120 protein-coding genes and 1 tRNA gene (2 of these 121 cut by a window edge) are annotated in these 112,943 nt (G+C 37.5%); 54 read left to right on the forward strand and 67 right to left on the reverse strand.

Going from position 1 to position 112,943, the window contains the following annotated elements:
* From VZD24_RS08065 to VZD24_RS08080, 4 genes are all read left to right on the forward strand, one after another.
* Positions 1-40: the end of a BamP family beta-assembly machinery protein gene (locus VZD24_RS08065; protein ID WP_342687360.1), read on the forward strand. Its footprint begins 779 nt before the window's first position; only the last 40 of its 819 coding nucleotides appear in the window; the start codon falls outside the window, past its left edge; it ends in the stop codon at positions 38-40.
* Positions 41-169: 129 nt separating this feature from the next.
* Complete coding sequence (locus VZD24_RS08070; RefSeq protein WP_279450199.1) at positions 170-673, forward strand: DUF6702 family protein; 504 nt, start codon at positions 170-172, stop codon at positions 671-673.
* Between the two features lie 38 nt (positions 674-711).
* On the forward strand, positions 712-3,018 hold the full coding sequence (locus VZD24_RS08075) for a M1 family metallopeptidase (RefSeq protein ID WP_342687362.1): 2,307 nt from the start codon (positions 712-714) through the stop codon (positions 3,016-3,018).
* A 123-nt stretch (positions 3,019-3,141) separates the two neighbouring features.
* Positions 3,142-3,429 carry a Sec-independent protein translocase subunit TatA/TatB gene (locus VZD24_RS08080; RefSeq protein WP_279450201.1) on the forward strand — a complete coding sequence of 96 codons (288 nt, stop codon included), beginning with the start codon at positions 3,142-3,144 and terminating at the stop codon, positions 3,427-3,429.
* A 19-nt stretch (positions 3,430-3,448) separates the two neighbouring features.
* Here the strand turns inward: VZD24_RS08080 and VZD24_RS08085 are convergent, their stop codons facing one another.
* From VZD24_RS08085 to VZD24_RS08135, 11 genes are all read right to left on the reverse strand, one after another.
* Positions 3,449-4,093 (reverse strand): O-methyltransferase, encoded by a 645-nt coding sequence (locus VZD24_RS08085; RefSeq protein ID WP_342687363.1) that lies wholly within the window; start codon positions 4,091-4,093, stop codon positions 3,449-3,451.
* Positions 4,094-4,113: 20 nt separating this feature from the next.
* The gene (locus VZD24_RS08090; protein ID WP_342687364.1) at positions 4,114-5,250 is read right to left on the reverse strand and encodes a hypothetical protein; all 1,137 of its coding nucleotides are present in this window, start codon (positions 5,248-5,250) and stop codon (positions 4,114-4,116) included.
* Position 5,251: 1 nt separating this feature from the next.
* Positions 5,252-6,334, reverse strand: coding sequence for an amidohydrolase family protein (locus VZD24_RS08095; protein WP_279450204.1), 1,083 nt, complete (start codon positions 6,332-6,334; stop codon positions 5,252-5,254).
* 130 nt (positions 6,335-6,464) lie between these two features.
* Positions 6,465-7,250 carry an SDR family oxidoreductase gene (locus VZD24_RS08100; RefSeq protein WP_342687365.1) on the reverse strand — a complete coding sequence of 262 codons (786 nt, stop codon included), beginning with the start codon at positions 7,248-7,250 and terminating at the stop codon, positions 6,465-6,467.
* 77 nt (positions 7,251-7,327) lie between these two features.
* Complete coding sequence (locus VZD24_RS08105) at positions 7,328-8,773, reverse strand: aldehyde dehydrogenase (protein ID WP_342687366.1); 1,446 nt, start codon at positions 8,771-8,773, stop codon at positions 7,328-7,330.
* A 3-nt stretch (positions 8,774-8,776) separates the two neighbouring features.
* Positions 8,777-9,601 carry an alpha/beta hydrolase gene (locus VZD24_RS08110; RefSeq protein ID WP_342687367.1) on the reverse strand — a complete coding sequence of 275 codons (825 nt, stop codon included), beginning with the start codon at positions 9,599-9,601 and terminating at the stop codon, positions 8,777-8,779.
* A 3-nt stretch (positions 9,602-9,604) separates the two neighbouring features.
* The gene (locus VZD24_RS08115) at positions 9,605-10,048 is read right to left on the reverse strand and encodes a RidA family protein (protein ID WP_279450208.1); all 444 of its coding nucleotides are present in this window, start codon (positions 10,046-10,048) and stop codon (positions 9,605-9,607) included.
* Entirely contained in the window at positions 10,035-10,172 is a 138-nt protein-coding gene (locus VZD24_RS08120; RefSeq protein ID WP_342687369.1) for a hypothetical protein, read from the reverse strand. The genes VZD24_RS08115 and VZD24_RS08120 overlap by 14 nt, the downstream gene beginning before the upstream one ends.
* Positions 10,150-11,556: an FAD-dependent oxidoreductase gene (locus VZD24_RS08125; protein ID WP_342687370.1), complete on the reverse strand. Its 1,407-nt coding sequence runs from the start codon at positions 11,554-11,556 to the stop codon at positions 10,150-10,152. Before VZD24_RS08125 ends, VZD24_RS08120 begins: the two co-directional genes overlap by 23 nt.
* 131 nt (positions 11,557-11,687) lie before the next feature.
* Positions 11,688-12,950: a kynureninase gene (gene kynU, locus VZD24_RS08130; RefSeq protein WP_342687371.1), complete on the reverse strand. Its 1,263-nt coding sequence runs from the start codon at positions 12,948-12,950 to the stop codon at positions 11,688-11,690.
* 53 nt (positions 12,951-13,003) lie between these two features.
* The gene (locus VZD24_RS08135; protein ID WP_279447085.1) at positions 13,004-13,714 is read right to left on the reverse strand and encodes a hypothetical protein; all 711 of its coding nucleotides are present in this window, start codon (positions 13,712-13,714) and stop codon (positions 13,004-13,006) included.
* A 92-nt stretch (positions 13,715-13,806) separates the two neighbouring features.
* On the opposite strand from VZD24_RS08135, the gene VZD24_RS08140 reads away from it, so the two are divergent.
* A complete protein-coding gene (locus VZD24_RS08140; protein WP_279447086.1) occupies positions 13,807-14,079 on the forward strand; it encodes a GNAT family N-acetyltransferase in 273 nt (90 codons plus the stop codon).
* 59 nt (positions 14,080-14,138) lie between these two features.
* Here the strand turns inward: VZD24_RS08140 and VZD24_RS08145 are convergent, their stop codons facing one another.
* Both VZD24_RS08145 and VZD24_RS08150 read right to left on the reverse strand, forming a co-directional pair.
* On the reverse strand, positions 14,139-14,270 hold the full coding sequence (locus VZD24_RS08145) for a hypothetical protein (protein ID WP_262913894.1): 132 nt from the start codon (positions 14,268-14,270) through the stop codon (positions 14,139-14,141).
* A gap of 38 nt (positions 14,271-14,308) precedes the next feature.
* Positions 14,309-14,467 carry a lmo0937 family membrane protein gene (locus VZD24_RS08150; protein WP_237601969.1) on the reverse strand — a complete coding sequence of 53 codons (159 nt, stop codon included), beginning with the start codon at positions 14,465-14,467 and terminating at the stop codon, positions 14,309-14,311.
* 157 nt (positions 14,468-14,624) lie between these two features.
* Here VZD24_RS08150 and VZD24_RS08155 point away from each other — a divergent pair, with 157 nt between their 5' ends.
* Entirely contained in the window at positions 14,625-15,428 is an 804-nt protein-coding gene (locus VZD24_RS08155; protein WP_342687372.1) for a class I SAM-dependent methyltransferase, read from the forward strand.
* 66 nt (positions 15,429-15,494) lie between these two features.
* On the opposite strand, the gene msrA is transcribed toward VZD24_RS08155, so the two are convergent.
* The 3 genes from msrA to VZD24_RS08170 all read right to left on the reverse strand — a co-directional run bounded on the left by msrA (position 15,495) and on the right by VZD24_RS08170 (position 18,174).
* Positions 15,495-16,166, reverse strand: a complete 672-nt coding sequence (gene msrA / locus VZD24_RS08160; protein WP_342687373.1) for a peptide-methionine (S)-S-oxide reductase MsrA — start codon at positions 16,164-16,166, stop codon at positions 15,495-15,497.
* 106 nt (positions 16,167-16,272) lie between these two features.
* Positions 16,273-17,055, reverse strand: coding sequence for a zinc ribbon domain-containing protein (locus VZD24_RS08165; protein WP_279447089.1), 783 nt, complete (start codon positions 17,053-17,055; stop codon positions 16,273-16,275).
* A 3-nt stretch (positions 17,056-17,058) separates the two neighbouring features.
* The gene (locus VZD24_RS08170) at positions 17,059-18,174 is read right to left on the reverse strand and encodes a Nif3-like dinuclear metal center hexameric protein (protein ID WP_342687374.1); all 1,116 of its coding nucleotides are present in this window, start codon (positions 18,172-18,174) and stop codon (positions 17,059-17,061) included.
* Positions 18,175-18,295: 121 nt separating this feature from the next.
* Between VZD24_RS08170 and lpxK the strand changes: the two genes are divergently transcribed.
* Positions 18,296-19,297, forward strand: a complete 1,002-nt coding sequence (gene lpxK, locus VZD24_RS08175) for a tetraacyldisaccharide 4'-kinase (RefSeq protein ID WP_342687375.1) — start codon at positions 18,296-18,298, stop codon at positions 19,295-19,297.
* A gap of 7 nt (positions 19,298-19,304) precedes the next feature.
* On the opposite strand, the gene VZD24_RS08180 is transcribed toward lpxK, so the two are convergent.
* The 6 genes from VZD24_RS08180 to VZD24_RS08205 all read right to left on the reverse strand — a co-directional run bounded on the left by VZD24_RS08180 (position 19,305) and on the right by VZD24_RS08205 (position 25,513).
* Positions 19,305-21,536: a tetratricopeptide repeat-containing hybrid sensor histidine kinase/response regulator gene (locus tag VZD24_RS08180; RefSeq protein ID WP_342687376.1), complete on the reverse strand. Its 2,232-nt coding sequence runs from the start codon at positions 21,534-21,536 to the stop codon at positions 19,305-19,307.
* A gap of 44 nt (positions 21,537-21,580) precedes the next feature.
* Positions 21,581-22,579 carry a type I glyceraldehyde-3-phosphate dehydrogenase gene (gene gap / locus VZD24_RS08185; RefSeq protein ID WP_342687377.1) on the reverse strand — a complete coding sequence of 333 codons (999 nt, stop codon included), beginning with the start codon at positions 22,577-22,579 and terminating at the stop codon, positions 21,581-21,583.
* 17 nt (positions 22,580-22,596) lie between these two features.
* Positions 22,597-23,481, reverse strand: a complete 885-nt coding sequence (lipA, locus tag VZD24_RS08190) for a lipoyl synthase (protein ID WP_279447094.1) — start codon at positions 23,479-23,481, stop codon at positions 22,597-22,599.
* A gap of 97 nt (positions 23,482-23,578) precedes the next feature.
* Positions 23,579-24,142, reverse strand: coding sequence for an RNA polymerase sigma factor (locus tag VZD24_RS08195; protein ID WP_279447095.1), 564 nt, complete (start codon positions 24,140-24,142; stop codon positions 23,579-23,581).
* Complete coding sequence (locus VZD24_RS08200) at positions 24,133-25,227, reverse strand: glycosyltransferase (protein WP_342687378.1); 1,095 nt, start codon at positions 25,225-25,227, stop codon at positions 24,133-24,135. The genes VZD24_RS08195 and VZD24_RS08200 overlap by 10 nt, the downstream gene beginning before the upstream one ends.
* 61 nt (positions 25,228-25,288) lie before the next feature.
* On the reverse strand, positions 25,289-25,513 hold the full coding sequence (locus VZD24_RS08205; protein WP_279447097.1) for a membrane or secreted protein: 225 nt from the start codon (positions 25,511-25,513) through the stop codon (positions 25,289-25,291).
* A gap of 172 nt (positions 25,514-25,685) precedes the next feature.
* Here VZD24_RS08205 and VZD24_RS08210 point away from each other — a divergent pair, with 172 nt between their 5' ends.
* Entirely contained in the window at positions 25,686-26,309 is a 624-nt protein-coding gene (locus tag VZD24_RS08210) for a fasciclin domain-containing protein (protein ID WP_279447098.1), read from the forward strand.
* On the opposite strand, the gene murB is transcribed toward VZD24_RS08210, so the two are convergent.
* Together murB and VZD24_RS08220 are read right to left on the reverse strand one after the other, a co-directional pair.
* Positions 26,306-27,319, reverse strand: a complete 1,014-nt coding sequence (gene murB / locus VZD24_RS08215) for a UDP-N-acetylmuramate dehydrogenase (RefSeq protein ID WP_342687379.1) — start codon at positions 27,317-27,319, stop codon at positions 26,306-26,308. The genes VZD24_RS08210 and murB overlap by 4 nt on opposite strands.
* Entirely contained in the window at positions 27,319-28,509 is a 1,191-nt protein-coding gene (locus VZD24_RS08220; protein ID WP_342687380.1) for a pyridoxal phosphate-dependent aminotransferase, read from the reverse strand. Before VZD24_RS08220 ends, murB begins: the two co-directional genes overlap by 1 nt.
* Positions 28,510-28,622: 113 nt before the next feature.
* Here VZD24_RS08220 and VZD24_RS08225 point away from each other — a divergent pair, with 113 nt between their 5' ends.
* Positions 28,623-29,951, forward strand: coding sequence for an aspartyl protease family protein (locus VZD24_RS08225; RefSeq protein WP_279447101.1), 1,329 nt, complete (start codon positions 28,623-28,625; stop codon positions 29,949-29,951).
* Positions 29,952-30,011: 60 nt separating this feature from the next.
* On the opposite strand, the gene VZD24_RS08230 is transcribed toward VZD24_RS08225, so the two are convergent.
* Positions 30,012-30,407, reverse strand: coding sequence for a DUF1573 domain-containing protein (locus VZD24_RS08230; protein WP_279447102.1), 396 nt, complete (start codon positions 30,405-30,407; stop codon positions 30,012-30,014).
* Positions 30,408-30,535: 128 nt separating this feature from the next.
* Between VZD24_RS08230 and VZD24_RS08235 the strand changes: the two genes are divergently transcribed.
* Complete coding sequence (locus tag VZD24_RS08235) at positions 30,536-33,166, forward strand: valine--tRNA ligase (RefSeq protein WP_342687382.1); 2,631 nt, start codon at positions 30,536-30,538, stop codon at positions 33,164-33,166.
* A gap of 193 nt (positions 33,167-33,359) precedes the next feature.
* Positions 33,360-33,602 carry a hypothetical protein gene (locus tag VZD24_RS08240; protein ID WP_279447104.1) on the forward strand — a complete coding sequence of 81 codons (243 nt, stop codon included), beginning with the start codon at positions 33,360-33,362 and terminating at the stop codon, positions 33,600-33,602.
* Positions 33,603-33,621: 19 nt separating this feature from the next.
* Here the strand turns inward: VZD24_RS08240 and VZD24_RS08245 are convergent, their stop codons facing one another.
* From VZD24_RS08245 to rsfS, 6 genes are all read right to left on the reverse strand, one after another.
* Entirely contained in the window at positions 33,622-33,888 is a 267-nt protein-coding gene (locus VZD24_RS08245; RefSeq protein ID WP_279447105.1) for an acyl-CoA-binding protein, read from the reverse strand.
* Entirely contained in the window at positions 33,888-34,538 is a 651-nt protein-coding gene (locus VZD24_RS08250) for a phosphatidylserine decarboxylase family protein (protein ID WP_279447106.1), read from the reverse strand. Before VZD24_RS08250 ends, VZD24_RS08245 begins: the two co-directional genes overlap by 1 nt.
* A complete protein-coding gene (locus VZD24_RS08255) occupies positions 34,528-35,361 on the reverse strand; it encodes a phosphatidate cytidylyltransferase (protein WP_279447107.1) in 834 nt (277 codons plus the stop codon). The genes VZD24_RS08250 and VZD24_RS08255 overlap by 11 nt, the downstream gene beginning before the upstream one ends.
* 1 nt (position 35,362) lies before the next feature.
* Entirely contained in the window at positions 35,363-35,977 is a 615-nt protein-coding gene (locus tag VZD24_RS08260; protein ID WP_342687384.1) for an LUD domain-containing protein, read from the reverse strand.
* A 113-nt stretch (positions 35,978-36,090) separates the two neighbouring features.
* Entirely contained in the window at positions 36,091-38,052 is a 1,962-nt protein-coding gene (ftsH, locus tag VZD24_RS08265) for an ATP-dependent zinc metalloprotease FtsH (protein WP_279447109.1), read from the reverse strand.
* 14 nt (positions 38,053-38,066) lie between these two features.
* On the reverse strand, positions 38,067-38,456 hold the full coding sequence (gene rsfS, locus VZD24_RS08270) for a ribosome silencing factor (RefSeq protein WP_342687385.1): 390 nt from the start codon (positions 38,454-38,456) through the stop codon (positions 38,067-38,069).
* An 89-nt stretch (positions 38,457-38,545) separates the two neighbouring features.
* Between rsfS and VZD24_RS08275 the strand changes: the two genes are divergently transcribed.
* Positions 38,546-39,277, forward strand: coding sequence for a biotin--[acetyl-CoA-carboxylase] ligase (locus VZD24_RS08275; protein WP_342687386.1), 732 nt, complete (start codon positions 38,546-38,548; stop codon positions 39,275-39,277).
* A 189-nt stretch (positions 39,278-39,466) separates the two neighbouring features.
* Here the strand turns inward: VZD24_RS08275 and VZD24_RS08280 are convergent, their stop codons facing one another.
* Positions 39,467-39,859: an SRPBCC family protein gene (locus VZD24_RS08280; protein ID WP_279447112.1), complete on the reverse strand. Its 393-nt coding sequence runs from the start codon at positions 39,857-39,859 to the stop codon at positions 39,467-39,469.
* A 73-nt stretch (positions 39,860-39,932) separates the two neighbouring features.
* The gene (gene pyrE / locus VZD24_RS08285; protein WP_279447113.1) at positions 39,933-40,574 is read right to left on the reverse strand and encodes an orotate phosphoribosyltransferase; all 642 of its coding nucleotides are present in this window, start codon (positions 40,572-40,574) and stop codon (positions 39,933-39,935) included.
* 7 nt (positions 40,575-40,581) lie between these two features.
* Between pyrE and VZD24_RS08290 the strand changes: the two genes are divergently transcribed.
* Positions 40,582-41,211: an NUDIX hydrolase gene (locus VZD24_RS08290; RefSeq protein ID WP_279447114.1), complete on the forward strand. Its 630-nt coding sequence runs from the start codon at positions 40,582-40,584 to the stop codon at positions 41,209-41,211.
* Here VZD24_RS08290 and VZD24_RS08295 read toward each other — a convergent pair.
* Together VZD24_RS08295 and rho are read right to left on the reverse strand one after the other, a co-directional pair.
* The gene (locus VZD24_RS08295; RefSeq protein WP_342687387.1) at positions 41,173-42,921 is read right to left on the reverse strand and encodes a M14 family metallopeptidase; all 1,749 of its coding nucleotides are present in this window, start codon (positions 42,919-42,921) and stop codon (positions 41,173-41,175) included. The two genes, VZD24_RS08290 and VZD24_RS08295, sit on opposite strands and share 39 nt — an antisense overlap.
* Before the next feature lie 128 nt (positions 42,922-43,049).
* Positions 43,050-44,807, reverse strand: a complete 1,758-nt coding sequence (gene rho / locus VZD24_RS08300; RefSeq protein WP_279447116.1) for a transcription termination factor Rho — start codon at positions 44,805-44,807, stop codon at positions 43,050-43,052.
* 202 nt (positions 44,808-45,009) lie between these two features.
* Here rho and VZD24_RS08305 point away from each other — a divergent pair, with 202 nt between their 5' ends.
* Positions 45,010-45,420 carry a DUF4293 domain-containing protein gene (locus VZD24_RS08305; protein ID WP_279447117.1) on the forward strand — a complete coding sequence of 137 codons (411 nt, stop codon included), beginning with the start codon at positions 45,010-45,012 and terminating at the stop codon, positions 45,418-45,420.
* A gap of 126 nt (positions 45,421-45,546) precedes the next feature.
* Here the strand turns inward: VZD24_RS08305 and VZD24_RS08310 are convergent, their stop codons facing one another.
* A complete protein-coding gene (locus VZD24_RS08310; protein WP_342687388.1) occupies positions 45,547-46,038 on the reverse strand; it encodes a metallophosphoesterase family protein in 492 nt (163 codons plus the stop codon).
* Positions 46,039-46,142: 104 nt separating this feature from the next.
* On the opposite strand from VZD24_RS08310, the gene truA reads away from it, so the two are divergent.
* Positions 46,143-46,892 (forward strand): tRNA pseudouridine(38-40) synthase TruA, encoded by a 750-nt coding sequence (gene truA, locus VZD24_RS08315; RefSeq protein WP_342687389.1) that lies wholly within the window; start codon positions 46,143-46,145, stop codon positions 46,890-46,892.
* Between the two features lie 63 nt (positions 46,893-46,955).
* The gene (locus VZD24_RS08320) at positions 46,956-48,725 is read left to right on the forward strand and encodes an ABC transporter ATP-binding protein (RefSeq protein ID WP_279447121.1); all 1,770 of its coding nucleotides are present in this window, start codon (positions 46,956-46,958) and stop codon (positions 48,723-48,725) included.
* Positions 48,726-48,881: 156 nt separating this feature from the next.
* Here the strand turns inward: VZD24_RS08320 and VZD24_RS08325 are convergent, their stop codons facing one another.
* Both VZD24_RS08325 and folP read right to left on the reverse strand, forming a co-directional pair.
* Positions 48,882-49,655, reverse strand: a complete 774-nt coding sequence (locus VZD24_RS08325) for a diadenylate cyclase (RefSeq protein WP_279447122.1) — start codon at positions 49,653-49,655, stop codon at positions 48,882-48,884.
* Positions 49,656-49,705: 50 nt separating this feature from the next.
* Positions 49,706-50,533 carry a dihydropteroate synthase gene (gene folP / locus VZD24_RS08330; protein WP_342687390.1) on the reverse strand — a complete coding sequence of 276 codons (828 nt, stop codon included), beginning with the start codon at positions 50,531-50,533 and terminating at the stop codon, positions 49,706-49,708.
* Between the two features lie 133 nt (positions 50,534-50,666).
* Between folP and VZD24_RS08335 the strand changes: the two genes are divergently transcribed.
* The 7 genes from VZD24_RS08335 to VZD24_RS08365 all read left to right on the forward strand — a co-directional run bounded on the left by VZD24_RS08335 (position 50,667) and on the right by VZD24_RS08365 (position 56,616).
* Positions 50,667-51,239, forward strand: a complete 573-nt coding sequence (locus VZD24_RS08335; protein ID WP_279450245.1) for a DUF1599 domain-containing protein — start codon at positions 50,667-50,669, stop codon at positions 51,237-51,239.
* A gap of 28 nt (positions 51,240-51,267) precedes the next feature.
* Positions 51,268-52,983 (forward strand): BT_3928 family protein, encoded by a 1,716-nt coding sequence (locus VZD24_RS08340; protein WP_342687391.1) that lies wholly within the window; start codon positions 51,268-51,270, stop codon positions 52,981-52,983.
* Positions 52,984-54,060 carry an ABC transporter permease gene (locus VZD24_RS08345; RefSeq protein ID WP_342687392.1) on the forward strand — a complete coding sequence of 359 codons (1,077 nt, stop codon included), beginning with the start codon at positions 52,984-52,986 and terminating at the stop codon, positions 54,058-54,060.
* A 49-nt stretch (positions 54,061-54,109) separates the two neighbouring features.
* Positions 54,110-54,589: a TlpA family protein disulfide reductase gene (locus VZD24_RS08350; RefSeq protein ID WP_279447126.1), complete on the forward strand. Its 480-nt coding sequence runs from the start codon at positions 54,110-54,112 to the stop codon at positions 54,587-54,589.
* Between the two features lie 34 nt (positions 54,590-54,623).
* Complete coding sequence (gene tpiA / locus VZD24_RS08355) at positions 54,624-55,376, forward strand: triose-phosphate isomerase (protein WP_342687393.1); 753 nt, start codon at positions 54,624-54,626, stop codon at positions 55,374-55,376.
* 77 nt (positions 55,377-55,453) lie between these two features.
* Positions 55,454-56,287 (forward strand): 50S ribosomal protein L11 methyltransferase, encoded by an 834-nt coding sequence (prmA, locus tag VZD24_RS08360; protein ID WP_342687394.1) that lies wholly within the window; start codon positions 55,454-55,456, stop codon positions 56,285-56,287.
* A gap of 53 nt (positions 56,288-56,340) precedes the next feature.
* A complete protein-coding gene (locus VZD24_RS08365; protein ID WP_279447129.1) occupies positions 56,341-56,616 on the forward strand; it encodes an ATP-dependent Clp protease adaptor ClpS in 276 nt (91 codons plus the stop codon).
* Here the strand turns inward: VZD24_RS08365 and VZD24_RS08370 are convergent.
* Together VZD24_RS08370 and VZD24_RS08375 are read right to left on the reverse strand one after the other, a co-directional pair.
* Positions 56,613-56,771: a hypothetical protein gene (locus VZD24_RS08370; protein ID WP_279447130.1), complete on the reverse strand. Its 159-nt coding sequence runs from the start codon at positions 56,769-56,771 to the stop codon at positions 56,613-56,615. The two genes, VZD24_RS08365 and VZD24_RS08370, sit on opposite strands and share 4 nt — an antisense overlap.
* A gap of 98 nt (positions 56,772-56,869) precedes the next feature.
* Positions 56,870-56,943: transfer RNA gene (locus VZD24_RS08375), tRNA-Arg, on the reverse strand.
* A gap of 73 nt (positions 56,944-57,016) precedes the next feature.
* Between VZD24_RS08375 and VZD24_RS08380 the strand changes: the two genes are divergently transcribed.
* The gene (locus VZD24_RS08380) at positions 57,017-57,529 is read left to right on the forward strand and encodes an adenine phosphoribosyltransferase (protein WP_342687395.1); all 513 of its coding nucleotides are present in this window, start codon (positions 57,017-57,019) and stop codon (positions 57,527-57,529) included.
* On the opposite strand, the gene VZD24_RS08385 is transcribed toward VZD24_RS08380, so the two are convergent.
* Positions 57,526-57,678 carry an SsrA-binding protein gene (locus VZD24_RS08385; protein WP_279447132.1) on the reverse strand — a complete coding sequence of 51 codons (153 nt, stop codon included), beginning with the start codon at positions 57,676-57,678 and terminating at the stop codon, positions 57,526-57,528. The genes VZD24_RS08380 and VZD24_RS08385 overlap by 4 nt on opposite strands.
* Positions 57,679-57,841: 163 nt before the next feature.
* Between VZD24_RS08385 and VZD24_RS08390 the strand changes: the two genes are divergently transcribed.
* The 6 genes from VZD24_RS08390 to VZD24_RS08415 all read left to right on the forward strand — a co-directional run bounded on the left by VZD24_RS08390 (position 57,842) and on the right by VZD24_RS08415 (position 65,448).
* Complete coding sequence (locus tag VZD24_RS08390) at positions 57,842-58,795, forward strand: calcium/sodium antiporter (RefSeq protein WP_342687397.1); 954 nt, start codon at positions 57,842-57,844, stop codon at positions 58,793-58,795.
* Positions 58,796-58,933: 138 nt separating this feature from the next.
* Positions 58,934-61,120, forward strand: coding sequence for a glutamine synthetase III family protein (locus VZD24_RS08395; protein WP_279447134.1), 2,187 nt, complete (start codon positions 58,934-58,936; stop codon positions 61,118-61,120).
* Positions 61,121-61,370: 250 nt separating this feature from the next.
* Positions 61,371-62,549 (forward strand): AIR synthase related protein, encoded by a 1,179-nt coding sequence (locus tag VZD24_RS08400; protein ID WP_342687398.1) that lies wholly within the window; start codon positions 61,371-61,373, stop codon positions 62,547-62,549.
* A gap of 213 nt (positions 62,550-62,762) precedes the next feature.
* Positions 62,763-63,839, forward strand: a complete 1,077-nt coding sequence (gene prfA, locus VZD24_RS08405; protein WP_279447137.1) for a peptide chain release factor 1 — start codon at positions 62,763-62,765, stop codon at positions 63,837-63,839.
* 27 nt (positions 63,840-63,866) lie between these two features.
* Entirely contained in the window at positions 63,867-64,688 is an 822-nt protein-coding gene (gene pyrF, locus VZD24_RS08410; protein ID WP_342687399.1) for an orotidine-5'-phosphate decarboxylase, read from the forward strand.
* On the forward strand, positions 64,675-65,448 hold the full coding sequence (locus VZD24_RS08415) for an ABC transporter substrate-binding protein (protein WP_342687400.1): 774 nt from the start codon (positions 64,675-64,677) through the stop codon (positions 65,446-65,448). The genes pyrF and VZD24_RS08415 overlap by 14 nt, the downstream gene beginning before the upstream one ends.
* Positions 65,449-65,450: 2 nt before the next feature.
* Here VZD24_RS08415 and VZD24_RS08420 read toward each other — a convergent pair whose 3' ends face one another.
* From VZD24_RS08420 to VZD24_RS08430, 3 genes are all read right to left on the reverse strand, one after another.
* Positions 65,451-65,633, reverse strand: a complete 183-nt coding sequence (locus VZD24_RS08420; protein ID WP_279447140.1) for a Lacal_2735 family protein — start codon at positions 65,631-65,633, stop codon at positions 65,451-65,453.
* Between the two features lie 106 nt (positions 65,634-65,739).
* Positions 65,740-66,447, reverse strand: coding sequence for a DUF4197 domain-containing protein (locus VZD24_RS08425; RefSeq protein ID WP_342687401.1), 708 nt, complete (start codon positions 66,445-66,447; stop codon positions 65,740-65,742).
* 82 nt (positions 66,448-66,529) lie between these two features.
* On the reverse strand, positions 66,530-67,432 hold the full coding sequence (locus VZD24_RS08430) for a T9SS type A sorting domain-containing protein (RefSeq protein WP_342687402.1): 903 nt from the start codon (positions 67,430-67,432) through the stop codon (positions 66,530-66,532).
* Between the two features lie 163 nt (positions 67,433-67,595).
* Here VZD24_RS08430 and VZD24_RS08435 point away from each other — a divergent pair, with 163 nt between their 5' ends.
* From VZD24_RS08435 to VZD24_RS08445, 3 genes are read left to right on the forward strand one after another with little or no spacing between them, the layout of a single operon-like run.
* Complete coding sequence (locus tag VZD24_RS08435; RefSeq protein ID WP_342687404.1) at positions 67,596-71,021, forward strand: methylmalonyl-CoA mutase family protein; 3,426 nt, start codon at positions 67,596-67,598, stop codon at positions 71,019-71,021.
* A 54-nt stretch (positions 71,022-71,075) separates the two neighbouring features.
* Entirely contained in the window at positions 71,076-71,576 is a 501-nt protein-coding gene (locus VZD24_RS08440; protein WP_279447144.1) for an Xre family toxin-antitoxin system antitoxin, read from the forward strand.
* A 2-nt stretch (positions 71,577-71,578) separates the two neighbouring features.
* Entirely contained in the window at positions 71,579-72,037 is a 459-nt protein-coding gene (locus VZD24_RS08445; protein WP_279447145.1) for an RES family NAD+ phosphorylase, read from the forward strand.
* A gap of 129 nt (positions 72,038-72,166) precedes the next feature.
* On the opposite strand, the gene VZD24_RS08450 is transcribed toward VZD24_RS08445, so the two are convergent.
* Positions 72,167-72,562 carry a hypothetical protein gene (locus tag VZD24_RS08450; RefSeq protein WP_279447146.1) on the reverse strand — a complete coding sequence of 132 codons (396 nt, stop codon included), beginning with the start codon at positions 72,560-72,562 and terminating at the stop codon, positions 72,167-72,169.
* Positions 72,563-72,685: 123 nt separating this feature from the next.
* Between VZD24_RS08450 and VZD24_RS08455 the strand changes: the two genes are divergently transcribed.
* Positions 72,686-73,129, forward strand: coding sequence for an Lrp/AsnC family transcriptional regulator (locus VZD24_RS08455; RefSeq protein ID WP_279447147.1), 444 nt, complete (start codon positions 72,686-72,688; stop codon positions 73,127-73,129).
* A gap of 93 nt (positions 73,130-73,222) precedes the next feature.
* Positions 73,223-73,408 (forward strand): DUF1328 domain-containing protein, encoded by a 186-nt coding sequence (locus VZD24_RS08460; protein ID WP_279447148.1) that lies wholly within the window; start codon positions 73,223-73,225, stop codon positions 73,406-73,408.
* A 19-nt stretch (positions 73,409-73,427) separates the two neighbouring features.
* On the opposite strand, the gene VZD24_RS08465 is transcribed toward VZD24_RS08460, so the two are convergent.
* On the reverse strand, positions 73,428-74,651 hold the full coding sequence (locus tag VZD24_RS08465) for an MDR family MFS transporter (RefSeq protein ID WP_342687406.1): 1,224 nt from the start codon (positions 74,649-74,651) through the stop codon (positions 73,428-73,430).
* A gap of 250 nt (positions 74,652-74,901) precedes the next feature.
* On the opposite strand from VZD24_RS08465, the gene VZD24_RS08470 reads away from it, so the two are divergent.
* A complete protein-coding gene (locus VZD24_RS08470; RefSeq protein ID WP_342687407.1) occupies positions 74,902-75,510 on the forward strand; it encodes a DUF1684 domain-containing protein in 609 nt (202 codons plus the stop codon).
* Here VZD24_RS08470 and crcB read toward each other — a convergent pair.
* Both crcB and VZD24_RS08480 read right to left on the reverse strand, forming a co-directional pair.
* Positions 75,507-75,878 (reverse strand): fluoride efflux transporter CrcB, encoded by a 372-nt coding sequence (crcB, locus tag VZD24_RS08475; protein ID WP_279447151.1) that lies wholly within the window; start codon positions 75,876-75,878, stop codon positions 75,507-75,509. The genes VZD24_RS08470 and crcB overlap by 4 nt on opposite strands.
* On the reverse strand, positions 75,879-76,934 hold the full coding sequence (locus tag VZD24_RS08480; protein ID WP_342687408.1) for an SRPBCC family protein: 1,056 nt from the start codon (positions 76,932-76,934) through the stop codon (positions 75,879-75,881).
* A gap of 147 nt (positions 76,935-77,081) precedes the next feature.
* Between VZD24_RS08480 and VZD24_RS08485 the strand changes: the two genes are divergently transcribed.
* Entirely contained in the window at positions 77,082-79,121 is a 2,040-nt protein-coding gene (locus tag VZD24_RS08485) for a dipeptidyl-peptidase 3 family protein (protein ID WP_342687409.1), read from the forward strand.
* Between the two features lie 140 nt (positions 79,122-79,261).
* Here VZD24_RS08485 and VZD24_RS08490 read toward each other — a convergent pair whose 3' ends face one another.
* The 6 genes from VZD24_RS08490 to VZD24_RS08515 form a co-directional block, all read right to left on the reverse strand.
* Positions 79,262-79,960, reverse strand: a complete 699-nt coding sequence (locus VZD24_RS08490) for a hypothetical protein (protein WP_342687410.1) — start codon at positions 79,958-79,960, stop codon at positions 79,262-79,264.
* Positions 79,961-80,038: 78 nt separating this feature from the next.
* Positions 80,039-80,656: a hypothetical protein gene (locus tag VZD24_RS08495; RefSeq protein WP_342687411.1), complete on the reverse strand. Its 618-nt coding sequence runs from the start codon at positions 80,654-80,656 to the stop codon at positions 80,039-80,041.
* 124 nt (positions 80,657-80,780) lie between these two features.
* Positions 80,781-81,407, reverse strand: coding sequence for a response regulator (locus VZD24_RS08500; RefSeq protein ID WP_279447157.1), 627 nt, complete (start codon positions 81,405-81,407; stop codon positions 80,781-80,783).
* Entirely contained in the window at positions 81,404-83,224 is a 1,821-nt protein-coding gene (locus VZD24_RS08505) for a tetratricopeptide repeat-containing sensor histidine kinase (RefSeq protein WP_342688786.1), read from the reverse strand. The genes VZD24_RS08500 and VZD24_RS08505 overlap by 4 nt, the downstream gene beginning before the upstream one ends.
* A 14-nt stretch (positions 83,225-83,238) precedes the next feature.
* On the reverse strand, positions 83,239-83,742 hold the full coding sequence (locus tag VZD24_RS08510) for a hypothetical protein (RefSeq protein ID WP_342687413.1): 504 nt from the start codon (positions 83,740-83,742) through the stop codon (positions 83,239-83,241).
* A gap of 305 nt (positions 83,743-84,047) precedes the next feature.
* Positions 84,048-84,857 carry a hypothetical protein gene (locus VZD24_RS08515; RefSeq protein ID WP_279447160.1) on the reverse strand — a complete coding sequence of 270 codons (810 nt, stop codon included), beginning with the start codon at positions 84,855-84,857 and terminating at the stop codon, positions 84,048-84,050.
* 683 nt (positions 84,858-85,540) lie between these two features.
* Between VZD24_RS08515 and VZD24_RS08520 the strand changes: the two genes are divergently transcribed.
* A complete protein-coding gene (locus tag VZD24_RS08520; protein ID WP_279447162.1) occupies positions 85,541-85,927 on the forward strand; it encodes a pyrophosphohydrolase domain-containing protein in 387 nt (128 codons plus the stop codon).
* Positions 85,928-85,987: 60 nt separating this feature from the next.
* On the opposite strand, the gene VZD24_RS08525 is transcribed toward VZD24_RS08520, so the two are convergent.
* A complete protein-coding gene (locus tag VZD24_RS08525; RefSeq protein ID WP_279447163.1) occupies positions 85,988-87,058 on the reverse strand; it encodes a branched-chain amino acid aminotransferase in 1,071 nt (356 codons plus the stop codon).
* 112 nt (positions 87,059-87,170) lie between these two features.
* On the opposite strand from VZD24_RS08525, the gene VZD24_RS08530 reads away from it, so the two are divergent.
* From VZD24_RS08530 to VZD24_RS08540, 3 genes are all read left to right on the forward strand, one after another.
* A complete protein-coding gene (locus VZD24_RS08530) occupies positions 87,171-87,686 on the forward strand; it encodes a DUF4920 domain-containing protein (RefSeq protein WP_342687414.1) in 516 nt (171 codons plus the stop codon).
* A gap of 5 nt (positions 87,687-87,691) precedes the next feature.
* Entirely contained in the window at positions 87,692-88,357 is a 666-nt protein-coding gene (gene mnmC2 / locus VZD24_RS08535) for a tRNA (5-methylaminomethyl-2-thiouridine)(34)-methyltransferase MnmC2 (protein WP_279447165.1), read from the forward strand.
* A gap of 133 nt (positions 88,358-88,490) precedes the next feature.
* Positions 88,491-89,405, forward strand: a complete 915-nt coding sequence (locus VZD24_RS08540; RefSeq protein ID WP_279447166.1) for a TIGR01777 family oxidoreductase — start codon at positions 88,491-88,493, stop codon at positions 89,403-89,405.
* A 54-nt stretch (positions 89,406-89,459) separates the two neighbouring features.
* Here VZD24_RS08540 and VZD24_RS08545 read toward each other — a convergent pair whose 3' ends face one another.
* Complete coding sequence (locus VZD24_RS08545; RefSeq protein ID WP_279447167.1) at positions 89,460-90,113, reverse strand: YceI family protein; 654 nt, start codon at positions 90,111-90,113, stop codon at positions 89,460-89,462.
* 153 nt (positions 90,114-90,266) lie between these two features.
* Here VZD24_RS08545 and VZD24_RS08550 point away from each other — a divergent pair, with 153 nt between their 5' ends.
* The 8 genes from VZD24_RS08550 (at position 90,267) to VZD24_RS08585 (ending at position 98,985) form a co-directional block, all read left to right on the forward strand.
* Positions 90,267-90,818 (forward strand): nucleotide exchange factor GrpE, encoded by a 552-nt coding sequence (locus VZD24_RS08550; RefSeq protein ID WP_279447168.1) that lies wholly within the window; start codon positions 90,267-90,269, stop codon positions 90,816-90,818.
* A gap of 1 nt (position 90,819) precedes the next feature.
* The gene (gene dnaJ, locus VZD24_RS08555; RefSeq protein WP_279447169.1) at positions 90,820-91,929 is read left to right on the forward strand and encodes a molecular chaperone DnaJ; all 1,110 of its coding nucleotides are present in this window, start codon (positions 90,820-90,822) and stop codon (positions 91,927-91,929) included.
* A 351-nt stretch (positions 91,930-92,280) separates the two neighbouring features.
* The gene (locus tag VZD24_RS08560; RefSeq protein ID WP_279447170.1) at positions 92,281-93,207 is read left to right on the forward strand and encodes an ABC transporter ATP-binding protein; all 927 of its coding nucleotides are present in this window, start codon (positions 92,281-92,283) and stop codon (positions 93,205-93,207) included.
* Between the two features lie 6 nt (positions 93,208-93,213).
* Entirely contained in the window at positions 93,214-94,521 is a 1,308-nt protein-coding gene (locus VZD24_RS08565; protein WP_279447171.1) for an ABC transporter permease, read from the forward strand.
* Positions 94,522-94,575: 54 nt separating this feature from the next.
* On the forward strand, positions 94,576-95,490 hold the full coding sequence (locus VZD24_RS08570; protein ID WP_279447172.1) for a hypothetical protein: 915 nt from the start codon (positions 94,576-94,578) through the stop codon (positions 95,488-95,490).
* A complete protein-coding gene (locus VZD24_RS08575; RefSeq protein ID WP_279447173.1) occupies positions 95,490-96,653 on the forward strand; it encodes a sigma-54-dependent transcriptional regulator in 1,164 nt (387 codons plus the stop codon). The genes VZD24_RS08570 and VZD24_RS08575 overlap by 1 nt, the downstream gene beginning before the upstream one ends.
* 8 nt (positions 96,654-96,661) lie before the next feature.
* The gene (locus tag VZD24_RS08580; RefSeq protein WP_342687415.1) at positions 96,662-97,540 is read left to right on the forward strand and encodes a PPK2 family polyphosphate kinase; all 879 of its coding nucleotides are present in this window, start codon (positions 96,662-96,664) and stop codon (positions 97,538-97,540) included.
* A 53-nt stretch (positions 97,541-97,593) separates the two neighbouring features.
* Complete coding sequence (locus VZD24_RS08585; protein WP_342687416.1) at positions 97,594-98,985, forward strand: M20/M25/M40 family metallo-hydrolase; 1,392 nt, start codon at positions 97,594-97,596, stop codon at positions 98,983-98,985.
* 6 nt (positions 98,986-98,991) lie between these two features.
* Here VZD24_RS08585 and VZD24_RS08590 read toward each other — a convergent pair whose 3' ends face one another.
* The 6 genes from VZD24_RS08590 to VZD24_RS08615 form a co-directional block, all read right to left on the reverse strand.
* Positions 98,992-99,792: a DUF1853 family protein gene (locus VZD24_RS08590; protein WP_279447176.1), complete on the reverse strand. Its 801-nt coding sequence runs from the start codon at positions 99,790-99,792 to the stop codon at positions 98,992-98,994.
* 22 nt (positions 99,793-99,814) lie between these two features.
* Entirely contained in the window at positions 99,815-100,663 is an 849-nt protein-coding gene (rlmF, locus tag VZD24_RS08595) for a 23S rRNA (adenine(1618)-N(6))-methyltransferase RlmF (protein ID WP_342687418.1), read from the reverse strand.
* A gap of 59 nt (positions 100,664-100,722) precedes the next feature.
* Positions 100,723-101,463: an AAA family ATPase gene (locus tag VZD24_RS08600; RefSeq protein WP_342687419.1), complete on the reverse strand. Its 741-nt coding sequence runs from the start codon at positions 101,461-101,463 to the stop codon at positions 100,723-100,725.
* Positions 101,464-101,510: 47 nt separating this feature from the next.
* Positions 101,511-101,966, reverse strand: a complete 456-nt coding sequence (locus tag VZD24_RS08605) for a DUF1801 domain-containing protein (RefSeq protein ID WP_279447179.1) — start codon at positions 101,964-101,966, stop codon at positions 101,511-101,513.
* A gap of 90 nt (positions 101,967-102,056) precedes the next feature.
* Positions 102,057-102,350: a hypothetical protein gene (locus VZD24_RS08610; RefSeq protein ID WP_342687420.1), complete on the reverse strand. Its 294-nt coding sequence runs from the start codon at positions 102,348-102,350 to the stop codon at positions 102,057-102,059.
* A 218-nt stretch (positions 102,351-102,568) separates the two neighbouring features.
* Positions 102,569-104,407 (reverse strand): ABC transporter ATP-binding protein, encoded by a 1,839-nt coding sequence (locus VZD24_RS08615; RefSeq protein ID WP_342687421.1) that lies wholly within the window; start codon positions 104,405-104,407, stop codon positions 102,569-102,571.
* A 99-nt stretch (positions 104,408-104,506) separates the two neighbouring features.
* Here VZD24_RS08615 and VZD24_RS08620 point away from each other — a divergent pair, with 99 nt between their 5' ends.
* From VZD24_RS08620 to VZD24_RS08630, 3 genes are all read left to right on the forward strand, one after another.
* On the forward strand, positions 104,507-105,886 hold the full coding sequence (locus VZD24_RS08620; protein WP_342687422.1) for an MATE family efflux transporter: 1,380 nt from the start codon (positions 104,507-104,509) through the stop codon (positions 105,884-105,886).
* 62 nt (positions 105,887-105,948) lie between these two features.
* The gene (locus VZD24_RS08625; RefSeq protein WP_279447183.1) at positions 105,949-106,179 is read left to right on the forward strand and encodes a DUF8828 family protein; all 231 of its coding nucleotides are present in this window, start codon (positions 105,949-105,951) and stop codon (positions 106,177-106,179) included.
* 9 nt (positions 106,180-106,188) lie between these two features.
* The gene (locus VZD24_RS08630) at positions 106,189-106,776 is read left to right on the forward strand and encodes a phosphatase PAP2 family protein (protein WP_279447184.1); all 588 of its coding nucleotides are present in this window, start codon (positions 106,189-106,191) and stop codon (positions 106,774-106,776) included.
* 61 nt (positions 106,777-106,837) lie between these two features.
* On the opposite strand, the gene VZD24_RS08635 is transcribed toward VZD24_RS08630, so the two are convergent.
* Genes VZD24_RS08635 through VZD24_RS08645 form a run of 3 tightly spaced genes read right to left on the reverse strand, consistent with a single transcriptional unit; the run spans position 106,838 to position 109,792 of the window.
* Positions 106,838-108,463 (reverse strand): ArnT family glycosyltransferase, encoded by a 1,626-nt coding sequence (locus tag VZD24_RS08635; RefSeq protein ID WP_342687423.1) that lies wholly within the window; start codon positions 108,461-108,463, stop codon positions 106,838-106,840.
* Positions 108,453-109,085 (reverse strand): lipid-A-disaccharide synthase N-terminal domain-containing protein, encoded by a 633-nt coding sequence (locus VZD24_RS08640; protein ID WP_279447186.1) that lies wholly within the window; start codon positions 109,083-109,085, stop codon positions 108,453-108,455. Before VZD24_RS08640 ends, VZD24_RS08635 begins: the two co-directional genes overlap by 11 nt.
* Positions 109,082-109,792 (reverse strand): glycosyltransferase family 2 protein, encoded by a 711-nt coding sequence (locus VZD24_RS08645; RefSeq protein ID WP_342687424.1) that lies wholly within the window; start codon positions 109,790-109,792, stop codon positions 109,082-109,084. Before VZD24_RS08645 ends, VZD24_RS08640 begins: the two co-directional genes overlap by 4 nt.
* A 139-nt stretch (positions 109,793-109,931) precedes the next feature.
* Here VZD24_RS08645 and VZD24_RS08650 point away from each other — a divergent pair, with 139 nt between their 5' ends.
* Complete coding sequence (locus VZD24_RS08650) at positions 109,932-110,873, forward strand: NAD-dependent epimerase/dehydratase family protein (RefSeq protein ID WP_342687425.1); 942 nt, start codon at positions 109,932-109,934, stop codon at positions 110,871-110,873.
* Here VZD24_RS08650 and meaB read toward each other — a convergent pair.
* Positions 110,870-111,955: a methylmalonyl Co-A mutase-associated GTPase MeaB gene (gene meaB / locus VZD24_RS08655; RefSeq protein WP_342687426.1), complete on the reverse strand. Its 1,086-nt coding sequence runs from the start codon at positions 111,953-111,955 to the stop codon at positions 110,870-110,872. The two genes, VZD24_RS08650 and meaB, sit on opposite strands and share 4 nt — an antisense overlap.
* Before the next feature lie 94 nt (positions 111,956-112,049).
* Between meaB and VZD24_RS08660 the strand changes: the two genes are divergently transcribed.
* Positions 112,050-112,478 (forward strand): organic hydroperoxide resistance protein, encoded by a 429-nt coding sequence (locus VZD24_RS08660; protein WP_342687427.1) that lies wholly within the window; start codon positions 112,050-112,052, stop codon positions 112,476-112,478.
* Between the two features lie 46 nt (positions 112,479-112,524).
* Here VZD24_RS08660 and VZD24_RS08665 read toward each other — a convergent pair whose 3' ends face one another.
* Positions 112,525-112,943, reverse strand: partial view of a DUF2383 domain-containing protein gene (locus VZD24_RS08665; RefSeq protein ID WP_279447191.1) — the 3' portion only. Its footprint extends 118 nt past the window's final position; 419 of the gene's 537 nt are visible here — the last part of the coding sequence; its start codon lies off the right edge, out of view — the gene reads right to left on this strand; its stop codon occupies positions 112,525-112,527.

Raw genomic sequence — 112,943 nt, forward strand, 5'->3', positions numbered from 1 at the left:
TTTTACAAAAAGTGAAGAATATAAAAAACGAAGTGAATAAATTGGCCTACAATTTTTCTGGACTTTTTTAAACTGAAAAAAGATGCCAATGCTGTTTTGAAACTTTCCTTGAAATTTGTAACATTTATTCGTAATGCCCGTCTTATATTTTTATTAATTTTCCCCTTACATGAAGTTTTCTAAAATTCTCCTTTTATTGCTTGTTTTTCCTTTAATGTCAGGTTCAAATGCGCATAAATTTTACGTAAGTATTACTAAAATTGAATATGTAAAGGAAAAAAATTCGCTTCAGATTATTGCTAAAATTTTTACTGACGATATTGAAGATGCACTTCAGCAACGGTATGATTCTTCACTTTCACTGGACACAGAAAAAGAAACGCCCACAACCAATGAAGTTTTACAAAACTATCTTTTGGAGAAAATTCATATTAAAGTGAACGGCAGTGCTGTAAAACTCAATTATTTGGGAAAGGAATACGATACCGATATGCTGGTTGCTTATTTGGAGGTTGTAGATTTAAAGGAATTAAAAACTATTGAAATTGAAAATAAAGTGTTGCTAGAAATGTTTAGTGAACAGCAAAACATAATTCATTTAAAAACCCCGACTACCCGACGAAGTTTGATTCTCGACAATGATGAGCCACGGGGAAAATTAAAATTTAATTAATACATTGCCAACCTATTTTTTAAAATACCAGAATTAATATGAAAGTATTCAAATCCCTATTTCTTACGGTGCTATTTTTAGCTTCAGCGACAGTATCTGCGCAGGACGAAACTGAAAACAACAAGCGAGAATCTGGCCACTACAACACCAATCGTTTTAAACAACTCTATCAAGAATTTTCAACACCCAATATGTTTCGAACTGCAAGCGGCGCGCCGGGTCCCAGCTATTACCAGCAACAGGCGGACTATGTTATGGACATAGAATTGGACGATAAAAACAAGAAACTTTCGGGTTTTGAAACCATTACCTATTCAAACAATTCGCCCGACCCGCTTGAGTTTCTTTGGGTGCAATTGGACCAGAACAAAAGGGCAAAGGACTCAAAGTCACCCTTGATTGAGCCTTCCGATGCACTCCCTGGCGATATGGCCGAAAATTTTGTAAAGAATTATATGTGGACCCCGTTTGACGGCGGGTTCAATATTCTTGAAGTAAAGGACGCCAAGGGCAATCCGTTGAAATATACCATCAACCAGACGATGATGCGGATTGATATGCCGAAAGTTTTAAAGCCCGGAGAAAAATTCGTCTATTCAATAAAGTGGTGGTATAACATCAACGACCATGTGGTAGATCGGGCTCGTAGCGGGTACGAAACGTTTGAGGACGGCAATCGCGGTTATGTCATCGCCCAATTCTATCCCCGGATGGCGGTTTATAACGATGTGGAAGGCTGGCAGCACAGTCAGTTTTGGGGAAGGGATGAGTTTGCGTTGCCCTTCGGAAATTTTGAAGTGAACATCACCGTGCCCGCAGACCACATACTGGATGCCACGGGAGAACTTCAAAATAGAAAGGATATTTTCACCAAGGAAATGATGGCACGCTATGAAGCCGCCAAAAAATCATTTGACAAGCCTGTCGTCATCGTAACCCAAGCCGAAGCGGAAGCCGCTTCAAAAGGTTTTGCAACGGCAAAAAGAACTTGGAAATTTAAGGCCGAGAACGTGCGCGACTATGCCTTTGCAACTTCCCGAAAATACATTTGGGATATGATGGCCGTGAAAATGGGCAGTGGTTCCGTAATGGCAGTGTCACTATATCCACCCGAATCCAATCCACTTTGGGAAGATTGGTCCACCCGAGCGGTTGCCAGTACTTTAAAGACCTATTCTCGGATGACTTTTGATTACCCCTACCCAAAGGCAATTTCGGTAAGTGCAAAAAACCAGGGAATGGAATACCCCATGATTTGCTGGAACCACGGACGCCCAAACAAAGATGGAACCATCAGCGACCGTACAAAATATGGAATGATAAGCGTGATAATCCACGAAGTGGGGCATAACTATTTCCCGATGATCGTAAATAGCGACGAGCGCCAATGGACGTGGATGGATGAAGGTTTAAATACATTTACACAATACGTGGCAGAGCAGGATTTTGGAGAGGAATACCCAGAAGCTATTGCGCCTAACAGAAAATATCCGTCTCGTCGCGGTCCCGCAAAAAACATAGTTGATTATATGGCAGGCGATCAAAGCCAGTTGGCGCCCATTATGACCAAGGGGCTCAATACCTATAATTTTGGCGCAAATGCCTATGCAAAACCTGCAACGGCACTTAACATTCTTCGCGAGACCATTATGGGTCGTGAACTTTTCGATTTCGCCTTTAAAACCTACGCCAACCGCTGGATGTTTAAGCACCCTACTCCTGAGGATTTTTTCAGGACGATGGAAGATGCCTCCGCAATCGATCTGGATTGGTACTGGAGAGAGTGGTTCTACACAACCGATTATGTGGATATTGGCGTGAAAGAGGTGAAGAAATTTTACGTTACTTCCAAAATAAATACGGAAGCCAGACAAATGATGGACGCCAATGGTATAAAGGAGAGCGATTTGCCGCCTTTGGTATATTTTGTAAAAGAGGATAGTGAGGATTTTGAGGAAAGTATGCGCGATGTGAAAATTGAAGACGTAAAAACGCTTAAGGAATATATAGCCGATAATATTCCTGCGGAAGAGCGGGCCAACCTAAAAAATCCGAGATTTTTCTACGAGATTATATTTGAAAAGCCCGGAGGAATCCCGATGCCAATAATTGTTCAGTTGACTTACAGCGATGGAAGCTCTGAAAGAATAACCTATCCTGCTGAAATATGGCGCAAAAATGATGAATCCGTTGGCAAGTTTTTTGGATCTGAAAAAGAAATTATCAAAATTGAGGTAGATCCAGACGAAGAAACCGCCGACATTGACACGAGCAACAATACTTGGCCAAAACGCAAAAAATTGGGTGCTTTTGATAAATTCAAAAATAAAACCAAAACAGACTAAAAGATAAATGCTTTAAATTCCTTCTTCCAAAGGCTGTGAAGAAGGAATTTTTGCATTAATTCAATTTTAGAAAAACTCTACCCGGAGCACCAAAAAATCATAAGTCATTACTATATTTGTACCATGATTTCACAGGCAATTTTTCTTTTTATCAGTGGCGCCGAAATAGGGTTTATTTTGTTTATAATACTCCTAGTGTTTGGCGCAGACAAAGTGCCGGAAATTGCACGTGGCCTGGGCAAAGCTATGCGACAAGTAAAAGATGCCACAAACGATATTAAATCGGAAATTACCAAAAGTGCCGAAAAACAAGGGATAGATATTGATATTTCTAAAGACGTTAAACAACAAATAGACAAAGTAAAAGAAGACGTTGAAGAAGTTACTGGCCCCGTTAAAAGAAGATTCTAAAATTTTATCTGAATTTATTTTAGCCAATATATCGCGAAATAGTTAGGCCATCCCGAATAGGGAGAATTACAGTTTCCAGTTTTGAATGCTCGTTCAAGAGTTTATTATAGTGTAGTAGAGCTTTTGTATCGTCATCGCCTTCCTTCAATTCTTCAACAACCTTTCCGCTCCACAGTACATTATCGCTTAAAATCACTGACCCCTTTTTTAACTTTGGAAGAATGATTTCCAAATAGTTGGGATAATTATTTTTGTCGGCATCAATAAACACCAAATCGAAGGTTTTTTCGAGTTTAGGAATGACCTCCAAAGCATTTCCCAAATGCTGAAAAATCTGCTTTCCGAAAGGTGATTCATTAAAATATTTTCGTTGGAAATCATACAATTCCTCGTTGATGTCTATGGTGTGAAGTTCGCCATTTTCCTGTATCCCTTCCGCTAAACAAAGTGCCGAATACCCCGTATAGGTACCAATTTCCAAAATGTTTTGAGGACGAATCAATTTTGAAAGCATACTCAAAATCCGGCCTTGTAAATGTCCGCTCAGCATGCGTGGTTGCAGCTGTTTCTGCCAAGTTTCCCGGTTTAATTTTTGAAGTAATTTTGGTTCAGGATGTGAATGTTTTTCTACGTAATCGTTTATTTTTTCGGGAAGGAAATCCATGGCTATGTAGTTTTCGTGTCTTAAATCAATTCTTTATACGTTTTGTTTTCAGTGCTCTCAACAAATTCATCCAACAATCTTTTATTGATTGAAATGTTATTCGGCACTATTCGCAAACGATATTTACTTTCCCCAATAAAGGTGAAAAGATCGCGCCGATCCAGTTTTTGCGAATCATCCAATTGTAGAATATCATTTATATTTTCAATAATTCGGGTAAGATATGTTTGGTTTTTAATTTCTCCACCAAGGTTTACAGGAATAGTCTGCGCTTCGCCTTCGGTGTATTTTCTGCGGATGGCAAATTTCAAAAGATTTTTATACTGCGTGGTTTTTGATCCAAAATCGATAGTCTGATCGTAAATGTTTTTCGTTGGGATGTTTAGTTTCACCAAACTCCAATCCAAAAAATGGATTGTAATTTCATTCGGTTTTGGTGTGCTTGCAAGCCGAATAACCCAAGTTGTCGCCAAAACCAAAAAGATTGAAATCAAGGAAGTTTTCGCAATAATTTTGATGAAGTTGTTGCTGAAATCATTTCCGAAGGTGAGAAAAACTTCAGAAATTTGGGAAACGAAAATCAAAACTATCACCAAAATTGAAATGACGCCAATCACTCTCAACCCGCGATAGGCAAAAGTTCTATAGAATGAAATGCCCAATAAATAGCACAAAAATGCCGAGAGCATTAAATCCGGAATTCCGCTAATCCGTATGTTTTTTATGATATTATTTTCGCCCAAAACAAAAGGCAAAACGAATGTGAGAACCGAGGTTAAAATAATAACCGCAATAATTTTTTTGATGTTTTTTTTATGATGATAAATAAAGCCCGGCGCGTAATAAAAGTAGAAAAGCGCCAGCAGCAAAAACATGTTGTTAACAATTGAAAATAGGTTTACTGCCAACTGATAACCTTGAGTTTCGGTATAATTGAATATGGTTCCACCATATATCCAACATCCAGAAATTACCCAAATAAACATAGCCAGATTTAGGTAAAGCAATCCTTTATCTACTCGTTTTTGCGAATCGTTTTCTTCTAGAAGTTGACTAAAACGCGCTCGGATATTAAACCAAAGTGCAAGCAACAAAACCCCGCCAATAAAGGAAATACATATATGCGAGAGAATGTAGAATTTAGCTACTTCTGTCATTTTATCCCAAAATTCGATTAACTAATTTTTTCTTTGCGGTTTCATCATCGCCACATAACCACTGAATTACATTGTCTTCCCACATGGCATCGGCCTGGTCTTGGGTTACAATATTGCGTTCTAAGGCAAGATCTAAAATTTTCCCTGGATATGAAGATTGGGGTGCGCTTTCCATTTCGCCCAGCGGATACGGATCATCGAGCCCAACCAAAACCTGTTTTGCGCCTTGGTTTCTTACTACCAATTCCAATGATCCTGTGTCGTGAACTAAAGTGTCGAAAAAAATATTTTTATGTCCAACAGATTTCCGTGGATGTGTTTTCCCTTCAAAAAGATCGGGGCGACCATCAAAACCTTGAATTCTTCTTCCCAAATTTATCTGTGCCAACTGGCCGCCGTGGGCAAAGCAGGTCCGCATTCCTGGGTATTTATCTGCGTAGCCGTTTAAAGTTAGGAAATGATAGGCATCTGCACATTGGGCGAGCATCCAAATAAGGTGGAATCTCCAAGCGGTATTTTCGAGTTTTATGAATTTTTCGCCATCGTAGGGATGTATTTCAACTGCTAAATTATATTTTGAAGCAAGTTCAAAAATAGGTTCGTTTTCTTCGTCAAAAATACATCGCCACGTTCCGATGGTATCCATGTAATGGGTAGGCAAACACAACAATTGAAGTCCAAGTTCTTCCACGCAGCGTTCAATTTCCCAAAGTGCGCCACGTACAAAACCAGGGTGAACTACAAAACCGCAGGTAAATTTTGATGGATTGTTATGTTGAATTTTTGCGTTAAAATCATTCTGAAAACGCAAGGCTTGCTTCATTTCTTCCACACGCAGCCCGTTTCCATAGAGTTGGGACAGGTTTAAAACCACGGCGTGATCTATTTTAAATCGTTCCATCCACTCCAATTTTTCATTTAAAAAGAAACTGGAATCGGTTACGGGACGGCTCCAATCTTTTTGGAGCATATATTTTCGGTCTTTATCTACCCAAAAAATTCCCTTATCCTGCATAAACTGTGGAATTTCTTCAGGATAGGGTAGAAGGTGTGAGTGGCCGTTAATGCGGAGTTTTCGTTTCATATGAATCCCCTGCGAAGGCAGGGGTCTTATTAATTTAAACTAAATTTTTCTAAAGTTACAAACTTTTTAGGATGCAGACCTACAAGGGGCCCGCCGAAAGGGCGGGAACACCTTGCAGGTCCAAGTCTTGTTACAAACTTTTGGTGCGCCCGCCATCCACGGGAAGATTGATTCCGTTTATGTAGCTGGCAGCTTCGGTTGCTAAAAACGCAACGGCATTTGCTATCTCTCCCGGCTGTGCAAAACGTCGGGCGGGAACGAGGTTTTTCATAAAATCGCTGGCTTCTTTTTCGGTTTTGTCCATTTTTTTGGCGGCGTTGCCAACAATATCTTCTAGTCGGTCTGTAGCTGTAAAACCCGGTAATACATTGTTTACCGTTATCCCGAATTGACCCAATTCATTGGCCAAGGTTTTGCTCCAGCTCGATACGGCGCCACGTATAGTGTTGCTTACGCCAAGCCCATCTATGGGCTGCTTTACCGAAGTGGAGATAATATTTATAATTCTGCCATAATCTGCTTCCTTCATTCGTGGAACCAAAGCCTGTACCAATATTTGATTGCAAATTAAATGCATTGAAAAGGCTTTTTCGAACTCATCGGTTTCTGCCGAAAAGATGGGTCCGCCTTTCGGTCCGCCGGTATTGTTCACCAATATATGAAAGGTTTTGTTCGAAGCTGCCAGCTCCGCCTTTTGTTTCACCTGTTTCGGATTTGTAAAATCTGCTACAAAATAATTGTGTTTTTGACCTTTTTCGTGTGGCAATTCGATTAAAGTTTCCTTTAATTTTTCTTCATTACGAGCAACCAAAGTTACCGTTGCTCCCAATTTTGCCAATTGAATTGCAGTTGCTTTCCCAATGCCTGCAGTACTTCCGCAGACCATTGCATTTTTATTTGTTAAATCTAAATTCATTTATTGTAGTATTGAGTATTGAGTATTGAGTATTGAGTATTGAGTTTTCGATTTCGATTTGAGTTTCAGTTTCGTTTTTACTCATATTTTATACAAATATTCTTCGCTTCCGTAAAAAAACGAAGTGCTTCAAATCCGCCTTCGCGACCTACACCGCTGTCTTTCATTCCGCCGAAAGGAGTTCGTAAATCGCGGTTTAACCACGTGTTCACCCAAACAATTCCAGCTTGAATTTCTTTTGAAATACGCATCGTTCTATTTAAATCTGAAGTCCAGAGCGTTGACGATAAACCATATTTTACCGAATTAGCCATTTGCAATGCCTCTTCGTCGGTTTCAAAAGGCATAATTGTAACGACGGGGCCGAAGATTTCTTCTTGGTTTACGCGGCATTGATTGTCAAAAACTTCGATTACTGTGGGTTCCAAGTAGTAACCATTTTCAAAGTTTTTCACTGTTACTTTATTTCCACCGTAAAGAATTTTTCCGCCTTCCTTTGTGGCGAGATTTATATACGATTGAACTTTTTCCAAATGTGGTTTTGAAACCAAAGCTCCAATATTTGTTTCGGCATCAAACGGATTTCCTATTTTCAGCTGTTTTACTTTTTCAACAAAATCTTTTTTGAATTTTTCGTAAATCGGTTTTTCAACAAAAATCCTACTTCCGCAAAGGCAGATTTGGCCTTGATTTGAAAACGAAGAGCGAACGGTTACGTCCAGCATTTTTTCATAGTCGCAATCGGCAAAGATGAGGTTTGGGTTTTTTCCGCCCAATTCCAAAGACAATTTTTTAAACATTGGTGCAGCGGTGCGGGCAATGTGTTCGCCCGTTTTTGTGCCGCCGGTGAAAGAAATGGCTTTAATGTTTTTATGCTCCACAATGGCCTGCCCTGCGGATGGTCCCGTGCCGTGAACGATATTTAAAACGCCTTTTGGCAACCCTGCTTCGGTACATATTTCACCCAAAAGAAAAGCGGTCATTGGAGTCACTTCGCTTGGTTTTGCTATTACCGTATTTCCTGCGGCGATTGCGGGTGCGATTTTCCACGAGAACAAATACAACGGAAGATTCCACGGCGAAATACAGCCCACTACTCCTAACGGCTGTCGTAGGGTGAAATTCATCGTATTCAATCCAACGCTTTCGTGTGCTTCGCTGGAAAATTGTGTGATTGCATTTGCGAAAAAACGGAAGTTTGCCGAAGCTCTTGGAATATCAACTGCCAAAGCCAAACTCAAAGGTTTGCCGTTATCTTTTGCTTCGGCTTTGGCCAAATCGACCAGGTTTTTATCAATTAAATCTGCAATTTTTAAAAGAATTTTACTTCGCTCGTCTATTGTGGTATTGCTCCATTTTGGGAAGGCTTCCTTCGCCGCCTGATATGCGTTTTCAATATCCTCGCCATTTGAATTTGCTATCTGCGAATACACTTCGCCATTGGAAGGATTGTAATTATCCAACCATTTTTTTGAAAGTGGTTCAACGTATTCGCCGTTTATGTAGTTTAAGATTTTTTGCATTACCTAGTTTTTTTCAGCAAACATTTCCTCAAATGCACTGTAAACTGCTAAATGAAGAGCATCACCGTGGTCTTGTTCTTTTAGAAATTTATAATGTAACTCGGTATTCTTCTTCTTCGTTTTCATCAATTTTTCATAGAGTTCCGTTGCAACTCTTTTCATCCAATCTCCCTCTTCGCCTACGGCTACAAAAATTGATTTATTTGTTTTGTATGGTTCGGGCGTGGTTTTCAGCAAAGATTCGTAATCATACCATAAACTTGGACTTACAATGATATAATTATCGAACATATCTGGTTTTTTGAAAAGTATTTCAGTTGCCAAAAGACCCCCTAAAGATTGGCCAATGAGTGTTTTTTCCGAAGAAACATTATATGTTTTTTCAATGAGTGGCTGAACTTCTTCATCTATAAATTTTATAAATAGCGCGGAATGCCCCGTAGTTGGATATTTTTTTACATATTCCTTATCGGTTGAAGGATAGGTGTAATCTTTTTTTCTATCAATATTCGCTATTCCCACTACAATTGTTTCGGGCACCAAATTTATCCACGAAAATGAACCGAACTGCACAAGGCCGGCGATATGCAAAAAATCCTCATCTATTGAACCATCGAGCAGATAAATGACGGGATATTTTTTTGAAGCATCCACGGAATAACTGTTGGGCAAATAAATATTTAAAATTCTATTTTCATTTAAAACTTTTGAATGAAAGCTAACTGTTTCACCAATAGATAATGGCTTTTTATCCACGATTTCCTGTGCCGCAACGGTGAAAATTGCGATCATAAAAATTGCCATGGATGAAATGATTTTTATTTTCATATGTTACCGTGGTTTATAGGCCATAGCCTTTATCTCTACCACCAAATGCGGATGCGGCAATTGATGCACAGCAACCGTAGTACGTGTTGGTCCTGTTTCTTTGTTGAAATATTCGGCGTACACTTGGTTGTACCCGGCAAAGTCGTTCATATTTACTAAAAAACTGGTTACGTCCACCACATCGGCCATTGTTGCGCCTTCGGTGGCTAAGTAATCTTTTATGTTTTCGAGCACGGCACGGGTTTGTTCCTTTATATCGAAATGCATCGTGCCCAATTCGTCAATTTTATTAACGCCTGCAAAAGTGTTGTCAGGCAAACGCGAACTTGTACCGCTAATAAATATAAAATCGCCCACGCGCTTTACGTGCGGATATGCGCCGCGCGGCGTTGCTTTTCCTTCCACTACATTCCCGCGAAGGCGGGAATCTTTTTCATTGTTTTCCATAGTTTGCTTTTAATCCTGCAAGGTTTTCAAAACCTTGTAGGTCTTTATTATTGTGATTTATACCTACAAGGTGGCCTGCGGCAACACCTTGCAGGAAGTATTTAGCCAAACGCCACTTCATCATCGTGAAGAATGGCTTCGGTTTCTTTTTTTACCAGTTCTAGTTTTTCTTTTAAAGACATTTCTTCCGAAATTTTTCCATCGTCCAAAAGATTTAAAATTGCTTTGTCTTGTGCGCGTCCGCGTTTCAATGCTTCGGAGTACGAAATAGATTCCTTAAAGGTAACCAAAGAATATTTGCTGTAATACTCTTCAGGGAATTCTGCTTCAAAAACGGTTTCCAGTTTCCTTTTGCGTTGGAAAATTTCCATTGCCGTGTGCTCTTTCATTTCGTGGAAATTATCTACTGCCAAATCTGCGATAGCATCGGCATCCTTTTTCCTTCTTTTTTCGTATTCTGAAAAAACTATGTTCCAATCAACTTCTTTCTTTTGGAGAGGTTGTTGGAGGCTTGATAATACTTCATCAAAAACCACCACATCTTCGAAGGAAGCGTTCATTCCCTGTCCGTAAAATGGAACGATGGCATGTGCGGCATCGCCCATTAATAGTACTTTTCCGAAGGAATGCCAGGGCGAACACTTTACCGTGCCCAACTGCCCGATGGGATTGGTAAAAAATTCATCGGCTAGGTTGGGAATCATTTCTACCACATCGGGAAATTCCTTATTGAAATATTCGTACACCATTTCTGGCGTTGTTAAATTGGCGAAACAATAGTCGCTATTTTCATACGGAAGAAATAATGTTACGGTAAAACTACCGTCCAGATTTGGTAGTGCAATAAGCATATCTTCGCCGCGCGGCCAAATGTGCAGGGCGTTTTTATAGGTTCTATAACCACCGTTTTCGGTAGCGGGAATTTCCAGTTCTTTATAACCGTGGCTAAGCCATTGTTGTGAAAAACTAAACAGAAATTTATGGCTGTCGAACATATTTTTCCGCACTGCTGAACCTGCGCCATCTGTGCCGAAAATTACATCTGCCTGAATTTTAAGTTCCTTTTTAGTGTTGAAATCTTTAAATACTGCAGAAGCGTTTTCCAAATCAACTTCTTCACAAGCGTGGTTGAAAATAATTTTTACGTTCGGTATTTTTTCGGCTTCATCTAATAACAACATATTTAAACCGGGGCGGGAAACAGAGTTAATATATTCGTCTTTTCTACCGCTATACGGACTCAAAAATGTATTGCTTTTTGCATCGTGAATCATCCTGCCATTCATTGGGATACAGAGTTTTTTCGCTTCCTCTTCAACACCTGCAAGTCGCAAACCGCGCAGACCGCGATCACTCAGTGCTAAATTTATAGAGCGACCCGCATCTTGAGTTACTTTTCGTAAATCGGGGCGTTTTTCTACTAAGGTTACTTCAAAACCGCGCTGCGCCATTCGCAAAGCGAGGAGGCTTCCGCAGAGGCCGGCACCGATTATTAGGATATTGTTCATTGTCAATTTTTATTTTTATTCTCCATCCTGCAAGGTTTTTAGATCTCTCCTGCAAGGTTTCCAAAACCCTGTAGGTATTTAAATCTTTAGCTTGAAGACCTACAAGGAGGCCTGCGGCAAAACCTTGCAGGTTAGTTTAAAATTTCCTTTAATTTTTCCGAAAATCGAAATACATCTTCAAAACTATTATAAAGTGGGGCGGGAGCAACGCGAATTACATCCGGTTCGCGCCAATCGCTTATTACACCTGCTTCGGTGAGTTTGGTATGTAGGCGCTTGTCGGCATTTTTCACTTGAATTGAAAGCTGGCAACCGCGTTCTTCCGGGTTTCGTGGGGTTATAATTTTAATGGAGCTGTTATTCATTTCCTCTAAAAGAAATTCCAAAAAACCAGTTAGTTTGTCAGATTTTTTCCGAAGGTTATCAAAACCCGCCTCCTCAAAAGTATCTAACGAGGCACGAATTGCAGCCATTGATAAAATTGGCGGATTACTGAGTTGCCAACCTTCGGCGCCCGGGAGGGCATCAAACTCGTGCCGCATATTAAAACGTGTTTTTTTATTGTGGCCCCACCATCCTGCAAAGCGATTTAATTTTTCATTATTGGCGTGGCGTTCGTGAACAAAGCAACCGCCCAAACTTCCCGGGCCGCTGTTTAAATATTTATAGGTGCACCAAACGGCGAAGTCTGCTCCAGAATCGTGCAAATTTGGTTGAATATTGCCTGCGCCGTGTGCCAAATCGAAACCGACCATGCAGTTGTATTTATGGCCGAGCTCGGTAATTTTTTTTAAGGGAAAGGATTGGCCTGTGTAATAATTGGTGCTGCCAATCATTAACAAAGTTATTTCGTTGCCGTGGTTTTTTAAAATTTCCTCCAAATCTTCAAACCGGCAAAGTTCTTCGCCAGCTCTGGGTTTCCAAAGAATCAGGCCATCCTTCGGGTTTATTCCGTGAAATTTTAATTGGCTTTCCACTGCGTATTTATCGCTGGGAAACGCGTCGCTTTCAACCACAATTTTATACTTTGTTTTTGTGGGTTGATAAAATGAAACCATCATTAAATGAAGGTTGGTCGTAAGTGTATTCATTACAACTACTTCCGAAGGTTTTGCGCCCACAATTTTGCTCATAGTTGCGGTTAAAAATTCGTGGTAGGGAAGCCAAGGATGCTTGCCTTCAACATGCCCTTCAACGCCCAGATTTGCCCAATCTGTAAGTTCTTCTTTTATATATTCTGAAGTTATTTTGGGCTGCAGTCCGAGTGAATTTCCACAGAGATAAATAAGTGTTTCTCCGGAAGGATTTTTTGGAATATGAAATCTATTTCTGAAAGATGCTAAGCTGTCTTCGGCATCTTGTTTTCTTGCGTATTCTAAAGAGTTTTGGAACATTGGGCTGTGTTGGATTTTATCGGCTTTTCACAAAAATAGGAATTAAAATTTGTTTAATTGGCAGTTTCTTTTTCCACCGAAATATTAGTGAAATACAACTTAAAATTGTCGGTGCTATCCTTATGGGTTTTTGCAATTTCAATTCCGTTAAAATCTTCGTAATCTTCCCAAGTTGTGCTCATAGTGGGTTTTTCGGCATTTGCCTTTCTGTAATTCCACTCTCTGATTTTAAGGTTTTTGTCATAAAAAAAGTCGTAGGAATCGCCAGGCGTATATCCTCCATCATTGCCATAAACAATTGTTAATTGATTTAAAGTATCTTTTGAAATTGGAGCCACGGCATTATCCTTTTCCGAAAATGTAATACCTTCATCCCAAACCAATTGAAAGGGAGCCAATAACCAATATTTATCGTTAATAAAAGCTGCGTCGGTTTTTTGGGTTAAACTATCCATTTGCGAACGGTTGTAGTTTATGGTATCCGTAGCCGAAATCATTGTTACTGTTGCAGTTTTTGGTTTCCAGATCCACGAGCGATGAAAATGGTTTTCGCCGCGATCTACATTAAAAGTGAATGCAATTTCTGAAACTTTATTCCAGCTATTAAGGCCGTTGGCGTTTGCAATTTGATGCCGAATATCTATATTTTGAATAGAATCGGTTTTGAGTACAATTCCGTCGGCATTTTTGTTTGCAGATTTTTGGTTGTTATTACAGCCACTCAGCGTTAAAGCACACAAGAGTAGAACATACGTATATTTCATAGATTGAGATGTTTTATGTAAAAGTAAGGAATACTTTTGGCTTTCATATTTTTTGTATTTTTAATCTTTGGAAACATTAAATTCTATTTGCTATGCGCGTAATTGATAATAAGGAAAAAAATAGATTTGAAGCTGAAGTTGATGGCCACAAAGCTATTATTGAATATACTGTAAAACCCGGTGTATTATCGTTAGATCATACTGAAGTTCCCAAAGAACTTTCGGGTCAGGGAATTGCAAGTGAAATGACCGAAATGGTTTTGTTGCAAATTGAACTCAGGGGCTTAAAAGTTATTCCCACCTGCCCGTTTATTAAAAAATATATTGAAAAACATCCTGAATGGAAGTCGATTGTAGAAAACTAATATAAAAAAGGCCCTTTCAAAAATGTTTGAAAGGGCCTTTTGTTTTTGTTCTATTTTAATTAATCTACTGCGTCTTCTATATCGTCCGCAACGTCTTCAATTTCGTCTCCTACTGTTTTATTTTCGCGACAGCTTACAAAGCTAGTGCTCATTAAGCCTACGGCAAATAAAATTAAAAATACTTTTTTCATAATTAAATTGTTGTTTTAAGGTTAGTGATTTATTATAATTACGGTCTGCGGCCTGTTGCTAATCGGTACAAAATACCAATTATAGCCAAGACGAGTAAAATGTGAATTAGGCTTCCAACAGCTTCTCCAAACCCGAAGAATCCTATAAGCCATCCTAAAATTAGGAGTACTACAATTAACCAAATGATGTCACCCATGTTATAAGTTTTTAGTGTTAATGAATTTAAATTTACAATAAAACCAACATGCTCAACATGTTTTTAACCCATCTTTAACGAAAACTGCAAAAAAATACCAAAAGAGTTAATAATTATGTTTTTTGAGTTAATACCGTAATTTTTCCATATTTGTACAATGAAAGATTCTGAAAAATTTGAAATTAACAAGCAAACGTGGAACAATAAAGTTGCGGTTCATGCCAAAAGTGATTTTTACGACTTGGCCAATTTTAAAAATGGAAGTAGTTCTCTTAAATCATACGAAATAGAGGCTTTAGGCGATATCTCGAAAAAAAACCTATTGCATCTTCAATGTCATTTTGGACAAGACACATTGAGCTTGTCCAGAATGGGAGCCAAATGTACTGGCGTAGATATTTCAGACGAAGGAATTAAATTGGCAAAACAATTAAATTTAGAGTTGAATTTGAATGCGAAATTTGTTTGTTGTAATGTTTTGGATACTTCTGATGCTGTATCTGAAAAATTCGATATTGTTTTTACCAGTTATGGAACCATCGGCTGGTTGCCCGAGTTAAAACCTTGGGCAAAGATGATTTCTGAAAGGCTTAAGCCGGATGGTTTTTTTTATATAGTAGATTTTCACCCCATAACGTGGATGTTTGATTATACCGTTGTACCGCCAAAATTAAAATATGGATACCAACAAAAGAAAGCGATCTACGAAGAATACGAAGGAACCTATGCCGATGAAAACTCAAAAATGATAAGTAAAGAATACGGCTGGAACCATGGGTTGGGCGAAATAATTTCATCCTTAACCAATGCCGGCCTTTATATTGAATATTTAAATGAACACGATGCATCGCCGTACGATATATTTCCAGGTTTAACGAAAAATACGGAGGGAATGTATGAATTGACAAATAAACTATATCCACTAATTTTTGAAGTAAAGGCAAAAAAAATTAATGTCTAAATAGCTAAATTGAAGATTGCATCCTGCAAGGTTAATAACTTATTTAGATTAAATGCCGATCTAAAATTAATGAGCTGTATTTTCCTTGAGCAATTCCGGCATTTTCTTTTTAAACTTATTCAACCTTGGAATGGAGACGTTTTGAATATACGGATTGCCCGGATTGTTGCGCTCATAATTCTGGTGATAGGCCTCGGCTTCCCAAAATTTTTGAAATGGTAAAACTTGGGCAGCCACTTTGTCATCTCCTAATTGCTTGTTTAATTCGGTTATTTTTTCATCGATAATTTTCTTTTCAGAATCGTTTTGATAAAAAATTATGGAGCGGTAAGATGCTCCACGATCTGGGCCTTGACCGTTTACCTGTGTTACATTTTGCGATGCAAAATACACATCTACCAGCTGATTGAAGTTAACGATACTAGGATCGTAAAGAACTTCTACCGCCTCGGCGTGGTCGGCGTGGTTTTCATAAGTTGGATTTTTTGACTGTCCGCCGCTATATCCTGAAATTGCTTCTTTTACACCGTTTACACTTTCGTAAATTGCTTCAACGCACCAAAAACAACCACTCGCAAAATAGGCTTTTTTTAGTCCGTTAACCGCTTCAGTTTGTACTGGAGTTTGTTCTTTCTGCGCAATTGCTTCCGCCCGTTTATGTTCTTTATTTGAAGGTTTGCACGCACCATTGAGCGAAAAAAGAAATATGCTAGCAATTAATATGGTTGTCTTTTTCATTTTATTGTTTTTGTGTTGGTCTGAAATAATTATAATACCTTGCAATTAAAGTACAAAAAAAGCCCTCACTTTATGTGAAGGCTTTGTTATAAAATAGGGTTAACTATTATTTAAGTTTGGAAAAAACAGCTTCCATTTTTTCGCGTTCTTCAGTTGCTAAATCTGGATCTACCAATATACGGCCACTGTGCTCGTCTGTAATAATTTTTTTACGACCAGCAATCTCCATTTGTACTTGTGGTGGAATAGTGAAAAATGAACCTCCGGATGCGCCGCGTTCTACGGGTACAACAGCCAAGCCATTTTTTACATTGGCACGGATTCTTTTGTATGCTTTAATAAGGCGGGGCTCAATTTGAGTTTCGTAGTTTTCAGATTGCTTGATAAGCGTTTGCTCTTCTTTTTCAGTTTCTTTCAAAATCTCGTCAAGCTCGTTTTGTTTGTGTTTCAAGTGTTCAGAACGCTCATTAAAACGTGCTTTTGTGTCTTCAATAACCTGACTTTTTTGCTCGATTTGTGCGCGAAATTCCTTGATGTTTTTTTCAGCAAGTTGAATTTCCAATTCTTGAAATTCAATTTCCTTAGTTAAGGAATTATACTCGCGGTTATTGCGAACATTATCCTGCTGTGAGGCGTATTTTTTAATGAGGTTTTTAGATTCCTCTATGTTGTTCTTTTTTTCCTTAATTTGATCTTCAATCACTTCAAGATCTGCATTAAGTTTTTCTAAACGAGTGTTCATTCCTGCTACTTCGTCTTCAAGATCTTCAACTTCTAAAGGAAGTTCGCCACGAACACTTCTAATTTCATCTATTCTTGAATCAATAAGTTGAAGGTCGTATAATGCTCTTAACTTTTCTTCAACAGTAACTTCGGTTTTTGTTGCCATAAATTATAAATAGCTAATAGGATTGGTATTTATTTGTGATAAAAGTACCCTGCTTGCCGACAAGGAGGGTGCAAAATTAGTCATTTTTTTCTTAAGGAAAGAATGTAATAGGTCTTTTGTGAATTGTTCGCTTTCATAATGTCCAATATCTGCCAGAAGTAGTGTGTTTTCGGCCTTAAAAAAATCATGATATTTAAAATCTGCCGAAATAAATACGTCAGCACCAGCACTTTTTGCGTTTGGAATGGCAAAACTTCCGCTACCGCCAAGCACGGCAACGCGCTTAATTTGCTTTTTAAGCAAGGGAGAATAGCGCACACAATCTGTTTGCATTGTTGTTTTTATAAAGTGCAGAAATTCAGTTTCATCCATGGGTGTTTTTAATTCGCCTATCATGCCCATGCCCAAATGCTGATTTAGATTTTCGAGTGTAGTAATTTCATAAGCTACCTCTTCATACGGGTGTGCGATAAAAAGAGCTTTTAAAATTTCATTTTGCAAGTGTTTTTCGAAAGTAACCCCAATTTGAATTTCTTCTTCAAAGTGAATCTCACCTTTTTTTCCAATCACGGGATTAGCTGCTTCATTTCCTTTAAAACTTCCGTTTCCTTTTATATTGAAACTACAATTTTCATAATTACCAATAGTGCCTGCACCTGCCGAAAAGAGTGCGTTTCGAACATTTTCCGCATCTTTGGAAGGAACAAAAGTGATGAGTTTTTTAATGGTTTCTGATTGAGGTAATAAAATTTTTCTGTTTTGCAATCCGAGCTTTTCGCAAATTATTGCATTTACACCGTTCCACGAGTTATCGAGCGCCGTGTGGTTTGAAAAAATGGCAATATCATTTTTTATTGCCTTCTGTACTACGCGTTCCACATAGGTTTTTCCGGTTAATTTTTTTAGTCCGGAAAAAACAATAGGATGAAAGCTTACGATAAGGTTGCAGTTTTTTTCAATAGCTTCATCTACCACATCTTCTAAAGTGTCTAACGTTATCAGGATACCCGAAACAGCAGCATTGGCATCGCCAACGAGCAATCCGGTATTGTCAAAGCTTTCGGAATAGGATAGTGGAGCGAGCTCCTCGAGTAGTGAAATTACGTGCTTTATCTTCATTTTTTTAGTTTCAGTAAAGATAGTAGTTTAAAAATTTTTTGAAGAAAATGAAATGCACATTATAATTTGAAATGTTTATGGTAAAGATTTCCACGTTCGAGGGAATTTGTACTTTCGTAAAATGAATTTGCTTCGAAAGCTTCTTTTTCCATTTTCGTTGTTATATGGCGCAATTACAGCACTCCGCAATTGGCTTTACGATTCGGGTTGGCTTAAAAGTAAAGCCTATAATCTTCCCGTTATTTGCGTGGGTAACCTAACAACGGGCGGCACCGGAAAGTCGCCAATGATTGAATTACTTGTTTCCTATTTAAAAAAGGAAAAAAATGTTGCCGTTTTAAGTCGTGGCTATAAGCGAAATACCTCCGGTTATTTTGAAGTACAACTTAATAGTACGGTTGAAGAGGTTGGAGATGAGCCGCTTCAATTTAAGAAGAAATTTCCCGAAATAACTGTAGCTGTCTGCGAAGATCGGCAAACGGGAATTGAAAAGCTACAGAAAACGGCATCGGTAATTTTGTTGGATGACGCTTTTCAGCATCGAAAGGTTGCTGCTTCGTTAAACATTTTATTAACACCTTTCCACAATTTATATGTCAACGATTGTATGCTGCCCACCGGCAACTTGCGCGAACCTAAATTTGGTGCTAAACGCGCCGATATAATTGTAGTTACAAAATGTCCTGATTATATGAGTGATGATACTATCGCAACCACAAAAAGGAAGCTAAACCCCAAGCCCAATCAAGCTGTTTATTTTTCGAAAATAGGATATGCTTCCATTATTAAAAACACTACGCAACAAAAGCCCCTTACATATTTAAAAAATAGACCGTTTTTGCTGGTTACAGGTATTGCCAATCCAAAACCGTTGGTTGCTTTTTTAAAGGAAGAAGGATTGGTATTTAAGGAAAGTAGGTTTGCAGACCATCACAATTTCACGGAGGCTGAAATTAACAACCTAAAAAATGAAGCTATAATTTTAACAACGGAAAAAGACTTTATGCGGTTGGGGTCTATTGCCAATTCAACAGAAATTTATTATTTACCTATAACAACGGTGCTGCTAAACAATTCTGAAGCACATTTTAAAAGCAGTATATATGCTGCGATTGAAGAATAGTGAACAACTAGCGAATTAAAAACTCATTCCCACTGATTGCTCTTTTAATTTTTTCGAAGAAATCTTCGGCATTAAATGGTTTGGGAATAAATTCATTAAAACCAGCTTTGTAGAAGTCTTCTAAATTTTCTTCAATCGTAATTGCGGTCAGGGCAATAATGGGTACGGTTTTATTAAACTCACGAATTTGTTTTGTGGCTTCAATTCCGCTTATTCCGGGCATGTGTATATCCATTAATATTACATCAAAATCGTTTTCTTTAACTTGTTTAACTGCGTCCATACCGTTATCGACGACAGCACATACCATATTTTTTTTCTCGAGTATTTTTTTAGTAATCATTTGGTTTATTTTGTTGTCTTCAACAATTAAAACCTTTTTGTTTTCGAGTATATCACTTTCAACAACAACATCTATTTTTTCAGGTTTTTTACTGTCGCCTGTAGTTTCAGAAATGTCGTAACTTATAGTAAACCAAAACTTGGAACCTTCGCCGAGTTTACTTTCAAGAAATATTTGGCTTCCCATAATTTCTAATAGATTTTTAACGATAGAAAGCCCAAGACCGGTACCGCCATATTTTCTGTTTATTTGAAGTGAACCTTGCGAAAATGATTCAAAAATGGTGTTTTGTTTCTTTTTTGAAATCCCGTCGCCAGTATCTTCCACCTCAAAATGTACAATAACTTTTTTGGGAAGTTTTTCGGCCGTTTTTACTCGTACCCAGATATCGCCGTTTTCGGTAAATTTGATAGAATTACTGATTAAATTAATGAGAATTTGCGATATTTTGAGGGAGTCTCCCATGACAATATTGGGGAGGGAGTTATCGTATTCGTAATGCAGCGTATTGTTTTTTGCTTCCGACGATTTTTTTAAAGCTATTAAAACCCCGTCGATGCGTTTTTTTAAATTAAAAGGCACTTTCTCAATTTCTACTTTGTTTGCTTCAAGCTTGTTTAAATCTAAAATATTATTGATTAACGAAAGCAAATATTCCCCAGAAAATTTAAGTGAATTTAGATGTTCCTTTTGCTCGGGTTTTGGATCTTCTTCTAACAGTAAATGCGTTAGGCCAGTAACAGTGTACATTGGAGTGCGTAATTCGTGCGTAATTGTTGAAAGGAATTGTGCTTTGGCCTGTGAGGCGCGCTCGGCGTTTTCCTTTGCTTCTTGAAGTTCGGTATTTTTATCTTGTAAAAGCTCATTGGCTTTTGCTCGTAAATTGTTGTTCTTATAAAGGGAAAGCGTTAAAAGTGAAAGAATTAAAATTAAGGCTATACTCAGCCAGCCTGTAAGTTTACCAAAAAATAGCGATTTATCCTGTTTTCGTAAATCGTCTTGTTGATTGGCTATAATTTGGTTAAGATCGCCAATGGCAGATTCGCCTTGTAAGCCTTTTTCAATTGCTTTTAAATGAATTTGATGCAATGAATCTTTGTGCCTTATATAGTATCTAAATTCCTGTTCGGCAATTGCATTTTTTTTCTCGGCAATATATATTTGCGAATTGATGCGACGTTTTTCTACCAGTAATTTTGAATATCCCCGTTTAGTTGAAATATTTGTAACCTTTTGTAAAAAATTTTTAGCTTCTAATAACGGATTTGGATATGACAAAGAATCTACTAGCGTTAGGGCGTCTGCAAGATTTGTATATGCCAATGCTTCTTCAAATGGTCGTTTTTGTGTTTTAAAACTTTTTGCAGCAATTTTCAAGTTTGTTATACACTCATTGTAGTTGCCGCGGTACAATTGTAACAGGCCTATACCATAATAATAATTTGCTTTGCTATCTGTATCTTCTAGCGCGGTGTAAATAGAATCTGACTTGTTTAAAAATTTTTCGGCTTTCTTTATTTTTCCTTGAGAAATTAAAATAATACCATACAAGTTATATGCATTGCCAAGCTTGTAATAATTATTATACATTTCTTGGTTGCTTATTGCTTTTTCTACTTCTTCAATAGCCTTGTCAAAATACTCCAATTTATAGAACAACTCAGCAATATGGAGTTCTACATCGGGTTTGTAGCTTTTGTACTTAGGAAGTGATGCCAGTTTATTGGCGTCGTTTAAATATTTAATTGCTTCCATAAAGTTTTCATTTTCCAATGCTTTTTTTGCTGAAAACTGTAGCTGCTTTATGGTGACGATCGTGTCTTTTATCTGAAGAGAATAGGAACTTACCGAAATAAAGAAACACCAGATAAGGGGCAAGAGAATCTTGTATTTCAAACGAGGTAGGTGCATCTATTAGTTTATGTAATGAATAAATATAGTTATTTCAAGGAAATTCTTTCAATTAAATCTACGATTCTTGATGAATAGCCTATTTCGTTATCGTACCATCCAATTATTTTTACCATTTTTCCGATAACTGAAGTCATTTCGGAATCAAAAATACAGGAATGTGGATTGCCCACAATATCTATTGAAACAATAGGGTCTTCGGTATATTGAAGTATGCCAGCCAACGAATTTTCCGAAGCTTTTTTAAAGGCTTCATTTATCTCTTTAATGGTAACTTCTTTTTTTACATTTAATGTTACGTCTGTCAGAGAGCCATTGGGTACCGGAACACGAATTCCGCAACCTCCAATTACATCAGAAAGTTCAGGAAATATTTTGGTGAGCGCTTTTGCTGCACCCGTTGTGGTGGGAACAATAGATTGTCCAGCTGCACGGGCTCTTCGCAAATCGCGATGCGGCTGGTCGTGCAAGCTCTGATCTGTGGTATAACTATGCACAGTGGTAATATAAGCTTGCTCAATTCCACAAAGCTCATTTATTATTTTAAGCAAGGGAGCTGCATTATTAGTAGTGCACGACGCATTAGAAATTATTAAATCGTCCGGATCCAATATGTTGTCATTTACTCCTAAAACCACGGTTTTAATATCGTCTTCTAGTGGAGGTACAGAAAGGATTACCTTTTTTGCGCCATTTTTTAAATGATTCTCAAGTTGGTTTTTGCTTTTAAACTTACCCGTGCTTTCTATAACTACATCTACATCTGGCCAAGAAATAGATTCAATGCTTTTTTCTGAAGAAAATTTCACTTTCTTCCCGTCAACATTTACTTGCTCAGCCGTAAACGAAATATCTTTGTGTAAAACCCCGTGAATACTGTCGTATTTTAACAAATGGCTTAGTGTTTTTGTATCGGCCAGATCGTTTACCGCCACAACTTCAATTAAAGGGTGATTAATTAATAATCTAAAAACACTACGGCCAATACGGCCAAAACCATTAATGCCAACGGTAATTTTATTTTTCATTTTTTTTGAAATACTAATTATGTAAGGTGCTTTTGTGCTTTGTACGAAGAACGCACTAAGGCACCGCTTTCTACGTGTCTGAAACCCATTTCTAATCCTGCGGTTTCATATTTTTTAAATTGTTCAGGCGTAATAAATTCTTTTACCGGAAGATGTTTTTTCGACGGCTGTAAATATTGCCCAATAGTTAAAATATCCAGTCCTATATTTTTTAAATCTTCCATTGTTTGCAGAACTTCGTCTTCCCGCTCGCCCAAGCCAAGCATAATACCACTTTTGGTTCTCGGCATTCCAGATTGTTTTAAATAATTTAGAACCTCTAGACTGCGTTCGTATTTAGCTTGTATGCGCACTTCGCGAGTTAAACGTTTAACCGTTTCCATATTATGGCTAATCACTTCGGGTTTTACCGCTATAATCCTATCAATGTTTCGGGTATTTCCCTGAAAGTCTGGAATTAAGGTTTCCAAAGTGGTTTCTGGATTCATTCGGCGAATTGCTTTTACGGTTTCGGCCCATATAATAGAGCCCATATCCTTTAGATCATCTCGGTCTACTGAAGTTACAACTGCATGCTTAATATTCATAAGCTTAATAGATCGGGCTACCTTTTCAGGCTCGTCCCAAGCTACGGTTTCGGGTCTTCCTGTTTTAACGCCGCAAAAACCGCAGGACCGCGTGCAAATATTTCCTAAAATCATAAAAGTGGCCGTGCCCTCGCCCCAACATTCGCCCATATTCGGGCAGCTGCCAGAGGTGCAGATGGTGTTAAGTTTATACTTATCTACCACGTTGCGGAGTTCGGTATATTTTTTTCCGGTAGGAAGTTTAACGCGTAACCATTTCGGTTTTGCTCCCGTAGGTGGGGATGGCTTTTGAATTTCCAATGTTTTTGTGCTCATAAGGGTAACAAAAGTACGAAAAAAAGCGCCCTAAGTGCCATACGTATTACCCCATTTTTTAGATGCAATTTTCGCTTTTTAGTTTTGGGTTTTGCGACTACTTTTGGGTGATAATTTCAGCAAGAAGCTTCCGTGCCCTTAACAGCCTTACTTTTACGTTGTTTAGGGGTTCTTTTAATGTTTCAGAAATTTCGTTGTAACTCATTTCTTGAAAATACCGAAGATTAATTACGTCCTGATAATGCGGTTTAAGTAGTTTTATGTACTGTAAGAGTTCGGCAAGATTCTGCTCTCGAATTAACTTGTCCTCGGGAGTAGGGGTTTGGTCTGCAATGCGTTGAACATGCTCGTTAGATGCATCTGTGGTATTTGAATAAATAGAAGCGTTCTTTTTACGAGTACGATCTATCTGAATGTTTTTTGAAATAGTAACCAACCAGGTGGAAAACGTATAATTTTCGTCAAAACTTTCAATTTTATCGAAAGCTTTAGCAAAAGTTTCAATGGTGATATCCTCGGCTTCGTGTTCGTTGCGAACTCTTTTTAGCTGAAAACCATACACTTCATTCCAATAATAATCTAACAGAAATTTGAAAGCGCTCTGCTTTCCTTTTTTTGCTTTTTCTAATTGGTGAATTATTTCTTCCGGGGTTATTTCCATCGCGAGTTTTTTTCGCCGCTGTTGGAAATAAAGATACTCAATTGTGTAACAATCAAAAACAATTCATAAAAAGGAATCAACAAAATTAAATCCTGTTCTCTTAATTTTTTTGCTGCCTTTCCAATAATGATGTATTGAACTAGCAACCGAAAAATCAAAATTCCAAGTCCAAAAACCCAAAATTGGGTAAGCAGTATAGCTATGGCCAATGCCCAAAATAATAAATTGCAGCAAAAATAAACAGCTAACAAAAAGCGGTGTTTTGGTTTATACAGTTTTGCCGTAGAATAATGTCTCTTCTTTTGTGTGGTCCATTTCTTCTTTTTCTTCTTCGGAATAGAATATGTAAAAGCTTCTGGCTCGGTGCAAAGTGCAACATTTTTCGCTGTTGCTGCTTCATTCACAAAAAGGTCGTCATCGCCTGAAGGAATTTTTATATGGCTCATAAAACCTTTGGTGTCATAATACAGATCGCTTGTATAGGCCAGATTTCTGCCTACGCCCATATAAGGATTTCCAACCTTTGCATACGAAAAATATTGCACCGCTGTCATCAGGGTTTCAAATCGAATAATTTTGTTTAAAAAGCCCGGTTGCTTTTCATAGGCGCCATAGCCCAGTACCAATTGTTTTTTGTCTGAGAATTTACTGGCCATAATTGTTAACCAGCTGTTTGATGCGGGGTAACAATCGGCATCGCTAAAAACTAACCGATTGTTTTTGGAGCGTTTTATACCCAAAGTGAGGGCGTATTTTTTGCTGGCCCAAAATGCTTCGTTGTTTTTTACGTTTACTATTTGAATTCGATTGTCGTTTTCGGCAAAAGCTTCCATTACATCTAAACTTTCGTCTATAGAAGCATCATTAATGAGTATTATGTCGAAGTTTGGATAATCTTGTTGTTGCCACAGTGGAATGTGTTTTCGAAGATTTTCAGCTTCGTTTTTGGCACAGATTATTAGTGAAACGGGAGGGTGTTCCGAAACGGTTTTAGGGGAAGTTTTTAAGAATGAAAATTTCGAAAAAAGGAAATAATAAGCACAGTTAATCAACGCAACTGCGCCGAAAACGTAAAGTAGCACCATAGCTATTTATGATTGGAGATTGACGAATTTAGAGAGCCGGTTTGCGATTACAGTCGCTGCCTTATTTGGTGTCAGGCATTTCCAGTTGGTGGCTCGTTTCATTGCAATCTTTAAATTCATCTGGCGATTTTCCGCAAAATCCGCAAGACTGGCCTTCTTTGTTTAAAAATGGACTTTGGCTAGCGCAGGTACCTGCAAATTTTCCATCTTTTTTGGCCCAAATTTTTATTGCAATTCCAGCAACTCCGAGTAATAATAATACTAAGGTAATAAGTAAAAGTTTCATCTGTTAAAATATTAGATAAAAGGAACGATGTTATGCCTTAAAATAATCTTTGAATGGTAGTGATTTTCTAAAGGCATTTCACCACTTTAAATTAGACCACAAAAATACAATCTTTCTTGGTGTTGTGCTCGGAATTTAAGTATTTTTAGCCTTCATTTTAAATTTTTTAACGATGCTGAAACCAATTGCTTTTTTGTCCATTTTTTTGTTTGTTTTACTCACAGTTTCGTGCAAAGACGAGGCGCAGAAGTCTGAAGACGTAACAGTAGCCAATCCACCCTCTAAAGTTGCTCCGGCTATTCCTGTGAAGCGTGCAGCAAAAAAAGATTTAACAGCAGAGGATATAGCCGAATTGAAAAGTGTAATGGTTCGCATTATGACCGAAGCGAAAGTAAAGAAGTTTGCGAGTTATCTGGTAACAGCCGAATTGACAGACCAATTAACCGGAAACGGACCATTTACGGTTTTTGCGCCCACAAATACGGCCTTAGAATCTTTAACTTCTGAAAGAACTTTATTTTATTCAAATACAGGAAATAGAGCAAAGCTGAAAGAAATGTTGAACGGACATATTGTATCGGAAAAAATTACAAAAGAAACATTACTGCAATCTATTGACAAAAACGGGAAAGCAAAATTCCAAACCTTGGCAGGAACTACATTGACAGCCGAAAAATTGGGCGATGCCATCATTATTTCTGATGGAAAAACGGGCAAAGCCACTGTAGTTAGCAACGGTGTGGAAGCATCTAATGGGGTTGTGTTTATGATAGACGGCGTGTTAAACGTTAACTAAAACACGTTTACTTCTGGCTCAATAAAAATGCCGGTCATTTCTTTTACCTTTTTTTGAATTGCCATGGCAAGTTGCCAAATTTCATTTCCGGTGGCAGTCCCGTAATTTACCAAAACTAAAGCTTGGTTTTTATGCACACCCGCATCACCAAAGCGTTGACCTTTAAATCCAGCTTTTTCAATTAGCCAACCTGCTGGTATTTTAAATTCGGTTGGGGAAATTTCATAAAATGGCGCCTCGGGAAATTTTTTTCGAAAGTCTTGAAATGTTTGGGCGTCAACTACTGGGTTTTTAAAAAAGCTGCCGCTATTGCCCAAAACTTTCGGGTCTGGAAGTTTTGATTGTCGAATTGAAATTACGGCATCGGAAATATCTTTTATAGTGGCTGTTTCAATATTTTTATCGGCTAAAATTTTTTGAATGTCGCCATATGAAATACTAAGGTTATGATTAGTCTTTGTTAGTCTAAAAGTTACACTGGTTATAATGTACTTTCCCTTAGCTTCATTTTTAAATATTGAGTTTCGGTATTCAAAAGCGCATTCGGCTTTGCTAAACTTCTTTTCCTTTAACGTTTCAATTTCTATCGCTGTGCAGCTCACAAAAGTATCTTTCAGCTCTACGCCGTACGCCCCTATATTTTGGACTGGCGCTGTACCAACATTTCCTGGAATGAGCGAAAGATTTTCTAAACCACCAAAATTGTTTGCTATGCAATACTGCACAAATTCGTGCCAGTTTTCGCCTGCCATGGCTTTAACAAAAACTTCGGTTTTGGTTTCTGTTAAAATTTCAATACCCTTTAAATTTATATGAAGAACAATGGCGTCCAAATGGTCAGTTAGTAGCATATTGCTGCCACCGCCGAGGATAAAAAAATTTCTCCCCGATTTGTTGGAAAGCGCATGTTTTAATTCTTCAATAGTTTCAACCGAAACAAAATAGCGTGCATTGGCGGCTATTCCGAATGTATTGTATTCTTTAAGCGATTTGTTTTCTTCAATGCGCATTAATCATTATATTTTTCAAGCGCAATTTTTAAGATTTCTACTGCTCTAACGAGGCTTTCTTTTTTTAAAACATAGGCAATTCTAACTTGATTTAAACCCACGCCAGCGGTAGAGTAGAAGCCGGCCGCAGGTGCAACCATAATGGTTTCGCCATTGTCGTCAAATTCTTCCAGCAACCATTGTGCAAATTTATCGCTGTTCTTTACGGGCAATTGTACAATACAATAAAATGCGCCTTTTGGTTCGCCCACGATTACTCCAGGAATGGCTTTTAAAGCAGCCACTAATGTATTTCTTCTGTCTTGGTATTCGGTAATTACTTCATCAAAATAACTTTGTGGGGTTTGTAACGCTGCTTCACTGGCAATCTGTGCGAAAGTTGGGGGGCTTAAACGTGCTTGTGCAAATTTTAAGGCCGTAGCGATTACTTGTTTGTTTTTTGAAACCAAACATCCTATTCGGGCGCCACACATGCTGTATCTTTTTGAAACGGAATCTATTATTATTCCGTTTTCGGCCAAACTTTCCTCTTCTAAAATAGAGTAGTGTTTAGAGCCATCATAAGTAAACTCACGATACACTTCATCGGCTACCAAAAACAAATCGTGTTTTTTTACAATTGCTGCCAAGGTTTTAATTTCCTCTGTTGAATACAGATATCCAGTGGGATTCCCAGGATTGCAGATAAGAATAGCCTTTGTTTTTGGAGTAATAAGTTTTTCGAATTCTGAAATTGGAGGCAGGGCAAAGTTGTCTTCAATTTTTGAAATAACGGGAACAATATTTACGTCAGATGCTGTGGCAAAGCCATTATAGTTGGCATAAAATGGTTCGGGAATAATTATTTCATCGCCTGCATCGGCAATGCTTCCCATGGCAAAAAGGAGTGCTTCGCTTCCACCGGTGGTAACAATTAGATCGTTTGCCTCAACGGGAATGTTGTTTTTTTGATAATATTTTGCAATTTTTTCACGGTATTCCTGTGAACCTTCAGAGCGCGTATAGGCGAGAATCTCCAAATTGTGGTGTGCCACTGCCTCCATTGCAATTTCGGGCGATTTTATATCGGGCTGACCAATGTTTAAGTGATAAACGGTTTTATTTGCTTTGTACGCTTTTTCGGCGTAGGGTACCAACTTGCGGATAGGTGATTCCGGCATGTGCTTCCCTTTATTTGAAACTGAAGGCATAGTGAAATATTTTGTCGCAAAGTTGCGAAATATATTTATAATTCCATTGGGCCTAATGCAACATTCATCTTTTTTTTATATCTTCAAGTGTTTTCAATTTAAATCTTAAAAATTTGCATAAATCGTTAATCGTGGGGCTTTTGTTGATATTTTCTGCTTCCTTGGCGGCCCAAAGCGGATTTTTGTTGAATAATAATAGAAAGAGGAATCGAATTCCCTTTAAATTGGTAAACAACTTACCGATAGTTCAAATTGAAGTTAACGGTACACCGTTGTCTTTTATACTTGATACCGGTGTAAAATCTACAATTTTATTTAGTCTGGAGGAGGCCGATAGTCTTCAACTTCGCAATACATCGCCTGTAATGCTGCAAGGCTTGGGATCGGGTGGGGCGGTAGAAGCACTAAAGAGCTTGAACAACAAAGTAAAGGTTGGTAATGCCATAGATACGAGCCATTCACTCTTCGTGATTTTTGATAGTACTTTAAATTTTTCACCACGCATGGGTATTCCTGTACATGGAATTTTAGGAAATGATTTTTTTCAGAATTTTATTGTGAAGATAAATTATTCAACACAGGTAATAACCATTTATAACCCTGAAAAATACAGCTTGAAATCTTGCAGAAAATGTGAAGATTTACCCTTAAATTTTGTGGGAGGCAAACCTTATATTGTATTACAAATTGAATCTGAAAATAAGCGGGAAGATGTAACGCTTTTAGTAGATTCTGGTTCGAGTGATGTAATGTGGATCTTTGATCATCGCGATTTTATAAGTGAATCTCCCAAAAATTATTTTAACGATTTTCTGGGTTTGGGATTAAGTGGGGATATATATGGAAAGCGCGCGAGGATACCAGGGCTATCTGTTGGTGATTTTCATTTAAAAGAAGTAAACACGTCATTTCCAGATAATGATGCAGTCTTAAAAGCGCGTCGTTATGAGGAGCGCGATGGCAGTGTTGGTGGTGGTTTTTTGAGCAGGTTTACGGTAACTTTTGATTATGCCAATGCAATAGTCCGCTTCAAAAAAAACAGCAAGTTTAAGGAGCCATTTAATTATAATATGAGTGGCTTAACTTTGGAGCACGATGGTATGGAACTCGTAAAAGAAGAATGGCAAGCGAGGGTGAATACAGCAAGAGCAAACCAGAATGAGAGTTTAACGGTTAATAGTATTTCGGTAACAACCGAAGTTCACTTTTCGTTAGTGCCCAAATATGTCGTGGTGGCGGTTCGTGAAGATTCTCCCGCAGCATTAGCAGGAATTAAAATAGGAGACGAAATTGTAACTATTAACGGCAAACCTTCCTATCAATACAAATTGTACGAATTATTAGATTTGTTCTCTTCCGATGTAGGCCGTAGAATAGCTGTGGAAATTAAAAGAGGAAAATATATCAATAAATTTAAATTTACTCTTAAAAGTGTATTCTAAAAAAAATCCGGAGGAAGCCAATTGCTTCCTCCGGATTCAATTTATAAATAGTAAAATTATTTAGCTTTTTTCTAAAACGCTTGCCGAGTCGCTCAATACTTCACCTTTAATCTTTAAGGCAACCATAGGTTCGCTGGCATTAGAATAAACTGTAATGGTTTTTCTAATTGGGCCAACACGATTAGTATCGTACTTTACCTCAATAGTGTTGCTGGCACCAGGTGCTATCGGGCCATTAGGTTTTTTAGGAACGGTGCAGCCGCAGCTAGACTTAACGTCACTAATAATAAGCGGTGCGTCTCCAGTATTTGTGAACTCAAATACGCGAACGCCGTCACTGCCTTTGGCAATTGTGCCGTAATCTACCGTATCTGCTTTGAAACTAATTTTTGCTTGTTGCGCTTGGGTGGTAAAACCTACAATAGCAACAAGAGCTATAAGAGCTAATTTTTTCATGATATTGTTTTTTTAGTACATGCTAAAGTATATAACTTTTATAGAACGAGCAAAATAACTTATTCACTTTTATTATACTATAGTTATAATTACTTTTGCACCTCACTGTACAAATACCAGACCAAAGTATGGCTTTAGAAGCAAAATATAATGCAAAACAGATTGAAAACAAGTGGTATAGCTACTGGATGGAAAATGGCTATTTCCATTCTGAAGTTGACGAAAGAACGCCATACACCATCGTAATTCCACCGCCCAATGTAACGGGCGTATTGCATATGGGGCATATGCTAAACAATACATTGCAGGATGTGCTAATTCGCCGTGCCCGTTTGCAGGGTTTTAATGCTTGCTGGGTACCGGGAACCGATCACGCATCTATTGCCACTGAAGCTAAAGTGGTTGCAAAATTAAAAGCAGAAGGAATAGATAAAACAACTCTTTCCAGAGAAGAATTTTTAGAGCACGCTTGGGAATGGACGCATAAACATGGCGGAATAATCCTCGAGCAGTTAAAAAAACTTGGTGCTTCCTGCGATTGGGAACGCACCAAATTTACCATGGATGATGAAATGTCTGCCTCTGTTGTTAAAGTGTTTGTAGATCTTTATCGTAAAGGAAATATATACCGAGGCTTCCGAATGGTAAATTGGGACCCGCAAGCTAAAACTACCCTTTCGGACGAAGAAGTTATTTATGAAGAAAAACAAGGTAATCTCTATTACCTAAATTATAAAATAGAAGGTAGCAGCGAAACTCTAACCATCGCAACTACCCGTCCCGAAACCATTTTGGGCGATACTGCTATTTGTATAAATCCAAATGATGAACGCTTTGCACACCTTCGCGGTAAAAAAGCAATCGTTCCAGTTTGTAATCGTATAATTCCTATAATTGAAGACGTATATGTAGATGTAGAATTTGGAACAGGCTGCTTAAAAGTAACTCCTGCTCATGACGAAAATGATAAAATGCTGGGCGATAAGCACAATTTAGAAATTGTAGATATACTTAACGATGATGGTACTTTAAACAGTAATGGTCTACACTACAAAGGGAAGGATCGCTTTGTGGTTCGAAAGGAAATTGTAAAAGAGCTTGAAGAAATGGGTGTGGTTAAAAAAATTGAAACCCATCTCCACAAGGTTGGAACCAGTGAACGTACTGGTGCCGTAATTGAGCCAAAATTAAGCGACCAATGGTTTCTTAAAATGAAGGAACTTGCACAACCTGCTTTAGATGCTGTGCTTGAAAAGGATGTAAACCTAGTGCCCGAAAAGTTTGTAAATACTTATCGCCACTGGATGGAAAACGTTCGGGATTGGAATATCTCGCGACAATTATGGTGGGGCCAACAGATTCCGGCCTATTTTTATGGCGATGGGAAAGAAGATTTTGTAGTGGCCGAAAATATTGAAGAGGCAGTAAAACTAGCGCAAGAAAAAACAAGTAATGCCAATTTAAAAGCTACCGATTTAACACAAGATCCCGATGCTTTGGATACTTGGTTCTCGTCTTGGCTTTGGCCTATTTCCGTTTTTAACGGAATCTTGGAGCCAGACAATAAGGAAGTAAACTACTATTATCCAACCAACGACCTAGTTACCGCTCCCGAAATATTGTTTTTCTGGGTAGCGCGAATGATAATTGCTGGTTACGAATACAGAAATGAAAAACCGTTTACCAATGTTTACTTAACAGGTATTGTACGCGACAAACAGCGTAGAAAAATGAGCAAATCATTGGGTAATTCTCCAGATCCAATTGAGTTGATGGAGCAATACGGCGCAGACGGCGTTCGTGTGGGTATGTTGCTAAGCTCCCCCGCGGGCAACGATTTAATGTTTGATGAAGATCTGTGTAAACAAGGAAGTGGTTTTGTAAATAAAATCTGGAACGCGTATAGATTAATAGACGGTTGGGAAGTTTCCACAGAAATGGAACAATCGCAAAGCGATGTAATTGCGCTACAGTGGTACCGGAGTAAATTCCAGAAAACACTTGCCGAAATTGAAGATCACTACGGCAAATATCGTATCAGCGATGCTTTAATGGCAACTTATAAATTAGTTTGGGACGATTTCTGCTCATGGCTTTTAGAAATGGTAAAACCGCCGTTTGGAGAAAAGATTTCAGAAAAAACTTATTTGGAAGTAATTTCGGTGTTGGAAGATAATTTAAAGATTTTACATCCATTTGTTCCATTTATTTCTGAAGAAATCTGGCAGCATATCACACAACGCGATAGTCAGGAAGCATTAATTATTTCTGAATGGCCAAAAATGAACTCGTTCAATGCACCGATAATACGAGATTTTGAATTTGCTTCGGAAGTTATCTCAGGAATTAGAACCATTAGAAAGGAAAAGAATATTTCGTTTAAAGACGCAATTACACTATCCGTACTCAATAGTGAAGGGGCTTCAAAAGAATTTGACGCTGTAATAGCAAAGCTTGGCAATGTTTCGGAATTAAATTATATTTCAGAAAAACTGGATGGCGCACTTACCTTTCGCGTAAAGAGCAACGAATATTTTATACCTATTGCCGGCGCTATTAATGTAGAAGAAGAAATAGCAAAACTTTCTGAAGAACTTAAATACACCGAAGGTTTCTTAAAAAGTGTTCAAGGAAAATTAAAAAATGAGCGCTTTGTAAGTGGTGCTCCAGAAAAAGTTGTTGCTCTGGAAAGACAAAAAGAAGCAGATGCCCTTGCAAAGATTGAAACCCTAAAATCAAGCCTTGAAGGATTAAAGTAGGTTGAGCTAAATTACAATCTTACCGTTCCGGTATTTTCGTAGAATTCGCATAATTGAATTCAATGATCGAAATATCTGAACGGTAAATTTTTACATCTTATGGTTTTAAAATACCTATAAATTACTGTAAATGAGTTGTGTTGATTTTAAAATGCGGCTGGATATTCGTAACTTGTATAAAAACCCAACAATTATGGATCAGTCAAAATATAATGAAATGCAGGCAATGCTGCACAAATTGGAAGATATTAAAAACAGTCAAAAAAGTATTATCGACAAAATTAACCACGTAATAACCGATTTGTTTCAGCACCCCGATAAAGATCTTGAAAAAGCAATGGAAGCAGCACACGAACGCGCATCAATAAATGTTGAAAAGATTGCTGCCGCAATTGAAGAATACGAAATTAAATTTAACAAAGCCCAGCAATCTTAAGCCGTTTGCAAGACCCACACTATTTGCGGTATAAAAAATATTGGTTTACGGCTTCTATATAAAGTTCTTTTGCTTCATCTGGAGTGAGGCCACGAGTTTGGAATAGCGCATTGGTTTTAAAGGCAGAAATATGCGGTTTTCTTCCGCTGGGTTGGTGGGCGTCGTTGGTTGCGCGCTTGTAATATGCGTAGAGACGCAACAGTACATCGGCCGGAAAAGGCTCTTGATGATTGTTAATGCTCTTTACCGCATTTTTAAAAGCGATGTCTAATTCTTCAGAAGTCATTATTTTTCGGCAATTACTGTAATTCCTCCCTTAACTTTTTGATTGAGAGCAACTTTTATTTTAGCATCGAGAGGTAAAAATATATCTACACGCGACCCAAATTTTATAAAACCACTGTCGTCCGCTTGATTAACTTCCTGATTAACTTTAGCGTAGTTTACAATTCGTTTTGCAAGTGCTCCTGCAATTTGTCTAAATAAAATAGCTCCAAAGGCATCATTCTTCACCACTACGGTAGTGCGTTCATTTTCTTCGGAAGACTTCGGGTGCCAAGCCACTAAATATTTGCCTGGATGGTATTTGCTGTAAACCACTTTTCCCGCTACCGGATACCGAGTAATATGTACATTTATGGGGCTCATAAAAACAGATACTTGAAGTCGCTTATCGTTAAAATATTCTTTTTCAAAAACTTCTTCAATAACTACAACTTTACCATCTACAGAGGAGAGCACTTGATCTGGATTCACCAAAAAATTTCGTTTTGGGTTCCTAAAAAACTGTAAAACCAAAAGCAAAAGTATTATTAACGAAATAATTACACCCCCGCGAATGGTTGGATGGTCAATAAAGATATTCGCCAAAAGGCTAAGCCCAATAACGAGTACCAGTGCAATAAAAATAATTTTAAATCCTTCTTTATGAAACATTGTCAACAATTAATAAAAATGCATAAACAAATGGGCTGGCATAAATTATACTGTCTAATCTGTCGTACAGACCACCATGACCGGGCATAATAATTCCGCTATCTTTTACACCTGCCTGCCTTTTAAATTTTGATTGAATAAGATCGCCCACAGTACCAAAAACCGATATAATTACAGCCATCGTTATCCAAACCCACAATGGGTAAATTTGCGCATCGAAAAGACGGTGCGTTTGCAATACCTTAAAGATAACAAATCCTGCCAAAAGAGTGCCTGCTAAACCCCCTACAAATCCTTCAATTGTTTTCTTAGGCGAAATACGTTCTAAAAGCTTATGCCTTCCAAAGTTTTTACCAATTAGAAAAGCAAATGTATCGTTGCTCCAAATTAATATAAAAACGGCAACGATTATTTCGGGTTTAAACTTTCCGCTAATGTCTAAAACGGGAATAAGCGTAAGAAATATAAAACCACTAATAATGTAGAAAATTACAGTTATGTATTTTTTCTTTTCAAACATTGGAATTTTGCTCGTCCACAATACATCTTTCAATAAGTACAGATTTACAAATCCACTTAAGATTAATAGTAAGTACACGGCATTTTCTGAAAATACGCGATAGCTTAAAAAGTAAAACCCTGCTGCAAGTATAAAGTATGCTAAATAACTGGTTAGATGAACTAGTTTTAAATATTCACTTAAAGTAATAATTGCGAGTACAAAAAAGAGCCCCATAAACCATTCGCGCGAGGTGAACATTGCAAAAATGATGATCGAAATGTATAATACGCCCGAGAGGGTCCGTATGAGAATTTCCTTCATATTATAAGTCTTCCAGTAGCAACAAATATAGGTTTTTTGTGCTACTTCCATAACTCATAAAATCCTTTTCTTTTTCAGTTTCAAAGTCTTGAATTGTAGTGATGTTACTTGGAATGTAACCTGAACTTTGGTTTTTAATTATTCGCAAACCTTCACTAATTGTATCTACCAACTGGCTAGTGGTTGCAAAAATTATAACGTTTAGAGGCAATTCCTTTAACTTCTTTTCTTTTATTTGATTTGAAGATAACAAGATAGAACCGTTATTGGCAACCAACGATTCGCAATTAGAAAGAAAGAAGGTAGCTTTTTCTGAACTGCCGAAGTTGAGGTTGAAACCATCAAATTTTTGGCACAATTGTTTGTTAATACAAAATACATCTTGCTCGTACCAATCGTTCTCTAGCATTATATTGTCAAAAGCTTCAGTAATCTCTTCCCAATTTTCGCAATAGATAAATTTACCGCCGTTATTTTTGAATTTAAAGGTAAATTTTTCATCTACCGGAAGTTTCTGTTCGGGGTAATAACTGCTATGGTCGGCATGTTGGGCTCTTTTAGCCTTCCCATCCGATTTTTTATAATTGGGATTTAGAAGTCTTTTAAATAGACTCATTTATAATGAATTGAGAAGTTTTTATGCATCTTATACTTCAAATATATAAAATCTATATTGAAGTTGTAACACCTGCAAAATAAAGTTTTAAGGCTACCAGTTAACGGCAACAATTAAGTTGTTGCCGCTCTGGTTACTTCTTCTGGTTTTTCAAACGGACGATCTCCAAAAATCTTTTGAAGGTTATCTTTAAAGATCACTTCTTTTTCGAGTAATACATTCGCCAGTTCGGTTAATTTATCTTTGTTTTCCTCCAAGAGCTTTACCGCCCGTTGATACTGGGTTTCAATTAGAAGAGAAATTTCCTTATCAATTAATTCGGCAGTTTTTTCACTGTAAGGCTTTGAGAAATTATACTCAGATTGTCCGCTGCTGTCATAATAGGTTAGGTTTCCAATTTTGTCATTCAGCCCATAGATAGTTACCATAGCTCGAGCTTGTTTTGTAACTTTTTCAAGATCGCTCAAAGCTCCGGTAGAAATTCGGTCGAAAATAACTTTTTCTGCGGCACGACCTCCAAGAGCAGCGCACATTTCGTCCAGCATTTGTTCTGGATGGATGATGAGTCGCTCTTCGGGCAAATACCAAGCGGCACCCAAAGATTGGCCACGTGGTACGATGGTTACTTTTACCAAGGGAGCAGCGTGTTCCAGCATCCAACTAACGGTGGCGTGACCTGCCTCGTGAAATGCAATGGCACGTTTTTCGTCCATTGTCATTATTTTGTTTTTCTTTTCAAGACCGCCTACTATCCTATCAACGGCGTCTAGGAAATCTTGTCTTCCAACAGATTTTTTACCATTTCTAGCGGCAATCAATGCGGCTTCGTTACAAACATTCGCAATATCTGCACCCGAAAATCCAGGTGTTTGTTTTGAAAGAAAATCTGTATCTAGATTTTCGTCCTTTTTAATAGGGCGTAAGTGTACTTCAAAAATTTCTTTGCGTTCGCGAACGTCTGGAAGGTCAACGTATATCTGTCTGTCAAAACGTCCTGCGCGCATAAGGGCTTTGTCTAATACATCGGCTCGGTTGGTAGCTGCCAAAACAATCACATTTGTATTGGTGCCAAAACCGTCCATTTCTGTTAAGAGCTGGTTTAGTGTATTTTCGCGTTCATCATTGCTTCCGGAAAAATTATTTTTTCCTCTTGCACGTCCAATAGCATCAATTTCATCGATAAAAATAATGGCCGGTGCTTTATCTTTAGCTTGTTTAAATAAGTCGCGAACACGCGATGCGCCCACTCCGACAAACATTTCAACGAAATCTGATCCTGACAGTGAAAAGAATGGAACCTGAGCTTCGCCTGCAACGGCTCTTGCCAAAAGAGTTTTACCTGTTCCCGGAGGGCCAACTAACAAAGCTCCTTTAGGAATTTTACCTCCTAATGAGGTGTATTTATCGGGTTGTTTTAAGAAATCTACAATTTCCTGTACTTCTTCTTTTGCTCCTTCAAGACCGGCAACATCTTTAAAAGTGGTTTTTACATCGGTTTTTTCGTCAAATAATTTTGCTTTAGACTTTCCGATATTAAAAAGTTGTCCGCCAGCACCGCCACCAGCGCCAGAAGACATACGGCGCATAATAAAAATCCAAATGGCAATAATTATAACGAAGGGTAAAATACCCATTAAAATATCGCCCCAAACATTGCTGTCTGTTTCAAAATTTAAGGTTGCAGGTAGATTATTTTCGGCTTTTATATCCTGAAAATCTTTTTGAAATAACTGTAAATCACCAAATTCAAATTGATAATCGGGATCGTTTGGTCCCGGAGCCAAAAATGCGGGAGTATCTCCTTTTTTAGCGTGAACCTCCTTTTGTTTGGCCTCTTGCGTAAGATAAACTTTGGCTATTTTTTTATTAATAATATCAACCTTAGCAACATCACCATTTTTTAAAAACTCTTCAAATTTGGCTTGGTTGGTCTTTGCAGGTTGCGACCAGCTACCGCCCCCGAATATTTGGAGGCCAAAAAACAACAGGATTATTGCTCCGTAGATCCAGTAATAATTTGGTTTTGGCTTTTTTGAGTCGCTCTTTTTATTTTTGTTTTTATTTTCTTCGGCCATAGGGCTGTTCTCTTTTAATGTGTTGTTTCTATTTTAACCGATTTTGCATCGCCCCAAAGCCCTTCAATATCATAAAACTCGCGAATGTGCTTTTGAAATACATGAACTACAACATGTACATAGTCCATTAATACCCATTCCGAGTTGTCGCTGCCTTCAACGTGCCACGGTTTTTCCTTTAAAGCTTTACTAACGGATTTTTGAACGGAGTTTACAATGGCGTTAACTTGTGTATTGGAAGTACCATTGCAGATTATAAAATAGTCACAAACGGTGTTTTCTATATCTCGTAAGTCAAGAATTTCAATATCTTGGCCTTTTACATCTTCTATCCCAGTAATTATTTGGGCAATAAGTTGATCTGTTCCCACCTCATCGGGCAAGCCTGTTTGTTTTTTCTGCATTAATTATTTTTCTTTTCTATTTCGCAAAGTTATTACTTTTTTGTTTCTTGAACTGCTTTAAAAACGTAATACTAAACATAATTATCGTTTTGAATATAATCAAACTTAATGCCATCGATTCTACCAATAGTTACTTAAAGCAGTTAGCAAAGGAAACGCAGCTGCAAGATGAAACCGTGGTGGTTACCAACAAACAACTTTCGGGTCGTGGCCAAATGGGAAATGGTTGGAGTTCCCGTGAAGGCCAAAGCCTTACATTCAGCATCTTTAAAGTGTTTAACGGGCTTTTGGCAGAACGACAGTTTGCCATCTCAATGGCAGTTTCACTGGGTATCGCTGCAGCGATGAACGAATTAAATATACCAAATATTTCAATAAAATGGCCAAACGACATATTGTCAGCCAAAAGGAAAATTGGTGGAATATTAATTGAGAACGTTCTGGAGGGCAATTTTGTAAAACAAGCGGTAATTGGCATAGGTATTAATGTGAATGAAACGCATTTTTTAAAATTACCACAAGCTGGCTCCTTAAAGCTCGCAACCGGCAAAACATTTCAACTGGACGAAGTGCTGCAAATAATTCTGAAAAGTGTTTTTAACAATTTAGAAATGCTATCCCAAAATGACTTTCTGAAAATGAAACAGCTTTACGAAAACCATTTATTTCAGAAAGAAAAAGTTTCCGTTTTTGAAACGCCAACAGCTTCACACTTTAACGGAATAATTAAAGGGGTTTCAGAAATTGGCGAACTTTTAGTGGATACCGAAAATCAAGGGTTTCGGAAATTCCAATTGAAAGAAGTTAAATTGATTTTTTAACTGCTCGCTTCCTGCAAGGTTTTTAAAACCTTGTAGGTTTTTCGGGGTTGAAACCTTGTAGGTTTTTCGTGGTTGGAAATGATACCTTACAAGGTCAGAAATTGACCTACAGGGTTATATCTACAAGGTCAGAAAAAAGACCTTGCAGGATAGGCGCGGTACTACTTTACTAAGAATTAATAACGAATGTTAAAGTTGCTCCATATTTGATACAAGCGTATCTATAAATTTTGAAATCGGACCTTTTATCATCATAGCCATCATAGAATTGAATTCGCCTTCAAAATACAAAGCCACGGTAGCCGTGTTTTCTGAAACCGCTTCAATATTGGCAGTTAATGTAAAAGGAATTTTATCGCTGATAGCTCCCAAAACAACCTTGCTTGGCTTTTCAACTTCTTTTACTTCCAATGCTATTTCGGGCATTCCCTTTAAGCCAAAAACAAAAGCATTTTCGCGGATAACCTCAAATTTGCTGATATTTTCGGGCATTAAGGTTTCAAAATTCTTTACGTCGGTTAAAAAATCGCAAAGATCTTCTGCAGATTTTTGAACGGTTACTTCTTTACTATTTAATTTCATCTAAACTTTTTCTTAATGATTAATACTTTTCGGCTGCGAGCTACTTCAAATTTATTAAAACTCGAACCTATAGTTACTGTCCCCAAGTTTCAGGACTATTGCGCCATTCCGAGAGTAATCCTGCTTCTTCCGCATTAATATATTTTGAACTTTCAGCTTCTTCTAACAACATTTCATAATTGCTGAGGGTATTTAAAGTTACGTTTGCCTTTTTAAAATTAGTTTCCGAAACGTTAAATCCGTAGCTGAAAATAGCAACCATTCCCTTTACATTAACATTAGCTTCTTTTAAAGCTTCTACGGCCATGAGGCTACTTTTACCGGTGCTTATTAAATCTTCTACGACCACCACGTTGGAATTGGGCTCTATATGACCTTCAATTTTATTTTGGCGGCCGTGGCCTTTTGCCTCCGGACGAACATAGCAAAACGGAACGTTTAAATAGTCGGCAACCAACATACCAATACCTATGGCACCAGTAGCAACGCCGGCAATTATATCGGGCCTTCCGTACAATTCTTCTATTTGTTTTGCGAGGTTTTCACGAATGTAATTCCGAATCATTGGGTAGGAAAGTGTTATGCGATTATCGCAGTAAATTGGCGATTTCCATCCAGAAGCCCATGTAAAAGGGTTTTGCGGTTGCAATTTTATTGCATTAATTTGCAGTAATAATGCCGCGGTTTTTTGTGCCGTATCTTTGTTTAATATCATTGTGCAAATGTATAAAGTTTTTGTAAAAGATATTCCCATTATTCTCTCTACGGAGAAAAATATTGGGGAGCACTACACTACCATTCCTTTAAAACAAGCTCGTTTTAAAAAATTGGTAAAAAAAATAAATAACGGCGAGCTGCTATATGTTAATCTCTATCATAAAAATGCCGAAAAATTAGATCGTTTTCTGCGGAAAAAAATTAAAGTTGTAGAAGCTGCCGGTGGGATGGTTTACAACAGTAAAAATGAAATTCTCTTTATACGCCGAAATAAGAAATGGGATCTTCCGAAAGGAAAAATTGAAAAAGGAGAAACGCATCGTGAAGCTGCCATGCGCGAAGTTATTGAAGAAACAGGAGTGAAGGATTTGGAGATTCGCGATTTTATAATGACTACCTACCACGTATTTACGCGTAACGGAAAATTTCGCTTAAAAGTTACCTACTGGTATAAAATGTTCAGCGATTACGATGGTGCGTTAATTCCCGAAGCCCAAGAAGGTATTAAAAAAGTAAAATGGAAAGATTTCGAAAAATCGCAAAAAGCGTTACAAGACTCTTATGAAAATATTAAGCTACTCTTTCCAAAAGAATATTTAACCACCCACCCGAATGATAGGATATCTGAGGTGTGATTTTTCGTAATTTGGCGATTGTTTGTGAATCCAATCTAATTGGAAATACCAGTTTTTTTCAAAATCGGGATCAGAGCTTTTCTTGGCTTCGAATGCTTTTTTTACGGTAGGATTTTTATTTAGAAATTGTTCAGCCAAATCTTCCCAAATGTATGGAGAAAACCCTTCTTTTTGTTGCAAGATTGCGTCGAAAAAATTCCAATTAAAATAGGAGTCGGGAGCCGTGGGTTCTAATGTTTCTATAATGTAACGCACACCCGCTTGCTGTGTATTTACTAAAATATCTCCCTTCTTTACTGTAGCTTTTTCTATGCTTTTGCTTACCCGAGTATTATAATGTAAATAATGGCCTTCATAAGCATTTTTTACGGTTTCAAAATTTTTAATGTGGTATACTTCGGCGAGTAATGTGGTGTCGTTTTTAATTTCTGAAAATTCAATTTTATTTAGTTTTAACAAGTTTATTACATTCCAATATCCTCTTGGAATAATGTATGCCGAAGGAATTGTTACGGAATCTGCCGCTTTAAAATAGTTGTAATAGGTAACATTTTTTGTGAAGGGTTTATCTCTAAAATATTTTAAACGCATGGCACCGGTAATTTTGCTCGGTATCATTTTACCTTCGAATCCCTTAAAAGAGAGTGTTGTTGTTTTTGAAGAATCTACTCGCCACGTAAGAGGGTAGTGGCTTTTTGTTTTAAATTTTTCAACTGCATTTCTGCGAAGTATTTTTATTTTTTCTGCATCTTCATCAGCAATATTTATAAAACTTTTCATTAGTTCGTAAGTGCCTTCAACCCTTTGTTTGTAAGGTTTTAGCATATGTGTTTCTACGGTGAGCCCCAGTGTATTGAACAAGGTAGTGTATCCCGACGCATAGCGCGGCGAATCCATAAATTGCGAAAATCCGTTCTCCGGAACTTGATTAAAAACATTTACATATGGAGTAATATCCCATTGTTTTTTTTGAAGCGAATCTTCCAATTGCGGCATAAATGAGCTGTGCAAATAGTTGCCTAAGGCGCCTCCTAATTTGTTGTGCTGCGTAAAGAGGTGGGTAAGTATATATTGGTAATCGGCTCCGTTACTCACGTGATTATCTATAAATAGATCAGGGTTTAACCAGTGAAATATTTCGGAAAAGGCCCTGGAATTTTTGGTGTCGGCTTTAATAAAATCGCGATTTAAATCAAAATTGCGCGCGTTTCCACGAAAGCCGTATTCCTTGGGTCCGTTTTGATTAGTGCGGGATGTGCTGTTTCTATTTAATGCACCGCCAATATTATACACAGGAATTGTGGCGATAATGGTGTTTTTGGGCAAGGTGATTTTATTTTCGGCATAATCTCTAAATAGCAGCATCGTAGCGTCAATTCCGTCTGGCTCGCCGGGGTGGATGCCGTTATTAATTAAAATTACGTTTTTACCGTTTTTAGAAAATGTTTCTTTTGAATGGGTTTTATCATCAGGGTCAAAAAGCACCACGTGCAGCGGAAAACCGCTATCTGTTTGTCCAATTTCAAAAACACTAATTGAAGGAAATTTCTTTTCGAGTAATAAATAGAAATTTATTGTTTCGGAATAGGTGCCAGTTTTAAGACCATTTGAATTTTCGAAAGTGGTGGTTAAGGTTTGTGCCGAAATATTCTGGCAAGAACCAATAAGTACGGCAATAAGAATACAGGAAAAGAAAACGATGTTTTTCATTGAAATATTTATAAAGAACAAATATAAAGAACCAAAAATGACATTTTCTGGAACAAGGAGCGAAATATTACGCATAAAAAAGCCCCGCAAAATTTTGCAGGGCTCAATTTATTCGGTTTTAAAAATTTTTAACCATTCATTGAAATTAAAAACTCTTCGTTATTTCTGGTTTGTTTAATGCGGTCGTTAATAAACTCCATTGCTTCAACAGGATTCATGTCTGCAAGATATTTGCGCAATACCCACATTCGCTGAATTGTATTTTCATCGAGCAACAAGTCATCACGGCGTGTACTTGATGAAGTAAGATCTATCGCCGGGAAAATTCGTCGGTTGGAAATTTTTCTATCCAATTGAAGCTCCATGTTTCCAGTTCCTTTAAACTCTTCAAAAATTACTTCGTCCATTTTAGAACCGGTCTCGGTCAATGCAGTAGCAATTATACTTAAGGAACCTCCATTTTCAATATTACGGGCAGCTCCAAAAAAGCGTTTTGGTTTATGTAGTGCATTTGCATCTACACCACCACTCAAAATTTTGCCGCTTGCAGGTTGTACCGTGTTGTAAGCTCTTGCCAAACGTGTAATAGAATCTAACAAAATTACCACATCGTGGCCGCATTCTACCAATCTTTTTGCTTTATCAATTACCAGGTTTGCTACGCGAACGTGTTCAGTTGCCTCTTTATCAAAAGTAGATGCAACTACCTCGCCTCTAACATTTCGTTGCATATCGGTAACTTCTTCCGGGCGTTCATCAATTAACAGAACAATCTGGTACACTTCGGGATGGTTTGCAGCAATTGCATTCGCAATATCTTTTAGCAACATGGTTTTACCCGTTTTAGGTTGCGATACTATCATACCACGTTGGCCTTTACCGATAGGCGCAAATAAATCTATAATTCGTGTTGATATGGTACTTTGCTTATCTGCAATATTAAATTTTTCCTGGGGGAAAAGCGGTGTTAAATGCTCAAAAGATACACGGTCGCGAACCACATTAGGGTTTAGGCCATTTATTTTTACCACCTTGATTAACGGGAAGTATTTTTCACCTTCTTTAGGTGGGCGTACCTCGCCTAAAACCGTATCGCCGGTTTTTAATCCGAATAGACGAATCTGCGATTGCGAAACGTAAATATCATCTGGAGATGATAAATAATTATAATCGCTTGATCGTAAAAATCCGTAGCCATCCTGCATAATGTCTAGTACGCCTTCACTTTCAATTATACCGTCAAATTCGTAATCCGGTTCTCTGTATCTATTGCGAGAATCTTTATTGCCATTGTTTCGGTTGTCGTGCGTATTGCCATCTTTTTGCTTGTGGCTTTGGTGCTTTTGACGGTTGTCTGAATTTGAATTATCACTGCGCTGATGCTTCTGCCTATTATCATTAGCACCAGATTTTTGGTGTTGCTGTTTTTTATCGCTATTCTTTTTGTCGCCTTTATCGTTAGAAGAGCGCTTATCTGAAGTATGCTTTTTATCGTCAGCACTTTTTTTGTCGTCGCCACCTTTTTTATTGTCATCACCTTTTTTGGGGTCATCAGCTTTTTTTGCATCATCACTTTTTTTAGTGTGTTGTTGCTTTTGAGGCTGTGTTTTTTTGTTTCGGCTATTGCTTTTTTGCTGATTGGATTTATTGTCTTTTTCAGCTTTGTCCGAGGCGGAAGGGGCTTTATCGTCTTTTTTTGTGTCGGGGGCAGAAGTGTCTGCATTCAAGACTGCCTTAACAGCCTTGGGATTTGCGGCTTGGTAGTCTAGAATTTGATATACCAAGTCTAATTTTTTTTGTGTGCGATATTTCGGCACATTGAGTTCTTTAGCGATATCCTGAAGTTCAGGAAGCTTTTTGTTTTTTAATTCTGAAATTTCAAACATGTATTGAATACTGTAGTTAAAGTTTATACTAATGTGTTTCTATAGAGAAGAATAAGTACGTTGAAAGTTTTTCGAAGACTAAGTAACCCTTATTGAGTTGGTTACGTATTGTTACTGCAATAATACAATAATAAATTAAAAAGTACTGTTATTTTTTTTAAAAAGAAACTGTATTTTTGCTGCGCATTTAAGTTTTTGCACGATGATTCAACGTATTCAAACTATATATTTAATTGTTTCGGCCCTAATTATGGGTGTGCTATTTTATTGGTTTCCAGTTGTTTTAGGCGAAAACGGCACAGCAATCATAGAGCGCGACGAGCCTTTGGTTTTTATTCTAATATTCGTCTCTATTGCACTGGCCATAATTTCAATTTTAAGTTTTAAAAAACGGCAAACACAATTTGTTCTTAACCGTTTAAACATTATATCAAACTTTGTATTACTAGGAGTTTTCGTTTACAGATCGCTTACTTTATCCGGAGAAACATTAGTTTCAGAGAAGGGTATTGGGGTGCTTCTTCCTATCATTTCTATCGTATTTTTAGTGCTGGCCAACAAGGCCATTAAAAAGGATGAGGATCTTGTAAAATCTGTTGATCGTTTACGATAAACCAATCTTGGTATATTAGTGCAAAACCCCTGAAGGATGCCACCTTTGGGGGTTTTTTGTTATTTTGATACTGCTGAAATTTTTAAAATAAACCTTAAAAACATTAAAGATTCTCAGCTGTAAAAATTATCTCTCAAACTCAATTACCTCCAAATTTTTAATAAGTTCCCCTTCAATTTCAAAACGGAGCATGGTGCGTACTTTTTGAAATCCGTGTTTTCCGGCCGCACCGGGATTCATATGTAGCAAACCTGTACTTTTGTCTGGCATAACTTTTAAAATATGCGAATGGCCACAGATGAATAACTTTGGTGGATTGGCGTAAATTTCGTGCCGAATGGAGGGATTGTACTTACCGGGATAACCGCCAATATGTGTAATCCAGACATCAACCCCATCGCACATAAAACGATTGTGTAACGGAAATTCTATTCTTGCCTCAGTGCCATCAATATTGCCGTACACAGCGCGAAGTGGTTTTATTTTCTTAATGGCATCGGTCACCGAAAGATCTCCAATATCGCCAGCGTGCCAAACTTCATCTGCTTGTTTTACATACGTCAATATTTTTTCGTCTATGTAGCTGTGGGTGTCGCTTAAAAGCAGAATTTTTTTCAAAATAGATAGGATTGGTGTTTGGCGAAGGTATTAAGTTTTTCAAAGTTATAACATAAATGCTGGTCTGTAAATTGTAATTTTGTCGATTCTGAAAAAATGGTGAATTGCGATATTTTATAGAAATAGCCTATAACGGTAAAAATTATTTTGGATGGCAGCGCCAGCCCGAACAAAATAGTGTACAACAGGTTTTAGAGGAGGCGCTTTCAACTTTACTTCGGAAGCAATTAAAACTTACCGGCGCCGGAAGAACCGATGCCGGCGTACACGCAAAGCAACTTTTTGCCCATTTTGATTTTGATGTAATTGAAGATTTGGAAGCTTTAGTGTATAGATTAAATTCGTTTCTTCCGAAAGATATTTCAGTAAAAAAATTTTTTAAGGTTAAAGATGATGCGCACGCACGTTTTCACGCAACTGAAAGAGCGTACAAGTACATCGTAATATTGGGTAAAGATCCTTTTTTACAGGATTTTTCGTTTCAATTGCATAAAACTCCAGATGTTATTTTAATGAACCAAGCTGCTGAATTGCTATTGCATCATAGAGATTTTCAATGCTTTTCACGTACCAATACCGACGTAAAAACGTATCATTGTTCAATTGTAAAAGCACAGTGGGAAGCTAAAAATAATAAGCTTACTTTTACAATTGTGGCAGATCGTTTTCTGCGAAATATGGTGCGTGCCGTTGTGGGAACGCTGTTAGATGTAGGTTTCGGAAAAACTACAATTGAAGAGTTTAGCGAAATATTGCAAAGCAAAAACAGAGAAAATGCAGGGGCTTCGGCTCCAGCCCAAGGCTTGTTTTTAACAAAGGTTGTGTATCCTGATTCTATTTTTTTAAGAAATTAAAAACAATGGCATATATTTTATAGTACCAATTAACATACTCATTTAACGAATTAATAAATAACAGTGTCAGAAAAAACGGGCAACGCATTCGATTTTAAGCTCTTTAAGCGTTTATTGGCTTTTACAAAACCGTATAGCTTTATATTTTATTTTGTGGCTTTTGCGGCAATTATTATGTCCGGACTTGCCGTGTTGCGGCCTTATCTTTTAGAGTTGGCCATAGACAATTCTATGGTTCCAAAGGATGGCGAAGGATTTATGAAGTACATTATTTTAATGGTAATTGTGCTTTTTCTGGAGGTTATTTTTCAATTCGCTTTTATTTTTTACACCAATTATCTCGGGCAAAGTGTAATCCGCGATTTGCGTCAGAAACTCTTCCGCTTAATGATGAGCTTTAAAATGAAATATTTTGACAAAAGCGCCGTCGGAAGATTGACAACCCGAGCTGTAAACGATGTGGAAACGATATCCAGTATTTTTAGCGAAGGCTTGTTTATGATTATAAGCGACCTCTTAAAAATGTTTGTAATTGCCGGATTTATGCTTTATCAAAGTTGGCAATTGTCCTTAATTGCATTTACAGTTTTGCCTTTTATTCTATACGCAACCCGAGTTTTTCAGAAAGCGATGAAAGTTGCTTTTGAAGATGTGCGAAATCAAGTTGCCAACTTAAATACATTTGTGCAAGAACGAATTACGGGAATGAAAATAGTGCAAATTTTTACCCGTGAAAAAACCGAATATGAACGTTTTCAAGAAATAAATAAAGCACACCGAAAAGCGTGGATAAAAACAGTATGGTATAACTCAATTTTCTTTCCAATTGCAGAAATGACAGGAGCTGTAGCTACAGGATTATTGGTTTGGTACGGCGGATTAAATGTAATTAGTGGCGGAGCGATTACCCTGGGTATAGTTGTTGCTTTTATACAATATACCGAAATGCTCTTTAGGCCTCTTCGGCAGATTGCAGATAAATTTAACACCCTGCAAATGGGTATGGTAGCTGCAAATCGGGTTTTTGCAATACTCGATACAAAAGCCCATATTGCCGATACCGGAACCGTAGATTATAAAAGTACCAAAGGCGAAATAGCCTTTAAAAATGTTTATTTTGGTTACAACGAAGGCGAAGAGGTAATTAAAGGTATTTCATTTAATGCTAAGCCCGGCGAAACAATTGCTATTGTTGGTGCCACAGGTGCTGGCAAAAGCACCATTATCAATCTTTTAAATCGTTTTTACGAAATAAACAGTGGCGAAATTACCATTGATTCCATTTCAATAAAAGAGTATAGTTTAGATTCGCTTCGCAGTCAAATTGCGGTGGTGCTGCAAGATGTTTTCCTTTTTGCAGATTCCATTTTAAACAATATTACGCTTGGCAATCCAGATATTTCAGAAGAAGAAGTAATTACCGCTGCTAAGGAAATTGGCGTTCACGAATTTATAAAATCGCTTCCCGGCGGCTATCAGTACAATGTAAAAGAACGAGGCAGTATGCTTTCCTCAGGCCAGCGACAACTTATTTCGTTTTTGAGGGCATATGTTAGCAAACCGAGTATTTTAATTTTAGACGAAGCCACTTCATCAGTAGATACCTATTCCGAAGAATTAATTCAGACAGCTACAGATAAAATTACCAAAGACCGTACTTCAATAGTAATTGCACACAGATTGGCTACTATTAAAAAAGCAGATAAAATTATTGTGATGGATGCCGGAAAAATTGTTGAGGAAGGCACTCACGAAACCTTATTGAAATTAGAAAAAGGGTTTTATAGAAATCTGTACGATGTGCAATTTATTGCAGAAGAAGTAGCTTCCTAACCCCAACGCGAAACAACAAATTATAGTAAAAAAGCTCCTTGCTTTAAATGTTGAATTATTGAAATGACGCAGGCTCTTATTAATTACACAAGCTCAGGTATTCTTCGGAAACAGCTAATTTCTTAAGAAGCGAAGGATTAAAATTTTGCCGCGAATTTAGCTCAAATCCTTCTTAAGAATTTTTGAAAGTTCTTCGAGGTTTTCATAAAGAACAAAATCGCCGTCTTTTAAATATGAAATCTGACCATTTTCTTCCGAAACCACTAGGCATACAGCATCGGTTTTTTCAGTAATACCAACGGCCGCGCGGTGCCGAAGCCCAAAGCGCAACGGAATTTTTCTGTCGTTAGAAACTGGTAAAATAACCCTTGTGGCTGTAATTCTGTTTTCTTCAATGATCATAGCGCCGTCGTGCAACGGACTATTTTTAAAAAATATACTTTCAATAATAGGTTGATTGACTTCCAGATTCATTTCGTCTCCGGAATTTTTTACAAATTCCAGACTGTTGTTTCGCTGCAGAACAATTAATGCACCGGTGTTTGTACTAGACATTTTTTTACAGGCAGCGATAATTCCGGCCACGTTAATTTTAAGTGAGCTATCGCTACTGGAAAATTTAAATTGTTTTAATATACGGCGTCGTGCGTTAAAATTTGTAGAACCCAACATCAATAAAAACTTTCTAATTTCGGGTTGAAAAACTACAACCAAAGCGAACATTCCAACACCCAAAAAGCCTCCCAGAATCTTGCTTAATAGTTGCATTTCCAAGAGTTCGGTAAAAACATAAATTGCGTAAACAATAATAATACCCACCAAAATATTAATGGCCACCGTACCTTTTACCAAATTATAGAGGTAATACAGCAGGAATGCTACCAGCACAATATCTACAATATCTATAATTCGAATGTCGAGAAAATCCAAGTGGGTGCGTTTTTTTGTAAAAGTACTTTAAAAATTTTAATGGATTGCGTTCAAGATTTTAGGTTTTGAAACAATTTTACACATTCAACCGCTTCCTTTACGTCATGAACTCGCAAAATAGATGCGCCCTTTAAAAGTGCCACTGTGTTTAGTACAGTTGTTCCGTTTAAGGCATTTTCGACATTGGTTTCTAGCGTTTTATAAATCATTGATTTTCGTGAAATACCCGCTAAAACTGGAATTCCCAAGTTTTGAAAAAGTTCAAGATTATTCAAAACTTGAAAACTTTGTTGGCGTGTTTTTGCGAATCCAAAACCTGGATCGGCAATAATATCGTGGATACCCTCGGCGCGGGCTCGGGCTATTTTTTCGGATAAATGTTTTAATACTTCAAGTGTTACGTTGTTATAATCGGTTCGTTGTGCCATTGTTTTTGGGGTGCCGCGCATATGCATTAAAATATAGGGTACTTTCAATTTTGCAACTGTTTTGTACATTCTGGCATCTAAAGTTCCACCAGAAACATCGTTTACAATTGCAGCACCTGCCTCAACCGCTTTTATGGCAACCGCGCTTCGGAAAGTATCTACCGATAGCAGCGCATTGGGAAGGTTTTTCAAAATTATTTTTATGGCTTTTACAACGCGTTCAATTTCGTCGCTTTCCGAAATTTCGTCTGCTCCCGGCCGTGTGCTATACCCTCCGATATCTAAAAACGTAGCGCCTTCGGCCTGCATTTGTTCGGCTTGCTTTAAAATTTCATCTTCGGTAAACGATTTTCCACCGTCGTAAAATGAATCGGGCGTAACGTTTATTATTCCCATTACTTTGGGAACTGAAAAATCGATGAGCGTGCCGTGGCAATTAATTGTGTGCAATTTTTTAAACTTTTTTCGCTTTTAAGATTCAAAAACTTTTGGTTAATCTGCCCATTGGCGAATAACTTTAAGCATTCAACTTTGAACTTTGAACTATTTAAGCGAAATTTACGCAAAATCTTACAATTCACGGATGGCCGATACTTCAAATCAATACAATGACCAGATAGAAAAATGCAGACAGTTGTTTATCAGCAAAATGCACGATTACGGAAGCGCGTGGCGAATACTTCGGCTTCCGTCGTTAACCGATCAAATTTTTATAAAAGCACAACGCATTCGCGGATTGCAACAAAATGCAGAGCGAAAGATAGCAGAGGATGAAACCAGCGAATTTATAGGAATTGTGAATTATTCGGTGATGGCTTTAATTCAAATTGAAAAAGGAGTAGTAGCGCAACCGGATTTATCTTTGGAAGAAGCAACCCAACTCTATGACGAGCATGTTGCAAGGACCAAACAATTAATGATGGATAAAAACCACGATTATGGCGAAGCTTGGCGCGATATGCGGGTGAGTTCGCTAACAGATTTAATTCTTCAGAAATTACTTCGTGTAAAACAAATTGAAAACAATAAAGGAAAAACGTTGGTTTCTGAAGGAATTGATGCCAATTATCAGGATATGGTAAATTACGCCATTTTTGCATTAATACATTTAGATGAAAGTAAGGAAGGTGGGAGTAAAGGAAATAAAAGTGAGTAAACACAGAAAAGATTAAAAGCAATATAGAATGAAAATATTAGTAGGAATATCACGAGTAATTGTTGGGATACTTTTTATAATAAGCGGTTTAATAAAATTGAATGATCCCGTTGGGTTTTCATTTAAGTTGAAGGATTATTTCGCACCCGAAGTTTTAGATCTCGGTTTTTTAGTCCCCTATGCATTATTGATAGCCATCTTCTTAGTGATTTTTGAAGTCTTGGTTGGCGTTGCTTTGTTATTAGGCTATCTAAAAAAGGCAACACTTTGGGCTTTAATGTTGATGATTGTGTTTTTTACATTTCTAACTTTTTATTCGGCTTATTTTAACAAGGTTACAGATTGTGGCTGCTTTGGCGATGCCATTAAACTTACTCCGTGGGAGTCATTTACCAAAGATGTAATTTTACTTGTTTTAATTGTAATTCTATTTGTAGGTAGAAAGTACATTCAGCCATTTTTTACACGCGAAATTCGAAGCATTTTAATATTTATAGCCTTTATTGGGTGTTTGGGAGTTACCTATTATGTATTGCTTCACCTGCCTATAATTGATTTTCGTCCCTATAAAATTGGCGCAAATATTAAAGAAGGAATGACCGTGCCCGAGAATGCCCCGGGGCCCATTTATGAATACAAATGGAAATTTAACAGTAATGGCGAGGAAATAGTTATTACAACAAATGGCGAATATCCTCAAGTTGACGGAGAGCTTATTAGCACCGAAACCGAAATGATCCAAGAAGGGTACACCCCGCCCATTCACGATTTTACGATGGAACGCGACGGCGAGGATTATACCGAACAATTTTTAGCAGAGGAAAATTTAGTTGTAATTGTTGCCTACAGCCTTGGAAATACTGAAAAAGACGGGTATATTCCCATAAAGGAAATAACCGATAGAGCTTTAAAGAACGGATATAATGTAATTGGTCTTTCGGCTTCTTCGCAGGAAATGACCGAAGCGTTAGTTGCAGATTACAAACTTAATTTTAAGTTTTATTTCTGCGATGAAACTACGCTAAAAACCATCGTCCGCAGCAATCCGGGAATATTGGAGTTGGATAACGGAACAATAAAACAAAAACTGCACTGGAACGACGCTCAAAAAATACAGCTACCTGTGGTTGAAAATGCAAAACCTAAGTTAGATCTTTCACTAAAACAACGATTGGACAGCATTTCGGTACTCGACCAAAAATACCGCAATTTAATGCAGGCTCGCTCCTTGGAAGAGCGCAAAACCTTGGGCGAAAAAATGGGTTTATCAGAAGCTGAATACAGTGGTGATTTGGCAAAAATGCAAAGTGTACTGGACAGCGTTAACATGATTTTTGTTGAAAAGTATTTTATTGAAAAAGGCTACCCCGGAAAATCTGTAGTTGGTGAAGAATCGAGTCTTGTAGCTTGGCATGTTTTACAACACAACCCAGATAAAATTCCTCTCTATCTTCCTTTGGTAAAGAAAGCAGCTGCCGAAGGTGAAATCCCAAAAACTTCCGCTGCAATGATGGAAGACCGTTATTTAATGATGGAAGGAAAGCCGCAAATATATGGTACCCAAGGCATGAGTTATGATGACGCCCGAGGCTCGTTTATTTGGCCAATTGCCGATGCTGAAACTGTAAACGAAAGACGTAAAAATGCTGGTTTTGAAGAACCTATTGAAGTATATGCCAAAATACTTTTTGGAGAGGATTTTATTTATGAGCCGCGTACAATGGAACAAATAAACCAACAATAAGTGGTAGGGTACATACTTCAAAAATTGGGTTATGCATTGCTTACATTGTTTGGAGTTATATCCGTAATTTTCTTCTTGTTTACAATCTTACCGGGCGATCCAGCACGCATGATGTTAGGCCAAAATGAAACTGCCGAACAGCTTGCCGTCGTAAAAAAGAAATATGGTTTTGACCAGCCCGTTTCAATACAATACGTTCGATATTTAAACGACTTGTCGCTTCTGTCATTTCACAGTAAAAACCCATCAGATTACACTTTCCTTGCCGAGGGTAAATACAATGCAACACTTTTATTTTCGGTTGGCAATACCAACGTTGTTATAAAAACGCCCTACCTACGCGAATCTTTTCAAAAGAATGGAAAAGAAGTAAGTGCCGTAATAGCCGAAACACTACCCAACACTTTTATTCTTGCCGTATCTGCAATTGTTATTGCAATGATCGTAGGTGTTTTGCTCGGAATAATCTCGGTGCTTTTTAAAGATGGATTTATCGATAAGGCAATTCAATTATTGAGTACTCTGGGAATGAGCGTACCTTCATTTTTTAGTGCAATTATCTTTGCTTGGGTTTTTGGTTTTTTACTTCACCAATACACCCATTTAAATATGACCGGAAGTCTGTATGCCGTAGACGATTTTGGCAACGGAAAATACATTCAATGGAAAAACCTAATCCTTCCCGCAGTTGTTTTGGGAATTCGTCCATTGGCCGTTGTAAGCCAGTTAATGCGTAATTCCCTTCTCGAAGTTTTAAATCAAGATTATATTCGTACGGCAAAGGCAAAAGGGCTTCCTTTTTACCAGATTATAAAGAAACACGCGCTAAAAAATTCATTGAACCCAGTGGTTACTGCAATTTCCGGATGGTTTGCGAGTATGCTTGCGGGTGCCGTTTTTGTAGAATACATTTTTGGTTGGAATGGTCTGGGGAAAGAAATTGTAAACGCCCTAAATACATTGGATTTACCCGTTATTATGGGGGCTGTAATTGTTATAGCCACTTTGTTTATTGTAATTAATATTTTTGTAGATATAATTTATGGCTGGTTAGACCCGAAAATAAGTCGTCAGTAATAATTTTTGCAAAATGCAAATTTCGCATATGTATTAAAAAACACTATTTATGAGAACGCTATTTTTACTGTTGGTTTTTTTTAATTTCGCTCAGGCACAACAAAAATATTTTTCGGAAGCAGCTTTAAATGAGGTGTTTCTATCGGAAGATGAAACTGAAATTCGCTTTTCAGAAATACTTCAACAATACAAAGGAAAAACCGTATTAATAGATGTTTGGGCCAGTTGGTGCAAAGATTGTATTGAGGGAATGCCAATGGTACAGCAACTTCAAAAGGATCATCCAGAGGTTGTATTTTTGTTTCTGTCATTGGATAAGGAAATTGATAGTTGGAAAAATGGAATTGAAAAATACGGCGTGGTGGGCGAAAATTATTTTATACCCGCAGGTTGGAAAGGCGCTTTTTGTTCGTCTATAGATTTAGACTGGATTCCCAGATATATGGTGATAAATACCGAAGGCGAAATAAGCCTTTACAAAGCCATTAAAGCCAATGATGAAAATTTATTAATTAAATTGAAAAACTAATTTTAAAAACATACCCGTTTATTCGGGCCGGATTATGAGAAAAAAAATAGTAGCTGGAAACTGGAAAATGAATAATGATTTAGCAGAAACGGAAATGTTTTTAGTTGAGTTAAAAAAACAAGTTTTTCCAGAAAATGTAACAATAATGATAGCACCGCCGTTTACAAGTTTAAACCACGCATTTAACTCTTTGCGCGAGCACCCTGTAACCGTTGCTTCACAAAATATGCACCAAAGTAATGAAGGAGCCTTTACGGGCGAAATTTCTGCCAAGATGCTAAAAAGCATAGGAGCAAATACCGTTATTTTAGGGCATAGTGAGCGACGTGCTTATTTTATGGAAGACAATGCAACCCTTGCCGAAAAGGTAAATACGGCACTAGAAAATGAAATGACAATAATTTTCTGTATTGGTGAAGAATTGGAAGACCGAAGGAACAACACACATTTTGAAATTATTAAAACGCAACTTTCCGAAGGACTTTTTCATACGTCAAATAAGGCGTGGGAATCTGTAATAATTGCTTATGAACCTGTTTGGGCAATTGGTACCGGCGAAACTGCCAGCCCGGAGCAGGCGCAGGAGATGCACCACTTTATAAGAAAAACCATTGCCGAAAACTATTCAGAAGAAATTGCCGATGGGGTTTCAATTTTATATGGAGGAAGCGTTAAACCCGACAATGCAACTGAAATTTTTAAACAACCCGACGTGGATGGAGGTCTTATTGGCGGTGCTTCGCTAAAGGTTGCAAGTTTTATGGAAATTGTAAATGCTTTTTACTAAAAATTAATTGCAGATTTTTGTAAATTGCACTATCACGGATTTTGAGCTTTTAATTTTTTATACGAATTTAAAATACAATGTCTCATACATATATTGAATATATTTTTAAAGTGGAGCCGCTTCAACCCGGCACCGAAATTCTTATTGCCGAATTAGGTTCCGCAGGTTTTGAAAGTTTTGTAGAAACTGAAGAAGGCGTTAAAGCTTATATCCAATTTGATAAGATGAACTTTGGCGCTTTAGACAAAATCCACATCGTCAAGTCGAAAGAATTCAAGATTGAATTTACTTCGTCAGAAATAGCCCCAGTAAACTGGAATTCTGAGTGGGAGAAAAATTTTGATCCTATTGAAGTAGACGGTAAATGTATAGTTCGTGCACCATTTCATCCTAAGAAAAATTTTGATTTCGACATTGTAATTGAGCCTAAAATGTCTTTCGGGACGGGGCATCACGAAACTACTTTTATGATGCTTCAATTTGTTTTGGAAAACAATTTTGAAGATAAAACTGTGTTAGACATGGGCTGCGGAACGGCTGTATTGGCAATTTTGGCCGAAATGCGCGGCGCTGCGAAACTAGATGCAATTGATATTGATGAATGGTGTTATGAAAATTCAATTGAAAACATTGAAAGAAACAACTGTAGTAAAATTTCAGTTTATTTAGGCGATGCAACCTTGCTTTCGGAAAAAAAATACGATGTTATTATCGCCAACATAAACCGAAATATTCTATTGAACGATATGGAACGCTATAGAAGTTGCTTAGACGAAGGCGGAACCCTATATCTAAGCGGATTTTATACTAAAGATTTGCCAATTATAACGGAAACTTGCAATAATCTGGGTTTTACTTTCGTTGAGAATAAGGAAAAAAATAATTGGGTTGCCGCAAAATTTGTAATTTAGTAGTTGCGGATTGGTCGAAAATCCGTTTTTAACAAATTTATAATTAGCACGCTTTGAGTACCAGAGAAAAAATACAGGAAGATGTATCGGTTGAAGAAATGGAAGGCAATCTAAATGAAATTGTACTTTACAATGACGATGTAAACACCTTTGACCACGTAATAAACAGTTTAATTTTTGCGTGCGAACACACGCCGGAACAAGCCGAACAATGTTCTATAATTGTGCATTATAAAGGAAAGTGTACGGTTAAGACCGGTGAGTTTAGCGATTTAAAACCGCGCTGCAGTATGCTTTTGGAAGCTGGATTGAGCGCTGAAATTATCTAATACCACTCAAAATATATGGCGGAAAGTACCACCGCTATTATTAAAAGTATTAATACAATTACTATAAAACCTGCACCAAAGCGGGTTTTTTTATTGTCTTGAAAAATATAGTCTTTTTCGGTTTTATTGTCAGAGTCTTTTACTATCTTAGTCATAGGTTGGTTTTAAACAGTCTAAAATAGAAAAAAGGAAATAAAAGATTCTAAATATTTCCATAAAAAAACCACGTTTAAAAAACGTGGTTTTTTGGTCGTGACCTTGCCAGGATTCAAACCTGGAACCTCCTGAGCCGTAATCAGGTGCGCTATTCAGTTGCGCCACAAGGCCAAATTAATATTGCTTTAAGCGGGTGCAAATATATTTCTTTTTAAATTGCAAGACAAATTAAAACTTGAAAAAAATGGATTTATCTAAATTTATAAGAAATATTGAGCATTTTCCCAAAGATGGAGTCCATTTTAAAGACATTACTCCCTTGCTCGCAGATAGCGCTGCCATGGCCGATGGGTTAGCCCAATTAATGGCTTTGGTGGGTGATGAAAAAATTGATAAAGTAGCCGCAATAGAATCACGTGGGTTTTTCTTCGGAACACTTTTAGCCCAAAATCTAAATGCGGGTTTTGTACCCATTAGAAAACCTGGAAAACTTCCGTATAAAACTTTAAAGGAACCATATCAATTGGAGTATGGAATAGATGCCCTCGAAATTCACGAAGACGCAATTTTAAAAGGCGAACGAGTACTGCTTCACGATGATGTTTTGGCTACCGGAGGCACGATGAAGGCAGCGTGCAAATTAATTGAAAGTTTAGGGGGAGAAATTGTGCAATGCAACTTTTTACTTGAATTGGAATTCCTAAACGGAATTCAAAAATTAAAAAATCGCCCCGTAAAATCGTTATTGAAATATTAGTCTAGCGCATTTTTAGTAACCCATAATTTATAGCCAAAGATGGCCATTTGGAATTTGGACGCTTTTGCAAGATCTAGTCCTTGCTTGGTAAAACTAGGAAGTACTTTTTTGTTCACCTTTGCTAGAAATTTAAAAAATTGCTTTTTCATCTGTGATTAGTTTGGTATGAAATTAATCAATTTGAAACAATTCCTTTTAAATGTGATGTTAAATCCTTAAACAGAGCCAGTTCCCGCTGTATTGTAACGATAGTAATATATTTTATCGAGATTCTTTTTGGCATTTATTATCTTCGCCCACAAATAAATTTTGATGGATTATTTATTTCTTTTTCTGGGCTTGCTTTTACTGGTTGTTGGTGGCGAATTTTTAGTGCGGTCGTCGGTGGCACTTTCATTTAAACTCCATCTTTCAAAAATGGTTATCGGGCTTACGGTAGTTTCTTTTGCTACTTCAGCGCCCGAACTTTTGGTGAGTTTACAAGCTGCGCTCAATGGATTTTCAGATATTTCAATAGGTAATGTGTTAGGCTCAAATATTGCTAATATCGGTTTGGTTTTGGGTATTACCGCGGTAATTTCGCCATTGGCAATTGATAAGGATTTCTATAAATTGAACTGGCCGGCAATGATGTTTGCTTCCGTTGCACTTTATTTTATTATGAAAAGCGGAAGTGTTATTAGTCACTCTGAAGGAGTGGCACTGTTGCTGATGCTTTTTGTTTATCTCTGGATTTTAATTAAGCGGGCAAAAGGGCAACGAAAAACTAATCCGGTAGATGATAGTATTGATGAGGGACTGTCTAAAACCTCTAATTTTAAAATTATTGTTTGGTTGTTAATCGGTGCGGTGTCGTTATATGCCGGAAGTGAATTTTTGGTAAATGGTGCCGTCTCTTTGGCTGAGCAATTTGGCGTTAGCGAACGGGTAATAGCGGTAACTATGATTGCTGTCGGAACTAGTATTCCGGAACTAGCTGCTTCGGTCATTGCAGCGTTAAAACGAGAAAAAGCCATTTCGCTTGGCAATTTAATTGGTTCAAATATTTTTAACATCTGTTCTGTATTGGGTATTACAGCAATTATACAGCCCATTGTGGTCAAGAGTGAAGAAGTGCTTACAAGCGATATTTTTTGGATGATAGGTTTTGCTGGTATTTTAGTTCCATTGGCTTTTCTTCCAAAAGCATTCGAACTTGGGAGGAAAAGAGGTGTTTTTCTAGTAGCAGCCTATGCTATTTTTATAGGAATGACAATTTTAAAATAATTGATTATTCTTGCTAATTTCAAAATTTATAGGGGGTGTTCAAAACTTTTTTGGGCTTTCGAGTAAATAAACCTTAAAAATTAAGGGGGTGTATTTGTGTTTTTTCTATTTTTGCCTCATAAAACTAAAAACACCACCATGTCCACTTTAAGATTTTTCGCTATTAAGGAAACCTTTAATAGGGTTCCAGTACCCGTTTCGGAAACAGAACGACGATCTGATATTTTCGGAAAAAACGTATTTAGAGAATCTGCCATGCGGCAGTATCTTACAAAAGATTCGTTTAAAAGCGTTATGGATGCCATTGAAAGTGGCTCTAAAATAGAACGCCATATTGCCGACCATATTTCTACGGGAATGAAAGAGTGGGCAATTGCAAAAGGCGCTACGCACTACACGCACTGGTTTCAACCTTTAACTGGGGCCACTGCCGAAAAGCACGATGCTTTTTTTGAAACCATGGAACATGGTCAGGCTATTGAAAAGTTTGGTGGCGGGCAATTGGTTCAGCAAGAGCCAGATGCATCGAGTTTTCCCAATGGTGGGATACGAAATACTTTTGAAGCCCGTGGTTATACTGCTTGGGATCCTACTTCTCCGGCATTTATTTACGGAACTACACTATGTATTCCTACTGTTTTTGTTTCTTATACGGGCGAAGCTTTAGATTATAAAACTCCTTTGCTCCGTGCCTTGCAATCTATTGATAATGCGGCGACGGCCGTGGCAAAATATTTCGATAAAAATGTTACCAGAGTGAGTGCCACTTTAGGCTGGGAGCAAGAATACTTTTTAGTAGACAGTGCCTTGGCTGCATCGCGGCCAGATATCTCCTTGGCTGGAAGAACCCTTTTGGGGCATTCTTCGGCAAAGGGGCAACAATTAGACGATCATTATTTCGGGTCTATTCCGGCACGGGTTTTAAACTTTATGCGTCACTTAGAGACTGAATGCATGCTTTTGGGCATTCCCGTAAAAACGCGACATAACGAAGTTGCACCCAACCAGTTTGAATTAGCTCCTATATTTGAAGAAACCAATTTGGCAGTAGATCACAATTCATTATTAATGGATTTAATGCATAAAATTGCCGACAAGCACAATTTTAAGGTGTTATTTCACGAAAAGCCATTTGCCAATGTAAATGGAAGCGGAAAGCACAACAACTGGTCGTTGGCAACCGATACGGGTGTAAACCTTTTAGGGCCTAGCAGCACGCCTATGAAAAATCTTCAGTTTTTAACCTTCTTTATCAATACACTCAAAGCGGTTAACGACCACGAAGAATTACTTAGAGCGTCTATTGCGAGCGCTGGTAACGATCACCGTTTGGGAGCCAATGAAGCACCGCCGGCAATTATTTCGGCATTTATAGGATCGCAATTAACCAATGTTTTGGACGAGCTGGAAAAAGTAACCAGCGGCAAGCTATCTCCGCAGGAAAAAACCGATTTAAAACTAAATGTAGTAGGTAAAATACCTGAAATTTTACTGGATAATACAGATCGAAATCGAACTTCGCCTTTTGCTTTCACCGGAAATAAGTTTGAGTTTAGAGCTGTGGGCTCAACGGCCAATTGCGCCAATCCTATGACGGTTTTGAACGCTATTGTTGCAAACCAACTTATAGCTTTTAAAGCTGAGGTAGATGTGCTAATTAAAGAGAAGAAGATGAAGAAAGACGATGCCATCTTCAATGTTTTAAAAGAATATATAAAAGATTCAAAAAGAATTAGATTTGAAGGCGATGGCTACGGAGAAGCTTGGGAGAAGGAAGCCGAAAAACGTGGATTGAGCAATTATAAAACGACGCCTCGCGCATTGCAAGCAAAAGTTTCTGAAAAATCGATTGCACTTTTTGAAGGACTTGGTATAATGAGTAAAGTAGAACTGGAAGCCCGTTATGAAATTGAAATGGAAGATTACGCCATGCGAATTCAGATTGAAGGGCGAATTTTGGGAGATATTGCCAGAAATCACATTATTCCAACAGGAATTCAGTATCAGAATATTTTAATTGAAAACGTTCAAGGTTTAAAGAATATTTATGGAACCGACTTCAAAAAATTTGCTGGCGAACAAATGCAGCTTATTGAACAAATTAGCGAACATATTGCCAAAATAAACAAGGGTATTACCGAAATGATAGACGCTCGTAGAAAAGCAAACAAAATTGAAGATGTAGTTGAAAGAGCATTTGCGTATTGCGATGATGTAAAATCGTATTTTCAAGTAATTCGCTATCATTGCGATAAGCTAGAATTATTAGTAGATGACGAGCTGTGGCCACTAACCAAATATCGCGAGCTTTTATTCACTAAATAGCAAAGCGTTTAAAGCAGTAGTTTAACTAATAAAACCGTCTACCCTGTGTAAGGCGGTTTTTTTTTAGATTCTTTTAGAAAAAGGCTTTTAATCTGGCAAATTTAATACTGTACTTGCGGTATTTTTAGCTTCTGCACCTTCAATTTTAAACGTCTTTTAAGGGTATTATGCTGCTAATTGAAAAAAGGCGAAGCCACTACCTTTGTGGGCTTTTTATTAATCCGTACTTTTGTGTCCTTAACCAAAAGCAATGAGTAAAGAAATTTCAAAACGTTACGCGCAAAGAGGAGTGTCTGCCGGAAAAGAAGATGTGCACAATGCGATTAAAAATGTAGATAAGGGATTGTTTCCGAAAGCATTTTGCAAGATTGTCCCCGATTATTTAACCGGTGACGAAAACCACTGCCTTATTATGCATGCCGATGGGGCAGGAACAAAGTCTTCTTTAGCATACGCATATTGGAAAGAAACGGGCGATCTTTCGGTTTGGAAGGGAATTGCACAAGACGCACTCATTATGAATATTGATGACCTGCTATGCGTTGGTGCGGTAGATAATATTATGCTTTCTTCGACTATTGGAAGAAATAAAAACTTAATTCCGGGCGAAGTTATTTCGGCGATTATTAACGGTACGGAGGAGCTAATTTCAGAAATGAAAAATTTTGGAGTTATTATTCATTCCACAGGGGGCGAAACAGCAGATGTGGGTGATCTTGTGCGTACAATTATTGTAGATTCTACAGTTACTGCGCGTATGAAGCGAAGTAATGTTGTGGATAACGCAAACATAAAACCGGGCGATGTTATTGTAGGTTTGGCTTCTTTTGGGCAAGCTACTTATGAAAAGGAATACAACGGCGGAATGGGTAGTAACGGATTAACTTCGGCTAGGCACGATGTGTTTGAAAAATACTTAGCAACTAAATATCCCGAGACATTTGATGCCTCTGTACCTTCAGAATTAGTTTATTCCGGTTCAAAAAAATTAGACGATGTTGTTGCCGAGAGCCCATTGAATGCTGGAAAATTGGTGCTTTCGCCTACCAGAACGTATGCTCCCATTATTAAAGAAATTCTTGCAAACTTTAGTACTACCGAAATTCACGGAATGGTGCACTGTAGCGGTGGCGCACAGACAAAAATTCTTCATTTTGTTGATGATCTCCACATTATTAAAGACAATTTATTTGATGTTCCGCCATTGTTTAAACTTATTCAAGAAGAAAGTAAAACGGATTGGAAGGAGATGTATCAGGTTTTTAATATGGGACATAGAATGGAACTTTATGTGCCAGAGAAAATCGCAGATGCTATTATAAAAATTTCAAAATCGTTTAATGTTGAAGCACAAATTATAGGTCGCGTAGAAGGCGCAACTTCAAAAAAATTGACAATTAAATCTTCGGTGGGAGAGTTTCAATATTAAATCTAAAAAGAATATAGCTAAAGTTGAAGCCGTTTTCGGTTAAAGTGAAAATTTGGATTCCCCAGTTTATTTAGGTTAGCTCCTGTTTCAAATTTAGTAACGCCCAGTGACTATTTTCAAATTTCATAAATAAAATTACCTTCAAAATTGAAAGTGGTGCAATTACACCGTTTCGGTTAAAAATTGTAAATTTGCACCCATTATAAAATCTCTATGACAGACAGGCTTCAAATAATAAAACAACGTTTTGACGAGGTGAGCGACCTCATTATTCAACCAGATATTATTAGCGACCAAAAACGCTATATTCAGTTGAACAAAGAATACAAAGATCTACGAGTTTTGATGGATAAACGATCGGAATACTTAGAACTTACAGCTAATATTTCTGAAGCCGAAGAAATAATTGCAGATGGTACCGATGCCGAAATGGTAGAAATGGCCAAACTGCAATTAGATGAAGCTAATACCCGTTTGCCTAAACTGGACGAAGAAATAAAATTTCTTTTAGTACCAAAAGATCCGGAAGACAGCAAAAATGCGGTAATGGAAATTAGAGCCGGAACCGGCGGCGACGAAGCCAGTATCTTTGCAGGAGACCTGTTAAGAATGTATACCAAATATTGTGAAAGCAAAGGTTATAAAACCAATATTATAGACTTTAACGAAGGAACTAGTGGTGGCTTTAAGGAAGTTCAGATTGAAATAGAAGGCGAAGATGTTTATGGTACCCTAAAATTTGAAGCTGGCGTTCACCGTGTACAGCGGGTTCCGCAGACCGAAACCCAGGGTAGGGTTCATACGAGTGCAGCCACTGTAATGGTTTTTCCCGAAGCAGAAGAATTTGATATTGAAATAAACCCAAAAGATGTGCGTGTAGATTTCTTTTGTTCCTCGGGACCGGGCGGACAATCAGTAAACACAACCTATTCTGCCGTACGATTAACCCACGTTCCAACTGGAATTGTGGCACAGTGCCAAGATCAAAAATCGCAACATAAAAATAAGGAGAAAGCGTTTAGGGTACTTCGCTCCAGATTATACGATATGGAACTGGCCAAAAAGCAAGCTGAAGATGCATTAAAACGCGGTTCAATGGTTACCAGTGGAGACCGTAGTGCAAAAATTAGGACCTATAATTATTCACAAGGTCGTGTTACCGATCATCGAATAAACCTTACGTTGTACAACCTCGGAAATATTATGAATGGTGATATTCAAGAAATAATTGATGAGCTTCAACTGGTAAGTAATACTGAAAAATTAAAAGAAACTGGCGAAACTTTTTAAGGTTTTGATATTCTGAAATACAGAAAGATGACTACAGATAAATTAATTTCAGAAATTAGAAAAAAGAATTCTTTTCTTTGTGTTGGGTTGGATGTAGATCTTGATAAAATTCCGAATTTTCTTTTAGAGGAAGAAGATCCCATTTTTTCGTTCAATAAAGCTATAATAGATGCCACGCACAATTACGCCGTTGCATTCAAGCCCAATACCGCGTTTTACGAAGCCTATGGAATTAAAGGCTGGAAGTCTTTAGAAAAAACCATAAACTACTTAAACCAAACGTATCCTGAAATTTTTACCATTGCCGATGCAAAACGCGGCGATATTGGCAATACATCTTCCCGTTATGCAAAAGCTTTCTTTGAAGATTTAGGTTTCGATTCGGTTACGGTAGCGCCCTATATGGGCAGGGATTCGGTAGAGCCTTTTCTGGAATTTAACAACAAACACACCATTTTACTAGCTCTTACGTCAAATGAAGGTGCTTATGATTTTCAAACTAAAAAAATTGAAGGCGAAACTGTTTATACTCAGGTTTTAAAAACTTCAAAAAACTGGAAAAACAGTGAAAATTTAATGTACGTTATTGGTGCCACTAAAGCAGAACATCTTGCTGAGGTTCGCAAAATTGTTCCAAATAGTTTTTTATTGGTTCCGGGAGTAGGGGCGCAGGGAGGGAGCTTAACGGAAGTCTGTAAGTACGGAATGACCCCTGATATTAGTTTGTTAGTAAATTCTTCCCGAGGAATAATTTACGCTTCAAACCAATTAAATTTTGCAGAAGCTGCTGCCGAAGAAGCGAAAAATATCCAGCTGCAAATGAAGGCTATTTTAGATGGAATTCGTTGATCAACTTAATAGAACCATAAAACTTTCCAAAACGCCCGATCGCATAATTTCATTGGTGCCATCCCAAACCGAATTATTGGTAGATCTCGGTTTGCGCGAACGTATTGTAGGCATTACCAAATTCTGTGTACATCCCGAATACTTAAAGAATGAAAAAGCGATAGTCGGTGGTACAAAACAGGTAAATATTGAAAAAATTAAATCGTTGCAGCCCAATATTATTATCTGCAATAAGGAGGAAAATACTAAAGAAATGGTTTCGGAATTGGAAAAAATTGCACCCGTTTGGATAAGCGATATTGAATCCGTTTCAGATAGTTTGGACTTTATTACGCGGATGGGTGAAGTGTTTAAAGTAGCTACAATTGCATCCGAAATTATTTCAAAAATTAATTGCGAACTAAGGCATCATCAAGAATTTGCAATCGATTTGGATACTAAAAAGGTACTTTATCTAATTTGGAAAGGACCGTATATGGCTGCTGGACGAGGAACATTTATAGATAGCCTTTTGCATATTAATAATTTTGAAAATGTATTCTCGCAAAACCAAGTTCGCTATCCTCAAGTGGAGCCTGCGGATTTTAGAAAGGCAGATTTAATTTTGCTTTCTACGGAACCCTATCCTTTTAAGAAAAAAGACGTGCAAGCTTTTAAAAACGAATTTGAAAAGGAAGTTAAATTGGTAGATGGAGAATATTTTAGTTGGTACGGTTCACGCTTAATACAGGCATTTAAATATTTTAAAACGCTGCATTAATTTTATTTGTCGGCGTGCATAATTGAAAGGTACTGTATTTCCTGTAAAAGTTTATCGGCTTGTTGATGCGCTTTTTCACTTTTTTCAGGATTTTTTACTGACAGCTCAAAAGAACGTTTCATTAGTGATCGGTAGCGTTCTTTTAATAATTCAATTCTAGTTTTTCTTCGAAATAGATTATACACAACGTCAAAATTTAATAAGCAAAGATAAGGCTGCTAATGATAAGTTTCTACTAATAAGAGGTTAAGGCTTTCATAAAGTATTGCTTTAAAAGGCATTAGACGGGAGCTAATCCTGCAATGCAAATACTTGTCTTAGTAGGGTCGTGGTTCTTGCAGCAATATTGTTGCGAATGTCTTTTTCCTCAATGCTAATCATTTTATAAACGCCATTTAAAGCTTCGTTTGTAACGTAATCCGTAAGATCTGGGTTAACCTTTGCAACAAAGGGTACAGCATTGTAACGGTTAATAATATTGGTCCAGATTTGATCTGCACCAACCTTTGAAAAAGAACGTTTTATTACTGGATTAAATTTTGCGTATAACGCAGTATTAGTACGCTGCTCTAAATAATTGGTAGCTGCATTGTCAGGACCTAATAAAATATTTTTTGCATCGGTAAATGTTATTTGTTTTACGGCAGTAACAAAAATGGGGGTTGCCTCCTTTACCGCATCTTCTGCGGCTCGGTTTAAAGCTTTTATGCCTTGGTCTGCCAAACTACCCAAACCTATATCTCTGAGTGTTTGATCAACTTTCTGTAATTCTGCAGGCAACATTATTTTCACCAATTTATTGGAATAAAAACCGTTTTCTTTTGTGAGTTTTGAAACTTGCTTTTCAATCCCGAAATTTAAGGCTTGTCGTAAACCGCTGGCAATCATAGTAGGATCTGTGCCGGTTTGTGTTGGAAGGGTGTTAACCACTTGTTGCAATTCTGCACAAGATATTAAAACGAAGAAGGAACAAAATAGAAATGCTTTTTTAAAAACCATGAGTACAGCGTTAGGTGAGTTTCAAATATAAAAAAGCCCTTCAATTTTGAAGGGCTCTTTCTATAAAAATTTATAAAGATTCTTATTTAAGAACTTTAACTGTTTTTGTAGCATTACCGATAGTTACTTGAACCATGTAAGCTCCAGAAGCAAGACCGCTCATGTCAACTTTAGGAGAAATAACACCAGGTTGTTGAGTAAGAACTACTTTTCCTAATACATCGTAAATAGTTACATTGTCAACAGCAGTTTTAGTGCTAATGTTCAATACATCTTTTACTGGGTTAGGATACACACTGAAAGAACCAGCAGCGAAGTCTTCAACTCCAGCTGAAGCAGTTTTAAATAAAACATCGTCTAAGTAATACTGATTGTTTGCATCGATAGAGAAAAAGTCAACACCACCTAGGTTACCACCTGAAGTATAGAAATCTCCATTGTAGATTTCAGTACCATCGATAGACATAACAACAGTGTCAGTGTCTAAATCGATCATGTGTGTAAGTTGGAACCAGAAATTTTCTGGGTAAGTAAATGTAGATACAATGTTCGCAGGGTTTGCATCATCAACAACATAACCTGTACCAGGAGTAAGGTTGTCCATGTTAAAGTGAACGTTAAGACCCCAGATTCCTCCAGAAGCTCCTGTATCTTGATCTTCTTGGAAATTATAGTATCCTGTTTTTCCTCCAGGAACATACATATACCAAGTTAGCTCGTATTGACCAGAAGTTTGATTTCCTAATAACAACATAGCATCCTGAACACCATCATCACCGATGTAACCTGATTGTGAACCAGAATATGCTTGGTCTGTAGTAATTACTAAATCTTCTGGGCCAGCAGCGCCGCTCCAGTTAGACCAATGGTCTTCATGAACAGGACCGGTTGAGTAACCTTCCATGTCATCATTGATTATTTGTTGGGCGTTCGCACTAAATGTAAAAGCTCCTATTGCAAAAGCTAATAAGTAAATTTTTTTCATAATGTTAAGTTTTTAAATTGTTTAATATTGATGCTGCAATATACAAAATTATTAAAATAACCCAATAGATTTTTGTTTTTTTTGTGATATCAATAGCGTTCTTAAGTATTATGTTCGTTAAGATTTAACTAAATTTGCAATTCATAAAATTATATAAAATACAATGGAGAAGGTAAATCCCTATAAACCAAAATATAAAGTGCGAATTGTAACGGCAGCTTCGCTATTTGATGGCCATGATGCAGCCATCAATATTATGCGCAGAATTATTCAATCTACAGGAGTGGAGGTTATTCACTTAGGCCATGATAGGAGCGTGGAAGAGGTTGTTAACACGGCTATCCAAGAAGATGCAAACGCAATTGCCATGACTTCATATCAAGGTGGGCATAACGAGTACTTTAAGTATATGTATGATTTATTGCAGGAAAAGGGTGCTGGCCATATAAAAATTTTTGGCGGCGGCGGCGGCGTTATCCTGCCTTCAGAAATTAAGGAGTTAATGGATTATGGTATCACCAGAATTTACGCTCCTGATGATGGTCGGGAATTAGGCCTTCAAGGAATGATTAATAATCTGGTAGAATTGGCTGATTTTCCCATAGGTGATGCATTAAACGGAGAAGTTGAAAAGTTAGCCAACAAAGACGTTGGGGCAATAGCTCGAATTATTTCAGCAGCCGAAAATTTTCCGGAAGTTGCGAAGGCTGCGCTCGATAAAATTCATTTAAAAAATAAAAAGAGCGCTACCCCGGTTTTAGGAATAACCGGCACAGGAGGCGCTGGAAAATCTTCGTTGGTAGATGAATTGGTCCGTAGATTTTTAATAGACTTTCCAGAGAAAACCATTGGTATTGTTTCCGTAGATCCTTCCAAAAGAAAAACTGGCGGTGCTTTGCTGGGAGACCGAATTAGAATGAACGCTATTAATTCGCCACGGGTATATATGCGCAGTTTGGCAACACGGCAGAGCAATTTGGCACTTTCAAAATATGTTTCGGAAGCCATCCAAATTTTAAAGGCTGCGGAATACGATTTAATAATCCTCGAAACATCCGGAATTGGGCAAAGCGATACCGAAATTATTGAACACAGCGATGTTTCACTTTACGTAATGACCCCCGAATTTGGTGCCGCCACCCAACTGGAAAAAATTGACATGCTCGATTTTGCAGATTTGGTAGCGATTAATAAATTTGATAAACGCGGTTCGTTGGATGCATTGCGCGACGTAAAAAAACAATACGTTCGCAACCATCTGTTGTGGGATACTCCGCAAGACGAGCTTCCGGTTTACGGCACCATTGCTTCGCAGTTTAACGATCCGGGAATGAATAAACTTTATAAGGCAATTATGAAGAAAATTGCTGAAAAAACCAAAGCCGCGTTACACAGCGATTTTCATGTTTCGGAAGAAATGCAAGAAAAGGTTTTTGTTATTCCACCTGCGCGTACACGCTATCTTTCTGAAATATCCGAAAACAATAGAAGCTATGATAAAAGAGCTGAAGAACAAGCAGAAGTAGCCCAAAAACTCTATGGAATTTATAAAACCATTGAAAGTATTTCTGCAAAACAGCCGCAACTTGATAAAGCGGGTATTGTTTCAGAATCGTTTGAGAATTCAGAAAAAAACAAAGATCTATTAAAATTGTTATTAGCTGAATTTGACCGTGAAAAATTAAATTTAGATCCCTATAACTGGGAAGTTATTACCGGATGGGAAGAAAAGGTTAATAAATATAAAAATCCTGTATATAGCTTTAAAGTGCGGGGGAAAGAGATTAATATTAAAACCCATACCGAATCGCTCTCCCATACACAAATTCCGAAAGTTGCTTTGCCGAAATACCAAGCGTGGGGCGACATTTTAAAATGGGTGCTTCAGGAAAATGTACCGGGAGAATTTCCTTTTACCGCGGGACTGTATCCTTTTAAAAGAACGGGTGAGGATCCTGCAAGAATGTTTGCCGGTGAAGGAGGGCCAGAACGCACCAATCGTCGTTTTCATTATGTAAGTATGGGCTTGCCTGCAAAAAGACTTTCCACAGCTTTTGATAGCGTGACACTTTACGGGAACGATCCAGATTTAAGACCCGATATCTATGGAAAAATTGGAAATGCCGGGGTGTCAATTTGTTGTTTGGACGATGCCAAAAAACTGTATTCAGGTTTCGATTTAAGCCATCCGATGACCTCGGTAAGTATGACGATTAACGGGCCTGCACCCATGTTGTTGGGTTTTTTTATGAATGCCGCGATCGATCAAAATTGCGAAAAGTATATTCAAGAAAATAATTTGGAAGATGAAGTTGAAAAGAAAATAAATGCCATTTACAAGCAAAAAGGTATTGAACGTCCTAAATATCACGGAAAACTTCCAGAGAGTAATAACGGTTTAGGGCTAATGCTTCTCGGAGTAACTGGCGATCAAGTTTTGGATTTAGACGTTTACGATAAAATAAAATACGAAACCTTACAACAGGTACGTGGCACCGTACAGGCAGATATTTTAAAAGAAGATCAAGCACAAAACACCTGTATTTTTTCAACTGAATTTGCACTTCGGTTAATGGGCGATGTACAGGAATATTTTATTGAGAAAAAAGTTAGAAACTTCTACTCGGTATCAATTAGTGGGTACCATATTGCCGAAGCTGGTGCAAATCCGATTACCCAGCTGGCTTTTACACTTGCAAATGGTTTCACTTACGTGGAATACTATTTGAGTCGCGGAATGGATATAAACGAGTTTGGTCCAAATCTGTCGTTTTTCTTCAGTAATGGAATAGATCCCGAATATGCGGTTATAGGGCGTGTTGCCAGAAAAATTTGGTCTAAAGCAATGAAGGAAAAATACGGCGCAAATTCTAGGGCGCAAATGTTAAAATACCACATCCAAACCTCGGGCCGTTCCTTACACGCACAGGAAATAGACTTTAACGACATTCGTACCACCTTACAGGCTCTGTACGCTATTTACGATAATTGCAATTCATTGCACACTAACGCGTACGATGAGGCAATAACCACCCCTACCGAAGAAAGCGTACGCCGCGCCATGGCGATTCAGTTAATTATTAATAAAGAATTGGGATTGGCCAAAAATGAAAACCCAATTCAAGGTGCTTTTATTATTGAAGAGTTAACAGATTTAGTTGAAGAAGCCGTTTTAAAGGAATTTGATAGTATTACCGAACGCGGGGGTGTTTTGGGAGCCATGGAAACCATGTACCAACGCAGCAAAATTCAAGAGGAAAGTTTGTATTACGAAACATTAAAACACAATGGCGATTTTCCAATTATTGGGGTTAATACTTTTTTAAGCAGTAAAGGATCGCCTACCGTTCTTCCAGCGGAAGTAATTCGTGCCACCGAAGATGAAAAGCAGGTACAGATTGAAACCTTGAAAAGCCTTCATAAAATGTATCAGGATCAATCGGTTGATGTTCTAGAAAAAGTAAAGACGGCAGCTATCCATAATGAAAATATGTTTGAGCAATTAATGGACGCTACCAAAGTATGCTCATTGGGGCAGATAACCGAAAGTCTTTTTGAAGTAGGAGGGCAATATAGGCGAAATATGTAAAGAAATTTCATAAACACGACAAAAATACGTATATTTGTGTCAAATGTCGTGAATATGAAAAATCAGCAAAATTCGTCCGATGTAATTTTAGTGAAAGAGCCTGAGGTTTTCTATTTACTCGATAATCCTTTTGATAGAATAGTTAGCGTTTTAGGAGGTATTGGGCAAGTAGGGCAGGCCGTTAACAGCGATATAGATCTTATCATCATAACTCGAAAAGGTTTACCCAAAAGTGTTGTGTACTCTATTTGTGAAGTATTGGGCATATCCATGGATAGATTGAGCGATTTGCTACATATTTCGCATCGTACCTTACAACGGAAAAGTGATACCGATCTTCTTGGGGTTTCAGCATCTGAACAGCTTTTTGAGATTGCTAAATTAGTTTCGGAGGGTATACGTGTTTTTGAAACACTCGAAGATTTTAGAAATTGGTTACATTCCAAACCTTATATATTTAAGGGTCAGCAACCCTTAGATTTTTTAGATACACGGTTTGGAATTCAATATGTGAAAAATGTGCTTGGTCGCATTGCCCACGGAATCCCTTCTTAATCGTGCGAATATACCGAATCACCAAAACCGAATATATAGACGATTTTTCCGGTGAAGGAGCCAGATTGTATGGCGGTAGATGGAATTTGGTGGGTGACCCGGTAATCTATTTCTCGCAAAACCTCTCCCTGAGTTTGCTAGAGATTATTGTTCATGTAGAATTTGCCAAATTGCCTATGGGCTATTCTTTTATTGAAGCAGAAATTCCAGATGAATTTATAAAACCTATTAAGTCTTTAGATTTTATTAAACCAAAATGGAGTTCCGAAGGAGCAGAAAAACAAGTGCAAATGTTGGGTTCCACTTGGCTAAAACGTCAGGAAAGTTTGGCATTGCGTGTGCCCTCCGCTATTTTGGGGCTGGAGCACAATATTCTAATAAATCCAACCCATAAAGACATTGAAAGCATTAAGATTATAAAAAAGCAGTCGTTGGATTTTGATCCGCGCTTAATTAGATAAATGCGTGGTAATTAGTCATCTTCTTAAAAATCTAAATAGTCAAGGGGATAAAAAGAAATGTCGTCATACGGGTCTTCATCATTATAATTTATGACTAACAGATTAAAAAAATACCGAAGTAAATCAACGCTACAGAGTTAATCTCCAGGTATGTTGAAGTTTTCTGAATTTTTTCAGCTCTTTTCGAAGTAATGGTAAAAAATCCTTCCCGTTGCTATTTACTCTCTCCAAACGTTCGCAATTTTTATAGAGCAAGTTTGATAAACGCATTACGGAAGCCGCATATTTGTGTTTTTCCTCAGAAAATGGCTGGCTTTCGGCTTTCAAAATTTCTGGTCCGAGCGAAACGGACTGTTGCACAATATCGCCGGTAAAATATATGTTGGGATCTTCTGCGCCATTTTTGTGAAGATGCGCTAAATCGTGACTGAGATATGATGAAATATTTCTTGCCAATGAGAATATATCTAACGCTTTGGCATAAACAGCCGATTCTGAATTTTTACCAAATGAAGGATAAGACATTTTTTATTTTTCTTTTTAAAGCGAATCAAATTTAAGAACTATGTAGCGCATTATATAATCGATATTAAGGTAAAAGCGTATATTTGGTTTAATAATTAAATATTATTTTAAAAATAGTTTAAAATGAGCATTGATGTTTTAAATTGGAAAATTTTGAATTGTTTGCAAAAAAATGCACGCCAGCCCAACACCGAAATTGGTAGGCAAGTGGGAATTAGTTCGCCCGCAGTTTCTGAACGAATTAGAAAAATGGAAGACTCCGGAATTATTACGGGCTATTTTACTGTGGTTTCGCCTTTTGAAGCCGGATATCAGTTTAAAGCAATTATTACACTCCGTGCATTCATGGGAAAACTGAAACCTTTTCTGGAAATTGTAAAAACCTACGACGAAGTGTTAAATTGTTACCGGATTACCGGAAATGAAAATATTGTGATGGAAGTAGTTTTAAAAAATCAAAAACATTTAGAGTCGTTTATAGATCAACTTATTATCTATGGCGAAACAAAAACGCAAATTGTTCTCTCTCACGTGGTTAAAAACAACAACATAAAAATGCTTAAATAATCTGTTTGTTAAATTCAAAACAATTAGATTCATTTTAAGAGATTACTGTTTTTAAAAGGAATATTTTAGTTGAAAATTAAACTACAAATTGCAATGAAAAAATATACCTTTTCTTTTTTAATAGCAACTATTACAACAGCGCTTCTAGGATTTACAGGTTTGGAGTTTCCAGGAGATAAAATTGTGCGCATATTGTGTTTGTTCGCTAGTATTGGGTTAATGATTTCATGTTTAGATGCGGTAATTATTTCGCGTAGGCAAAAGCGTTCTAAAAATTAAGCTACATTTTAAATTGAAATTATACTTTACCAACCTGCGATTTTTTTAACCTAAAGTAGAGCCAAATCGTCAATAAGGCGATAATAAGCAGAAAACCTGAAAAGACCGTCCATGTGTTAAAGTACCCAACGCTATTAACTAGGTTCATCCCCCCGTTATGACCTATTAAATGGGCGAAACTAAAACTCATACTGTACAAACCCATATAGCTGCCTTTTCGGCCTTTTGGTGCCATTTCTAACGCGAGGGCATTGGAAAATGGAAATCCAATCATTTCTCCAAACGTCATCAACAACATGGCTACTACCAAAATGCCGCTCCAGCTAGTTAAATTTAAAACCAAAAAGCTTAGTCCTAAACATAAAATCCCCCAAAAGGTAGCCATGGTTTTTGAAATTTGTTTTCTGTCTAGCCACGAAATCAGGGGCATTTCAAATACTACAATGGTAGCACCATTTATAAATAATAACCAGCCAATAACATCTTCAGACAGAAAATGAACCTGCTCATAATATATGGGCATTACTGAAAAATATTGAACAAATGCCAGACTATTGGCAATCATAATTACAAAAAACAAAATAAAAAGCTTGTTTAGATAGGGCGGAACGCCTTCTTTTACAAGAGTAGTTTTTTCTGTGATTGTATTTTTTTGTTTTTTTGGTTGTAAAAGAACAAACACTCCAAGAGCAGCCATCATACACGAAAGCCCATCTATCCAAAAAAGCGATGTATAATTAAGATTTGCAATTATAAGACCGCCAACCAAGGGCCCAATAGAAAATCCAAGATTTATCGCCAACCTTATCAAGGCAATACATCTGGTAATATTTCCTGGTTTACTGTAGGTGTCTGCGGCAACAAATATTGCAGGTCGGCCTGCATCGGTCATTAGGGTTAAAATAAATATGCCGATACAAAAACCATAAAAGGTATTTATAAATTGTAATAATACAAACCCTATGCCTCCTAGAAACAGGCTCATAAGGATTACTTTGTAAAAGCCAATGGTGTCAGTTAATTTTCCTCCAATATACGTACCCGCTAAGGAACCAAGTCCGAAACAAGACATAATCCAACCCACCTGTGGCAACGTAAAACCTTCAACATTTACAAGGTATAACGATAAAAATGGAATTACCATTGCGCCCGCACGATTAATAAATGTAACCAATGATAATAGCCAGATTTCGCGCGATAGGCCGCGAAAATTTGCTACATAACTATTATACATCTTTTTCATACGTGGTTCTATAAAACTAAAACGTCCCGGGAATGGCCGGGACGTTTTTATATTGAAAAATTTTATCTTTACTTAAGATCAATACATACATCGCCGGTATTTCTTTCTAGAAATGACCTGGTAGGTGCGGCAAGTATATGCAGAATGGTTCATATGTTTTTAAATATGAATCAAATGTAGTGAAAAATAATATTTCATAACAAAAAGGAAGCACTAATTGTCTTTTTTATATTTTTACTAAAAACTACAGATGAAGGGATTTCAAATATTTTGCTGTTTCATTTTAATAAGCGTTTCAATTTCAGCGCAAAACAACAGTGCGATTTCAGAAAGTAAAGCGGAACAATTAAAGTTAAATGAGGAATTTAGCAATCCCGAAACCACTATTTTGGAGCCCGAGGATTTTGAGAAATTTGCAGGATTGGAGTTTTATCCCATTGAAGAAAAGTTTATCGTTACGGCCAAATTTGTTCGCACACCAAATGAAAAACCATTCTTAATGCCAACTACTACTTCCCGTACGCCGGAATACGTAAAATACGGCGAAGCACATTTTAATATAGACGGAAAGGATTTTGTTTTAAACCTTTTTAAAAATGTAATGCCTTATGATGAACCTGGTTACGAAGATTATCTTTTTCTTCCGTTTACCGATTTAACCAGTGGTAACGGATCTTACGGCGGGGGCAGATATGTTGATCTCCGAATTCCAGAAGGAAATTCGATTGTTATAGATTTTAATAAAGCGTATAATCCGTATTGTGCGTACAGCGCGCGTTATTCGTGCCCGATTCCGCCAAAGGAAAATGATTTATTAATAAGAATTGAAGCGGGTGTAAAGGATTTTGGAAAACATTAAAAAAACTTTGCCACCCACATTCCCAAAAAAACCATTGCAAAACCAACTACAAAGCTTGCCATAGTATAAAGTGCAAAGGAAATAAAATCGCCTGCTTTTAAAAATAGATGGTTTTCATAAGCAAAGGTTGAAAATGTTGTGAATCCACCACAAAAACCTGTGGCCAAAAACAGAACGGTATTCTGTGATAGCGTTTCGTTTTTTAAGGCAACCCCTAATATTATTCCAATTAATAAACTTCCTAAAATATTGGCTGCTAACGTCCCGTATGGTATGCCGGTTTCATAGCTGTTTAAATATTTGGCTAGCCCGTATCGCAATGTGCTTCCCAAACCACCACCAATAAAAACCAAAGCGAGCTGTTTCATTTACAATCCTAATTCTATGGGTTGGGCAGAAGAAATTATTGGGATGTATATTTCGGTCACCCAATTGGCTGGATTAGGTACTTCTTCGGGATCGGTAACGTAAACTTCAAACATTTTTCGGGTGGTGTCTATTTCATGTCCGTTTTCAGTAATGTACTGTCTTCCTTTTAAATAAGCTTCTGAAAGATGTTCATAATTTCCTTTTAACGAAATCTTTATTGTTGTAACAGGATCCATAAAGCCGCATACTACGGGACTGCCTTCGGGAGTAATAACTTGTTCCTTCACCGGAATACCCGCCGAAAAAATTACGGTATTGTTAGCGTTGTCTATTTCGTTGTAGATTGTAAAAGGATTCCCGGCCATGTTTAAATTGTGCTGCTTTACAAATTTGAGTACTTCGTTCATTAACAGAGTCATTTTTTCGTTTACAGCATCTTGTTTGGCAACAGTTGTGGTGTACATATAATATCCGCCACCATATTGGGTTACGCCATCTACGTTTATGGAATACTGTTTTATATCTTCGGCTACTTCTTTTGCAATTGCATCAAGACCTGTTTTATTCATTTTGTGCATTGCTGCTTCAAAATCGAAACCGCTTAGCGCGTAATATACTTTATCTATTAAGGGGTGTTCGCCTTTCATTCCCCAGGTAACTTTTGTGCCTTCTTCCACTTCTTCAAATGTCCAATACACTTTATTTTTGCGTTCGCCTGCCGGAGTTTGCAATGTTAAATCCTGAGCTATTTCTTTATTGGGAATGACCTTGGTGGTAGTCATGGAGCCGCTCATGTTGCCTTCCCAAGAATAGGAAGCGCCTTCGCCAGAAGTTTTTTCGGCATAGGTAAAGGTAATGGTGGGATCTTCCTTTTTCCATGGCCCCCATTCTTCCCAACTCTTATAATCGTTTACCTTGTTAAAAACCACCTCGGGTGGCGCGGCAATTACTTCAGAATCCTGAATATTAAAAGTTCCGTCTTGCGTGCCAAAATAAATTGCGCTTCCGATAATTACTATAAGAAGTAGAAAAAATAAATACTTTAAAATTTTCATTAGGTAGGGTGTTGATTGGTGTTGCTAAGATAGTGAAATTTCGTAGACGCATTTTAAAATGCGCAGGTTCCATTTTCTATGTTTTCATCTTTATAATATTGCGATAAATATTTTAGTACATTTGCGAGAACCTAAAAATTTTATAATATGAAGAAGACCCTTTTTATTGCAATGGCAATAAGCGGTTTATTGTTTTTTTCTTGTAAAGAAAACAAGACAGAGAACAATATAGCCCAAACTGAAAATGTAGCGAATACAGAGTTTGATTACAATGTTGAGTCGTTCGGCGATGTAAAAATACTGCGTTACCAAATTCCTGGTTGGGAGCAACTTAGTTTAAAGGAGCAAAAACTGGTATACTATCTCACCAAAGCTGGTCTGGAAGGAAGAGATATAATGTGGGATCAAAACTACCGCCACAATCTTACCATTAGAAAAGCACTTGAAAATATTTACACGAATTATAAGGGCGATAAAAACACGGAAGATTGGAAAAACTTTGAAACTTATTTAAAGCGTGTTTGGTTCAGTAATGGTATTCATCACCATTATAGCAATGCCAAACTTATACCTGAATTTTCTTCAGATTATTTAAAACAGCTTTTAACCGATACTAATACGAAATTAGAAGGCGAAGCTTTTGACGTAATTTTTAACGATAAGGATTCAAAAAAAGTGAATCAGGCCAAAGGTGTTGATAACGTTGCAGAAAGTGCTGTAAACTTTTATGGACCCAATGTTACCAATAAAGATGTGGAAAATTTTTACGGCAATAAAAAATCTCCCAATCCTAAAAAACCATTGTCTTTTGGTTTAAATTCTAAATTGGTAAAAGAAAATGGCGAACTAAAGGAACTGGTTTATAAATCTGGCGGACTTTACGGCGCAGCGATAGATAAAATTATTGGATGGTTAGAAAAAGCACAGGGAGTTGCAGAAAACCAAGCCCAAGGCGATGCACTTGGCTTGTTAATTAAATACTACAAAACTGGCGACCTACAAACTTGGGATGATTATAATGTAGCGTGGACCGCCGCAACTGAAGGAAATATAGATTACATAAACAGCTTTATTGAAGTGTATAACGATCCGTTAGGCTACAAGGGCTCGTACGAGACAATTGTACAACTGAAAGATTTTGACATGTCTGAAAAAATGGCAGTACTTTCTGAAAACGCTCAATGGTTTGAAGATAATTCACCATTGATGGAAGAACATAAAAAAGACAGTGTGGTGGGGGTAACTTATAAAGTTGTAAATGTTGCCGGAGAAGCGGGCGATGCATCGCCAAGCACGCCAATTGGTGTTAACTTGCCAAATGCAAACTGGATTCGCGCTGCGGTGGGTAGTAAATCTGTTTCTTTAGGAAATATTATCGAAGCCTATAACAACGCAGGAAGTTCAGGTAGATTAAAAGAGTTTGTAAACGATTCTGAAGAACTTGAATTGGAAGAAAAATACGGGCAACAAGCCGATAAACTTCACACAGCACTGCACGAAGTTATTGGTCATGCTTCGGGACAATTAAATCCTGGGGTTGGCGAAACCAAAGAAACTCTTAAAAACTATGCTTCTACTTTAGAAGAAGGTCGCGCAGATTTGGTGGGGCTTTACTATTTATACAGTCCTAAACTCCAGGAATTGGGATTGGTAGACGATTGGAAAAAAATTGGAATGGCCGCTTATGACGGTTACATCCGCAATGGGCTAATGACGCAATTAATTAGGCTTAATTTGGGCGATGATGTAGAAGAAGCTCACATGCGAAACCGCCAATGGGTTTCTGCTTGGGTTTATGAAAAAGGAAAGGCAGACAATGTAATAGAAAAAATTACCCGGGACGGAAAAACCTATTTCAATATTAACGATTACGATAAACTTCACGAATTGTTTGGCGAATTGCTTCGCGAAACACAACGTATAAAAAGCGAAGGCGATTATAATGCAGTACAACATTTAGTTGAAACCTACGGTGTTAAAGTAGATCAGGCTATTCACAAAGAAATTTTGGAGCGCAATAAGCAATTTACATCGGCACCGTATAGTGGTTTTGTAAACCCGCTAATTGTTCCAAAAATGGACGATAATGGCGAAATTGAAAGTTTCACCATAGAGCAACCAAAGTCTTTTGACGAACAGATGCTTTATTACTCTAAAAATTATAGCAATTTGCCAGCAGTAAATTAAATACCGAATTACATAAAATTTAAAAGCCTTCAAAATTTTGTTTTGAAGGCTTTTTTAGTTGAACATTAATTTGGCTAGTTAATTTATTTTTATTCAAAGTTGTTTAACGAAATTTCAGCTACTAATACAAAGGCGAAATATTATTTTAAACGTGCTTGAAACTCACCGATTACATCGGAGTAGCTTCTTAAAACTCGATCCCATTCCTTGTAAAGTTCGTCGCTTTTTACGCTTGTAAGCGGTAAGCCAGAAGCTTCACTCACTAATTTTATTTTAAAAACCAAGGGATTGGTAGATGTTTCCTTAATTATTATACGTGTGCGAATGGTGTTTTGCATAAAGGTTTTTAAAGACCAAGCGGTACGTAGATAACCAGTGTCTTTATCGGTCATTTCAATTACGTCAATGTATGATAATACAATTTGGTTCATGAGTTTCCAAGCTTGATCTTTATCCATGGTATTCACGACCATTTCAATATCTACATTGGCAATATCGGTTTGTATAGAAGCGTCGTAGGCGTCGTCGCGTTTCATTTCAATAAAATAAGTTTTAGGCGGTTTGGTCATGCCTTTTTTATTACAAAACTCAATTCGTTCTGTTAAAAAGCCAATTTTTTTAGCAATTACTGTAACGCAATCATCTTTGGGAACCGTAATAACTGTACTTCCTTTGCCTATTAGTTTTCCGTTTAAAAAGATCTCGGCATCGCTTTCTGAAGAGCCTACTTCTACCTTTTTCTTTCCAGCTGCTGCGTCGTCTGGAATTGCCGAATTTATAGGCGAACCAAACATAACCGTGCTGAATGCAATTGCAAATAAGAGTATAAAGTTTTTCATAATTTGAGTGTTAATTTAATTAGTACGTTAAAAGTAATTGTTTAAATTTTTAATTGAAATACCTAATAGAGGGTATATTTATAGGAAGCCGAAACCGAATCCAATATTAAAAATTACTGTACCCGATGAACCCATTCCCGGAATATTTGGGATATCTTCTTGTGCTTTCGCGTTAGAATCGCTACTGACCACTGTAACGGTTTCCGGTATTTTTCCGAAGCCGTAGCCTAATTCAACTCTAAAATAAAACACTCTGCCTAATTTGGCACCTACCTTAAAATTTATGGTGCTAAAATCAATTTTTGCTTTTCCAGGCCCATATGAGCCATCGTCAAAATCTACATCTTCAAAAGTTCCCGTGCTTTTAAAAGACAGGTAGGAAAGTGAACCATAAAGTCCCTTGCCTGTTTCGTTTAAGTAAACATTTGTACCAATTTCAAAGTTATTGTACTTAATGCTTACATCGTCCACGGTTTTTGAAAAGCTTATAAAATCCAGTGACGCCGCAACACGTTCATCCAGCAATGGAGTAACATATTCGGCATTTAGGGTAATTAAACTTGGGATGCCTAATTTTGTTCCAATTCGTAAAGGTTTAATGCTTTCCGATCTTTCTACGGTTTGGGTAACCGCTCCATTTTGAGCCATCCCTACCATTACGGATAAAAGAAAAATACTGCTTAGTAAAAATTTCATAATTATTTTATTTAGTTAGTTATACCCAAAACTATACGGAGTAAAGCCAAAAAAAAATACCTGTTTAAGGGTATTTTCAACTTTGCCATTAGTGTGCAAGAGGTATAACGCAATAGGGTTTGGCCTAAAAGTCGTATTTCTGTTCCAAAGCGTAGCGCAATAGTTCGCCTTTACCGGAAAGGCCTAGTTTGTGCATCATGTTTTTTCGGTGCTTCTCTACCGTAGAAACAGCTGTGAAGCGCAAATTTGCAATCTGACTGCTTGTTTTTCCTTGCCCGATATAGCGTAAAATTTCACGTTCGCTTTTAGACAAAATGGGTTTTTGTGAAGTGGTTTCGGCGGTTTCATTTAGAAAGGAAGGATCAATTCCGCGGTCAAAAAACGTATTGCCAGCAGCTACTGTTTTTATTGCGTTCAATACTTCTTCTAAGGGCGAGTTTTTTAGTAAATATCCCGAAGCACCTGCTGCAATCATTTGCGAAACAGCATCGTGTTGGCTAAACATTGTAAAAGCCACAATCTTAATTTGGGGAAATTCGTTTTTGATGATTTTGGTAGCGGCAATGCCGTCTATTTTTGGCATTTTAATATCGGTTAAAACTACTTTTGGTTGTTTTTTACGTACAATTTCCAGCAGGGCTTCGCCATCGTTGGCCATTCCAACAATAGAAATGCCCTCTTCATATTTCAGTAATAAATTTATACCGTCCACCAGACTTTGGTGGTCTTCGGCTATAGCTACAGTTATCATATTGGTATATCTATTAATACGGTTGTGCCTCTTCCTATTGTTGAATCTACTTCCATACTACCTTCTAAATGCTCCACCCGACGTTCTATATTGGCAAGACCCATGCCGTCTTTTTCGTGAATTTGCTTCGGATTAAATCCACGGCCATTATCCTCTACAATTATGTTGAGTGAATCTGTATGTTGCGTAATAGATATGCTGGCTTCGGAAGCTTTTGAGTGTTTAATGATGTTAGTTACAAGTTCTTGAATTATTCTAAAAACTGCAATTTCCATTGAATTTTCGAGCCTTTCATCTAGTCCAAAATCTTGTACATCAATTGTTAAATTATTGGTTCCCGAAGCATTCTTTGCTAGTTTAGTTACAGCAGGCAACAAGCCGTTTTTGGCTATCACACCACTGTTTTTTAAATGTGCCATAGCTCGGATTTCGCTGTAAGCATCCTCTAAAAGTACACTTGTTTTTTCAAAAATTTCGGCTTCGTTTGGCAGTTTTCCTTTATTGTTTTTCAAATGGTTAAATTGCAATTTTGCTGCTGCGAGAGTTGCGCCAACGCTGTCGTGTAAATCGCTTGCCACGCGTTCACGTTCCTTTTCCTGACCCGCTATCATTGCATCTATGGTAGTGAGTTCTTGCTCCTTTAGCATTTTCTCGGTTTTTTGAATTTCTATTTCGCGCTGTTGCTCGGCGATATACTGCTTGCGTTTGGCATTTTTAAAAATTAAATATGAAATAACACTGAGTACAACCATCAAAATTGAAGCCCCAATCCATAGGTTGCGCTGTTGTATTTTCTGTTGTTTCAAATTAGATTTTAATGTATCGTTGTCGTAGTTTTCAATTATGTTTGCAATGCTTTCTTGGTGCTCTTCTTTGCTTAAGCTATCGGAAAGTTTAATTACATTTTTTAGATTATAAAAACCTTCTTTAAAATAACCGAGTCCTGCGTTAACTTCGGCTAAATTTTCGGCTATCATGAGTTCATTAAAAACCTTATTTTTTGTAGTATTATACTCCAATGCTTTTTCCAGATTTAATCTTGCTTGCAGATAATTTTTTTTAGTAGCGTAGGCTTTTCCTAAATTATTGTAAACGTTTAGATAATGTTCGGCAGTACCAAAATTGGGATTCGTTTCAATAAGATTTAGTTTTTTATTGTAATAATAAATGGCAGAATCTGGATTGCTAATATTTGTTTGGTATAAGGCTCCAATATTGCCAAGAGTTCCCACCAATAAAATACTATCGCGAGGACCAAAAGTATTTGCTAAAACCTTTTTGTAATTATTTAGAGCTTCCGTATTATGGTCTCTAAACAAGTGGTAATTTCCTAAAAGATAGCTGTAAATTATGCTAAAACTTTGATTGTTGTATTTGTTGGCGGCCAGCTTAAGTTTTTCCAGATAATCAAGCCTGTAATGGTTGTCTTCCTTATAATCCCACGACTGCGAAAGTCCGCTTAAACTATTTAATATTGTTAAGGTGTCTTCGTTTTTGGTGGCTTGTATTAAGGCTTTTTGATGATAGACAAATGCGAGGGAATCGTTATCCAATATACGATTGTAATACGCATTTAAGTATAATAGTCTAGGTAAAAGGGTAGCTGGTAAACCTTGCTGGGCATCAATTTTTTTAAGGTAATACCCCATGGAATCTACGTTTCTATTCTTACTGAAATATACGAGCCGATAATAACTTTTTAAAGCCGGATCTTTCGTTTTTTCAATCTTGGCTTTAATTAACCGTTCTGGTGTAGTCTGGTCAAAATAATAAAATGTAGAATCTTCCTGCGACCAACCAGCAGAAATAAATATCATACAAATGCTAAAAATTATCGTGTTATACATACGCCAGAAGGTGTGCAGCCATTATCTAAAATGGGGTGTCCTGAAATTTCGGTACCTTTCTTTTTTACGCCTAGTTTACCGGGGTTTTTCCCGCTTGCGCAAACCTGATTGTTACTGTTTATATCTAAAAAAACGAATAATTTAGATCCAGCAGTCTTTTTGAGTCCGCTTAACCTAATTTTAAAAATGCTGTAATCCTGATCTAATTGGGAACCATTGGCTTCAAAATATATTTCGTTGCCACTTTGTTTTTTTATTGTTAAGTAATGATCTTTTGGCACAGGCATATACAAAATGGCAGTGCCATCTTCAGTATTGTAGCACGATTTATCTGTTAAAACAGCACAATTGGAGGTGCAAATATCATACTCGGTACCGGCTGCGGATACGTTGGTTATTGCAAATTCTACCGTTTTTTCCTTGCAGCTAGTAGTTGCCAAAAGAAAAAATAGAGTTATAAAACAGAGCGTAATTGTCTTGATACCCATAATTGTTTTTTTTTTTTGAATTAGTAATGATTTATACTTCAAAGATTCGCTAATCTTAGGGATAATAAAATCCTCTTTAGGGGGTATATTTGCTTAAAAACTACAAAATGGTAAAGCACTAATTTAATTAGAAGAATTAAGACAGGCAACTATTTGTTTGATATTCAAGGAGTAAAATTGGACTGTTCTTTCTAAATAAAATATTGAAATTTCTAAACTTATCAAGAGATTGGTTTTGAAATAAAAGAGGTCGAATAAATACATATTATACGACCTCTTTTGGTTCAAACAAATTACAGAAACACTTATAAAGTTAATTGCATACGGTAGCAGGAATCTTCGGTAACAGTTACGGAGCCATCCCAGGTGTAGCCTTGGCAACTTGCCGAATAGTTGTACGTGCCAGGGGTAAGGTCGTTAAAATTTCCGCCAATGCCGTCTGGGGTACAATCTGGTGTGCCGGCGTAATAATATCCAGTTATATCACTGGTGCCTACGCCGCTTAAATTCACCGTAATTGGGCCACAGCCAAAATCGTCATTTATCCAAAACTTTACATCGCCTTTGTTGCTTCCGCCTCCAGAGCCACCGCCCCCGCCAGAGCCACCGCCGCCACCTGCATCACTGCAGTCAACGCCATAGCCGTTAACAATTACATCTACCGAACCGTTGGCGTCTAAATTTGCTTCCAAGACAAATTCTACTCCATTAATTGCAACGGTACATGTATTCGGGGGTATATCGCCCAAGTTATGTGCATATAAGGTTACATAATTAAAACCGTTGTAACCAAAATCGTAATCTACACTAATAGGACTGTCGGGTCCTCTTAATGTTTGTTCGTCTATAATAATATCGTCATTAGCAATAATTGAAACAATATCGCCATCAACGGTACCGTGATCCCAAACAGCAATGTTGGTAATTCGGCTGGTAATTTCAATACAGCCCAAATAGTTGTTTGGTCGCCCAAACGAAGAGGATGGAATGATGGAACTTTCGTTTACTTCAACCACTTCTTCCTCTTCTGGATCAGAATCTTCATCTTTTTCACAACTTATAAAGAAGAAGGAAAAAGCTAATAAAAATGGAAATAGGTATTTTAATTTTTTCATAATTTAATTTGGTTTTTAGTTAGTAAGTGTACAATTGGTATTGCTTTTAATATTTCATCTAGTTTATTTTTTCGAGGGAAATTTTAAGAAAAACCTGCAGTGCATTGCTTCAATTTTATTAACTTTTTACTCCCTCCCCAAAGAGCAAAATTTTAATAGAAAGCTGTATTATTACAATGCACTTATAGGTTTTTTCTTCAGATTAAATAAATTGCTAATTCAAACTAGTTCAATTTATTCGTCTTAAAACTAATACATTGCTGTACGTGATTACATTGTTATAAAGCAAATGTAGGGTAGGAGATTTCCAAATAAAATACCTATTAAGAGGTATTTTTGTAGAAATGTTGAATTAAAATAGTAGAGAGAGAACCGTTTTTTTAAAGTGCGGCCACACTGGTAATATTACGCATTTGCTGCATGTTAGCTTTTAAAATAGTTTTTTACCAAGATTAATAAGGTAACAAAAACTATAAAACCTACCAGGACCCAGATACTGCCCTTATAATATTTTTTGTGAAGTCTTTTATCGCCTTTATAGCTAAATATCATGATTATTACAAAGACAATAAAAAATAATCCAGCGAAAACCAATTGGCCATTAGTAAACATAAAGTTGTAGTTTTACAGGGGTTAAAAATACAATACTAATTTAAAAATCACCCTGCTATTTGGGCATAAAAATGAAGAATAAAATAAATGCAGTTTCTGAATTTCACGATGCATTTGGTCTAGGAATAAAAAACATTCCAACGGCTAATCTGGGAATGAAGAAAAACCTTTTGCGCTACGAATTAATGCGTGAGGAAAACGAAGAATACTTAAAAGCAGCAAACGAGGGCGATCTTGTAGAAGTAGCAGATGCCCTGGGCGATATGCTCTATATTTTATGCGGAACCATAATTGAACACGGTATGCAACATAAAATTGAAGAGGTTTTTAATGAAATTCAGCGCAGCAATATGAGCAAGCTTGGAGAAGACGGAAAGCCTATTTATCGCGAAGATGGAAAGGTGCTAAAAGGCCCCAACTATTTTAAACCGCGTATTCGCGAAATTTTGGAAAAATAACAACTAAAAAAAGTCCGAACAGTATAGATTCGGACTTTATAAAATATCGTTTTTTACTGCTTACGCAACTTCAAACCGCCAGCCAAACGGATCGTCACTACGGTTGTATTGAATATCCATTAATTCTTTTTTAAATCTCTTGGCAAAACCATCTTCCTGTTTTTCAAGTTCGTAAACGGTTCCTTTATAGCTAAACGCGCTTACCGGACTAATAACGGCCGCGGTGCCAGCTCCAAAAATTTCTTTTAAACTTCCATTTCTTGCCGCTTCTACAATTTCCGAAACCAAAACCGGCCTTACCTCTATTGTTAGATTATCTCGTTCCGCAAGCGCTAAAACGCTTTTACGCGTAACCCCATCCAAGATTCTGTCGCTTACCGGAGCAGTAAGCAGGGTGTTGTTTACCCTAAAAAATACATTCATTGTTCCCGCTTCCTCCAACAATTTGTGTTCGTTGGCGTCGGTCCAGATTACTTGTTGAAATCCTTTTTCGCGTGCCAAATTGGTTGGGAAAAATTGTGCGCCGTAATTTCCGGCAGCTTTTGCGGCACCTACGCCACCATTTGCCGAGCGGCTATAATGTTCTGCAATCTCTACTCTTACATCGCCAGTATAATATGCTTGCGCTGGCGACATTAAAATCATAAACTTATATTCAGATGAAGGCGATGCCGAAACACCCACTTGGGTTGCAATTACAAATGGACGGATATAAAGCGAATTCCCAAGCCCTGGCTGAATCCAGTCTTTGTCCATTTTCACGATAGTGGTTAGCGCCTCAAAGAAAATATCTTTTGGGAACTCTGGAATGGCCATTCGCACCGACGATTTATTAATTCGTTTAAAATTTTCCTCAGGTCTAAAAAGCCAAACCCGGTTATCGTCGTCTTTAAAAGCTTTCATTCCTTCAAAAACCGCTTGTCCGTAATGAAATACTTTCGCAGCAGGTGAGATTGTAAGCGGGCCATACGGCTTAATGGTAGGCTTTTGCCACACACCGTTTTTATAGTCGCATTCAAACATGTGGTCTGTAAAAGTATTTCCGAAGGTAAGATTGTTAAAATCTACTTCGCCAATTCTTGAAGTTGCAACTTTTTGGATGTCTAGTTTTTCGGTGGAAGGTGAATTCATGAAAAGAAATGTTTATTTGGTAAAAATAGGTAAAATTTAGACCATATAAAATTCAAAAAATCATTAAAATTGCAAAGCATTACCAATCAATAATTTATTTAAATTCTTCAAAATGAAAAAAACACTAATTCTGTTCTCACTTATAGCAGTTGCCATTGGCTGTAAAAACGAAAAAGTTGAAGACAAACCTGTGCTCGAAACTGAAACAATAGCCATGAACTACCAAACTTTTGGCGAAAAAATTACCGATGAAAACGTATTAAATACGCAAGCGGTAATTAAAAGATACAACGATTTAAAAATTGGCGATACAGTCAATGTAAAATTTGCCAGCCAAGTAAAGGAAGTTTGCCAAAAGAAGGGCTGCTGGATGAAAGTAGATTTGGGTGAAGACGAGGCAATGGTTCGTTTTAAAGATTATGGTTTCTTTATGCCGAAAGATATTGCTGGCAAAGAAATTATTGCCGAAGGTAAAGCATATGTTGAAGAAATGAGTATTGAAGATCAACGTCATTACGCCGAAGATGGCGGAGCTACGGCCGAAGAAATTGCTGCGATTACCGAAGTAAAGCGCACCCTTGCCTTTGAAGCTCACGGAGTACTTATTCCGGAAGAGGAAAAGCACTAGTTTTTTTGAAACGCACACTTTTTAAAACAGCCGACGGCTCTTATTCCTTGCATATTAACGAATGGAACGAGCAATACCATTCTAAGCACGGGGCAATAGCCGAAGCTCTGCATGTTTTTATAAAGGAGGGGCTTCATTATTGGTTTTCTGAAAATAAAGAGCCAGGTGTTTCAATTCTTGAAATTGGGTTTGGAACCGGTCTCAACGCTTTTCTTACTTTTTTAGAAACTGAAAAAAATTCGTTTGCTGTAAATTATACGGGAATTGAAGCCTATCCGTTACAAATAGATGAAATACGGCAACTCAATTACGCTTCACTTCTAAATACTTCCGAAGAAAAATTTATTCAATTTCACGATGCACCGTGGGAAGAGAAAACTAGGTTTTCAGAAAAATTTCACCTTGCCAAAATACAGCAGTTCTTTTCTGAAATATCGGTTGAAAACGCTTTTAATCTTATCTATTTTGATGCCTTCGGCATTCGGGTTCAACCAGAACTTTGGACTGAGAAAATCTTTAGTATAATGTACAGGTCTTTAAAGGCCAATGGCGTGTTGGTTACCTATGCGGCCAACGGTAATGCGAGGCGGGCAATGCAAGCGGTAGGCTTTACCGTTTACCGGCTACCCGGTCCGCCAGGAAAAAAGGAAATGTTACGGGCGGTAAAATAAGTAATCATTAATTTTTTGGAGTGCTCAGTTCAATGTAGGTAAAGTTCAAAAAATTTATGTGCAATGGTGAGCAATTCATAATCTTCCGTTAATGAGCATTGCTATTTGTTTTTGAATCGATAATTTTAATATTATGATAAAAAAGGTATTGATTACGGGGGCTACAGGACTTATTGGTTCGGAGTTGGTAAAGCAGTGCCATAGTGAAGGCATTGCTGTTAATTATCTCACAACCAGCAAAGAAAAAATTGAAAATACCGAAAACTACAAGGGTTTTTATTGGAATCCCCAAAATGGTGAAATTGATGTAAACGCATTTAATGGTGCAGAAGCCATAATTAATTTGGTTGGAGCCACTATTTCTGAACGTTGGACCAAAAAATACAAAAAAGTTATATTGGACAGCCGTATAGAAACTATGGACTTGTTGTACCAAACGCTAAAAAACATAAACCACAATGTTGTTCATTTTATTTCTGCGAGCGGCATTGGTATTTATCCAAATTCAGAAACTAGATTATACACCGAAGAAGATGATGAAATTGGCGATAATTTTTTGGCACAGGTTGTTGTTAAGTGGGAAGCTGCAGCAGCCAGATTTAAAGGATTGGGAATGGGAATGGAGGTGAGCAAGGTGCGTACCGGAATGGTTTTGGCAAAAAATGATGGCGCATTACCGCAATTAATAAAACCAATTAAATACGGAGTGGGTGCGCCATTGGGAAATGGTGAGCAGTGGCAATCGTGGATTCACATTGAAGATATTGCCGGTATATATATGTTTTTATTAAAAAACCAATTGGAAGGCAAGTACAATGCCGTAGCGCCAAATCCGGTACAGAATAAGAAGATGACAAAGATGATTGCGGCTAAACTTAATAGTCCGCTTTGGCTGCCTAATATTCCAGCCTTTGCTTTAAAATTAATTTTAGGCGAAATGGCCGTATTGGTGCTGGAAGGTCAATTGGTTAGCTCGCACAAAATAGAGGAGCTTGGCTACCATTTTAAATATTACAATTTAGAAACTGCACTGCAGGATTTATTATAAACAAAATAGAGCGGCAATTTGCCGCTCTATCTTTAGCTTTAAGTGTCTTAAAATTTATGCTTTTGTTGCAACCAAAAGCACATTTAATTTAATAGTGTCGTTTATAAACTTATCTCCCAAACTTGGAAATACAGATTTTGAACCGTAATTAACATCCCATTTCGTTCTGTCTATTTCAAAAGTTTCGCTTTTAAGGGTCATTTTATCACCTTCAATGCTTACTGTTGCAGGAAATTCAATGGGGTTTGTTTTATCTTTAATGGTCAGGTTTCCTTTAACCATATTATTCTCAATGCCGGTCATTTCAAACTTTGCGGTAGGATATTCGGTTGCATTAAAAAAGTCGCCTTCTTTTCCTTCAACAGTTCCTTTTAAGTGCGCTTCCAAGTTTGCTTTGTCTTCTCCAGTCAGGTCTTCTACATTAATACTATTCATATTAAAAGTAAAACTTCCAGCTTCAACCTTTCCTTCGTTTAAATGAATTGTTCCCGAAGCAAGATCAATAGTGCCGTGATGTTTGCCGGTAGGTTTTGCGCCTTCCCAGTTAATTTGAGATGCGGCAGCATCTACAGAATATTCGGTTGCCATTTCAGTGGCTTGAGCAGCTTCTTCGACCGTTGTTTCAGCTTCTTTCTCGGTATTTTTACACGAAAATGCGCCTATGGTAATAAAGGACATTAAAGTAATTTTTAAAAATGTAGATTTCATATTTATTGATTTTAGTTTATCCGTGCAAAAATAGAGAATATACCGAGGTTTACTCTTAAAGAATTATTAAATAAAACCCTGTGACATTTTGACATTTTTCAACAAATGGCAGTACTTTTGCTCCCTTGAGAAAAAATTGAAAGAATAGCCATTATGAGCAAAGAAGATAATTTAAAAGAAACCCAGCACGATGCTGAAATTGGTTTTGACGAACAGGAGTTGAATTCGCAGGAAATTGCCGAAGAAAAAGTAACCGATGCACTTACAGAATTGCAAGAGGAGTTTCAACGTGAAAAAGATCGTTACCTACGCCTTTTCGCAGAATTTGAAAATTTTAAAAAACGAACTGCCCGCGAACGTATAGACATGTTTAAAACTGCGGGAGAAGATGTAATTAATTCACTCTTACCGGTTTTAGACGACTTTGAACGCGCATTAAAGGAAATTGAAAAAAGCGAAGACGACGGCCTGTATAAAGGCGTTGCCCTTATAAATAACAAATTGCGCGAAACCTTAAAGTCTAAGGGGCTAAGTTTAATGGAAGTAAAACAAGGCGATGTTTTTGATTCGGAATCGCACGAAGCTGTTACCCAGATACCGGCACCGGACAAGAAATTAAAAGGAAAAGTGATTGATGTGGTTGAAAAGGGATACACCCTTGGCGATAAAATAATTCGTTATCCAAAAGTGGTTATAGGACAATAATATGAAGGAAGATTATTACGAAATTTTAGAAATCTCAAAGTCCGCCACGGCAGCGGAAATTAAAAAAGCGTACCGAAAGAAGGCAATTCAGTACCATCCCGATAAAAATCCGGGCGATGCTGAAGCCGAGGCAATGTTTAAAAAATCTGCGGAAGCGTACGAAATATTAAGCGACCCCAATAAACGTTCGCGCTACGATCAATTTGGCCACCGAGCCTTTGATGGCAGTGGTGGTTTTGGCGGAGGTGGTATGAATATGGAAGACATATTCAGCCAATTTGGCGATATTTTTGGCGGTGGTTTTGGTGGTGGCTTCGGCGGTTTTGGCGGCGGTGGTCGCAGAACCGTAAAAGGAAGCAATTTGCGAATACGCGTACAACTTACTTTGGAAGAAATAGCCAATGGCGTTGAAAAAAAGATAAAAGTAAAACGCAAAAAACTGGCCAAAGGCACAACCTATAAAACTTGTGCTACTTGTAATGGGCAAGGGCAGGTTACGCGAATTCAAAATACAATTTTAGGGCGCATGCAAACTTCTGCCACGTGTAGTGCGTGTGGTGGTACAGGCCAAATAGTAGATTCTAAACCAGCAAACGCCGATGCTGACGGTATGTTGGTAACCGAAGAAACTGTATCTATTAAAATTCCGGCCGGTGTTGTGGATGGAATGCAGTTAAAAGTATCTGGAAAAGGAAACGATGCTCCAGGCAACGGAATTTCTGGCGATCTTTTGGTTGCAATTGAAGAAAAACCGCACGATACATTACAGCGTGAGGGCGATAATCTTCACTACGATTTATATATAAGTTTTTCTGAAGCAGCTTTGGGTACTTCAAAAGAGATAGAAACCGTTACCGGCAAAGTGCGTATTAAAATAGACAATGGAGCGCAGAGCGGAAAGATTTTAAGACTTCGCAATAAAGGAATTCCAAGTATAAACGGATATGGAACTGGCGATTTGCTGGTACATGTGAATGTTTGGACCCCGAAATCGCTTTCGAAGGAACAAAAGGAGTTTTTTGAGAAAATGAGCAGTGACGAACATTTTCAGCCGAAGCCTGAGAAAGAAGACAAGTCGTTTTTTGAGAAAGTGAAAGATATGTTCTCTTAAACAAACGTTAAATAAATATTTTTCATATATTTGAAATGTCGCTTCGTCTTAGAAGTGATAATTTTTCTTTTTCATAGCAATTTTTTTTCCCACCCAAGAATTCATTTTTTGGGTGGGTTTTGTTTTTAAAAGCTAAGCCCAAAGCAACTCGACGGTTTTAAAATCGTCATTCTTTTAAAATTATTACCATTTGCACAAGGTGTGTTCATCTTTTTCACCTTTATAGTGCTGGTTTTTTTTTAAGCGTATCTTTTCCCTTGGTTTATATGTCTAAAAAAAATCATAAATCTTTCTTCAATAAAGGTAGAGGTACTATCAATTCAATATATTTACATACTTCAAAAAAAATTTATGGAAAAACTTTTAGTAGTCAACAATGTTTCCAAAATCTACGGAGATTATAGGGCGCTCAACAATGTATCTATCGAGGTAGAAAAGGGAAGTATTTTTGGCCTGCTTGGACCAAATGGCGCTGGAAAAACTACGTTGATTCGCATTATTAACCAAATTACCATGCCAGATGCAGGTACGGTAATTTTAGATGGTGAACCTCTTCAGCCAAACCACATTAAATATATTGGGTATTTGCCCGAAGAACGCGGGTTATACAAGTCTATGAAAGTGGGAGAACAAGCGCTGTACTTGGCACAGTTAAAAGGATTGACTAAACAGGAAGCAAAAGAACGACTTAAATATTGGTTTGATAGGTTGGAAATAGGTGATTGGTGGGACAAAAAAATCCAGGAATTATCTAAGGGAATGGCACAAAAAATACAATTTGTTGTTACCGTACTTCACAACCCAAAACTGTTAATTTTTGATGAGCCATTTAGTGGTTTTGATCCTATTAACGCCAATCTTATTAAAGATGAAATATTAAAGCTACGCGACGATGGCGCCACCGTAATTTTCTCTACCCACCGCATGGAATCTGTAGAAGAAATGTGCGATCATATTGCATTGATTCACAAATCCAATAAAATTTTGGACGGTAGGCTTATCGATATAAAACGCCAGTATAAAAACAACACTTTTGAAATAGGTTTAATAACGCCAAACCACATGGCAGTTTCGACTGCTCTAAAAGATAAATTTGACATTTTTCCGGCAACGTTTAAGAGTATTAATGACGAATTGCAGTACAAAGTAAAGATTCCTGATTCTGTGGCGCCAAATGACTTTGTTAGTTATTTAACTTCGTTAGGGCAGTTAACGCATTTTGTTGAAGTAGTACCCTCTGCAAACGATATTTTTATTGAAACCATTCAAAAAAACTAAGCAACCATGAATCATCTTCCGCTTATAATAAAGAGAGAATATCTTACCAAAGTGCGCAATAAATCTTTTATTGTAATGACGTTTTTGAGCCCACTGATTTTTGTGGGTATTTTCGCATTGGTAGCCTATTTGTCCAGTCTAAATAACGATACCGTTCGTAATATTTCAATACTGGATGAAAGTGGCATGTTTGCAGGCGAATTTAATTCTACCCCCCATTTACAGTATAAAATGCTCAGCGGAGTACAATTGGCAGATGCCAAAAAAATAGCTGAAAATGGCGAAATTTATGGTTTGTTATACATTCCTAAAACCGAAAGCCTCGATGAACTTTCAGAGAAAATAACCTTTTATTCAGAAGACTCCCCTTCATTGTCTTTGATGAGTGACATTAATAACTTGTTGGAAGATAAAGTAAACACTTTAAAATTAAAGGAGGCCGGAATTGATTCAGAAACCATTAAAAACCTTCACATTAACATAAGTGCCAATCAAGAAACATTTCAAGGAAAGGAAACCTCAAAGTTAGGTTCCGGCTTAAAATTAATTTTTGGTGGTGCCGCAGGTTATTTGCTTTTTATGTTTATTATTATTTATGGCAATATGATTATGCGCAGCGTAATTGAAGAAAAAACAAGCCGTGTTATTGAAGTGATTATTTCTTCGGTAAAACCTCGAATTTTACTTTTGGGAAAAATCTTTGGAACTACACTCGCCGGGATTACACAATTTGTAGTTTGGGTGGTGTTAATACTTGTATTAATGACTGTGGTAACGTCGGTATTCGGCATAGATCCTTCTGCAGGTTCCCCGTCGCAGCAAGTTATAGAAAACAGTGTAAATGGTGGTACCCAGCAAGTTTTGCAAGATGTAATGCTCGAGATTAATAACTTACCTATTGCTAATTTAATAGTAATGTTTATCCTCTTTTTTGTAGGAGGATATTTACTCTATGCCTCATTATACGCCTCGGTGGGTGCAGCTGTAGATAGTGAAACGGATACCCAACAATTTATGATGCCTATTTTAATGCCACTTATTCTGGCGGTGTATGTCGGATTTTTCACCGTAATTGATAATCCACACGGAACTGTTTCCCAAGTTTTTTCGTACATACCTTTTACTTCGCCGGTAGTAATGTTAATGCGTATTCCATTTGGTGTGCCGCTTTGGCAGCAAATTATTTCGGTAGTAATTTTATTCGCAACCTTTATTGCTATGGTTTGGTTTGCGGCAAAAATTTACCGAGTGGGAATATTAATGTATGGAAAAAAACCAACGTACAAAGAAATTTTTAAGTGGCTTAAGTATTAATAAAGAATCCATTGAACGTTGCTATGAATTCGATGGAATTGAAAAAGAAAAATTATGAAAAAGAACCTTTGCCTTACGGCCTGCCTAATGCTTTTTATTTTAGGTGCGTCTGCCCAAACAACAGACTTGGCGCGGATTGAATATTTAAATTTGCAGTTTGCCAAATCCGATAATTCTATAAACCGTTATCGGGCTTTGCTTCAGGCGCCAATTCCATTAAACAAGGAGAAGGAAAACCTTTTGGTGGTGGGGCTGGAATACAGATATGTTGATATTAATATTAATGACTCACAAGATGTTTTCGCTTTTGACGACCAACTGGTTTCGTCTGTGCAACAAATGAATGCTTATTTGGGATATGTATGGAAACAAAACGATTGGCGATTTGGTGTAAAAACCGGGGTGAAAATTCAGAGCAATTTTGAAGGCAGTTTAGTAAACGACGACTTTATTTATGAAGTGGGAGCTTACGCCATAAAAGATAAAAAGAAAAATCCGGAAGAAGGTAAAAAACCATATCGCTTTATTATGGGGCTTGTTTATTCCACAACGCCGGGCAGATGGTACCCATTGCCCATTTTAAATTACTACAAAGAATTTCATCCCAATTGGACGTACACCCTCGGGGTTCCAAAGACCAATGTGCGCCACTATCTAAATAACAGTCATAAAGATGCTATTCAGGCATTTGCTACATTAGATAATGTGTATTCTAACCTTCAACAAAATTTTGTGCCACTTATAGACCAAGGTGAAGATGGTAAAGTGGCAGAAAGTGTGCAACTAACTATTGGTTTATTGGGCCTTGGTTACGAACACTTTTTTACGGAGCATTTATTGTTTTATGGGTATGCGGCGCATTCGGTTTACAACGATTTTAGGTTGGAAGACGGCGATGGAAAAAAAGTTTATAAAATAAATACCGAAAATTCTCCCTATTTTAGGGCAGGAATAAAATTTAAATATTAATGGCAAGAATACTTATAATAGAAGATGAGGCAGCAATTAGAAGAGTTTTGGTAAAAATTCTTTCTGAAGAAAACCAAGGCTACGAGGTGTTTGAAGCAGAAGATGGCCTTGCCGGAATGGAACTGATAAAAAATGAAGATTTCGATTTGGTACTTTGCGATATCAAAATGCCCAAAATGGACGGAGTTGAGGTTTTGGAAGCCGTAAAAAAAATTAAACCCGAAACACCTATGGTTATGATTTCCGGACACGGCGATCTTGAAACTGCCGTAAATACAATGAAATTGGGCGCCTTCGATTATATTTCAAAACCACCGGATTTAAACCGTTTATTAAACACTGTTCGTATAGCCTTAGACCGGAAAGAGTTGGTTGTTGAAAATACCCGCCTTAAAAAAAAGGTTTCAAAAAACTATGAAATGGTAGGCGAATCGCCAGAGATAGAACAGATTAAAAAAATGATTGAAAAAGTGGCCCCCACCGAAGCACGCGTTTTAATTACCGGTCCCAATGGTACCGGAAAAGAACTGGTGGCGCATTGGCTACATCAAAAAAGCGATCGTAGCAACGGTCCGATGATAGAGGTTAACTGCGCTGCAATTCCTAGCGAATTAATTGAAAGCGAACTATTCGGGCACGTAAAAGGTGCTTTTACCTCAGCAAATAAAGATCGAGCTGGAAAATTTGAAGCTGCAAATGGCGGTACAATTTTTCTCGATGAAGTAGGCGATATGAGCCTCTCTGCGCAGGCAAAGGTGCTTAGAGCCTTACAGGAAAATAAAGTACAACGCGTTGGTAGCGACAAGGACATTAAGGTTGATGTTCGCGTAATTACTGCGACCAATAAAAATTTAAAAAAGGAAATAGAAGCAGGTAATTTTCGCGAAGATCTCTATCATAGATTGGCAGTAATTCTTATAAAAGTTCCACCGTTAAATGATAGAAGAGACGACATTCCATTATTGGTTGATTATTTTTCTGAAAAAATTTCAGTTGAACACGGTACGACTAAAAAGAAATTCGCTCCAAAAGCTATAAAATTATTGCAAGAATACGATTGGACAGGAAATATTCGCGAACTCAGAAATGTTGTGGAGCGCTTAATTATTCTCGGAGAAAAGGAAATTAGCGTTGAGGATGTTAAATTGTTCGCCAGTAAATAGATATATAGATGAAAGAAGTACGCATTGAAGATTTTAAAGTTAGTGGGCCTATAAAATTAGATGGCTCCCGAAATGATTTTGATTTGGAAGCCTCTGAGGATGAGTTGAAAAATCATTTAAGAAAAACGCGAAAAGAGTTGGGTAAACTTCAAGACACGCTATACGCCCACGGAAAATATGCAGTTTTGGTCTGCCTTCAAGGAATGGATACGGCTGGGAAAGATAGCTTAATTCGCGAAGTTTTTAAAGATTTTAATGCCCGTGGAGTAGTGGTTCACAGTTTTAAAACGCCCACTTCGCTCGAAAAAAGACACGATTATCTTTGGCGCCACTACATTGCACTTCCCGAACGCGGAAAGTTTGGCGTTTTCAATAGAACACATTATGAAAATGTTTTGGTTACCCGTGTACACCCCGAATATATTCTTGGTGAAAATTTGCCGGATGTAAACTCTTTAGATGATATTGATACAGAATTCTGGGACAAACGATTTCAGCAAATCAATAATTTTGAAAAGACAGTACAAGAAAACGGAACTATTATTTTCAAATTCTTTTTAAACCTTTCAAAAGAAGAACAAAAAAATCGATTGCTTCGCAGGCTGGACAAGCCAAATAAAAATTGGAAATTTTCTCCAGGCGATTTAGACGAAAGGGAATTATGGCAAGAATACAGAAATTATTATGAGCAAGCTATTAATCGCACCTCAAAATCCCACGCTCCTTGGTACATTATTCCTTCAGACGATAAGGATACTGCCCGATTAATTGTGGCAGAAATTATGCTTCGCGAACTAAAAAAATACAAGGATATCAAAGAACCTGAACTAGACGACGCTATAAAGGCAAAAATTTCGGAATACCGTGAACGTCTTAAAAATGATTAATTTGTCGGCTCACTGAGTTAAAAAGGACACTGATTCTATAAAATTTTTTACAAATGAAAACTCGATTAATCCCTGCTTTAATTTTCTTTCTATTTATTTCAACTGCAAGCATTTCACAAAATGCAGCGCAGGATTCTACTATGCTAAAAAAGCTTTATACCACGGCCTTATCAGATGGAAAAGCATACGACTGGTTAGATTATCTTTCCAACCAAATTGGAGGACGTTTGTCTGGTTCTTTTGAGGCAGAACGCGCTGTAAAATACACCGAAGCCGAGCTAAAGGAACTGGGTTTAGACAAGGTTTGGCTACAACCGGTAATGGTGCCAAAATGGACACGTGGTTTTAAGGAATACGCCTATATTGAATCTCCCTCGGGCGAAAAAACCGTTACCAATATTTTAGCACTGGGAGGGTCTGTGCCAACACCTAATTTGGGAATAAAAGCCGAGGTAGTAGAAGTTCATAATTTTGAGGAACTCGCAAGTTTAGGTCGTCAAAAAATTGAAGGTAAAATAGTTTTTTTTAACAGACCAATGCAACCAGATTTAATACACACGGGCCATGCCTACGGAGGTGCGTCAAATCAACGTTATTCCGGTGCGGCAGAAGCTACCAAGTATGGAGCAATTGGCGTATTGGTGCGTTCGCTGTCTTTAAAAAACGATTCTGCACCGCATACGGGGGCAATGAGTTATGGCGATACCCCAGAATCAAAACGAATTCCTGCTGCCGCAATTAGCACAAAAGATGCAGATTATCTCAGTGGCTTACTGAAACTAGAACCACAGTTACAATTTTACTTTAAACAAAACTGTAAAATTTGGGACGATGTACTTTCTTATAATGTAATTGGCGAAATAACTGGCACCACTTACCCTGATAAATATATGGTAGTTGGTGGCCACTTAGACAGTTGGGATGTTGGTGATGGCGCTCACGACGATGGTGCGGGAGTTACACAAAGTATGGAAGTATTGCGACTTTTTAAAAAACTGAATTACAAGCCAAAACACAGCATTCGCGTAGTTTTATTTATGAATGAAGAAAATGGTTTGCGCGGCGGATTAAAATATGCCGAAGAAGCCAAACGAAAAAATGAAACCCACGTTTTTGCATTGGAGAGCGATAGTGGTGGATTTACACCTCGGGGTTTTTCACTTGAAACCGATGACGCCAACCTTGCGCAAATTCGTTCGTGGGCGCCACTTTTTGAGCCGTATTTAATTCATCTGTTTGATGAAGGGTATAGCGGCGCAGATATACGTCCAATGAAAGGAAATATCAATGTGCTCGCTGGATTACAACCAGATTCTCAGCGTTATTTCGATATTCACCACTCTGCAAACGATACATTTGAACAAATTAACAAACGCGAACTGGAACTTGGCGCGGCAACTATGGCTAGTCTGATGTATTTAATGGATACTTACGGCGCTAAATAAATTTAATTACCACCATACTACAAAAAAACGTTCCATTTTATGGGGCGTTTTTTTATAAATTAAAGGTGATTTGTTATTTTTAATCTGAAGTTCAACTTTCTCTTTTATTTCTGAAAACGAATGCCAGGCTGCAATAGCCCTTGGTGGTAAAAGCCATTCTTTTTTGGTGGGTATGGCGTATAGTGCTTCGCTTTCTTCCGCAACAAAATCGTTGTGTTTTATCCAATATCCTACGATGCAGTTGGTGTAATTTAAAGAGAAATCATTGCTTTTTATTTTCTTCGGAATGAATAAAAAAGCCTTTAAACACAATTGTTGCGAAGTTGGCAAAGTGATATTTAAAGAGTGTAGTTTTTCAATAGTTTCCGCTTTTTGAAGTAGTGGAAATTGTTTCAACTTTACTTTTTCCAATTTATCAAAAAGACTGTCTTTTCGGTTGGGGCCAATCCATTTTTCTTCTTCCGTAGCACCTAGATTTTCATCGTATAAATAAAATTTGCAAGCTAATTCAATATGAATTATTTCTTCACTTTGTATGTTTTTAGCTATGTAATCCAGTTCGCCTAAGGTTTCTTTCGCACCATTTATTTGAAGATTTGCCACGAGGAGTTTATAGTTTTTTGAACTTCTTAAAAAAGCTTCAAAACAGGCTTCGGCTTGCATTCCGAGTACTAATTGTTCGGGAAAGTTGAATTCGCTTGTGGTTATCATTTCATTTAAAAAACTAAAATTTTCAAAAGGATACTTCTCCGAAGTAATTTTTAATTCAGGTGCGTTTATAAAGCTATTTAAAATGTGGCTATTCAATAGGTTGCGGTAAATTTTGGTGTTAAGTTTTAAATGTCCAAGCAATAAATCGGCTTTGTTTGTTGCCTTGCTCCATTTCAACAATTTTTATATTCGTAGGCTTGGTTTTGTTAATTGCGCGTTTACAATTTTTTAGGTTTTCTTTTTGCGACACTATGACTGTAAACCAATGTACTTGTTCCTTAAACTGAATGCTTTCTTCGGTCATTTTTCTTATAAATGCTACTTCGCCGCCTTTATACCATAACTCGTTGCTGAGACCGCCGAAATTTTTCGAGTTTTGGCCCTTTAAATCTAAATTTTTAAACTTGCGTTGGTTGCTTTGTTCTGCCTCTGTTCGGTTTTTAAAAAACGGCGGATTGCAAACCACCACATCAAAATAATCTGTGGGATGGATAATGTTTTCTAAAATTTGCGTCTTGAATTGCTGGTGCCGTAATTCAATATTTGAGAGTATATTATTTTTAGAAATTATTTTTTGGGCATTGCGCAGCGAATCTGTATTCACCTCGCTGGCTGTGCAGCGCCAATTAAAATGACAACGTGCAAGTATGGGGTAGATGAGGTTTGCGCCCGTGCCAATATCCAGCAAATGAATGTCTGTTTTGTTTAACAAGTCTGCAACGTGTAACAAATAATCTAACCTCCCCGGAATAGGCGGGCAGAGGTTGTCTTCGGGGATTTTCCAGTAATTTAATTCGTAATGAGTTTTTAATAATGCTGTGTTTAGAGCTATTACCGCTTCATTATTGGCAAATTTTATAGTGGTGTTGCCATAATTATTCTTAAAGACAAAATGATTTAATGGAGGGTGGTTTGCTATAAGTGTACTAAAGTTATAATCTTTGGCAAAGGGATTTTTTGGATGCACAGCTTGTATTTTAAGAAAGTAAAGGTACTACAACGGGCGTAAACCAATTTTGAAATAATTTATAGCACAGGCTTTTGCTTTAGGTCGCGCGCCACTTTGGCTTCTTCATTTTTAATTATAGCATTTTTTACGGCGCTAAAAGTAATGTCTTTTGCTTCGGCATACGATATATTATAAACGCGGTTTAGTACACTGAACTCTTCGGGAAATTGTTCTAAAAGCGAATTATAATACACGTCTAATTGGTCTTGGTCAGGCAATTCGAATTTAAGTTTTAGTTGAAATCTTCGCAACAAAGCAGTGTCAATTACACTGGGATGATTGGTAGCGGCAATTAATAAAACGTTATTTGGCAATTCATCAATTAATTGAATAACTGTATTTACCAATCGTTTCATTTCGGCAGAATCTTTATCGTCGTGATCGCGAAGTTTCCCGATGGAATCAAATTCGTCTAATAGCAAAACAGCGTTTTCACGAGCAGCTTTTTTAAAGACTTCGGTAATATTTTTAGCGGTTTCGCCCAATCGGGAAGAAACGATATTTCCCAGGTTTAAAATGATTATTTTTTTATCTAAAGATTGTGCTATGGCTTTGGCGGTGGTAGTTTTTCCGCATCCCGTATGACCAAAGAGAAAAATTTTATTGGCTACCGGAAGCTTGTATTTGTTTAAAATTTCAAAATGTTTAAACTCCTTTAACAACTGTTTTAAGGCATTTTTATTGGCCTTACTTAAATGTAATTGGTTTAAGCCAAGGGTTGCTTCTTTTGAAATAATTATAAAATCTGATAGTGCCATTTTAACCTATTTTAAATCTGCAAAAATACATTGAATTGTAATAGTTATTACCTTTTCAGCACACTTTCGTATTTTGCAATCCACTGTGCAACTGTAATTTTAGTCGCGAGCTCTCCCAGTAATTCAAATGGTATATTTTTTAGGTTCTTAAAACGAACACAGCTTTTTCCCATGTCTAGTTTTCCCTTTGCATACTTGGGATATTCTGCTACAAACCAAGCCATTATTTCAGGATCTGTGTAAATACCGGAATGATAAAAACCAATGTGATTTTTTTGTGAAGCAATGCTCATAAATGGTAGGGCATCCGTAGGTTTGCAGTGGTACCCATCGGGATAAATGCTGTGCGGCACCACATAACTAATCATTCCGTATTGCATAGTTTCTTCAAAACCATCCGGAAGGTTTTTCTTTACTGTATCTCGAAGTTTTTGCATCACTACCTTTCGATCTTCTGGTAGTTCATCAATATATTGATCCGGAGTCTTGGCGGTTGATTGCATTATTTTACTGGCTTTAAAAAATTCATTAAAAAACCCAAATTTAAAGCTTTTGTTTGGTATTGTGCAGAGGAATGTCTGGTGTATTAATTATTAAAGCGCAGCATCATCCCTTTCCAAGTTATTTTTACTTTCCTCGCCTTGGCTATGCAATTGGTTTTCTTCGTCTCGAAGTCCGTTGGGATTGTTTTGTTTTTTTGCCTTACTCCGGCCGGGGATGTCCAAGTCTTTTCCTTCAAAATCTACTTTATTCTTTCTATCCTTAAGTTGTTGATCATCGCCGCCATCGCCGTGAATATTTTTCTGGTTTAAAATATCTTTATCGTGGTCGGTAACTTCAGGATTGTACGGCAGGTTTTCATTTGTAGTGTTTTCTTTCTTTTTCATAATTAATATTTTTAGTTTCCTAAAAGTAATTAATGAAGAAGGCAATTAAAAGCAGTTTAACGGGACGTAGGCAATATTATAACAAAATATTATAAGGTTTTCGACTAAATTGATTTGAGGCCTGAATCTTTAAAATTGTTGAAATAAATTCTAAAGGTTACTGTTTTGTTTCTTGAACGTATATTTAAACCGGGTCAGAGATTTCAACTTTAATTTTTTTACTGATATCCCGCCGCCTGCAACTTAAACAGTTCTGAGTATAGTTTGGGATGAGCCATTAATTCGTCGTGGGTGCCTAGCTCCAGAACTTGGCCGTTTTGCAAAACCAATATACGATCTGCCATCCGTACGGTACTAAATCGGTGGCTGATAATAATGCTGGTTTTACCTTTTGTGAGGGCGATAAACCGTTCAAAAACATCATACTCTGCTTGCGCGTCCAGTGCACTGGTGGGTTCATCCAGTACCATCACATCGGCATCTTTCATATAAGCACGTGCTAACGCTACTTTTTGCCATTGTCCGCCACTTAGTTCGGTACCTTTATAAAAACGTCTGCCTAAACGCTGCTCCAGACCATCGGTCATTTCGTTAACTACTTGTTCGGCGAGACTTTTACTGGCGGCGTAATTTATAATTTCGTCGTTTTGTACTTGTGCAATATTGCCTACAGCTATGTTTTCGCGCAGGGTAAATTCATATTTAAAAAAGTCTTGAAAAATTACTCCAAACCGCTTTCGGTATTCGTCAACATCAAACTTATTAATGTTGGTGCCATCTAAGAGAATTTCGCCCTTTGTGGGTTCATAAAAGCGAAGAAAGAGCTTAATTAGCGTAGTTTTTCCGGCGCCATTTTGACCAACAAAAGCCATTTTTTCACCTGCTTTCATTTTAAAAGTTACGCCTTTTAGAACTTCGGTATTACTTCCCGGATAGGCAAAATGTAGGTTGTTAATTTGAAAACCTTCTTGTATGCTTTCGGGCATTGGAGTTCGTTTTTCGGAAGTTTGCTCAATTTTTAAATCTATAAAATCGAAGTAATCCTGCAGGTACAGCGCACTTTCTGAAATTCGAGTAAATCGAGAAAAGAAGCCCTGCAAATTGTTGCGCAGTCTGTTAAAGGAGCCGGAAAGAAAGGTTAGTTCTCCAATACTGATAGCTCCTGCCAAAACCCGCATAATTATATACACATAGGCGCCGTAATAGCTTAGAACGCCCAAAACATTAAATAATGAACCGTACAAACTTTGTTTGAGCGAGAGCTTTTTATTGATGAGGTAATAGTCGTTCGACAAATTTTTAAAACGTTCTGCTATAAAATCGGTGAGGCCAAAAAGCTTTATCTCCTTAGCGGTTTGGTTGTTGGCACCTATAAAACGAAGGTAATCCAGTTCGCGGCGTTCTGCGGTCCAACTGCGCGCTAAAGAATAGCGCGTGCTGCTGAATTTCGCTTCATTTATAAAAGAAGGAATGATGCTTAGGATAAGTATCAATATTAAAATTGGTTCAAAATAAATTAGTCCTGCAATAAGTGAAACCATAGAAATTAAGCTTTCGGCTTGCCCCAGTGCATTGGTCATTAAACCCACGCGACTATTGGTTTGGGTGCGGGCGCGTTCCAGCTTATCGTAAAACTCGGGATCTTCCAATTGGGCAATGGTAAGCTCGGAAGTTTTACGAATAATTTTTTCGGAAGACATATTGGAGTATAGATCGCCCAACAGGCCGTCTGTAAGGTTTATTAGTCTTCCCAATAAATCTGAAAGCACCGCGACGCAGAATTCAATGATGACTAAATTCCACAGCAAGGTGAAATCTTTGTCTTCGAGGGAAACTTGCAGAATTATTTCATCAATAATCATTTTTCCCACCCAGAGAATTACTACGGGAGTGAAGGCATTTAGCAATCTACTAATTGTATTTGCGAAAAATAACTTCGGACTACTGCGATAAATTTCCCTGAAAAAACGAGGAATTGTTTTTAAAGCTTTAAAGGAATCCTTGAGACTGGTTTTCTCTTCTTCTTCGGTGATGGATTTTAAAATTCGTCTTGCCATTTTTTTAATCTAAATTCTGAAATCAAAATTCAGAATTTTTGAATTACAAAGCTATTCTAAAAAACACAACAACTATCTTTGCGCAAAATTTTTTAAGAATTGGCACTTTCAGATTATACCAAAGAATTTAAATACAACACCAAGCTCGCCACGCCTGTAATTTTGGGAATGTTGGGGCACCAAGTGGTGGCTTTGGTAGATAATATTATGGTAGGCCAACTTGGTAGTGCCGAGCTTGCGGCAGTTTCGCTGGGTAATAGTTTTATGTTTGTGGCAATGAGCCTTGGGGTAGGTTTTTCTACGGCAATAACCCCATTGGTAGCCGAGGCCGATGGCGAAGGCAATCGCGAAAAAGGAAAATCTTCATTTAAGCACGGCTTATTTTTGTGTATTGTTTTGGGCTTGGTACTTTTTGCAACCGTAATGTTTGCAAAACCATTAATGTATGTTATGAGCCAACCGCCAGAAGTGGTAGATCTGGCAATGCCTTACTTAACACTGGTAGCGGCCTCCTTAGTGCCGTTGATAATTTTTCAAGGATTTAAGCAATTTAGCGATGGCATGTCTATGACTCGCTTTCCAATGTACGCTACGATTGCCGCCAATTTGGTAAATGTATTGTTAAACTACATGTTTATTTTCGGAAAATTTGGAGCACCCGAAATGGGGGTGGTTGGGGCTGCCATTGGCACCTTGGTTTCGCGAGTTGTTATGGTGGCGTATTTATGGTATTTGCTGAGTAGAGAAAGTAGATCGCGATTTTTTGTTACCGAAATTAAAATCTTCACGCTGAGTAAAAAAATGTTGAAAAAACTATTAAGTCTTGGTTTTCCTTCAGCTATGCAGATGTTTTTTGAAGTAGGTATTTTCACATCGGCAGTTTGGCTTTCTGGAATTCTTGGAAAGAATGCACAAGCGGCAAACCAAATTGCTTTAAACTTGGCGTCCATGACTTTTATGGTGGCAATGGGGTTTAGTGTAGCAGCAATGATTCGAGTTGGAAATCAGAAGGGATTAAAGAATTTTAGGGAATTACGTCGTGTTGCAATTTCTATCTTTTTGCTCACTGCGCTTTTATCCTTAGTTTTTGTTATCGGCTTTATACTTTTTAATGGCTCGTTGCCAAAAATATTTTTGGATTATGACAATCTTGCGCAATTTGCCGATAACAACGAAGTAGTAATTCTAGCCTCACAATTATTGATTATTGCAGCTATTTTTCAATTTACTGATGCCTTGCAAGTCGTGGCACTGGGAGCGCTTAGAGGGATGCAGGACGTAAAAATACCAACTGTACTTACCTTTATTGCGTATTGGATAATTGGTTTTCCGATTTCGTACTATTTAAGTATGCATACTTCCTTGGAAAGTATGGGTATTTGGATTGGCCTATTTGCAGGACTAACGGCTAGTGGCATTATGTTATTCATCAGATTTAATTATCTTTCAAAAAAATTAATTAGACTGGGCGATGCATAAATTTTATTCGCGATAGCCAATTTTTAAAGTTCAATTTCCTATTAACTAAAAATTTTTAAATAATGGATTTCCCAAAATATCTTCTAGGCGACAACAGCGATTATCCCACAGCTATATTTGTTATACACACAGAGTTTCCGCGGTATATCATTAATCTTGAAAACGATGAAGTTGAATGGTTGGAGGATTTTGATAAGGAAGACCAAAAGGAATTGGAGGCCGAAGCTGAAAATTTAATTCAGGGTGCAAACGATTTTTACGATCGTGAAATTGCACGCTATGACGAAGAATAATACCTATTCATGCTCGAACAACTTTTAAATTACGATACCGAATTTTTCCTGTTTTTAAATAATCTGGGCAATACTTCTTGGGACGGATTTTGGAGGTTTGTAACCGAAAAATGGTCCTCTATCCCCTTATACGCAATTCTGCTGTATTTAATCTATAAACATTATGGGTTAAAAGGTACTTTGGTAGTTGTGGTTTGTGTTGCCTTAATGATTACTGCAACAGACCAGATTGCCAACCTTTTTAAATACGGAATTAAACGCCCGCGACCGTGCAAGGTTGAAGAGCTGCAACCTTTAATGCGCTACGTTGCCGATGGCTGTGGTAGATTTGGCTATTTTTCTGCCCACGCTGCAAGTTCTATGGCGGCGGCTGTATTTCTTGGATTGAGCCTTCAAAAGTGGTATAAATATTTGCCTTTTATTTTATTGGTTTGGGCGGTAGCAACTGGATATAGCCGCATTTATTTAGGTGTGCATTATCCGCTTGACGTTATTAGCGGAATGGCCTTTGGCGGATTGATAGGCTGGTTGTTTTATCTTTTGCAGAAATGGGGGCAGCGGAAATTTAATGTCAGGTCGAACGCAGTGGAGATCTAATTTTCAACCAAAAATTTAAAGTAGAAGTAACCCTTCGATTGCGCTCAGGGTGACATTGCGATTATTTTTTAGTAACGATAAACAATTCGCGGTATAGCCTTGTTTTGTGCGTTTTGCTGTCCGGTCCCTTCGGATTCATATCGTAACGGGTAATGTGTTCTCTTTTGAAGTTAGGATACACTTCTTCAAAATGTTTTAAACTTTCTTCAGAAACCAAAACGCCAAAACGATTTTCGGCAGGGGTACTAAATTCGCCATCTTTATTAAGCATTTCCATCTTTTTGCCGTAATCCCAAATAAGTTCGGGTGTCATCCCTGAGAATTCGTAAATTTTTAGATTTTCCCTTTCTTCAAAATCGTGCAATTCAGAAAATGGTTTGTAATCGGGATTTATAGTTATAGCCTTGCTTAACGGAAGACCGAACCAAATTACCGCTGCAATAAAAGCAATGGTTAAATAAAAAACGGTTGTAATTTTTTTGCGGAAAAGATTTCGAAAAATAAAAACAGCAACTGTAAATAGTGCAAACGAAAGCAGCGCAAACCAAAGCCAGTTTCCTGCGAGGCCATCTTTCAGAAAAATATAACCTCCAATGGGGAAGACAATTCCTATAAAGCCAATTAAGCCAAAATTAAAATATACAGGAATTGTTTCGCGTTTATCTTTTAATTCTCTAAATCTTCGGAAAAGATATTCAATATAAAATCCTGTATTCAGTGCCATTGGAATTAAAACAGGCAGCAAATAACGCGATTTTTTTTCCGGAATTAGTGAAAGTAAAATTACCGAAAGCACGGTCCAGAGAAAGGTGAACAAATACGCCTTTTTATTAAAAACACGGTTCTTTAAATAGGGGTACAACAACCCGATAAACGCCGGAATGGTCCAAACTCCGCTTTGGGTAAAAAAGCTCCAATAATAATAAAACGGTTTTATTTCGTAGCTTATCCAGTTGGTTGTTTCTTTTTTGGTGATTGCTACTGCCGCCGGATCAAAGTTAAGCGTGTACCAATGCCACCAACCCGAAACTATTGTTGCAACAACCAAAAAAGCCAAGAGCGGCAACCAGCGTGTTTTAAAGTTTTTGTATTTGTAAACAATTCCGAAGGCAATTAAAAAGGGCAGGAGCAAAGCATAAAACGAAACGGGACCCTTGCTTAAAAACGAACAGCCAAAGAAAAATCCCGCCAATAGTGCTTTTTGGTATTTGTGGGTTTCTTTTGTAAAAAATAAATAGAGTAAATAAATACACAAAAACATAAAACTGTGCGTATATATGTCCCATTGTCCGTCGCGCGCCGAGGCCACAATGTAAAAGGAAGTTGCCATTATTAACGAACTGATAAAAGCGTATAATTTTTCAGAAGTTAGTTTTTGCGAGAATTTATAGGAGCATAATACTAAAATTAGCGTCATAATTGCCGCTGGAAGCCTTAAAGCCCAAATTGATTTTATTCCGAAAATCGCCGCGGAAAAAGCCGTGAGCCAGGTGGGCAGTGGTGGTTTTTGATAACGTGGTTCGCCATTTATAGTTGTAAGTAGCCAGTTGCCATCGGTTAGCATTTCGCGGGCCGTGATAAAATTTCGCGCTTCCATAATATTTACGGGAAGCGAGTTTAAGTTCACAAAAAAAATAGCGGCACAGGTTATTACCAATAGTAATAAATAGTTTTTCTCAACTTTCATAGCGCAACTGTTTTTTCCAAATAAAAATATTTCGAACATAAATTATCAATCCGGCAATATGTCCTACAAACAGCACAGGGTCCTTTCTAAAAATTGCGTAGGTTAAAATTAAGGATGCACCCAAAACGCTCATGCGCCAAAAGCCTACGGGCAATTGCGAGTTTTTGGTTCTTTCAGAAACCATCCATTGATACACAAAGCGAAGCGTAAATAGTATTTGTGAAATTACGCCCAGCAGCAAAAGCCACAGCGGAATATTATCGTTATTAAAAAGCTTTTCAATATCGTACTCACCATTATTGTAAGCGTAAAGCACTACGAATATTGGAAAAATAAAAAGAAAGATCTGCAAAAGTTTTGGCGATTTCTGCCATTCGCCCTGTAACTGTAAATTACGGATGTAAATGTAATACGTTAAGGCTTGCCCGAGCATGATGGCAAAATCGTCACGTAAATGGCCATACACAAAAAGTAAAAACGAGGCGATTAAACTCAATTTCCAAAATAAGGCTGGAGTAATAATGCGTTTGCTTTTTTCAGAAAGAATCCATTGCAAAATGAGCCGCGCACTAAAAAGAATTTGCGCTAAAAAACCAATGCTGTACACGATCCAATTGCTCATCCTTTGCTTTTAATCTCGTAATTGATGTATTTTTTCTTCATCCAAAGATACGCGAAACAGTCCATCAAAGGGCCAATTAAACGGTTCCAAAGGCCAAATTTTGCCGTGCCCGCCATACGCGGAAAATGTTGAACGGGGATTTGAATTATTTTGCCGTTTTGCAATAAAATCATAGCCGGTAAAAAACGGTGAAGCCCTTTAAACATTGGAATGCATTTGGCATAATCTGTTTTTATTACTTTTAATGGGCAACCCGTATCGTCCATGCCATCGTGCGTAAAAGCGCGGCGAATACCATTTGCAATCGTAGACGACATATTTTTTACAAACTTATCTTTTCTATCTGCGCGTACGCCCGTTACTAAATCATATTCACCAATATGTTGAAGCAATAAATTAAAATCTTCCGGAGCGGTTTGCAAATCGCTGTCAATGTAGCCAAGCAAAGGGCTTTCAACATGGTCAAACCCAGCTTTTATGGCAGCACTTAATCCGCGATTTTCTTTAAATGAAATATATTGAAATGCTTCGTTCCGGCTACAAATTTCTTCAATTAGGGTTTGACTATTATCTTTAGAACCATCATTTACAAAAAGAATTGCGGTTTTTTTTAAAGCAATCTTAGTGTATGCCAGTAATTCTTTTTCAACCCGTTGCAGGTTTTCTTCTTCGTTGTAAACGGGTACAATAATGGTAAATTCGAACATTGTAGATTTTGAAAAGCTTTCTGCAAAAGTATTTCTTTTTTGTAGAATACAGCAGAACGCTAAAAAAGATGTTATTTTGCAAGTAAATTGAAACAAATGTTAGCCAATGGCAAGGAGTCTTGTTTCAAAAAAATATAAAATGAAAATACTTGTTACGGGAGCTGCCGGTTTTATTGGTTCGCATACTTCAGAAAGGTTACAGGAGCTGGGCCACGAGGTTATTGGCATAGATAATTTTTCATCGTATTACGATATTTCGCTTAAAAAATTAAATGAAAAGTCGTTATTGGCCAAAGACATCACCGTACAATCATTGGATTTGCGAACTGCTAATTTAGCCGAAGTATTGCCGAAGGACATAAGTTATATCATGCATTTTGCAGCTCATCCCGGCATTTCAAACACTTCAACTTTTGAGGATTATTTCAGCAATAATATTTTGGCAACCCAACGTTTGCTCGAGTTTGCTGAAAAGCTCCCGAAGCCACCCTTTTTTGTGAACATTGCTACGTCTTCCATTTATGGGTTGGAAGCTACTTTTCCCGAAACTGTGGCGCCAAAACCAGCTTCGTGGTACGGTGTAACTAAACTGGCGGCAGAGCAATTAGTTTTAGCAAAGAGCAGAGAAGGAAAGTCAAGGGGAACTTCGTTACGGTTGTTTTCGGTTTATGGACCGCGGGAACGGCCAGACAAGTTATACACACGCTTAATTGATTGCGGATTGAATGGTAAAAAATTTCCGCTTTTTGAAGGTAGCGAAAAACACTTGCGCAGTTTTACTTATGTACAGGATATTGTGGACGGAATTGTAAGTGTAATTGGAAAGGAAACGATTTGCGATGGCGAAATTTTTAATTTAGGAACCGAGACCGAAACTACTACGGCGCATGGCATTGCGATTATGGAAGATATTCTTCAGAAAAAAATAGATACTGAACAAAAACCGCCACGTGCTGGCGACCAATCGCGAACCAAAGCAAATATTGATAAAGCTCGGAAATTATTAAATTACAATCCGCAGACTACCTTAAAAGAAGGTTTGGAGGCGCAGACAGCCTGGTTTAAAGATAATTTGCTTTAAGATTTTTTTAAATTTAGAAGAATTTCTGCAGCTTCAAAAGGTGTCGTCTTATTTTCATCTATTGCTTTCAGCTGTTTTTCGAGCTCTAATTTTACAGAGGGATTCGCGTAAAATTCACTCTTTAATCTGCTTTCAATTGTTTGCATGAGCCAGAATTTGTTTTGTTCTTTTCTTTTATGCTGAAAATAGCCGTTGTTTTTTACGGTTTCAAAATAATCTGAAACGAGTTGCCAAATTTCGGAAATGCCTTCGTTGTTTAAAGCGCTGCACAAAAGTGTTTTCGGTGCCCAGCCGCTTTCTTTTGCGGGATAGAGATGCAGGGCGCGGTTAAATTCGTTTTTTGCCATTTTTGCCGCCTTCAGATTATCGCCGTCTGCTTTGTTAATTACAATGGAATCTGCCATTTCCATAATCCCGCGTTTAATGCCTTGCAGTTCGTCGCCGGCTCCGGCAAGTTTTAACAATAAAAAGAAATCGGTCATTGAGTGCACAGCGGTTTCGCTTTGGCCCACCCCCACGGTTTCAATTAATATTACGTCAAAACCAGCAGCTTCGCACAAAATAATAGTTTCACGGGTTTTACGGGCCACACCACCCAAAGTATCGCCACTGGCCGAGGGACGAATAAAAGCGTGCGGCTCTTTAACCAGTTTTTCCATTCGGGTTTTATCGCCCAAAATACTCCCTTTACTAATGCTACTACTGGGATCTACGGTTAATACTGCTACTTTTTTACCTTCAGAAACCAATTGGCTGCCAAAACTTTCAATAAATGTGCTTTTGCCCACACCCGGAACGCCGGTAATGCCAATACGGATAGACTTATTGGCATGGGGCAAACACTGTTCAATTATTTCTTTTGCTTGGTTTTGGTGTTTTTGCGCGGTACTTTCAATAAGGGTTATGGCTTGGCTAAGGGCGGTTTGGTTTTGATTTAAGATTTCGGAAACCAATTGCGATACACTTGGGCTTTTCTTTTTTAAAATAGAATGCCGTTCTGCTACCTTTTTATTTAATGTTTTGGGCTGCGGAACGCCTTTCTTTTCGTTTAGGGCGCTAATATTTTTAGGTGTTTCTGCCACAGTGTGAATTTAGGACAAATTTATGAATTTGTTTTTTTAAAGACGAGTTTTAGATAGTATATTGAAAATTAATAATTTTAAAATTCTTATAAAAATGAAAAAGCTATATGAGGCTTCATCTACAGCCGTAGGCGGAAGAAAGGGTCACGTAACCACAGACGATAAAAAAATAGATTTAGAGCTATCTACTCCTAAGGGTTTAGGGGGTGAAGGCGGCAAGGGAACAAATCCTGAGCAATTATTTGGCAGTGCTTATGCAGCATGTTTTGGTGGAGCACTACAATTGGTAGCCGATAAGGAAAATGTAAAGCTCGATGGTGATGTAAGCGTAACCGCAACTGTTGAAATAGGAATGACCAAAGAGGATAACCTACAGTTAAAAGCAACCTTAGATTGCTATTTGCCGGGAGTAGATGTTAAAACCGGTGAAGACCTAGTGAATAAAGCACACCAAGTATGCCCGTATTCTCGTGCTACGCGCGATAATATTACTGTTACCTTAAATTTATTGTTGGATGAATAGTTAATTGATTATCAATAAAAAAGCCCCGAATCCGGGGCTTTTTTATTTACATAGCTTTTAAATTAATTACCTTCCCACCCTCGTTTACTTTGGGTGGTTCTTCTTTTTTTTTCTCTTGAGATTTAGGTTCAATAAACGGACTGTTTTTTAGTTGTTGTGCGGCTTGTTTAATATACCATTCTAACTGATACTTTTGTTTTTCCAATAACTCGAGTATAATCTCTGGCAGCTCTTTACGCTCTAACAGTTCGTCGTACCTTTTTAAATTATTTTTATCGCGACTTATACACGAATTTAAAATTGCTTCCGGATTAATGTGTTCTAGAGCCTCTTTAATTTCTTGCCAAGTACGATCGATGTTTCCTTTTTCTGAATCTTGTTTTAGCGGTTCAATATCTCGCGAGTGAAGTTCGTTAGAAATATCGTGACTCATCCGGTTTCGCTCAACAGCCATGTAATTTAAAA

Source organism: Aequorivita flava, assembly GCF_038742595.1.
In the GTDB taxonomy this organism is placed as follows: Bacteria; Bacteroidota; Bacteroidia; order Flavobacteriales; family Flavobacteriaceae; genus Aequorivita; species Aequorivita marisscotiae.

What these genes read in the sequence shown, in the direction of transcription:
- VZD24_RS08340 (WP_342687391.1), top strand. Translation starts at nt 51,268, where the DNA reads ATGAAAATATTAGTAGGAATATCACGAGTAATTGTTGGGATACTTTTT.
- lpxK (WP_342687375.1), top strand. Translation starts at nt 18,296, where the DNA reads ATGAATTTGCTTCGAAAGCTTCTTTTTCCATTTTCGTTGTTATATGGC.
- VZD24_RS08565 (WP_279447171.1), top strand. Translation starts at nt 93,214, where the DNA reads ATGAATCATCTTCCGCTTATAATAAAGAGAGAATATCTTACCAAAGTG.
- VZD24_RS08425 (WP_342687401.1), bottom strand. Translation starts at nt 66,447, where the DNA reads ATGGTTTTTAAAAAAGCATTTCTATTTTGTTCCTTCTTCGTTTTAATA.
- VZD24_RS08550 (WP_279447168.1), top strand. Translation starts at nt 90,267, where the DNA reads ATGAGCAAAGAAGATAATTTAAAAGAAACCCAGCACGATGCTGAAATT.
- VZD24_RS08370 (WP_279447130.1), bottom strand. Translation starts at nt 56,771, where the DNA reads ATGACTAAGATAGTAAAAGACTCTGACAATAAAACCGAAAAAGACTAT.
- VZD24_RS08605 (WP_279447179.1), bottom strand. Translation starts at nt 101,966, where the DNA reads ATGCAATCAACCGCCAAGACTCCGGATCAATATATTGATGAACTACCA.
- VZD24_RS08580 (WP_342687415.1), top strand. Translation starts at nt 96,662, where the DNA reads ATGAAAGAAGTACGCATTGAAGATTTTAAAGTTAGTGGGCCTATAAAA.
- VZD24_RS08070 (WP_279450199.1), top strand. Translation starts at nt 170, where the DNA reads ATGAAGTTTTCTAAAATTCTCCTTTTATTGCTTGTTTTTCCTTTAATG.
- VZD24_RS08660 (WP_342687427.1), top strand. Translation starts at nt 112,050, where the DNA reads ATGAAAAAGCTATATGAGGCTTCATCTACAGCCGTAGGCGGAAGAAAG.
- VZD24_RS08295 (WP_342687387.1), bottom strand. Translation starts at nt 42,921, where the DNA reads ATGAAAAACATCGTTTTCTTTTCCTGTATTCTTATTGCCGTACTTATT.
- VZD24_RS08540 (WP_279447166.1), top strand. Translation starts at nt 88,491, where the DNA reads ATGATAAAAAAGGTATTGATTACGGGGGCTACAGGACTTATTGGTTCG.
- VZD24_RS08195 (WP_279447095.1), bottom strand. Translation starts at nt 24,142, where the DNA reads ATGGAAATAACCCCGGAAGAAATAATTCACCAATTAGAAAAAGCAAAA.
- VZD24_RS08400 (WP_342687398.1), top strand. Translation starts at nt 61,371, where the DNA reads ATGAGTAAAGAAATTTCAAAACGTTACGCGCAAAGAGGAGTGTCTGCC.
- VZD24_RS08090 (WP_342687364.1), bottom strand. Translation starts at nt 5,250, where the DNA reads ATGACAGAAGTAGCTAAATTCTACATTCTCTCGCATATATGTATTTCC.
- VZD24_RS08220 (WP_342687380.1), bottom strand. Translation starts at nt 28,509, where the DNA reads ATGCCTTCAGTTTCAAATAAAGGGAAGCACATGCCGGAATCACCTATC.
- VZD24_RS08305 (WP_279447117.1), top strand. Translation starts at nt 45,010, where the DNA reads ATGATTCAACGTATTCAAACTATATATTTAATTGTTTCGGCCCTAATT.
- VZD24_RS08110 (WP_342687367.1), bottom strand. Translation starts at nt 9,601, where the DNA reads ATGAAAATAAAAATCATTTCATCCATGGCAATTTTTATGATCGCAATT.
- VZD24_RS08155 (WP_342687372.1), top strand. Translation starts at nt 14,625, where the DNA reads ATGAAAGATTCTGAAAAATTTGAAATTAACAAGCAAACGTGGAACAAT.
- VZD24_RS08390 (WP_342687397.1), top strand. Translation starts at nt 57,842, where the DNA reads ATGGATTATTTATTTCTTTTTCTGGGCTTGCTTTTACTGGTTGTTGGT.
- VZD24_RS08135 (WP_279447085.1), bottom strand. Translation starts at nt 13,714, where the DNA reads ATGAAATATACGTATGTTCTACTCTTGTGTGCTTTAACGCTGAGTGGC.
- VZD24_RS08165 (WP_279447089.1), bottom strand. Translation starts at nt 17,055, where the DNA reads ATGGCAACAAAAACCGAAGTTACTGTTGAAGAAAAGTTAAGAGCATTA.
- VZD24_RS08350 (WP_279447126.1), top strand. Translation starts at nt 54,110, where the DNA reads ATGAGAACGCTATTTTTACTGTTGGTTTTTTTTAATTTCGCTCAGGCA.
- VZD24_RS08415 (WP_342687400.1), top strand. Translation starts at nt 64,675, where the DNA reads ATGGAATTCGTTGATCAACTTAATAGAACCATAAAACTTTCCAAAACG.
- VZD24_RS08075 (WP_342687362.1), top strand. Translation starts at nt 712, where the DNA reads ATGAAAGTATTCAAATCCCTATTTCTTACGGTGCTATTTTTAGCTTCA.
- VZD24_RS08120 (WP_342687369.1), bottom strand. Translation starts at nt 10,172, where the DNA reads ATGATGAAGTGGCGTTTGGCTAAATACTTCCTGCAAGGTGTTGCCGCA.
- prmA (WP_342687394.1), top strand. Translation starts at nt 55,454, where the DNA reads ATGTCTCATACATATATTGAATATATTTTTAAAGTGGAGCCGCTTCAA.
- murB (WP_342687379.1), bottom strand. Translation starts at nt 27,319, where the DNA reads ATGCGCATTGAAGAAAACAAATCGCTTAAAGAATACAATACATTCGGA.
- kynU (WP_342687371.1), bottom strand. Translation starts at nt 12,950, where the DNA reads ATGTTCCAAAACTCTTTAGAATACGCAAGAAAACAAGATGCCGAAGAC.
- VZD24_RS08470 (WP_342687407.1), top strand. Translation starts at nt 74,902, where the DNA reads ATGAAGGGATTTCAAATATTTTGCTGTTTCATTTTAATAAGCGTTTCA.
- VZD24_RS08570 (WP_279447172.1), top strand. Translation starts at nt 94,576, where the DNA reads ATGAAAAAGAACCTTTGCCTTACGGCCTGCCTAATGCTTTTTATTTTA.
- VZD24_RS08490 (WP_342687410.1), bottom strand. Translation starts at nt 79,960, where the DNA reads ATGAAAAACTTTATACTCTTATTTGCAATTGCATTCAGCACGGTTATG.
- VZD24_RS08125 (WP_342687370.1), bottom strand. Translation starts at nt 11,556, where the DNA reads ATGAACAATATCCTAATAATCGGTGCCGGCCTCTGCGGAAGCCTCCTC.
- VZD24_RS08105 (WP_342687366.1), bottom strand. Translation starts at nt 8,773, where the DNA reads ATGCAAAAAATCTTAAACTACATAAACGGCGAATACGTTGAACCACTT.
- VZD24_RS08610 (WP_342687420.1), bottom strand. Translation starts at nt 102,350, where the DNA reads ATGAAAAAGAAAGAAAACACTACAAATGAAAACCTGCCGTACAATCCT.
- VZD24_RS08530 (WP_342687414.1), top strand. Translation starts at nt 87,171, where the DNA reads ATGAAAAAAACACTAATTCTGTTCTCACTTATAGCAGTTGCCATTGGC.
- lipA (WP_279447094.1), bottom strand. Translation starts at nt 23,481, where the DNA reads ATGAGCACAAAAACATTGGAAATTCAAAAGCCATCCCCACCTACGGGA.
- VZD24_RS08650 (WP_342687425.1), top strand. Translation starts at nt 109,932, where the DNA reads ATGAAAATACTTGTTACGGGAGCTGCCGGTTTTATTGGTTCGCATACT.
- VZD24_RS08085 (WP_342687363.1), bottom strand. Translation starts at nt 4,093, where the DNA reads ATGGATTTCCTTCCCGAAAAAATAAACGATTACGTAGAAAAACATTCA.
- VZD24_RS08095 (WP_279450204.1), bottom strand. Translation starts at nt 6,334, where the DNA reads ATGAAACGAAAACTCCGCATTAACGGCCACTCACACCTTCTACCCTAT.
- VZD24_RS08505 (WP_342688786.1), bottom strand. Translation starts at nt 83,224, where the DNA reads ATGATATTTATTTCTGCTGGTTGGTCGCAGGAAGATTCTACATTTTAT.
- VZD24_RS08385 (WP_279447132.1), bottom strand. Translation starts at nt 57,678, where the DNA reads ATGAAAAAGCAATTTTTTAAATTTCTAGCAAAGGTGAACAAAAAAGTA.
- VZD24_RS08515 (WP_279447160.1), bottom strand. Translation starts at nt 84,857, where the DNA reads ATGAAAAAATTAAAATACCTATTTCCATTTTTATTAGCTTTTTCCTTC.
- VZD24_RS08205 (WP_279447097.1), bottom strand. Translation starts at nt 25,513, where the DNA reads ATGAAACTTTTACTTATTACCTTAGTATTATTATTACTCGGAGTTGCT.
- VZD24_RS08150 (WP_237601969.1), bottom strand. Translation starts at nt 14,467, where the DNA reads ATGGGTGACATCATTTGGTTAATTGTAGTACTCCTAATTTTAGGATGG.
- VZD24_RS08255 (WP_279447107.1), bottom strand. Translation starts at nt 35,361, where the DNA reads ATGAAGGAAATTCTCATACGGACCCTCTCGGGCGTATTATACATTTCG.
- VZD24_RS08230 (WP_279447102.1), bottom strand. Translation starts at nt 30,407, where the DNA reads ATGAAAAAATTAGCTCTTATAGCTCTTGTTGCTATTGTAGGTTTTACC.
- VZD24_RS08170 (WP_342687374.1), bottom strand. Translation starts at nt 18,174, where the DNA reads ATGAAGATAAAGCACGTAATTTCACTACTCGAGGAGCTCGCTCCACTA.
- VZD24_RS08630 (WP_279447184.1), top strand. Translation starts at nt 106,189, where the DNA reads ATGCTCGAACAACTTTTAAATTACGATACCGAATTTTTCCTGTTTTTA.
- VZD24_RS08140 (WP_279447086.1), top strand. Translation starts at nt 13,807, where the DNA reads ATGCGCGTAATTGATAATAAGGAAAAAAATAGATTTGAAGCTGAAGTT.
- rsfS (WP_342687385.1), bottom strand. Translation starts at nt 38,456, where the DNA reads ATGCAGAAAAAACAAACAGGCTTGCCCGATGAGGTGGGAACAGATCAA.
- VZD24_RS08260 (WP_342687384.1), bottom strand. Translation starts at nt 35,977, where the DNA reads ATGAGTCTATTTAAAAGACTTCTAAATCCCAATTATAAAAAATCGGAT.
- VZD24_RS08280 (WP_279447112.1), bottom strand. Translation starts at nt 39,859, where the DNA reads ATGAAATTAAATAGTAAAGAAGTAACCGTTCAAAAATCTGCAGAAGAT.
- VZD24_RS08100 (WP_342687365.1), bottom strand. Translation starts at nt 7,250, where the DNA reads ATGAATTTAGATTTAACAAATAAAAATGCAATGGTCTGCGGAAGTACT.
- VZD24_RS08465 (WP_342687406.1), bottom strand. Translation starts at nt 74,651, where the DNA reads ATGAAAAAGATGTATAATAGTTATGTAGCAAATTTTCGCGGCCTATCG.
- ftsH (WP_279447109.1), bottom strand. Translation starts at nt 38,052, where the DNA reads ATGGCCGAAGAAAATAAAAACAAAAATAAAAAGAGCGACTCAAAAAAG.
- VZD24_RS08560 (WP_279447170.1), top strand. Translation starts at nt 92,281, where the DNA reads ATGGAAAAACTTTTAGTAGTCAACAATGTTTCCAAAATCTACGGAGAT.
- VZD24_RS08335 (WP_279450245.1), top strand. Translation starts at nt 50,667, where the DNA reads ATGGCCGATACTTCAAATCAATACAATGACCAGATAGAAAAATGCAGA.
- VZD24_RS08250 (WP_279447106.1), bottom strand. Translation starts at nt 34,538, where the DNA reads ATGTTTCATAAAGAAGGATTTAAAATTATTTTTATTGCACTGGTACTC.
- VZD24_RS08585 (WP_342687416.1), top strand. Translation starts at nt 97,594, where the DNA reads ATGAAAACTCGATTAATCCCTGCTTTAATTTTCTTTCTATTTATTTCA.
- dnaJ (WP_279447169.1), top strand. Translation starts at nt 90,820, where the DNA reads ATGAAGGAAGATTATTACGAAATTTTAGAAATCTCAAAGTCCGCCACG.
- VZD24_RS08440 (WP_279447144.1), top strand. Translation starts at nt 71,076, where the DNA reads ATGAAAAATCAGCAAAATTCGTCCGATGTAATTTTAGTGAAAGAGCCT.
- VZD24_RS08395 (WP_279447134.1), top strand. Translation starts at nt 58,934, where the DNA reads ATGTCCACTTTAAGATTTTTCGCTATTAAGGAAACCTTTAATAGGGTT.
- VZD24_RS08145 (WP_262913894.1), bottom strand. Translation starts at nt 14,270, where the DNA reads ATGAAAAAAGTATTTTTAATTTTATTTGCCGTAGGCTTAATGAGCACT.
- VZD24_RS08575 (WP_279447173.1), top strand. Translation starts at nt 95,490, where the DNA reads ATGGCAAGAATACTTATAATAGAAGATGAGGCAGCAATTAGAAGAGTT.
- gap (WP_342687377.1), bottom strand. Translation starts at nt 22,579, where the DNA reads ATGAAAAATAAAATTACCGTTGGCATTAATGGTTTTGGCCGTATTGGC.
- VZD24_RS08080 (WP_279450201.1), top strand. Translation starts at nt 3,142, where the DNA reads ATGATTTCACAGGCAATTTTTCTTTTTATCAGTGGCGCCGAAATAGGG.
- VZD24_RS08545 (WP_279447167.1), bottom strand. Translation starts at nt 90,113, where the DNA reads ATGAAATCTACATTTTTAAAAATTACTTTAATGTCCTTTATTACCATA.
- VZD24_RS08380 (WP_342687395.1), top strand. Translation starts at nt 57,017, where the DNA reads ATGGATTTATCTAAATTTATAAGAAATATTGAGCATTTTCCCAAAGAT.
- VZD24_RS08640 (WP_279447186.1), bottom strand. Translation starts at nt 109,085, where the DNA reads ATGAGCAATTGGATCGTGTACAGCATTGGTTTTTTAGCGCAAATTCTT.
- VZD24_RS08290 (WP_279447114.1), top strand. Translation starts at nt 40,582, where the DNA reads ATGTATAAAGTTTTTGTAAAAGATATTCCCATTATTCTCTCTACGGAG.
- VZD24_RS08600 (WP_342687419.1), bottom strand. Translation starts at nt 101,463, where the DNA reads ATGGCACTATCAGATTTTATAATTATTTCAAAAGAAGCAACCCTTGGC.
- pyrF (WP_342687399.1), top strand. Translation starts at nt 63,867, where the DNA reads ATGACTACAGATAAATTAATTTCAGAAATTAGAAAAAAGAATTCTTTT.
- VZD24_RS08625 (WP_279447183.1), top strand. Translation starts at nt 105,949, where the DNA reads ATGGATTTCCCAAAATATCTTCTAGGCGACAACAGCGATTATCCCACA.
- VZD24_RS08450 (WP_279447146.1), bottom strand. Translation starts at nt 72,562, where the DNA reads ATGTCTTATCCTTCATTTGGTAAAAATTCAGAATCGGCTGTTTATGCC.
- VZD24_RS08245 (WP_279447105.1), bottom strand. Translation starts at nt 33,888, where the DNA reads ATGACTTCTGAAGAATTAGACATCGCTTTTAAAAATGCGGTAAAGAGC.
- VZD24_RS08240 (WP_279447104.1), top strand. Translation starts at nt 33,360, where the DNA reads ATGGATCAGTCAAAATATAATGAAATGCAGGCAATGCTGCACAAATTG.
- VZD24_RS08460 (WP_279447148.1), top strand. Translation starts at nt 73,223, where the DNA reads ATGAAAAAATATACCTTTTCTTTTTTAATAGCAACTATTACAACAGCG.
- VZD24_RS08200 (WP_342687378.1), bottom strand. Translation starts at nt 25,227, where the DNA reads ATGGTGCTACTTTACGTTTTCGGCGCAGTTGCGTTGATTAACTGTGCT.
- VZD24_RS08480 (WP_342687408.1), bottom strand. Translation starts at nt 76,934, where the DNA reads ATGAAAATTTTAAAGTATTTATTTTTTCTACTTCTTATAGTAATTATC.
- VZD24_RS08635 (WP_342687423.1), bottom strand. Translation starts at nt 108,463, where the DNA reads ATGAAAGTTGAGAAAAACTATTTATTACTATTGGTAATAACCTGTGCC.
- VZD24_RS08485 (WP_342687409.1), top strand. Translation starts at nt 77,082, where the DNA reads ATGAAGAAGACCCTTTTTATTGCAATGGCAATAAGCGGTTTATTGTTT.
- tpiA (WP_342687393.1), top strand. Translation starts at nt 54,624, where the DNA reads ATGAGAAAAAAAATAGTAGCTGGAAACTGGAAAATGAATAATGATTTA.
- pyrE (WP_279447113.1), bottom strand. Translation starts at nt 40,574, where the DNA reads ATGATATTAAACAAAGATACGGCACAAAAAACCGCGGCATTATTACTG.
- VZD24_RS08510 (WP_342687413.1), bottom strand. Translation starts at nt 83,742, where the DNA reads ATGGGTATCAAGACAATTACGCTCTGTTTTATAACTCTATTTTTTCTT.
- VZD24_RS08210 (WP_279447098.1), top strand. Translation starts at nt 25,686, where the DNA reads ATGCTGAAACCAATTGCTTTTTTGTCCATTTTTTTGTTTGTTTTACTC.
- VZD24_RS08500 (WP_279447157.1), bottom strand. Translation starts at nt 81,407, where the DNA reads ATGATAACTGTAGCTATAGCCGAAGACCACCAAAGTCTGGTGGACGGT.
- msrA (WP_342687373.1), bottom strand. Translation starts at nt 16,166, where the DNA reads ATGAAAAAGACAACCATATTAATTGCTAGCATATTTCTTTTTTCGCTC.
- VZD24_RS08430 (WP_342687402.1), bottom strand. Translation starts at nt 67,432, where the DNA reads ATGAAAAAAATTTACTTATTAGCTTTTGCAATAGGAGCTTTTACATTT.
- VZD24_RS08455 (WP_279447147.1), top strand. Translation starts at nt 72,686, where the DNA reads ATGAGCATTGATGTTTTAAATTGGAAAATTTTGAATTGTTTGCAAAAA.
- VZD24_RS08435 (WP_342687404.1), top strand. Translation starts at nt 67,596, where the DNA reads ATGGAGAAGGTAAATCCCTATAAACCAAAATATAAAGTGCGAATTGTA.
- VZD24_RS08615 (WP_342687421.1), bottom strand. Translation starts at nt 104,407, where the DNA reads ATGGCAAGACGAATTTTAAAATCCATCACCGAAGAAGAAGAGAAAACC.
- VZD24_RS08645 (WP_342687424.1), bottom strand. Translation starts at nt 109,792, where the DNA reads ATGTTCGAATTTACCATTATTGTACCCGTTTACAACGAAGAAGAAAAC.
- VZD24_RS08520 (WP_279447162.1), top strand. Translation starts at nt 85,541, where the DNA reads ATGAAGAATAAAATAAATGCAGTTTCTGAATTTCACGATGCATTTGGT.
- prfA (WP_279447137.1), top strand. Translation starts at nt 62,763, where the DNA reads ATGACAGACAGGCTTCAAATAATAAAACAACGTTTTGACGAGGTGAGC.
- VZD24_RS08235 (WP_342687382.1), top strand. Translation starts at nt 30,536, where the DNA reads ATGGCTTTAGAAGCAAAATATAATGCAAAACAGATTGAAAACAAGTGG.
- VZD24_RS08525 (WP_279447163.1), bottom strand. Translation starts at nt 87,058, where the DNA reads ATGAATTCACCTTCCACCGAAAAACTAGACATCCAAAAAGTTGCAACT.
- rho (WP_279447116.1), bottom strand. Translation starts at nt 44,807, where the DNA reads ATGTTTGAAATTTCAGAATTAAAAAACAAAAAGCTTCCTGAACTTCAG.
- VZD24_RS08115 (WP_279450208.1), bottom strand. Translation starts at nt 10,048, where the DNA reads ATGGAAAACAATGAAAAAGATTCCCGCCTTCGCGGGAATGTAGTGGAA.
- crcB (WP_279447151.1), bottom strand. Translation starts at nt 75,878, where the DNA reads ATGAAACAGCTCGCTTTGGTTTTTATTGGTGGTGGTTTGGGAAGCACA.
- VZD24_RS08495 (WP_342687411.1), bottom strand. Translation starts at nt 80,656, where the DNA reads ATGAAATTTTTACTAAGCAGTATTTTTCTTTTATCCGTAATGGTAGGG.